At 52.5% G+C, this 110,167-nt stretch carries 109 protein-coding genes, 2 pseudogenes, 3 riboswitches and 1 other annotated feature; of the genes and pseudogenes, 27 read left to right on the top strand and 84 right to left on the bottom strand.

Annotation, left to right across the window (positions count from 1 at the left end; all coding sequences use genetic code 11):
- Nucleotides 1-208: 208 nt before the first annotated feature.
- Together EVJ30_RS05520 and EVJ30_RS05515 are read right to left on the bottom strand one after the other, a co-directional pair.
- Complete coding sequence (locus EVJ30_RS05520) at nt 209-1,225, bottom strand: PTS sugar transporter subunit IIC (protein WP_131456024.1); 1,017 nt, start codon at nt 1,223-1,225, stop codon at nt 209-211.
- A 128-nt stretch (nt 1,226-1,353) separates the two neighbouring features.
- Entirely contained in the window at nt 1,354-2,427 is a 1,074-nt protein-coding gene (locus tag EVJ30_RS05515) for a M42 family metallopeptidase (protein WP_131468328.1), read from the bottom strand.
- A gap of 136 nt (nt 2,428-2,563) precedes the next feature.
- On the opposite strand from EVJ30_RS05515, the gene EVJ30_RS05510 reads away from it, so the two are divergent.
- The 4 genes from EVJ30_RS05510 to dhaM all read left to right on the top strand — a co-directional run bounded on the left by EVJ30_RS05510 (nt 2,564) and on the right by dhaM (nt 4,919).
- The gene (locus tag EVJ30_RS05510) at nt 2,564-2,866 is read left to right on the top strand and encodes a PepSY domain-containing protein (protein WP_131456020.1); all 303 of its coding nucleotides are present in this window, start codon (nt 2,564-2,566) and stop codon (nt 2,864-2,866) included.
- 104 nt (nt 2,867-2,970) lie between these two features.
- A complete protein-coding gene (gene dhaK, locus EVJ30_RS05505) occupies nt 2,971-3,948 on the top strand; it encodes a dihydroxyacetone kinase subunit DhaK (RefSeq protein WP_131456018.1) in 978 nt (325 codons plus the stop codon).
- Between the two features lie 19 nt (nt 3,949-3,967).
- On the top strand, nt 3,968-4,558 hold the full coding sequence (gene dhaL / locus EVJ30_RS05500) for a dihydroxyacetone kinase subunit DhaL (protein WP_131456017.1): 591 nt from the start codon (nt 3,968-3,970) through the stop codon (nt 4,556-4,558).
- A gap of 1 nt (nt 4,559) precedes the next feature.
- Entirely contained in the window at nt 4,560-4,919 is a 360-nt protein-coding gene (dhaM, locus tag EVJ30_RS05495; protein WP_131468326.1) for a dihydroxyacetone kinase phosphoryl donor subunit DhaM, read from the top strand.
- A 143-nt stretch (nt 4,920-5,062) separates the two neighbouring features.
- Here the strand turns inward: dhaM and EVJ30_RS15135 are convergent, their stop codons facing one another.
- From EVJ30_RS15135 to trmB, 3 genes are all read right to left on the bottom strand, one after another.
- Complete coding sequence (locus tag EVJ30_RS15135) at nt 5,063-5,485, bottom strand: hypothetical protein (protein WP_161568818.1); 423 nt, start codon at nt 5,483-5,485, stop codon at nt 5,063-5,065.
- Between the two features lie 24 nt (nt 5,486-5,509).
- Nucleotides 5,510-6,019 (bottom strand): hypothetical protein, encoded by a 510-nt coding sequence (locus tag EVJ30_RS05485; RefSeq protein WP_236633357.1) that lies wholly within the window; start codon nt 6,017-6,019, stop codon nt 5,510-5,512.
- A gap of 105 nt (nt 6,020-6,124) precedes the next feature.
- A complete protein-coding gene (gene trmB, locus EVJ30_RS05480) occupies nt 6,125-6,772 on the bottom strand; it encodes a tRNA (guanosine(46)-N7)-methyltransferase TrmB (RefSeq protein ID WP_131456011.1) in 648 nt (215 codons plus the stop codon).
- A gap of 136 nt (nt 6,773-6,908) precedes the next feature.
- On the opposite strand from trmB, the gene cydS reads away from it, so the two are divergent.
- On the top strand, nt 6,909-7,019 hold the full coding sequence (gene cydS, locus EVJ30_RS15485) for a cytochrome bd oxidase small subunit CydS family protein (RefSeq protein WP_438802343.1): 111 nt from the start codon (nt 6,909-6,911) through the stop codon (nt 7,017-7,019).
- Nucleotides 7,020-7,064: 45 nt separating this feature from the next.
- On the opposite strand, the gene EVJ30_RS05475 is transcribed toward cydS, so the two are convergent.
- From EVJ30_RS05475 to pepV, 6 genes are read right to left on the bottom strand one after another with little or no spacing between them, the layout of a single operon-like run.
- The gene (locus EVJ30_RS05475; RefSeq protein WP_070329440.1) at nt 7,065-7,859 is read right to left on the bottom strand and encodes a phosphotransferase family protein; all 795 of its coding nucleotides are present in this window, start codon (nt 7,857-7,859) and stop codon (nt 7,065-7,067) included.
- 50 nt (nt 7,860-7,909) lie between these two features.
- Nucleotides 7,910-10,075, bottom strand: a complete 2,166-nt coding sequence (gene pulA / locus EVJ30_RS05470; protein WP_201739062.1) for a type I pullulanase — start codon at nt 10,073-10,075, stop codon at nt 7,910-7,912.
- Between the two features lie 17 nt (nt 10,076-10,092).
- Entirely contained in the window at nt 10,093-10,932 is an 840-nt protein-coding gene (locus tag EVJ30_RS05465; RefSeq protein WP_131456008.1) for an NERD domain-containing protein, read from the bottom strand.
- Nucleotides 10,902-11,477: an RNA 2',3'-cyclic phosphodiesterase gene (thpR, locus tag EVJ30_RS05460; protein WP_131468324.1), complete on the bottom strand. Its 576-nt coding sequence runs from the start codon at nt 11,475-11,477 to the stop codon at nt 10,902-10,904. The genes EVJ30_RS05465 and thpR overlap by 31 nt, the downstream gene beginning before the upstream one ends.
- A gap of 6 nt (nt 11,478-11,483) precedes the next feature.
- Nucleotides 11,484-12,635, bottom strand: a complete 1,152-nt coding sequence (locus EVJ30_RS05455) for an MFS transporter (RefSeq protein WP_236634014.1) — start codon at nt 12,633-12,635, stop codon at nt 11,484-11,486.
- Nucleotides 12,636-12,694: 59 nt separating this feature from the next.
- On the bottom strand, nt 12,695-14,080 hold the full coding sequence (gene pepV, locus EVJ30_RS05450) for a dipeptidase PepV (RefSeq protein WP_131468320.1): 1,386 nt from the start codon (nt 14,078-14,080) through the stop codon (nt 12,695-12,697).
- Nucleotides 14,081-14,386: 306 nt separating this feature from the next.
- Between pepV and EVJ30_RS05445 the strand changes: the two genes are divergently transcribed.
- Nucleotides 14,387-14,608 (top strand): DeoR family transcriptional regulator, encoded by a 222-nt coding sequence (locus EVJ30_RS05445; RefSeq protein WP_083274163.1) that lies wholly within the window; start codon nt 14,387-14,389, stop codon nt 14,606-14,608.
- A gap of 100 nt (nt 14,609-14,708) precedes the next feature.
- On the opposite strand, the gene EVJ30_RS05440 is transcribed toward EVJ30_RS05445, so the two are convergent.
- Together EVJ30_RS05440 and EVJ30_RS05435 are read right to left on the bottom strand one after the other, a co-directional pair.
- Nucleotides 14,709-15,419: a pseudouridine synthase gene (locus tag EVJ30_RS05440; protein WP_070329415.1), complete on the bottom strand. Its 711-nt coding sequence runs from the start codon at nt 15,417-15,419 to the stop codon at nt 14,709-14,711.
- Nucleotides 15,409-17,115: a putative polysaccharide biosynthesis protein gene (locus EVJ30_RS05435; protein WP_131456002.1), complete on the bottom strand. Its 1,707-nt coding sequence runs from the start codon at nt 17,113-17,115 to the stop codon at nt 15,409-15,411. Before EVJ30_RS05435 ends, EVJ30_RS05440 begins: the two co-directional genes overlap by 11 nt.
- Nucleotides 17,116-17,255: 140 nt before the next feature.
- On the opposite strand from EVJ30_RS05435, the gene EVJ30_RS05430 reads away from it, so the two are divergent.
- Nucleotides 17,256-18,533 (top strand): BaiN/RdsA family NAD(P)/FAD-dependent oxidoreductase, encoded by a 1,278-nt coding sequence (locus EVJ30_RS05430; RefSeq protein WP_131468318.1) that lies wholly within the window; start codon nt 17,256-17,258, stop codon nt 18,531-18,533.
- A gap of 218 nt (nt 18,534-18,751) precedes the next feature.
- On the opposite strand, the gene EVJ30_RS05425 is transcribed toward EVJ30_RS05430, so the two are convergent.
- From EVJ30_RS05425 to EVJ30_RS05405, 5 genes are all read right to left on the bottom strand, one after another.
- On the bottom strand, nt 18,752-19,261 hold the full coding sequence (locus tag EVJ30_RS05425; RefSeq protein WP_131441468.1) for a pyrophosphohydrolase domain-containing protein: 510 nt from the start codon (nt 19,259-19,261) through the stop codon (nt 18,752-18,754).
- A gap of 14 nt (nt 19,262-19,275) precedes the next feature.
- Nucleotides 19,276-20,343, bottom strand: a complete 1,068-nt coding sequence (locus EVJ30_RS05420; RefSeq protein WP_131455998.1) for a hypothetical protein — start codon at nt 20,341-20,343, stop codon at nt 19,276-19,278.
- 117 nt (nt 20,344-20,460) lie between these two features.
- Entirely contained in the window at nt 20,461-22,863 is a 2,403-nt protein-coding gene (leuS, locus tag EVJ30_RS05415; RefSeq protein ID WP_131455996.1) for a leucine--tRNA ligase, read from the bottom strand.
- 42 nt (nt 22,864-22,905) lie between these two features.
- Nucleotides 22,906-23,123 (bottom strand) — a binding site (T-box leader).
- Between the two features lie 57 nt (nt 23,124-23,180).
- Nucleotides 23,181-23,927 carry a bacteriorhodopsin-like gene (locus tag EVJ30_RS05410; protein ID WP_131455993.1) on the bottom strand — a complete coding sequence of 249 codons (747 nt, stop codon included), beginning with the start codon at nt 23,925-23,927 and terminating at the stop codon, nt 23,181-23,183.
- A 150-nt stretch (nt 23,928-24,077) separates the two neighbouring features.
- A complete protein-coding gene (locus EVJ30_RS05405; protein ID WP_131468316.1) occupies nt 24,078-25,259 on the bottom strand; it encodes an MDR family MFS transporter in 1,182 nt (393 codons plus the stop codon).
- Nucleotides 25,260-25,435: 176 nt separating this feature from the next.
- On the opposite strand from EVJ30_RS05405, the gene mnmL reads away from it, so the two are divergent.
- Both mnmL and mnmM read left to right on the top strand, forming a co-directional pair.
- The gene (mnmL, locus tag EVJ30_RS05400) at nt 25,436-26,413 is read left to right on the top strand and encodes a tRNA modification radical SAM protein MnmL/YtqA (RefSeq protein WP_131455989.1); all 978 of its coding nucleotides are present in this window, start codon (nt 25,436-25,438) and stop codon (nt 26,411-26,413) included.
- The gene (mnmM, locus tag EVJ30_RS05395; RefSeq protein WP_131455987.1) at nt 26,367-26,936 is read left to right on the top strand and encodes a tRNA 5-(aminomethyl)-2-thiouridylate-methyltransferase MnmM; all 570 of its coding nucleotides are present in this window, start codon (nt 26,367-26,369) and stop codon (nt 26,934-26,936) included. Before mnmL ends, mnmM begins: the two co-directional genes overlap by 47 nt.
- Nucleotides 26,937-26,967: 31 nt before the next feature.
- Here the strand turns inward: mnmM and EVJ30_RS05390 are convergent, their stop codons facing one another.
- Complete coding sequence (locus EVJ30_RS05390) at nt 26,968-27,684, bottom strand: alpha/beta fold hydrolase (RefSeq protein WP_131455985.1); 717 nt, start codon at nt 27,682-27,684, stop codon at nt 26,968-26,970.
- Between the two features lie 91 nt (nt 27,685-27,775).
- On the bottom strand, nt 27,776-28,246 hold the full coding sequence (locus EVJ30_RS05385; RefSeq protein WP_071397869.1) for a GNAT family N-acetyltransferase: 471 nt from the start codon (nt 28,244-28,246) through the stop codon (nt 27,776-27,778).
- Between the two features lie 164 nt (nt 28,247-28,410).
- Here EVJ30_RS05385 and EVJ30_RS05380 point away from each other — a divergent pair, with 164 nt between their 5' ends.
- Complete coding sequence (locus tag EVJ30_RS05380; protein ID WP_131455983.1) at nt 28,411-28,908, top strand: YtxH domain-containing protein; 498 nt, start codon at nt 28,411-28,413, stop codon at nt 28,906-28,908.
- Between the two features lie 41 nt (nt 28,909-28,949).
- Here EVJ30_RS05380 and metK read toward each other — a convergent pair whose 3' ends face one another.
- The gene (metK, locus tag EVJ30_RS05375) at nt 28,950-30,158 is read right to left on the bottom strand and encodes a methionine adenosyltransferase (protein WP_131455981.1); all 1,209 of its coding nucleotides are present in this window, start codon (nt 30,156-30,158) and stop codon (nt 28,950-28,952) included.
- 131 nt (nt 30,159-30,289) lie between these two features.
- Nucleotides 30,290-30,409, bottom strand: a riboswitch (SAM riboswitch).
- A 317-nt stretch (nt 30,410-30,726) separates the two neighbouring features.
- Between metK and pckA the strand changes: the two genes are divergently transcribed.
- The gene (pckA, locus tag EVJ30_RS05370; protein ID WP_131468314.1) at nt 30,727-32,298 is read left to right on the top strand and encodes a phosphoenolpyruvate carboxykinase (ATP); all 1,572 of its coding nucleotides are present in this window, start codon (nt 30,727-30,729) and stop codon (nt 32,296-32,298) included.
- A gap of 29 nt (nt 32,299-32,327) precedes the next feature.
- On the opposite strand, the gene EVJ30_RS05365 is transcribed toward pckA, so the two are convergent.
- From EVJ30_RS05365 to EVJ30_RS05315, 12 genes are all read right to left on the bottom strand, one after another.
- On the bottom strand, nt 32,328-33,089 hold the full coding sequence (locus EVJ30_RS05365) for an alpha/beta hydrolase family protein (protein ID WP_131468312.1): 762 nt from the start codon (nt 33,087-33,089) through the stop codon (nt 32,328-32,330).
- On the bottom strand, nt 33,070-33,543 hold the full coding sequence (gene ytkD, locus EVJ30_RS05360) for an RNA deprotection pyrophosphohydrolase (protein WP_070328784.1): 474 nt from the start codon (nt 33,541-33,543) through the stop codon (nt 33,070-33,072). Before ytkD ends, EVJ30_RS05365 begins: the two co-directional genes overlap by 20 nt.
- 98 nt (nt 33,544-33,641) lie before the next feature.
- The gene (locus EVJ30_RS05355) at nt 33,642-34,994 is read right to left on the bottom strand and encodes a glucose-6-phosphate isomerase (protein WP_071397875.1); all 1,353 of its coding nucleotides are present in this window, start codon (nt 34,992-34,994) and stop codon (nt 33,642-33,644) included.
- A 106-nt stretch (nt 34,995-35,100) separates the two neighbouring features.
- The gene (locus EVJ30_RS05350) at nt 35,101-36,264 is read right to left on the bottom strand and encodes an iron-containing alcohol dehydrogenase (protein WP_131468310.1); all 1,164 of its coding nucleotides are present in this window, start codon (nt 36,262-36,264) and stop codon (nt 35,101-35,103) included.
- Nucleotides 36,265-36,332: 68 nt separating this feature from the next.
- The gene (locus EVJ30_RS05345; RefSeq protein ID WP_201738326.1) at nt 36,333-37,331 is read right to left on the bottom strand and encodes a Gfo/Idh/MocA family protein; all 999 of its coding nucleotides are present in this window, start codon (nt 37,329-37,331) and stop codon (nt 36,333-36,335) included.
- Between the two features lie 98 nt (nt 37,332-37,429).
- Nucleotides 37,430-37,822, bottom strand: coding sequence for a S1 domain-containing post-transcriptional regulator GSP13 (yugI, locus tag EVJ30_RS05340; protein WP_016509788.1), 393 nt, complete (start codon nt 37,820-37,822; stop codon nt 37,430-37,432).
- A 219-nt stretch (nt 37,823-38,041) separates the two neighbouring features.
- Nucleotides 38,042-38,164 (bottom strand): hypothetical protein, encoded by a 123-nt coding sequence (locus EVJ30_RS15400; protein ID WP_255417545.1) that lies wholly within the window; start codon nt 38,162-38,164, stop codon nt 38,042-38,044.
- 178 nt (nt 38,165-38,342) lie between these two features.
- The gene (locus EVJ30_RS05335) at nt 38,343-39,530 is read right to left on the bottom strand and encodes an aminotransferase (RefSeq protein ID WP_131455970.1); all 1,188 of its coding nucleotides are present in this window, start codon (nt 39,528-39,530) and stop codon (nt 38,343-38,345) included.
- Nucleotides 39,527-40,021 carry an Lrp/AsnC family transcriptional regulator gene (locus EVJ30_RS05330; RefSeq protein ID WP_131455968.1) on the bottom strand — a complete coding sequence of 165 codons (495 nt, stop codon included), beginning with the start codon at nt 40,019-40,021 and terminating at the stop codon, nt 39,527-39,529. Before EVJ30_RS05330 ends, EVJ30_RS05335 begins: the two co-directional genes overlap by 4 nt.
- 1 nt (nt 40,022) lies before the next feature.
- Nucleotides 40,023-40,826, bottom strand: coding sequence for a glycosyltransferase family 2 protein (locus EVJ30_RS05325; protein WP_131455966.1), 804 nt, complete (start codon nt 40,824-40,826; stop codon nt 40,023-40,025).
- Entirely contained in the window at nt 40,823-41,071 is a 249-nt protein-coding gene (locus EVJ30_RS05320; RefSeq protein WP_070328777.1) for a NifU N-terminal domain-containing protein, read from the bottom strand. Before EVJ30_RS05320 ends, EVJ30_RS05325 begins: the two co-directional genes overlap by 4 nt.
- 12 nt (nt 41,072-41,083) lie before the next feature.
- Entirely contained in the window at nt 41,084-41,317 is a 234-nt protein-coding gene (locus EVJ30_RS05315) for a DUF1871 family protein (RefSeq protein ID WP_016509787.1), read from the bottom strand.
- A 509-nt stretch (nt 41,318-41,826) separates the two neighbouring features.
- Here EVJ30_RS05315 and EVJ30_RS05310 point away from each other — a divergent pair.
- The 3 genes from EVJ30_RS05310 to EVJ30_RS05300 are packed head-to-tail and all read left to right on the top strand — an operon-like array spanning nt 41,827 to nt 45,628.
- The gene (locus EVJ30_RS05310) at nt 41,827-44,094 is read left to right on the top strand and encodes a ribonucleoside-diphosphate reductase subunit alpha (protein WP_255417720.1); all 2,268 of its coding nucleotides are present in this window, start codon (nt 41,827-41,829) and stop codon (nt 44,092-44,094) included.
- Nucleotides 44,095-44,124: 30 nt separating this feature from the next.
- Nucleotides 44,125-44,631: a flavodoxin domain-containing protein gene (locus EVJ30_RS05305; RefSeq protein WP_131468308.1), complete on the top strand. Its 507-nt coding sequence runs from the start codon at nt 44,125-44,127 to the stop codon at nt 44,629-44,631.
- Nucleotides 44,588-45,628 (top strand): ribonucleotide-diphosphate reductase subunit beta, encoded by a 1,041-nt coding sequence (locus EVJ30_RS05300; RefSeq protein WP_131468306.1) that lies wholly within the window; start codon nt 44,588-44,590, stop codon nt 45,626-45,628. Before EVJ30_RS05305 ends, EVJ30_RS05300 begins: the two co-directional genes overlap by 44 nt.
- A 108-nt stretch (nt 45,629-45,736) precedes the next feature.
- Here EVJ30_RS05300 and EVJ30_RS05295 read toward each other — a convergent pair whose 3' ends face one another.
- Complete coding sequence (locus EVJ30_RS05295; protein ID WP_131468304.1) at nt 45,737-47,650, bottom strand: N-acetylmuramoyl-L-alanine amidase; 1,914 nt, start codon at nt 47,648-47,650, stop codon at nt 45,737-45,739.
- A gap of 128 nt (nt 47,651-47,778) precedes the next feature.
- Nucleotides 47,779-48,567: a MazG nucleotide pyrophosphohydrolase domain-containing protein gene (locus tag EVJ30_RS05290; RefSeq protein WP_131468302.1), complete on the bottom strand. Its 789-nt coding sequence runs from the start codon at nt 48,565-48,567 to the stop codon at nt 47,779-47,781.
- A gap of 85 nt (nt 48,568-48,652) precedes the next feature.
- On the opposite strand from EVJ30_RS05290, the gene ytvI reads away from it, so the two are divergent.
- Entirely contained in the window at nt 48,653-49,783 is a 1,131-nt protein-coding gene (ytvI, locus tag EVJ30_RS05285; protein WP_131468300.1) for a sporulation integral membrane protein YtvI, read from the top strand.
- Between the two features lie 5 nt (nt 49,784-49,788).
- Here ytvI and EVJ30_RS05280 read toward each other — a convergent pair whose 3' ends face one another.
- The 3 genes from EVJ30_RS05280 to EVJ30_RS05275 are packed head-to-tail and all read right to left on the bottom strand — an operon-like array spanning nt 49,789 to nt 52,026.
- A complete protein-coding gene (locus EVJ30_RS05280) occupies nt 49,789-50,448 on the bottom strand; it encodes a DUF429 domain-containing protein (RefSeq protein WP_131455954.1) in 660 nt (219 codons plus the stop codon).
- Nucleotides 50,429-50,587 carry a hypothetical protein gene (locus tag EVJ30_RS15130; RefSeq protein ID WP_161567373.1) on the bottom strand — a complete coding sequence of 53 codons (159 nt, stop codon included), beginning with the start codon at nt 50,585-50,587 and terminating at the stop codon, nt 50,429-50,431. The genes EVJ30_RS05280 and EVJ30_RS15130 overlap by 20 nt, the downstream gene beginning before the upstream one ends.
- Nucleotides 50,584-52,026: a leucyl aminopeptidase gene (locus tag EVJ30_RS05275; protein WP_131468298.1), complete on the bottom strand. Its 1,443-nt coding sequence runs from the start codon at nt 52,024-52,026 to the stop codon at nt 50,584-50,586. The genes EVJ30_RS15130 and EVJ30_RS05275 overlap by 4 nt, the downstream gene beginning before the upstream one ends.
- Nucleotides 52,027-52,358: 332 nt before the next feature.
- Here EVJ30_RS05275 and ptsP point away from each other — a divergent pair, with 332 nt between their 5' ends.
- Nucleotides 52,359-54,077 carry a phosphoenolpyruvate--protein phosphotransferase gene (ptsP, locus tag EVJ30_RS05270; RefSeq protein ID WP_131468296.1) on the top strand — a complete coding sequence of 573 codons (1,719 nt, stop codon included), beginning with the start codon at nt 52,359-52,361 and terminating at the stop codon, nt 54,075-54,077.
- A gap of 139 nt (nt 54,078-54,216) precedes the next feature.
- Here ptsP and ptsG (EVJ30_RS05265) read toward each other — a convergent pair.
- The 5 genes and pseudogenes from ptsG (EVJ30_RS05265) to EVJ30_RS05245 all read right to left on the bottom strand — a co-directional run.
- A pseudogene (gene ptsG, locus EVJ30_RS05265) lies at nt 54,217-56,154 on the bottom strand (glucose-specific PTS transporter subunit IIBC); the annotation flags it as partial.
- 133 nt (nt 56,155-56,287) lie between these two features.
- Nucleotides 56,288-57,787, bottom strand: a pseudogene (ptsG, locus tag EVJ30_RS05260) (glucose-specific PTS transporter subunit IIBC); the annotation flags it as partial.
- 216 nt (nt 57,788-58,003) lie between these two features.
- Complete coding sequence (gene glcT, locus EVJ30_RS05255) at nt 58,004-58,852, bottom strand: glucose PTS transporter transcription antiterminator GlcT (RefSeq protein ID WP_070328766.1); 849 nt, start codon at nt 58,850-58,852, stop codon at nt 58,004-58,006.
- A gap of 107 nt (nt 58,853-58,959) precedes the next feature.
- On the bottom strand, nt 58,960-59,277 hold the full coding sequence (locus EVJ30_RS05250) for a YuiB family protein (protein ID WP_070328765.1): 318 nt from the start codon (nt 59,275-59,277) through the stop codon (nt 58,960-58,962).
- 129 nt (nt 59,278-59,406) lie between these two features.
- On the bottom strand, nt 59,407-60,618 hold the full coding sequence (locus EVJ30_RS05245) for an NAD(P)/FAD-dependent oxidoreductase (protein ID WP_131455946.1): 1,212 nt from the start codon (nt 60,616-60,618) through the stop codon (nt 59,407-59,409).
- Nucleotides 60,619-60,886: 268 nt separating this feature from the next.
- Between EVJ30_RS05245 and EVJ30_RS05240 the strand changes: the two genes are divergently transcribed.
- Complete coding sequence (locus EVJ30_RS05240) at nt 60,887-61,864, top strand: NAD(P)/FAD-dependent oxidoreductase (RefSeq protein ID WP_131455945.1); 978 nt, start codon at nt 60,887-60,889, stop codon at nt 61,862-61,864.
- A gap of 40 nt (nt 61,865-61,904) precedes the next feature.
- On the opposite strand, the gene EVJ30_RS05235 is transcribed toward EVJ30_RS05240, so the two are convergent.
- Nucleotides 61,905-62,759 carry a Rossmann-fold NAD(P)-binding domain-containing protein gene (locus EVJ30_RS05235; protein WP_236634015.1) on the bottom strand — a complete coding sequence of 285 codons (855 nt, stop codon included), beginning with the start codon at nt 62,757-62,759 and terminating at the stop codon, nt 61,905-61,907.
- A gap of 109 nt (nt 62,760-62,868) precedes the next feature.
- Entirely contained in the window at nt 62,869-63,225 is a 357-nt protein-coding gene (locus tag EVJ30_RS05230) for a HesB/IscA family protein (protein WP_070328761.1), read from the bottom strand.
- Between the two features lie 97 nt (nt 63,226-63,322).
- Nucleotides 63,323-63,464: riboswitch (FMN riboswitch) on the top strand.
- Between the two features lie 158 nt (nt 63,465-63,622).
- Here EVJ30_RS05230 and EVJ30_RS05225 point away from each other — a divergent pair.
- Nucleotides 63,623-64,210, top strand: a complete 588-nt coding sequence (locus EVJ30_RS05225; protein ID WP_131455941.1) for an ECF transporter S component — start codon at nt 63,623-63,625, stop codon at nt 64,208-64,210.
- Nucleotides 64,211-64,320: 110 nt separating this feature from the next.
- Here the strand turns inward: EVJ30_RS05225 and EVJ30_RS05220 are convergent, their stop codons facing one another.
- Both EVJ30_RS05220 and EVJ30_RS05215 read right to left on the bottom strand, forming a co-directional pair.
- Nucleotides 64,321-65,532 (bottom strand): NupC/NupG family nucleoside CNT transporter, encoded by a 1,212-nt coding sequence (locus EVJ30_RS05220; protein WP_131455939.1) that lies wholly within the window; start codon nt 65,530-65,532, stop codon nt 64,321-64,323.
- 199 nt (nt 65,533-65,731) lie between these two features.
- Complete coding sequence (locus tag EVJ30_RS05215) at nt 65,732-65,968, bottom strand: YuzB family protein (protein ID WP_035386187.1); 237 nt, start codon at nt 65,966-65,968, stop codon at nt 65,732-65,734.
- 96 nt (nt 65,969-66,064) lie between these two features.
- Between EVJ30_RS05215 and EVJ30_RS05210 the strand changes: the two genes are divergently transcribed.
- Together EVJ30_RS05210 and EVJ30_RS05205 are read left to right on the top strand one after the other, a co-directional pair.
- The gene (locus tag EVJ30_RS05210; RefSeq protein WP_131455937.1) at nt 66,065-67,120 is read left to right on the top strand and encodes an NAD(P)/FAD-dependent oxidoreductase; all 1,056 of its coding nucleotides are present in this window, start codon (nt 66,065-66,067) and stop codon (nt 67,118-67,120) included.
- 249 nt (nt 67,121-67,369) lie between these two features.
- Nucleotides 67,370-68,800 carry a S8 family peptidase gene (locus EVJ30_RS05205; protein WP_131455935.1) on the top strand — a complete coding sequence of 477 codons (1,431 nt, stop codon included), beginning with the start codon at nt 67,370-67,372 and terminating at the stop codon, nt 68,798-68,800.
- A gap of 56 nt (nt 68,801-68,856) precedes the next feature.
- Here the strand turns inward: EVJ30_RS05205 and EVJ30_RS05200 are convergent, their stop codons facing one another.
- Entirely contained in the window at nt 68,857-69,144 is a 288-nt protein-coding gene (locus tag EVJ30_RS05200) for a DUF1462 family protein (protein ID WP_131455933.1), read from the bottom strand.
- A 127-nt stretch (nt 69,145-69,271) separates the two neighbouring features.
- Here EVJ30_RS05200 and EVJ30_RS05195 point away from each other — a divergent pair, with 127 nt between their 5' ends.
- Complete coding sequence (locus EVJ30_RS05195) at nt 69,272-69,499, top strand: NifU family protein (RefSeq protein ID WP_012726833.1); 228 nt, start codon at nt 69,272-69,274, stop codon at nt 69,497-69,499.
- 33 nt (nt 69,500-69,532) lie between these two features.
- On the opposite strand, the gene EVJ30_RS05190 is transcribed toward EVJ30_RS05195, so the two are convergent.
- Together EVJ30_RS05190 and EVJ30_RS05185 are read right to left on the bottom strand one after the other, a co-directional pair.
- Nucleotides 69,533-70,303 (bottom strand): TIGR01457 family HAD-type hydrolase, encoded by a 771-nt coding sequence (locus EVJ30_RS05190; protein WP_070328756.1) that lies wholly within the window; start codon nt 70,301-70,303, stop codon nt 69,533-69,535.
- Between the two features lie 4 nt (nt 70,304-70,307).
- Nucleotides 70,308-70,751 carry a DUF86 domain-containing protein gene (locus tag EVJ30_RS05185; RefSeq protein ID WP_070328796.1) on the bottom strand — a complete coding sequence of 148 codons (444 nt, stop codon included), beginning with the start codon at nt 70,749-70,751 and terminating at the stop codon, nt 70,308-70,310.
- A 158-nt stretch (nt 70,752-70,909) separates the two neighbouring features.
- Between EVJ30_RS05185 and glpX the strand changes: the two genes are divergently transcribed.
- Nucleotides 70,910-71,890, top strand: a complete 981-nt coding sequence (gene glpX, locus EVJ30_RS05180) for a class II fructose-bisphosphatase (protein ID WP_131455931.1) — start codon at nt 70,910-70,912, stop codon at nt 71,888-71,890.
- Between the two features lie 36 nt (nt 71,891-71,926).
- On the opposite strand, the gene EVJ30_RS05175 is transcribed toward glpX, so the two are convergent.
- The 8 genes from EVJ30_RS05175 to EVJ30_RS05140 all read right to left on the bottom strand — a co-directional run bounded on the left by EVJ30_RS05175 (nt 71,927) and on the right by EVJ30_RS05140 (nt 78,945).
- Nucleotides 71,927-72,604, bottom strand: coding sequence for a DUF975 family protein (locus tag EVJ30_RS05175; RefSeq protein ID WP_131468290.1), 678 nt, complete (start codon nt 72,602-72,604; stop codon nt 71,927-71,929).
- Nucleotides 72,605-72,705: 101 nt separating this feature from the next.
- The gene (locus EVJ30_RS05170; protein ID WP_131455927.1) at nt 72,706-73,011 is read right to left on the bottom strand and encodes a hypothetical protein; all 306 of its coding nucleotides are present in this window, start codon (nt 73,009-73,011) and stop codon (nt 72,706-72,708) included.
- A gap of 156 nt (nt 73,012-73,167) precedes the next feature.
- Nucleotides 73,168-73,548: a YutD family protein gene (locus EVJ30_RS05165; RefSeq protein ID WP_035386184.1), complete on the bottom strand. Its 381-nt coding sequence runs from the start codon at nt 73,546-73,548 to the stop codon at nt 73,168-73,170.
- 47 nt (nt 73,549-73,595) lie between these two features.
- On the bottom strand, nt 73,596-74,942 hold the full coding sequence (locus tag EVJ30_RS05160; protein WP_131468288.1) for a bifunctional metallophosphatase/5'-nucleotidase: 1,347 nt from the start codon (nt 74,940-74,942) through the stop codon (nt 73,596-73,598).
- A 9-nt stretch (nt 74,943-74,951) separates the two neighbouring features.
- Entirely contained in the window at nt 74,952-75,797 is an 846-nt protein-coding gene (locus tag EVJ30_RS05155; RefSeq protein WP_131455923.1) for a DUF72 domain-containing protein, read from the bottom strand.
- A 17-nt stretch (nt 75,798-75,814) separates the two neighbouring features.
- Nucleotides 75,815-76,996 (bottom strand): MFS transporter, encoded by a 1,182-nt coding sequence (locus tag EVJ30_RS05150; RefSeq protein ID WP_131455921.1) that lies wholly within the window; start codon nt 76,994-76,996, stop codon nt 75,815-75,817.
- Between the two features lie 110 nt (nt 76,997-77,106).
- Nucleotides 77,107-78,426, bottom strand: coding sequence for a branched-chain amino acid transport system II carrier protein (brnQ, locus tag EVJ30_RS05145; RefSeq protein ID WP_131455919.1), 1,320 nt, complete (start codon nt 78,424-78,426; stop codon nt 77,107-77,109).
- Between the two features lie 246 nt (nt 78,427-78,672).
- Nucleotides 78,673-78,945 carry an acylphosphatase gene (locus tag EVJ30_RS05140; protein WP_070328749.1) on the bottom strand — a complete coding sequence of 91 codons (273 nt, stop codon included), beginning with the start codon at nt 78,943-78,945 and terminating at the stop codon, nt 78,673-78,675.
- 94 nt (nt 78,946-79,039) lie between these two features.
- Here EVJ30_RS05140 and EVJ30_RS05135 point away from each other — a divergent pair, with 94 nt between their 5' ends.
- Nucleotides 79,040-80,422, top strand: a complete 1,383-nt coding sequence (locus EVJ30_RS05135; RefSeq protein WP_070328748.1) for an alanine/glycine:cation symporter family protein — start codon at nt 79,040-79,042, stop codon at nt 80,420-80,422.
- A 35-nt stretch (nt 80,423-80,457) separates the two neighbouring features.
- Here EVJ30_RS05135 and EVJ30_RS05130 read toward each other — a convergent pair whose 3' ends face one another.
- The 14 genes from EVJ30_RS05130 to EVJ30_RS05070 form a co-directional block, all read right to left on the bottom strand.
- Nucleotides 80,458-81,423 carry an L-lactate dehydrogenase gene (locus EVJ30_RS05130; protein ID WP_131468286.1) on the bottom strand — a complete coding sequence of 322 codons (966 nt, stop codon included), beginning with the start codon at nt 81,421-81,423 and terminating at the stop codon, nt 80,458-80,460.
- 108 nt (nt 81,424-81,531) lie between these two features.
- Nucleotides 81,532-81,957, bottom strand: a complete 426-nt coding sequence (locus EVJ30_RS05125; RefSeq protein ID WP_131468283.1) for a DUF6678 family protein — start codon at nt 81,955-81,957, stop codon at nt 81,532-81,534.
- A gap of 6 nt (nt 81,958-81,963) precedes the next feature.
- Nucleotides 81,964-82,116, bottom strand: a complete 153-nt coding sequence (locus EVJ30_RS15125) for a hypothetical protein (RefSeq protein ID WP_161566946.1) — start codon at nt 82,114-82,116, stop codon at nt 81,964-81,966.
- Nucleotides 82,117-82,500: 384 nt separating this feature from the next.
- Nucleotides 82,501-82,875 carry a YciI family protein gene (locus EVJ30_RS05120; protein ID WP_131455909.1) on the bottom strand — a complete coding sequence of 125 codons (375 nt, stop codon included), beginning with the start codon at nt 82,873-82,875 and terminating at the stop codon, nt 82,501-82,503.
- Between the two features lie 149 nt (nt 82,876-83,024).
- A complete protein-coding gene (sufB, locus tag EVJ30_RS05115) occupies nt 83,025-84,422 on the bottom strand; it encodes a Fe-S cluster assembly protein SufB (protein ID WP_070328746.1) in 1,398 nt (465 codons plus the stop codon).
- A 19-nt stretch (nt 84,423-84,441) separates the two neighbouring features.
- A complete protein-coding gene (sufU, locus tag EVJ30_RS05110) occupies nt 84,442-84,876 on the bottom strand; it encodes a Fe-S cluster assembly sulfur transfer protein SufU (protein WP_070328745.1) in 435 nt (144 codons plus the stop codon).
- Entirely contained in the window at nt 84,866-86,086 is a 1,221-nt protein-coding gene (locus EVJ30_RS05105) for a cysteine desulfurase (protein ID WP_070328744.1), read from the bottom strand. The genes sufU and EVJ30_RS05105 overlap by 11 nt, the downstream gene beginning before the upstream one ends.
- Before the next feature lies 1 nt (nt 86,087).
- Nucleotides 86,088-87,356 carry a Fe-S cluster assembly protein SufD gene (sufD, locus tag EVJ30_RS05100; protein ID WP_131468281.1) on the bottom strand — a complete coding sequence of 423 codons (1,269 nt, stop codon included), beginning with the start codon at nt 87,354-87,356 and terminating at the stop codon, nt 86,088-86,090.
- A 12-nt stretch (nt 87,357-87,368) separates the two neighbouring features.
- Entirely contained in the window at nt 87,369-88,130 is a 762-nt protein-coding gene (gene sufC / locus EVJ30_RS05095; protein ID WP_131443294.1) for a Fe-S cluster assembly ATPase SufC, read from the bottom strand.
- A gap of 172 nt (nt 88,131-88,302) precedes the next feature.
- Nucleotides 88,303-89,517, bottom strand: a complete 1,215-nt coding sequence (locus tag EVJ30_RS05090) for an MDR family MFS transporter (RefSeq protein WP_131468279.1) — start codon at nt 89,515-89,517, stop codon at nt 88,303-88,305.
- Nucleotides 89,518-89,621: 104 nt separating this feature from the next.
- A complete protein-coding gene (locus tag EVJ30_RS05085; RefSeq protein WP_131468277.1) occupies nt 89,622-90,452 on the bottom strand; it encodes a MetQ/NlpA family ABC transporter substrate-binding protein in 831 nt (276 codons plus the stop codon).
- A 28-nt stretch (nt 90,453-90,480) separates the two neighbouring features.
- Nucleotides 90,481-91,143: a methionine ABC transporter permease gene (locus EVJ30_RS05080; protein ID WP_131468275.1), complete on the bottom strand. Its 663-nt coding sequence runs from the start codon at nt 91,141-91,143 to the stop codon at nt 90,481-90,483.
- On the bottom strand, nt 91,133-92,161 hold the full coding sequence (locus EVJ30_RS05075; RefSeq protein WP_131468273.1) for a methionine ABC transporter ATP-binding protein: 1,029 nt from the start codon (nt 92,159-92,161) through the stop codon (nt 91,133-91,135). Before EVJ30_RS05075 ends, EVJ30_RS05080 begins: the two co-directional genes overlap by 11 nt.
- 78 nt (nt 92,162-92,239) lie before the next feature.
- Nucleotides 92,240-92,345, bottom strand: a riboswitch (SAM riboswitch).
- Between the two features lie 452 nt (nt 92,346-92,797).
- Nucleotides 92,798-93,055: a thioredoxin family protein gene (locus tag EVJ30_RS05070; protein ID WP_131468271.1), complete on the bottom strand. Its 258-nt coding sequence runs from the start codon at nt 93,053-93,055 to the stop codon at nt 92,798-92,800.
- A 189-nt stretch (nt 93,056-93,244) separates the two neighbouring features.
- Between EVJ30_RS05070 and EVJ30_RS05065 the strand changes: the two genes are divergently transcribed.
- Entirely contained in the window at nt 93,245-94,300 is a 1,056-nt protein-coding gene (locus tag EVJ30_RS05065) for a PTS sugar transporter subunit IIC (RefSeq protein WP_131468269.1), read from the top strand.
- A gap of 44 nt (nt 94,301-94,344) precedes the next feature.
- Here EVJ30_RS05065 and gcvH read toward each other — a convergent pair whose 3' ends face one another.
- The 6 genes from gcvH to EVJ30_RS05035 all read right to left on the bottom strand — a co-directional run bounded on the left by gcvH (nt 94,345) and on the right by EVJ30_RS05035 (nt 101,400).
- Nucleotides 94,345-94,728 (bottom strand): glycine cleavage system protein GcvH, encoded by a 384-nt coding sequence (gene gcvH, locus EVJ30_RS05060; RefSeq protein ID WP_071397925.1) that lies wholly within the window; start codon nt 94,726-94,728, stop codon nt 94,345-94,347.
- 48 nt (nt 94,729-94,776) lie between these two features.
- Nucleotides 94,777-95,130, bottom strand: a complete 354-nt coding sequence (locus EVJ30_RS05055) for an arsenate reductase family protein (protein ID WP_070328735.1) — start codon at nt 95,128-95,130, stop codon at nt 94,777-94,779.
- A 45-nt stretch (nt 95,131-95,175) separates the two neighbouring features.
- Nucleotides 95,176-95,904 carry a hypothetical protein gene (locus tag EVJ30_RS05050; RefSeq protein WP_236635998.1) on the bottom strand — a complete coding sequence of 243 codons (729 nt, stop codon included), beginning with the start codon at nt 95,902-95,904 and terminating at the stop codon, nt 95,176-95,178.
- Nucleotides 95,905-95,998: 94 nt separating this feature from the next.
- Nucleotides 95,999-97,783 carry an acyl-CoA dehydrogenase family protein gene (locus tag EVJ30_RS05045; protein ID WP_131455891.1) on the bottom strand — a complete coding sequence of 595 codons (1,785 nt, stop codon included), beginning with the start codon at nt 97,781-97,783 and terminating at the stop codon, nt 95,999-96,001.
- Between the two features lie 13 nt (nt 97,784-97,796).
- Entirely contained in the window at nt 97,797-98,969 is a 1,173-nt protein-coding gene (locus EVJ30_RS05040) for an acetyl-CoA C-acetyltransferase (protein WP_016510281.1), read from the bottom strand.
- Between the two features lie 19 nt (nt 98,970-98,988).
- A complete protein-coding gene (locus tag EVJ30_RS05035; RefSeq protein ID WP_131468265.1) occupies nt 98,989-101,400 on the bottom strand; it encodes a 3-hydroxyacyl-CoA dehydrogenase/enoyl-CoA hydratase family protein in 2,412 nt (803 codons plus the stop codon).
- Between the two features lie 213 nt (nt 101,401-101,613).
- Here EVJ30_RS05035 and EVJ30_RS05030 point away from each other — a divergent pair, with 213 nt between their 5' ends.
- Both EVJ30_RS05030 and EVJ30_RS05025 read left to right on the top strand, forming a co-directional pair.
- Nucleotides 101,614-102,516: an SDR family oxidoreductase gene (locus EVJ30_RS05030; protein WP_131468263.1), complete on the top strand. Its 903-nt coding sequence runs from the start codon at nt 101,614-101,616 to the stop codon at nt 102,514-102,516.
- Nucleotides 102,517-102,741: 225 nt separating this feature from the next.
- A complete protein-coding gene (locus EVJ30_RS05025) occupies nt 102,742-103,062 on the top strand; it encodes a hypothetical protein (protein ID WP_131468261.1) in 321 nt (106 codons plus the stop codon).
- A 53-nt stretch (nt 103,063-103,115) separates the two neighbouring features.
- Here EVJ30_RS05025 and EVJ30_RS05020 read toward each other — a convergent pair whose 3' ends face one another.
- The 5 genes from EVJ30_RS05020 to EVJ30_RS05000 form a co-directional block, all read right to left on the bottom strand.
- Complete coding sequence (locus tag EVJ30_RS05020) at nt 103,116-104,033, bottom strand: proline dehydrogenase family protein (RefSeq protein ID WP_070328724.1); 918 nt, start codon at nt 104,031-104,033, stop codon at nt 103,116-103,118.
- Between the two features lie 157 nt (nt 104,034-104,190).
- Nucleotides 104,191-104,862 carry a PAQR family membrane homeostasis protein TrhA gene (gene trhA / locus EVJ30_RS05015; protein WP_070328723.1) on the bottom strand — a complete coding sequence of 224 codons (672 nt, stop codon included), beginning with the start codon at nt 104,860-104,862 and terminating at the stop codon, nt 104,191-104,193.
- Nucleotides 104,863-104,956: 94 nt separating this feature from the next.
- Complete coding sequence (locus tag EVJ30_RS05010) at nt 104,957-106,351, bottom strand: carbon starvation CstA family protein (protein ID WP_131468259.1); 1,395 nt, start codon at nt 106,349-106,351, stop codon at nt 104,957-104,959.
- 85 nt (nt 106,352-106,436) lie between these two features.
- Nucleotides 106,437-107,609 (bottom strand): IS200/IS605 family element RNA-guided endonuclease TnpB, encoded by a 1,173-nt coding sequence (gene tnpB / locus EVJ30_RS05005; RefSeq protein ID WP_131468257.1) that lies wholly within the window; start codon nt 107,607-107,609, stop codon nt 106,437-106,439.
- 322 nt (nt 107,610-107,931) lie between these two features.
- Entirely contained in the window at nt 107,932-108,123 is a 192-nt protein-coding gene (locus EVJ30_RS05000) for a hypothetical protein (protein WP_131490449.1), read from the bottom strand.
- A gap of 114 nt (nt 108,124-108,237) precedes the next feature.
- Here EVJ30_RS05000 and EVJ30_RS04995 point away from each other — a divergent pair, with 114 nt between their 5' ends.
- A complete protein-coding gene (locus EVJ30_RS04995) occupies nt 108,238-108,471 on the top strand; it encodes a hypothetical protein (RefSeq protein WP_131468253.1) in 234 nt (77 codons plus the stop codon).
- Between the two features lie 172 nt (nt 108,472-108,643).
- Here EVJ30_RS04995 and EVJ30_RS04990 read toward each other — a convergent pair.
- Nucleotides 108,644-109,971 (bottom strand): IS3 family transposase gene (locus EVJ30_RS04990; RefSeq protein ID WP_370250778.1). Its coding sequence is split into 2 segments (ribosomal slippage): nt 108,644-109,599 and nt 109,599-109,971, totalling 1,329 coding nucleotides; the frame shifts between segments, so codons are not numbered across the junction.
- Nucleotides 109,972-110,167 lie beyond the last annotated feature (196 nt).

Below are 110,167 nucleotides of genomic sequence, written 5' to 3'. Positions count from 1 at the left end.
TATACTTTTTGTACATAGGGGCACCTCCAAAGTTATGGTTTGGTCACTTTAACTTTATCAGAGGTCGCCCCTATCTGTTTAGTCCGAAATGCGTGAACGAACCCATAAAAATGAGAAGAGGCCACCGTTAGCGAACAAGTCGCTCCCGGTGGCCTCTTTCTTATAAATCTACTGAGTTATGTCCCAGCCTCATTTTTTGTGTGTCGGTTCAATATTCGATTTTCATATCATTCGGCTGAATCCGGTTCATCCGGGTCAATACTTGATATACCGCATAGCTGAGTATGGCCGGACCGACTATCAAGAAACCGAAGACGACGATCAACGTATGCCAACTGAAGCCCATCGTTTCGAGCATGACGATCGGACCGACGAGCCCGCTCGTCCCCATCCCGGCCCCTGCCGCGACACTCTCTAATTCAAACAGCAAGATGGCGATCGGGGCGAGCACCGCACCGGCAACCGTCGGGGGCAGTAGGATCCATGGATTTTTGACGATATTCCCGACTTGAAGCATCGATGTGCCGATCCCTTGGGCAACCGCTCCACCGATACCGTTGTCCCGGTAACTCGTGACCGCGAACCCGACCATTTGGGCCGCACAACCGACCGTCGCCGCACCGGCGGCGATTCCGCTAAGCCCGAGCATGAGCGCGATGGCCGCGCTTGAAATCGGGGCCGTCAACGCGAGACCCATGAGCGTCGCGACGATGACGCCCATAATGAGCGGTTGTTGTTCAGTCCCCCACTCGATCCACGTGCCGAGTTGGGTCATGAACAGACCGACATATTTCCCGATATACGTCGCACTCAAGTAACCAATCGCGATCGTCGTGAATGGCGTCACTAAAATATCAAGCTTCGTTGACTTCGAGACGAGCTTGGCCAGTTCGACCGAAAGAAGCGTCGCGACATAACTACCCGCCGGCCCGAACTCATAGCCGAACGTCCCGACGACGAGCGCTGAAAACAAGATGAGCGGCGGAGCCTGGAGCGCATAGGCGATCGCAATCCCGATGGCCGGTCCCGTCAAACTGATGGCGACGTCTCCGATTTGTTGGAGTGTATCGCCGAGACCGCTAACGCTCGTACCGAGCAGTTGTCCGCCAATCGTCTTCATGATCAACCCGATAATGAGTGTACTGAATAATCCGAGTGCCATATAGCTGAGCGCCGTCACAAAGTAGAGTGACGGGCTGAGCGTGATCCCTTTCTTCTTGAGCATGGGATTCACCCCTCTTTCTATTGTCTTGTCAGCCGTAAAGTTTATGTCTTCACACTTTTCTCAGTATAATCTTTTTCCGGTAAATATCAACAGGAAAAAACGCCACTCGGTTAAAGTGGCGTCGTTCATTAACGGGATGCGCGGAGCGTTTCCATCGTCGAACGGTCTAACCGTTTGACGAGCGCTTTTAGAAGCGCTTTGGCCGCATCGTAGTCATCCGTGTGCAAAATCGAGGCGTGCGTATGAATGTAACGGGCTGCGACGCCGATGACGGCGGTCGGCACACCTTGCCCACTCATATGAATACGACCTGCGTCCGTCCCACCTGGTGACACGAAGTATTGTGTCTTAATGTTTTCATCTGACGCTGTATCGAGCAAGAAGTCACGCATTTCCGGAGACATGACCATGACGCGGTCAAAGATCCGGATGAGCGCGCCTTCGCCGAGCTGACCGAATTCCGTCTTATTGCCGGAAGCATCATTGGCTGGCGACGCATCGAGCACGAGCGCGACGTCCGGCTGAATCATCTCGGCAGCCGTCTGGGCTCCGCGCAGGCCGACTTCTTCTTGGACAGTCGCACCCGAGAACAAAATGTTCGGATGATCTGCTTTGGTCGTCTCTTCGAGCAACTCGACGGCGAGACCGACGCCGTAGCGGTTGTCCCATGCTTTGGCCATAATTTTTTTCGGATGGTGGAGCGGAGTGAATTCACTCGTCGGCACGGCAGGAAGTCCTGGCCGGACGCCCCATGACTCCGCCTCTTCTTTTGAGTCGGCTCCGATATCGATGAACATCTGCTTGATTTCCATCGGCTTGTTCTGCGCCTCAGGCCCAAGTAAATGCGGAGGCGTCGAGGCGACAACACCCGGGATTTTCCCGTTCGATGTTACGATGTCGAACCGTTGTGCCATCAGTACTTGGCTCCACCAGCCGCCGAGCGGTTGTATGTACAGCATGCCGTTCTCTGTGATCCGTGTGACCATGAACGCGACTTCATCCATATGACCGGCGACCATGATGCGTGGTCCCGACTCGTCCCCGACTCGTTTCCCGAAGATTGAACCGATTCCGTCCATCATCACATCATCGACGTGCGGAGTGATCCGGTCACGGACAAATTGACGAACTTCTGATTCGAAGCCGGGCGCTCCTGGCAATTCCGTCAACGTCTTAAATAATTCTCTCGTTTTTTGTTCCATTTTATTTCATCCTTTCACTCGTTCTGGTCTCATTATATACAGAATATTTCGATGGAAGCGAATGCTTTTCATTCCAATGGGGTACAGGTTTTGGTACGATGTACATGATAGCCATAGTTCAAGGGGAGGTAGTCATATGAAGAAAAGGTATTGGTTAGTTGGAATCGGGGTTGCCGTCGTTGCCGCACTTATGACGAAAAAAGTGTTAGATGAACGAAGCTTATCGGCTGAAGATGCGCTCGAGTACACGAAACGGGCGTTTTCAGCGAAAGGTCACGTCCAAGGCGCATGGATCTCGGCATCACCGGAGATCTATACTTATGACGGTCGTGAGTATGATGTTTACAAAGGCGGGATTTCGGTCCTCGAGAGCGACGAAGAAACGACGTACCAATTCACGGTCGATTCAGAGACTGGCGCTTTACTTGAATATGTATGAGACAAGGTCGGCGAAACAATTCGCCGACCTTTTTTGTTTAGTCCGTTCGAAAGAGTGGAAAATTGAAAATGGTAGTTTTCAAACTTAAAAAGGAGTGATCCCACGTGAAAAAACTGATTGGTGAAGCAAGTGAACTTGTGTCGCAAATGGTCGAAGGGATGGTACACGCCCATCCTGAACTGTACGGTCGCGTCGAAGGGGTAAACGTCATCTGCAGAGCGGACGGCGCCAAATCCGGAAAAGTCGGACTCGTCTCAGGTGGCGGAAGCGGGCATGAACCTGCACACGCCGGTTACGTTGGCGATGGGATGCTCGACGCCGCTGTTTGTGGTGAAGTGTTCACGTCCCCGACCCCAGACATGGTACTCGAAGGCATCAAAGCGGCGGACGGCGGCAACGGTGTGTTGCTCGTTGTCAAAAACTATTCCGGTGATGTCATGAACTTCGAACTGGCCGGCGAACTTGCCGACGCCGAAGGGATCAAAGTCGATCACGTCGTCGTCGCTGATGACGTCGCGATTTCAAATAAAGAAGACCGCCGTGGCGTAGCAGGCACGGTGTTCGTGCATAAGATTGCCGGAGCCGCAGCAGCGAGCGGGAAGTCATTGGAAGAAGTGAAAGCGCTCGCTAAAAAAGTCGCAGCTCACGTCCGCTCGATGGGAATGGCGGTCGAGCCGTGCTACATGCCAGTGAGCGGTAAACCTGGCTTTGACTTGAACGAGGAAGAGATGGAAATCGGGATCGGGATTCACGGCGAGCGCGGTGTCGAACGGAAACCGACGACCGACGTCGATTCGATTGTCGACGACCTGCTCGAACATCTGACAAAAGAAGTCGAGCCTGGAGAAGTCGCCGTCATGGTCAACGGTATGGGGGGGACACCGCTCTCTGAGCTTTACGTGACGTACCACTTCGTTGCCAAAAAATTAGAAGCGGCTGGTTACACGTTAAAACGTAAATACGTTGGTAACTATATGACATCTCTCGAGATGCATGGTTTCTCCATCACCCTGTTACCGCTCGACGATGAATTGACAAGCTATCTTGACGCGCCATCAGCGGCGCTCGGTTTCAAAATCTAACAAACGAGGTGTTTAATCGATGTTGACGATTGAAGGGTTCAAACAAGCGCTCCGACATGCCCAATCTGAGATTGAAGCGAATAAAGATACACTGACAGACCTAGACCGGGCGATCGGGGACGGTGACCACGGTATCAATATGTCACGTGGCTTTGATGCGGTCGTTGCGATCCTCGACGATGAGTACGCTTCTCTCGGTGAGTTGAGTAAAAAAGTCGGTATGACGCTCATGTCAAAAGTCGGCGGTGCGGCCGGCCCACTCTATGGCTCGGCATTCGTCAAGGCAGCACCGAAATTTGGTGACGCGACCGAGGCCGACTTCGCGCTCGTGAAAGAAGCGCTAGAGGAAGGGACGGCTGCGATCAAAGCCCGAGGCAAGTCCACCGCCGGGCAAAAGACGATGGTCGACGTCTGGGAGCCATTTTTAGACGGTTTGAGCGAGTCAGATAACTTTACCTCAAAGTTGGATCATCTCGTCAATGAGACGGAAAGGATGGTGGCGACGAAAGGCCGCGCCTCGTACTTCGGAGAGAACTCTCGCGGTACAATTGACCCTGGCGCGTTGTCCAGTTCAATCGTCTTGAAAGCGATTATGAAGGAGGTCGGTTAACATCGTAGAGCTCATCATCGTTTCGCATAGCGCTAAAATTGGTGAAGGGATTCAAGATTTGATGAAAGAGATGGCTCCAGCCGTTCCGATTCATCTTGCGAGCGGACTAGAAGACAGCAGTATTGGAACCGATGTGACCCGTATCCTCGAGGCCATCGAAACCGTCGACAAAGAGGCACTCATCCTGTCCGATATCGGATCAGCGACGATGAACGCTGAGCTTGCTATCGATATGTATGAAGGCGATAAGAAAATCAAGTTCTATGACGGCCCGATCGTCGAGAGCGCGTTCGTCGCAGCCGTCTCTTCAGGAAACGGCATGGGTCTTGATCAAATTATGGAACAGTTGAAAATGACGTAAAAAAAGAGCCAATTCGCGAAAAGCGAATTGGTTCGTCTTTTTTTATGTTCGATGACCTTGAGGCGCTCTGCCCGGCACAAGATTGAAAAAATGGTATGTATACGGTCTCTCCAGGCCAGTGAACTGGCCAGCTTCTTCATGTTTTATGCGGTGGCTGCCATAAGGTTGGCGCGATGGACGATGGAGAAGTCGACATGGCGGTCAATCTTACGGACGAGGTGGTTTTTCGGGACCAACTGGTCTAACGAGGCGTCGGTGCGGATCGGTTCATGATGATTCCCTTCCTGTTCGGAGGCGGTGACGGTCCATACATACCGTTTTCCGTTTTCATCGGTTCTAAGAACATATCCAGGGCTTTTTTCGTCGGCCATCGAGGCCTCAGAAAAAGACAAACGGCCGCCAGATGGCGACCGTTTGCGTTGCTCGTCCGACGGCGCCCCGACTCCTGCAGGAAAGCAATCCAACGGAGACCCAGCAGCGACGCGAGTCGCGATGCGGCTCCGGGATTGCCTGCGGAAAGCGTGGGCGCCGGAAGGACGAGCGATTCTATTGATGTTAGTCAACAAGCTGAAGAGCCTCTCGGCTCTTTTTTAACGTGGATTATCGTTTTTCTCATAAATCGGATTCATGTAATCTGTTGTCGAGTAGAAGCGTGGTACGACGAAGAAAAGAATGAGCGCCGGAACCGCGATTAAGAGCAACATGATCAGGACCGGCAACCAGTAGATGATCTGTTGACCGAGCATGTCGATGTTCGCGTCCGAAAACTCGGTCGCGCCTTCGACTTCGACAAGGTCAGCCGTCGTCAGAATCTTGTTGTCCGTCGCATCGTAATAATGGAACTCCGTCTTACGTGTGATGAAGATGCCGTCACGTACCGTATCGAGTTCGACGACCGCTGCGATGACTTCGTTGCCGTTCGAGTGCGTGAGCGTCTCTTCTTTGACGATCTTAGCCGTTCCTTCTTTATAGTCGTAATGCGTCGCTTTCAAATCCTCTTCGAGTGCGTCTAAGAACGCCTCGTTTGCCGAGGTATTGAGTGGTGCGATTGTTAGAATGAAGATTACTGCAAGCAGGCTTGCCCATGCTTTTTTCAACATCCCCATATTCCCCCTTCTCTAATTCCAATTTAGCGTCATTCCTATTGTACCAAGAAGAAAGAAAAAAGTGTGAAGAAAATGCTATCAAAATAAGAAAAAAGCGTGTCAAGTTTTCGGTCGGAACGCTGCTTCCATCCGGTAGATCGGCTGACCCATGGCGCTGAAGCGCTCTTCGTACTCGGTACGAACGTTGTCACCCGGTTCATTCACGTGCAAATCGAGTGAAATATCCGTGAAGTACATGCCGTATTGGCTCATGCTCTCGAGCGAATATTCGAACAGCCCCCGGTTGTCCGTCTTAAAGTGGATTTCGCCCCCACGAGGCAGAATCGCTTCGTATGTGGCCAAAAACGTCTTATACGTCAAGCGGCGCTTCGCATGTCTCGTCTTTGGCCAAGGGTCCGAGAAGTTCAAGTAAACGCGGTCGACTTCCCCTGCTTCGAAGTAATCGACGAGTTGCTTCGCATCGACGGTCAAGACGCGTACGTTTGGCATCGGCGTTTCGACGAGTTTTTGGACGATCGAGACGGCAACGCTCTCGAATAGCTCGATGGCGATGAAGTTGGCGTCCGGGAACTGTTGGGCCATCCCAAGAACGAATTGCCCTTTCCCAGAACCGACCTCGATAAAGAGTGGATTGTCGTTACCGAATTCGGTTTTCCAACCTCCTTTCAACTGTTCGGGATTCGTGATAAATACATGTTCTTGGGCCTGCATGTAATCTTTAGCCCAAGGTTTATGGCGTAAGCGCATTGAAATCCTACCTTTCGTTCATGAAATGTTCAAGTTTCTGCTGACTGAGCCGCTTCACGCGAGCAGTCCCCTTGCGATTATACACGAAATCATTGTTTAATGAACATGAATCATCCCTCACAAGGAGGTTAAATCAATGAGCACGTTAGATCAATTCTTAATCTTTTATGCGGCCCCGCTCACGTTTTTCGGCGCCGTCATCGCTACGTTCGTCTGGGCGTACTTTATGAAACCTGAAGATGTCTGATGTATATCGAAAGGGATGACTCACATTCGTGAGCCATCCCTTTTTTCATTGCGTCCGTTCATCCGCTTCGTCGAGAAGCTCACGAAGCACGGTCAAACCTTCAGCTCTTGCCATGGCGCTCTGTTCACCATAGATGGTCAACACCGTCTGGGCAATCGCGTACCAGTGCATCCGGTAATGCAGATCGGCGGTCAGCGTGATCCCGTAATGACTGAACCACTCTTCCCAATCGACTTCATCGACATAGCTATAGACGACCATCGCCAAATCAAACGCGCGATCCGCGATAATGGCGTCGTCCCAATCGGTCAAATAAAGAAGTCCCGACTCATCCTCAATCCAATTATTGTGATTGAGATCAGAGTGACAAACGACCAGTTCGCGCTCGTCATCGGGCAGCCGATGGTCTGATAACCAACGGACCGCCTCATCGATCGTCTCATCTGCCTCATCCTGCTCATAGGCGGCACATTGCCGGTACAACAGTTCTGAAGTGACCGGTGTATGGTTTAACTGCTGTAACATGAATAATAGCTCTTTCGAATGATGGATCTTTCCGAGTTGTGCCGCCACTTCGGACCGTTCCATGTCGGCTGGCGATAACTCGCGACCTTCGATGAACTGTTGGGCACTGAGAACGTCTCCGTTGAACATCCGCTTTGTCCATAATAGTTTCGGGACGATGCCTTCGGCGGATAGAATCGCTAAAAATGGAGACGAATTCCGTTTAACAAAGATTTTTTGTTGGTGCGTCGTCGCTACGTACGCTTCACCCGTAATCCCGCCTGCGGAAGCCACTGTCCACTCTTCACCGAGGGCACCGATTATATCTGAATACATGTTCATCACGCTCAAATCTCATTGGAAGTTAAAAAGATACAATCACAATATTAACACGCGATAATCGTCATTGACAACGACTCGACTTGAATCTGACTCGGGTTTCGAACAATCGGCGTCAAACTCGCCTTATCCCCTTGCACATATACGTTCCAGTCGCCTTCGGCTTGGAACGTCACTTGCTCGAACGTCCCGTTCAAATACACACGTACTCGCTGCCAAGCGTCGTAAGAATGGCTCGCTGTCAATTCGTAAGCGATCACGCCAGGTGGCGACGGGAGAAACTTGAACTGCTCGACCACTTTTTGGCGGGTATCATATCGGAAACACGTGTGGCGCCGGCGTAACTTGAGTAGCGTTTTCACATACTCCACTTCTGTCGCCCGACTGTCACGAAGGTCCCAATCAAAATGATTGATCCGGTCAGGGGAGTTGTAGCTGTTCTCTACGCCTTGTTTCGTCCGACCGAACTCTTGTCCGGCGTGAAGGAACGGAACGCCTTGTGACGTGATGACGATCGCCGTGGCCAGCCGTTGCATCCGTAACCTCGTCGTCTCATCCGTATCCTCACAAGCGAGTAGCAGTTTATCAAACGTCGTATAGTTATCGTGCGCTTCCACATAATTGATCGTATATTGCGGACTCGGGAACCGACCGACGGTGACGTTCGGAATCTGAACGGCACCGGTGATGCATTCACGAAGTTCCCACTCCCGCCATTCGTTCCCGGATACGAAGCCGCGCTCGCGCTCGTTGAACGATGAACCTTTCAGCGCATCTCGCATCATGTCGTTAAAATGACCAATCCGTGGCATATGGGCCGCATTGTGGGAAGACGCCTTCAAGGATGGACCGAGTGGTGTCGCCAAATCCCAACCTTCTCCATAAATCAAGATCGATCGGTCGACTTTATCAAGCGACATTCGAACTTGGTTCATCGTTTCCACATCATGGATCCCCATCAAATCGAATCGAAAACCGTCAACTTGATACGTCGTCGCAAAATAAGTGATGCAATCGACAATCATGCGACGCATCATATACCGTTCAGACGCTGTATCATTCCCGACACCAGTACCGTTTGCGACCGTTCCGTCGTGCTCATACCGGAAATAATAATACGGCACGAGCGCTTCGAGCGATGACTGTTCACGAATAAACACATGGTTCATGACGACATCGACGACGACGCGCATCCCGGTTTTGTGTAACTCATTCACCATTCGGGCATATTCGAGCACTCTTGTTGTCGGGGTGCTTGGATTTGAAGCGTAGCTCCCTTCTAAAGCGAACCAATGAATCGGGTCGTACCCCCAGTTATAAGGCATGCGTGTCAACTCGTCGACACTGCCGAAGTCATGGACCGGGAGCAATTGCAAATGTGTGACGCCTAACTCTTTCAAGTAATCGAGACCGGCACTCTTGTTACCGGTCGTCCGAATCCCGGTTTCGACGATGCTGCCATACAATCCGTTTAGACGGCTCGTCGAAGCTGGGTGGCTGGTGAAGTCGCGGATATGAAGTTCATAGATGACGGCGTCAGTCGCTTTTCGGAGCGGCGGCCGTAACACCGGTTCAACGTGTTTCGTAATCTCGGCTTCGACATCGACCAATACGCCAAATTCGCCATTCAGGCTGACGGCTTTCGCGTAAGGGTCGACGATATCGTTCGTTTCGACCGGTGTTTTGACGTGAAGACGATACAGCAACCCTTCGTAACCTTTCGGCACCTCGGCATGCCAGACGCCGCGGGTACCGCGCATCATCCGAAATCGCTCGATTTCCCGATGCGTATCTTCATCATGCACCGTCACCCAAATCGAGAAAGCGACAGGCGACCAGACGAATACGTCAATCACATTTATGCCAAAGAGGAGTCCGAGCGGTCCATCGTAGGCGTATCTGCGTTCAAACTCATTCGTCTGGACAATTTCTCTCGGGACGACCACGATCGTTTTATGTCCAGGATGAAATACGGTATAAACCGATTCCAGCGTTACCGGGCGTGCGAGACGAATATCCCGTTCAATCGTCCCGGTCTCAGTTGATCGTTCTTCGAGCACCACGTAAGTGACAGGGCGCCCGTTTTGTTCGATTTGTACTGGAATAGACTCATATTCGGCGATGACTTCGAGTCGAATCGTCTCAAATGAGAGGAGCGTTGCCCGCTCGATCGTCACATGCGTTGTCGCCTGTTGGTCAGGTGTGTGATACATACTCGTTCCATCCTCTCCTACTGATCCAAAAATTGTCGAAACGGCATCTGAGCTGTCGTATCTAGAAGTTTCGCCACATCTCGAATTTGTTGGGCTTTCACGATGGGTGCCCTCGCATTGACTTGTTTCATCCATTGGTCGTAATCAGACCTTGAAACAAACTGGGTCGCGCGTGTCTCTGGCACATGATCGAAATAGCCGTTCGGAGCCAACGCCACTTTTTGGATGACCCCATCATAGGACGGAAGAAACTGTCTTACCATCTCTTCGGTGCGTGTCAATGCGATGAGCGGATTGACTACACGTTTATTTTCCCCTTTGAGCGGTTGATGAATCCAAGTCTTCTGTTTCGATACGTGATAGATGCTGCGGTCTCCTTCAAGCCATTCAACGAGATAAATATGCGACGGTCCAACGATGATATGGCTTAGTTCAACCATGGCCCCGTTCCACTCGACGACAGGACGATACATGAAAAAGTGATGCTCGTTCCATTCTGTGAGCATATGCCGATAACTATAGTCCCGCAAAAAAGCTAATAGTGGCACATCCGCTTCTGTTGCCCCTTCGCACGCAAATTGAAGCTTTTGGATGCGGCGCCGGTTTGTGAGCAGCGTTTGAAATTGCTTTTCCGTCAACGGGTTCGCTTCGAGCTCGATGCGCTCTGTACGACGCCAAAATTTCCACCACGGGTTTTCAAACTCCATGATTTCCGGCGGAGTTAGCCGATTCAAGTCGTGGAGCCTGCGCATTCGCGCCGTATCGGATTCGATATACTCTTGAAAACGATTGAATTGATCGAGCATGTTCCGTTCATATTTAGAAATTACGTCAAAAATTTTAATCGGGATCGCCATGTGTCCTCCTCTGAATGCGCTAGCGGAAATACTTCAACTGCTTCATAGGCAGGAGTCTGTGTCGGATTAATTCGATAGAGCACTACTTCTGTGATTGCTTCTTCCACGTCAAACGCAGGTGCGATATAAGGAATCCGCTCGCCGGTATCCCACTTCTTTGCAAGGGTGACGTGTGCTGCGAACGGTTTCCGATCGATGGCTGAAATCTCTTCTGTCAATTTTCGCCGAAGTGCACTGACGAATGTCGAAAGCGCTACAGACGGATTCGGGATGATTGTCAGCACGCGCGGACGATCGGGTCTCCCAAAATGATCAATCTGCTGAAAATGTAACGTGAACGGCGCCGTTTCGTGCGCCACGTCTCGAGTGATCTCTTTGACTGCCTCTACTTGGTCATCGTCTAACGCCCCTAAAAATTGAAGCGTCAAATGAAATTCCTCTGGCCGATAAACGCGGCGATAGGAATAGAACGGCAAGATGTCCCGTTGGATTTGTTCAAACTGTCGCGCTTCAATCGGGAGCGCTATAAAATAATGTGTCGACATCGCTCGTCATCCTTTCTCGCGGAACCGTCTCAGTCCCAAGAATAAAATCGCGCCGATGACACTGACTGCTGTGTACATCCAAAATACACCGATAATGCTGTCTACTTCAATGATTATCCCGCTCAACTGATTGAACGCGGCCGTCGCCAAGCCCGATGTGACAGCCATATAGACGCCAATCGCTGTCGAGGTGACGTTTAAGCTGACGAGACTTCGGACAAACTGAAGTGCAACCGGAATGAGCAACCCGACGACGAGTCCTTGAACGATGGCAAGCAACCAAACGACCCACAACGACGGTTCGAGTGCGAGCCAACCGTTCCGAAGCGCTGAAATCATAGCTGCCCCCGCGAGTACGTTGACGGTGCCGAGACGTGCGACAACTTGATGCGCCACTTTCATAAACGGGATTTCACAGAGCACCGCTACTAAAAACAACGTCCCGACGAGCGTCGTCGAGCCGCCGATGCTCGTCACATAAATGCCAAAGTAGTAGTTGTTTGCATAAATCGGACCGAAGACGAGCATGCCGCCGACTAAAAACGCCACGAACGGTGCATTCCAAATGGCTGACCAAGCGAACGGGGCGACTGTCGCCGTATGGGTTACACCCGTATCCGTAATTTGCTTCAAGGCGACGGTTCCGACGACGAGTACGATCGCACTAAGCAGAAACGTACTCGATAACCCCCATGACGTATCCGCAATCCGGCCGATCATGAAGACCGCGATGGCAAACCCGGCCGAGCCGAACAAACGGATGGCTCCGTAATCGATTTTAGCACGGGACGTGTAATCGAGCGTCATCATATCGACGAGCGGAATGTGGGCACATTGAAATATCGACCAGGCTACCATTAACAGAATGATCCAGACGTACGACGTCGCAAATAAAAATGTGATCGAGATCGCCGCAGCCGCAATCATTGCTAACATTAACCAGGCGCGGGTTCGGCCCGTGCGGTCGGCAAGCATGCCCCAGAGTGGTTGTACACCGATCGATAAAATAGGCAAGATGGCGACGATCGTCCCGACCTCACTCGGTGACAAATCAAAACGTGCTTGTGAGAAGAACAAGGCCATGTATGGGATGAGGGCGCCTTGTGCGAAAAAGATGGCGACATAAATCGATTGAAACGATTTTTTTTGCTGGTTCACGTTCAACTTCCTTCCTAACAGACAGAGAGCCGACCGATGCAGTCAGCTCTCAAAGGTTATTATTTAGCGAGCTCGTAAATTGCTTCCGCATAGATTGCGGCCGCACGTAATAAATCTTCAACTTCCATATACTCGTCGACCTGATGGGCGACATCTTTCGCTCCCGGGAACAACGCGCCGAACGCGACGCCGGCTTCGAGCGAGCGGGCATACGTACCGCCTCCGATTGCCATCAAGTGCGCTGATTCACCAGTTTGGCGCTCATAGACGCCTGCTAATGTTGTCACGAGCGGATGGTCTTCCGAAACGTGGTGTGGCGGCATATGGTGTTTTGTCGTCAATTCGAAACCGAATGACAACGCGATTTCTTTCAAGTTTTGCAGACGTTCCGTGAACTTTGCCGTATACGGGTAACGGATGTTAACCGTCGCCATCCGCTCCGTGTCGTTGTAGCGGAAGACGCCACCGTTGATCGTCAGATCCCCGGTCTCGTCACTCGCTTCAATACCGAGCGAGATGCCACGTGAGTCCGCAAAGACGTGACGGACGAACTCGATGTAGCGCTCACCTTGAATATCGAGCGCGAGCGTGAGCAGGAAGCCTGCGAGCACGTAGGCCGCGTTCACCCCGTTGTCTGGTTCCATCGCGTGGGCCGCGACGCCTTTTATTGTGAACGTGTACATCCCTTCTTCAAAAACACACGTCCCGTCCGCTTCATACTTCTCGAGATACGCCTCGAATTGGTCTTCGAGCACTTCATTCGTTTTCAACACCGCTGTCGCAACGTCTGGCACCATGTTCGGGCGTTCCCCGCTGATGAACGAGACGAGGTGATGTTTCGTTCCCGTGCCGTGCTGAATCGGAAGTTGCTTGAGCACGCCATCGTATAGACCTTTCTCGGCGTTGATGATCGGGAAATCGGCGTCAGGCGCAAACCCATACGTCGGCATCTCTTCTTGTTTGAAGTACTCACGGACGCAACGCCACTCGCTCTCTTCGTCACAGCCCGCAATGAGCCGGACCCGTTTCGATAGCGGCAAACCGAGCTCTTTGACGATCAGCAATCCGTAATAGGCAGCCATCGTCGGCCCTTTATCGTCATTGCTACCGCGTGCAAAAATTTTGCCGTCGGTGATCGTCGGATTGAACGCCCCATATGTCCACCCGTCCCCGGCCGGTACGACATCGAGATGGCACAAGATGCCGACGAGTTCTTCACCTTCGCCGTATTCTAAATGTCCTGCATATCCGGCGACATCCTTTGTGATAAAGCCGTCACGTTGACCTAGCTCGAGCATATAGTCGAGCGCTTGACGGACTTCTGGGCCGAACGGCTCGTTCGGTCCTGTTTTCGATTCGTCTAACACGCTCGGGATTGTAAGTAATCCTTTAAGATCGTTTAAAAACGCTTCTTTTCGTAAGTCGACTTCTTGTCTCCAGTTCATGTCAATCTCCCCTTTGCGAATGTTCTCTCCCTTATTAGTATATCCAAATGTCAGAAAGACGAACATTTATTTCGAAAATATTTTTTTGTTCGTCTTTCGGTTCTATAATCGATTATTTACAGTTCATTCATTCGATATTTACGTTCATAACATGTTCTTTACATTGAAATCGTTCGTGCTTTCCCCTTGCTTTTCTGTATAGGAGCGTTATACTTAAGATGTAATTTTAGAAAATAACAATTTCATATTTCATTTGTCGTCCGTAGGTTTCGTCTTTCATCATTCTACGCATTGGGGGGTCATCCAATGAAAGGTTCAACAGATCGCATGCTAACCCGTATTAAGTCGATTTATTTATTTATCAACGAAAGGGATTGCGTTACCACTTCAGAACTAGTAGAAGAGTTCGGCATCACATCACGCACCGTCCAGCGTGATTTGAACGTACTTGAATACAACAATCTTGTAGAAAGTCCGAGCCGCGGCACGTGGACATCATCGAAACGTTCACTGAAGACGGCAAATTGAATATAATTACGAGGGGTTCCGTTCACGGATCCTCTTTTTTTTGCATAAAAAGTGAGACCGGATGCCTTTCCGACATCCGGTCTCACTGTTCACTCCTGATTCATGACAAAAACTGTTCGACTTCTGCTTCGGTCAGTTCACGGTATTCACCAGGCTGTAACGATTCATCGAGTTCGAGCGGTCCAATTTGGACTCGTTCGAGCCGTTCGACGTGCTTGCCGACCGCAGCGATCATCCGCTTGACTTGATGATACTTCCCTTCCGACAACGTCAGGCGGACGACAGATGTTTGGCCCGTCTGACTGAGCACTTCAAGACGCGCCGGTTTCGTCGTGTACCCGTCCTCGAGAGCGACTCCTTCCGCGAAAGTGCGGATGTCCTCGACCGTCATCTCACCGTCGACTTCGGCGATATACACCTTGTCGACGTGTTTACGCGGTGACATGAGGGCGTGGTTGAACGCGCCATCGTTCGTGATGAGCAGTAGGCCCGTCGTGTCTTTGTCGAGACGCCCGACAGGAAACAGCTCGTAATGGGCGTAAGCCGGGTCAATCAATTCGATGACCGTCGACTCAACTTTGTCCTCGGTCGCACTGATGACACCAGCCGGCTTATTCATCATCAAGTAGACGAACGGACGGTACTCGACCGGCTCACCGAGCACGGTGACCGTCTCACTGTCCGTGTCGACGTGACGTTTCGCATCTTTCACAGGTTGGTCATCGATTCGAACCGCTCCCTGTTTTAATAACAGTTTCACGTCTTTACGTGAACCATAGCCCATATTGGCTAACAACTTATCAATTCGCATTATTTTTCCTCCGATATTGGAATCGTTTTCCTAACAGTTTCCCGGCCAAGTGGCTTCTCCATCCGAGATAGCCATACACGACGAGCCCGATCCCGAAGCCGACGACGGTCGCGACGATGTCATTGCTCCAACTCGGTTCGTCATTTAGTGTGACGAACAACGACCCATACACCGCAACGAACATCGCCGCGCCCATCGCAAACATGAGGATCGTGCGACGTAACAGTTGTTTATATGGGAACTGAAGTGCCCGTTGAATCTTCCACACCATGAGGATGATCGCCACGATGTATCCGGCAATCGTCGCATACCCGGCGCCGATGCCACCGAGCGCGTACACGAACGGGACGTTCAAGACGACTTTCGCTAGTAACCCCATCGCTGTCGCGAAAATCGTGAAGTATTGTTTATTGATCCCTTGCAAAATTGCCGCAGCGACCGAGTAATAGGCGAGGAAGAATGCACTCGGTGCGTAATGGAGCAAGTAGACCCACCCTTCCCGGTCTCCCGGGAAGAGCGTCCCAAACAACGGCTCTGAGAGCGCGACGAGTCCGATGACGGCTGGAATCGTCACGAAGAACGACACTTGGAAAATATGATTGACTTGATTGCGCACTTTATCCATGTCCCCGTGTGTGAACGACCGGGTGACGAGCGGAATCGTCGCCATCGACACACTGGCCGCGATCGATACCGGGATCAAAACGATCTTGTGGGCGTTACCGGTCAAAAAACCGAACGCCGACGTCGCCTCAGCTACCGATTTCCCGGCGTTGAGCAGCGTGTTGACCATCGTCAACTGATCGACGAACTGGTAGAGCGGTGTCGACAAGCCGACCATGACGATCGGAATCGAATAGCTGAGCAATTCGAGCAAGAGCGATTTCATCGAGCGGACCGGCGTCCCTTCAGGGTTGTCGGTCTGTCGATGAATGTCTTTTCGTCTGCGCCAGTACATCGCGAGGACGACGATGCTTCCGATCGCACCGATGAACGCGCTGAACGTCGCGATCGTCACGGCGAGCACTTTCAATCCGTTCAGTTCCGTCGTCTCGACCGCCGCCGTCCCGCCGAGCGTGTCAGCGAGCGGACGGACGAACTCCGAGTCTGAGAAGACGAACAAGACGAGCATCGTTCCGCTGAGCAAGAACATGATGCGTACGATCTGTTCGATGACTTGTGAGATGGCTGTCGGGGCCATGTCTTGATGTCCCTGGAAATAACCACGGACCATACTCATCGCCGGGATGAGCAAGAGCGCAAAACTGACGCTTCGAGTGACGAGCGTGAGCGAGTCGATGTACTGTTGATTGTTTTCCGAATTGCGGACCATGAGCTCCGACAACCACGGAGCGGCAAAGAAGAGTAAGAAAAAGGCGACGACACCGGTCACGAGCATCAGCTTCATCCCTTGCCGGAACAGCCGTTGACTCGTCCCATACTCGCCGAGCGCATTATACTTGGCGATGAATTTTGAGACGGCAACCGGGATCCCTGCCGTCGAGATGGCGATCATGAGCGCATAATACGTATATGCCGCTTGGTATAACGTAACACCGGCAATCCCGACCATCGCTTGGAACGGGAACGTGTACAGCAGTCCGAGCGCTCGGGAAATCAAGTTCCCGGCTGATAAGAGCAGCGTTCCTTTGACGAAGGATTCTCGTCCTGAATCTTGTTTGACGCTTGATGACATGAGATACCTCCATCTATTCATACAACGTTTGAAATGTCCTAGTTTTACAAAACGACCGTTTCTCATTATACTCTTACTGTTGCGGATAATAAAGTTACGATAATTTTACGTGTCGATTTGAAACAGAAACGAGGGATACTATGATGAAAGATGTCATCGTCATCGGAGGAGGCCCAAGCGGCCTGATGGCGACCTACGCCGCCGCGAAAGCCGGAGCGAACACGCTCTTGATCGATAAGGGCTCTAAGCTCGGACGCAAGCTCGCTATTTCAGGCGGCGGGCGTTGTAACGTCACGAACCGGAAACCGGTCGACGAGTTGATTCAGTTCATTCCTGGGAACGGCCGCTTTTTATATAGCGCCCTCGCCCAGTTCGATAACCAGTCCATCATCGATTTGTTCACGGGTTTCGGCATCCCGTTGAAAGAAGAAGACAACGGCCGGATGTTCCCGGTGACGGATAAAGCTCAGGACGTCGTCAACACGCTCCTCCGAGCGATCGATTCGCTCGGGGTCGAGAGTCGGAAGAACGCGAAAGTGAAAACGCTCCATTTTAATGAAGCAAATGAGTTCGAGGCGGTCGAGCTAGAAGACGGGGAACGAATCGAGGCCAAGGCCTGCGTCATCGCCGTCGGCGGACAATCCGTCCCCCACACCGGTTCGACCGGCGACGGGTACCCGTGGGCCGAGAAAGCGGGGCACACGATCACAGAACTATTCCCGACCGAGGTACCGATCCTCTTGAACGATTCGTTCATCGGGACGAAACAGTTGCAAGGGCTGTCGCTTCGTGATGTCGCCCTCACCGTGCACGGTAAAAAAGGCAAGCCGATCAAGACGCACCGCGGCGACATGATCTTCACCCACTTTGGTATCTCGGGTCCGATCGCACTTAGATGCAGTCAATATACGATCAAAGAACGCAAGCGCAGCAAAGAACGGGTCGTCGCACTGTCACTCGACTTATTCCCAGACATGGCGCGCGACGAGCTCGTTCAATCGCTATGGGATCAAGTGCAAGCCCAGCCGAAACGTGCCGTCAAAAACGTCTGGAAAGGGTTCATCCCGGAACGGATGCTCGACCTCCTCTTGGCTGAACTCGCTTTCGGCGAAGAAGACGCGAGCCAGTTGAAACGACAATCGGTCATCGATTTCGCGACGCGTCTCAAGACGTTCGAACTGCACGCGACCGGTACGCTCGACTTCGATAAGGCATTCGTCACGGGCGGTGGCGTCTCGGTCAAAGAGATCGCCCCGCAGACGATGATGTCAAAGAAAGCAGACGGTTTGTTCTTCGCCGGCGAGGTGCTCGATATTCATGGATACACGGGCGGCTATAACATTACGGCCGCTTTCACGACCGGCCACTGCGCCGGGTCACATGCGGCGGAATTCTCCACATTCCAGCCTACAACGTAAAGAGAGCGTGGACTAACAGGAGTGATATCGCTCGTCCTATCGGCGCCGTCTGACGAGCAACGTAAACGGTCGACATCGGGCTACTGCGGACTCGACTTCAATTTTATGTTAGGCAGAGCGCCTCAAGGCCCTCGAACATAAAAAAAGATGAACCAGATCGCTTTTTACGATTTGGTTCATCAACAAACTGAGAGCGTGGTCCTAGTGACCACGCTCTCTTATTTTTCTGCCATTTGGCGACGGACCTCAGCCTCGAGTTCCGGCTCAGGTGGCATCCACCCTTCAGGCTTCATGACTTTATTGTCTGACGCGCGCAGGATCGGCAATCCGTCCGGGCCGAGTTTCGCCATGTTGGCACGCTGGACGATTTCAAACAGCGGCACCGGGTCGAGCCCGAGCTCGACGAAACTCCCCATCACGAAATAGAGTGCGTCCGTGAGCGCGTCCCCTTGACCGACGAGCCGGTCGACGTCGTTCGTCGGCGGCGCTTCTTGGAGCGATTTGTGCACGGCTTTCTCAAACCCTTGTTGGAACGTCGCGACGGCTTGCAAAAACTCGTCTTCCGTCCGGGCTGACTGGTGCAAAAATTCGACGACCGCTTCTTCTGCCGTCCAGACCGACCGTTTCACGGCCCGGTCAAGTTCGAGCGGGCTCGGCACGCTTGCTTCCGGGTGACCGAACGTTTCGTGAAACTGACGTACTTCTTCATAAAAATAACGTTTACTCATTTGATCCGCTCCTATCAGTCGACCGAGACGAACGCGTCAAGATCGAACACGTCTGGTCGTACGATTGCAAAAATTTCATTGTCTTGCAGGAACATGCCGGTCGAACCGTAGACGCGAGGCGTCACCATTTGACCGTTCATCGTCCCTTCGCCTGGGTTGACCGTGTATAACACGAGTTCCTCCGAATCGAGGACGTAAATCCGTCCTTGCCGTTCGACAAGACCGACCCCACGGAACTTCTCAAATTTCTGTTGAATCGAGGCGCTCATCCCTTCCGTCGTGAGCGGCTTGCGTGATTCAATCGTCCACTCCGTCAACGGTTCGACGTCTTCTGTTTCTTCCGTTCCTTCCGATTGAAGTGCCTCGTTTTCCGGAGAGACAGCATCCGTCTCGATCGTTTCTTCAGCCGATTGGGTTGGTTCATCCGTTGCTGGTTCGGCTTCCTCCGGCGTTTCCGCCTTCATAATCCGTTCTTGAACGTAGATGAGTTCGATATCCGGTGTCGCTGCCGTGCGGTTCATGATGATGAGCCGTTCCGTCTCTTTGTCGTACCCGAGCCCGAACAGCCGATCGGTTGAGACAAGCCCGGCGATTGCTTTTCGTTCGCGCTCCATCCAACGTCCTTCTTCTCGCGCGATCGTCACGATGACACCGGTCGATGTAACGGCATAAATTTTATCTTCTGCAATCATACGCATCCCGATAAAGTCACCGAGCGGGAACGATTGATTCTCGGTCTCGAGCTTGAGCGAAGCGTTCACTCGATTCGCGTTTCCGCTCACTTCAAAGAAGTCGTGGTCTTTCGTCAAGACCAAATAAGCCCCGATTGTGTCGCTATAGTAAACCTCGTCGATATTCTGTATTTGTTCGAGCGCATCGGTCGTATCGATGTCTTCTTCGTCTGGCGAGGCCTCGACCGGAGGCATCGACGTCGCTTGATGACTCGTTTGAATCTCAATCTTTTCAAATGTCGCAGCGATTTGGCTTTGAATGTCTTCGTCTGAAAAAACGAACACGTAACAAAGAATCACGCCGACCACGACCGCAAACAATGTCGTGTACAGTACGTAAGATCGTTTCATGGACGCTTAGTCCCCTTTATATTCAGTGTCGCCCTTTAGTGTAACAAAACCGCCTCAAAAAGAAAACGGCATCCCCAAAAAGAAAGGAACGTGTGACAATGTCACACATTCCTTAACTTATCCTACGACGATGTTGACGAGTTTACCTGGGACGACGATCACTTTACGGACCGTTTTTCCTTCAGTGAACTCTTGTACACGCTCGTTCGCGAGTGCCTCCGCCTCAAGCGCTTCTTTCGAAGCGTCGCGCGTCACGTGCATCTTCGCCCGGAGCTTACCGTTCACTTGGATGACGACCTCGATCGTATCGCTGACGAGTTTCGACTCATCGAACGTCGGCCACGCCGCATACGTCAATTCTTCTTCCATCCCGAGACGCTCCCACAACTCTTCAGCCAAGTGTGGTGCGACCGGAGCGAGCATCTTGATGAAGTTGACCATCTCTTGCTTCGGTAACGTGTCTTGTTTGTACGCTTCGTTGATGAAGACCATGAGTTGCGAGATCGCCGTATTGAAGCGAAGCGCCTCGTAATCTTCCGTCACTTTTTTCACTGTCTGATGGTACGTGCGCTCAAAGTCGGCCGTCGCAGCGACGTCTTCGAGTTTCGCTTGTTCGAACAAACGCCAGACACGGTCGAGGAAGCGACGTGCCCCGTCAAGGCCGTTTGTCGACCAAGCGATGGCCGCGTCAAGCGGTCCCATGAACATCTCATAGAGACGAAGCGTGTCGGCACCGTGTGATTTGACGATATCGTCCGGGTTGACGACGTTGCCTTTTGATTTCGACATCTTCTCGTTGTTCTCACCGAGAATCATACCTTGGTTGTAGAGCTTTTGGAACGGCTCGTTCGTCGGGACGATCCCGATGTCGTAGAGCACTTTGTGCCAGAAACGCGCGTATAGCAAGTGCAGGACCGCGTGCTCCGTCCCCCCCACGTACAAGTCGACCGGGAGCCAGCGCTTCAACTTCTCAGGATCGGCGATCATGTCTTCGTTATGCGGATCGATGTAGCGGATGTAGTACCAGCAGCTGCCGGCCCATTGCGGCATCGTGTTCGTCTCACGACGACCCTTTTCACCCGTCACCGGGTCTGTGTACGTCAACCACTCGTCGGCGTTCGCGAGCGGCGACTCACCTGTGCCTGATGGCTTGATCTCATCGATGATCGGAAGTTCGAGCGGAAGCTCTTCGATCGATACCGTCTTGAGCGTCCCGTCTTCCATATGAACGATCGGGATCGGCTCGCCCCAATAGCGTTGACGGCTGAACAACCAGTCGCGGAGACGATACGTCGTCTTCGCCCGGCCCGTACCGGCAAGTTCGAGTTCTTCGATGATTTTGGCGATGGCATCGACTTTATTGAGACCGTCGAGCGCTCCTGAGTTCACATGTTCGCCGTCTTCCGTGTAAGCCGCCTCATCCAAGTTACCGCCTTTGACGACTTCGCGGATTGGGAGGTCAAACGTTTTCGCGAACTCATAGTCCCGCTCATCGTGGCCCGGTACGGCCATGACCGCACCCGTACCGTACGTCGACAAGACATAGTCAGCGATCCAGATCGGAAGTTTTTCCCCGTTGACCGGATTGACCGCGTATGCGCCCGTGAAGACACCCGTCTTCTCTTTAGCGAGGTCAGTCCGTTCAAGATCGGTCTTCTTCGAGACTTCTTCCGCGTACGCTTCGACCGCGTCGAGTTGTTCCGGCGTCGCGATTGCTTTGACGAACGGGTGCTCCGGTGCGAGTGTGACGTACGTCGCTCCGTAAAGTGTATCAGGCCGCGTCGTGAATACAGTCACGACTTTATCGTGCCCGTCGACTTTAAAGTCGACTTCGGCGCCGACCGATTTACCGATCCAGTTGCGTTGCATCTCTTTGACGCTCTCCGGCCAGTCGAGTGTTTCTAAATCATCAAGCAACCGCTCCGCGTAATGCGTGATGCGGAGCACCCACTGTTTCATCGGGACGCGGTAGACCGGATGGTTCCCACGTTCCGACAATCCGTCGATGACTTCCTCGTTAGCGAGTACCGTACCGAGGGCCGGACACCAGTTGACCGCCACTTCGTCGACGTAGGCGAGGCCACGCTCATAGAGCTGCGTGAAAATCCATTGCGTCCACTTGTAGTATTTCGGGTCGGTCGTGCTGATCTCACGGTCCCAGTCGTACGAGAAGCCGAGGTCTTTCAACTGACGGCGGAACGTCCCGATGTTACGCTCCGTGAACTCGCGCGGGTCGTTTCCTGTATCGAGGGCGTACTGTTCAGCCGGAAGACCGAACGCGTCCCAACCGATCGGGTGAAGGACGTTATAGCCTTGCATCCGTTTCATGCGGGCGATGATATCTGTCGCCGTATAACCTTCCGGGTGACCGACGTGAAGTCCGGCTCCTGACGGGTATGGGAACATGTCGAGGACGTAGAAACAATCCTTGTCCGGGTCTTCCGTCGTCCGGAATGAATCTTTCTCTTCCCAACGCTTTTGCCATTTCGGCTCGATGTCTTGATGTTTAAAATAGCTCAAATTTCTTCCTCCTCTGCATAATAAAAAGCCCTCCGCCCCGGTAAATGGGACGAAAGGCTTGAAAGCTCTCCGCGGTACCACCCATGTTGCATGTCTGCCACTTGAGACGCCGGTAACGAGGCGTAACTTCGGTTCACCTTACTTTTCGTTCAGGCGAACAGCTCCAAGGCGAGTTCTCGCGGTCCATATACCGGTTCACACCAACCACCGGCTCTCTACAATATCGACGCTACGATACTACTCCTTATCAACGCAATTTTCATCTCACCTCTTCATTTTAGCGCAAGATAAAAAACCACGTCAATGTGAACTTACAATCACGTTTTAATTTGTTTGAGCGTCGAGATCGTTTTCACCGCGAAGAAAGCGATCAATCCGAACCCGACCTTGTTGACCAAGTCGGCGACGTTGTAGATTAGCTCACGCACTAGCTGAACCTCCACCCCGGTCGCGAACAGCGTGACCGCGTAACCGATCGGGTAAATCGCCCAACCGATCAAGATGAACAAGCGCATGTTGAGTAGCGCTTTCCGAATCGGGGCCGGCGACGATTCAGCCGCTTTCGTAACGTTCGTGAACAGCAAGTAGATGATATAGATCCAGGCCAAACAACCGACTAGATAGCCCCACAATCCAAGTTGCGTGAAGCCACCGTTCAAGTTGATCGACGATTCACCGAGATATCCCGAAACAATCATAATAATGTCGGCGACGATCAATTTCGTCAGCAATCCAGACTTCATCTTCCCTTTCAAACTGAGTAGCAGCGGGAACTTCACGAGCAAGAGCGGTGTCGTCACGAGCCAGTCGATATAACGAATCTCGGTTGGGAAACCTGTGACCTCAGACAACAGTCCCGAATCCCCGACGGCGTCCTTCATGAAAAAGTAATGGATGGCAGCGACAAACGTGACCAAGGCAGCGACCGTGGCGACAGAACGATATTCTGGGTCAAGGCTGTTTCGTTCCACTAGAAAATAGAGCGTCGCGGCGGCCATTCCGACAAACCCGACCCAAAACATGTATTGGGTCGCGAGCACGAGTAAATTGACTTCTTCGTTCATGGTGTACATCTCCTCATCGGCTAGAAACAGGAAACGACGGAACGACGGAACGATTATGTGAAAGGATCCTCTGACTATATTTTACATGAATTTTACATGAGATTGCAATACCTCATGCGAATTGGATACGCGGTTGATGTGACATCCGGATCAAGTTTGACGATTCAACGAACTAATTTTCATAAAGAAGAACAGCGCCGTGACAATGAGTAGAAGCAGCAATCCAAACACAGCGTTCATCCCGAGCAAATCGAACGTGAGTCCTGAGAGCGTCGGTCCAATCATCCGCCCGACCGACGCGGCGATGTTGACGAGACCTTGGAACTGTCCGGCTTTACCCGGAGGTGCAAGTTTTGCGGCAATCGTTGGGACAGCCGGCCAGATGAACATCTCACCGATCGTCATGACGATCATCGCGACCATGAACATCGTAAATCCTCCCGCGAACGGGACGATGATGAAAGCAGCTAGGAAGATGATGGCACCGACGACGAGTTGGCGCTTCAAATCGTCTTCAAAGTAGCGCAGCGCCCGGTTGAGAAGCGGTTGGGCGAACACGATCAACGCCCCGTTGACCGTCCACAGCAATGAATATTGGCTGATCGTCACACCGAGGTCTTTCGAATGGACGGCGATCGTCCCTTGCCACTGGACGTAGACGAACCAGAGTGCGGCATAACCGATGGCGACAAACCACATCGATTTCATCGTCGCGCCAGAGAGCGTCGTCGCCGCGGCCTCGAGCTGAGACTGGACGATTGGGCGACCCGGGTTTTTTAAGTAACGCAGGCCGAACAGCAGCACAACGACGAAAAGGACCGACAAGAAGAAGTTCGCATAGAAGATCCACTCGATGTTGATTCGCGCGATTTGACCGCTCATCGCCGTCCCGAGGGCGACCCCGACGTTTTGGGCGACGTAGATCGCGTTGAACGAGCGCCGGCCACCTTCAGGCCAGATCAAACCGGCAAACGCGTACACGGTCGGAAAGACGAGTCCTCCCGAGAACCCGATCAAACCGAGCCATGCCAAATACCCGAAGAACGTGGCATGAAACAATAAGAAGCCGAGCGAGCTCGCGAGCAACAGCCCGACCGAGATGACGAGCGTCCGCTTCCCGCCGATGCGGTCGAACAACGTCCCGCCGATATAGTTACCCGCGATGGCGAGCGCTGAGTTGACGAGCAGCGCAATACCTGCGAGCGTCATCGACTCGCCTAAATATCCATTAATATAGAGTGTGTTAAATGGCCATAAAAAAGACGCCGCCGTTGTATTGAGCGCCATCGCAATGACTAGAATCCATACCGAAATCGGCATTTTATTGTTCATACCCGTTACTCCTTTCATTCCTTTAAACGATAAAAAATCCGGCACGAAGGCCGAATCTGTGATGAGTCCTTCTCCAAGCTAACGGAACGCTACATAACTGTCAAGAAAAATTACTTATTATGAAGTAAAGCAAGCCCCACCTTGTGATAGCATGAGCAAGGAAGGAGAGGATAGCATTGAATAACCCGTTTGGCCAAGCTAGATTTCACAAATTAAATGAAGCGTATCGTCGCGAATTCGGCGAGAAAGTGTTCAAAGTCCCGCTCGATGGCGGTTTCACTTGTCCGAACCGCGACGGCCTCGTCTCAAAAGGCGGCTGCACGTTCTGTTCGGATGACGGCAGCGGCGATTTTGCCGGCAACGCCTGTGATCCGATCCCGGTCCAGTTCGCCGAAGGCACGGCCCGTCTGCATCGGAAATGGAAGCATGCGTTGTATATCGCCTACTTCCAAGCGTTCAGCAACACGTACGCACCCGTAGAGCGCTTGCGCGAACTGTTCGAACCGGCACTCGTAGAAGAAGGCGTCGTCGGTCTGTCGATCGCGACACGACCCGACTGTCTGCCAGACGACGTCGTCGACTATCTCGCTGAGTTGAACGAGCGGACGTCACTCACGGTCGAACTCGGCCTGCAGACAATCCATGATTCAACCGCGAAAAAGATCAACCGGGGCCACGACTATAAGACGTTCCTCGACGGTCTCGCGAAACTGCGGAGCCGGAACATTTCCGTCTGCGTCCATATCATCAACGGTCTTCCTGGCGAAACGCCAGACATGATGCTCGACACGGCCCGAGAAGTTGCTAAAATGGACATACAAGGAATCAAGATCCATTTGCTCCACGTCTTAAAACAGACGCCGCTCGCCAGACAATACGAGTTAGGGCTGCTCGAACTCATGGACGAGACGACATACGTCTCGCTCGTCTGCGATCAGCTCGAGTACTTACCGCCTGAGATCGTGATTCATCGATTGACGGGCGACGGTCCACCCGACTTATTGATCGGACCGACGTGGAGCCGGCACAAAATGGCCGTTTTGAACGCCATCAACGCCGAGTTGGAACGTCGTGATTCCTTCCAAGGAAAAAAGAAGGATGAGATCTATGGGATTAATGAGAGTTTTACCGTTCGCGAAGCATCTATTAAGTGAACACGTTACAGACGGTGCCGTCGCCGTCGATATGACGGCCGGCAACGGACACGATACATTGTTTCTAGCAGAACGAGTCGGCAGCGGTCACGTTTACGCGTTTGACGTCCAAGAGGCGGCAGTCAAGGCGACGACAGACCGCATCACCGCCGCCGATCTGCTTGATCGTGTCTCGGTCGTCCACGACAGCCACGACACGGTCAAGGCGGTCGTCGCGGATGAAACCCGTCCGATCACGGCGGCCGTCTTCAATCTCGGCTACTTGCCTGGGAGCGACAAGTCGATCACAACGACCGGCAACACGACGATCGACGCCCTCGAGCAATTGCTCGACGTGATGGCCGTCGGCGGTGTCATCGTCGTCGTCATCTATCACGGTCATGAGAGCGGGAAAGTCGAGCGGGACGAGGTGCTCGCGTACGCCGAGGCACTCGACCAAAAACGAGCCGGCGTCCTCCGTTACGGCTTCGTCAATCAAATCAATCATCCCCCATTCATCGTGGCGATCGAAAAACGGGCATGAAAACAGGCGACTCGCGTGAGTCGCCTTTTGTCTATTCCCGAATCAATTCATAAAACGTGATGAGCGTCTCCGCGAACTTCGTGTTCAGCCGTTCATAGCCAAAGTGTGGGAACCCTTCGAGCCGACGGATGTAGACTTGATCGCCGCCGATTTTGCGGCAGACGTTCAACGTCAGCCTCACGTCGGCGAAACGATCGTCCGGCGCGTAGAAGCAAGCGAGCGGTAAGCGAGGTAAATGTTTCTTCTCCTCTTGATGCTCGACGATCTCTTCTTCGATTTCGCGGTACTGCGCGTATGTGATCTCGCCGAAACGAGACGACTCTTCCCCGCCGCCGGTGAACGTCATCATACTGAGCGGCAAATCGGGGCGGAACCGGTCGACCGCACTGGCGACGACTTGCTTGAGCCCGCCGATTTGGCGGGACGAATGCCAATCAAAGAGCGGGGAGATGTATGTCAAACTCCCGAGCGGCACGTCGTACTCTTGCAGGAGGCGGTTCGTCAAGAGCGCCCCGAGACTGAAGGCGATGACGTGAATCGGTAGTTTGGACTGACTCGCTTCCCGTAGCGTGTTCTTGATCAGCTGTTTATGGTCTTCTGCCGTCAGTCCGACCGTCTGTCCGGTCACGACAAGCACCTCATAGTCGACACTGAGTCGCTGCAAAAATGCTTCGCTGAGCCGGGACGTGAACTGCAACGGGTAAACGATCACGATAACCCCTTTTCGTGATTCTTCTTCATATGTCATGCTGTCACCTCATTATTAGTATATGTCTCATCAATTCTAACAAAAAACATCAGCCGCTGACTGATGTTTGAAAGAAAATCCGTCTGGAGTCTTAGCGTGGGTCGTAGCGCAAATGGATAAGCTCCATCGGTTGATCATACACTTCTTCTTGAATTCGGTTCAGTTCGGTGAACGCTTGATGGCTTAAGAACGCGATCGCCTGCTCGTTCGAACTCTCGACATACAGCTCGATCGGCTGCGCCTTCCGCTCTTGGAGATGTGTCAGCAGTTCTGCCCCAAGTCCTTGGCGATGGTGAGCCGGATGAAGATAGAGACGAAGCACTTCCCAAGTATCACCGCGGTCGATCGCATGGTAAAACCCGATGACGTCTCCTTCGGCCTCACCGACGATGAACAACTGTTCTTTCGCTTCTTCACTCGAACCGATGGCCCGGACGATCTCTTCTTGTTGATAGGCGCGCTCCATCACCTTAGACCGAACGTCATCTGTCACACTGATGGTCGCAAGTGCGATATCTCGAATCGTGGCGGCATCTTCTGGTACGGCTTCCCGCATCTTCATAACAGCTTCCCCCTTTTGGCCAATCTAGTACTATCATTCCCCATCACGTAAAAAATATCCTGCCCTTCTATTACTTTTTCGTGTCGAAATAAAGCAGAACGTTATTTTCTATTTTAACTAGGGTATATGAGTACCAATGCCAACTTACAAAGGAGTGTTTAGACATGGAACCAACATTACAAAACGATCCACACGCAGATAACGCCAACAACCCGAATCGCCAATTCGACCAAACCAACTCGGGTGGTCCTAGAATCAACGTCGTGACCGGGATGCTTCTCGGTGCGCTCGTCGGCGGTCTGATCGCCCTACTTAGCTCGTCGAACCGTGAGACGACGAAACAGTCGCTCACGAATGCGAAGTCGTCTGTCGGCGGTCTCGTCGACACGATCAAAGAAGATCCGGCCGGTAAAGCGTCTCAAGTCATCGAGCAAGTGAAATCGGCGTCAGGTATGATTCAAGAAGTGTCGACCGATGTGCAAAACGTCTATGAAAAAGTTGTCGGTGAAGTCGACACGGTCAAAGAAGACGTGAACAAAGTCGTCGAGACGGCCCAGGAAACAAAATCAGATTTGCAAGATATTGGTGAGAAAGTCGTCGAGGCGAAAGATACAGCACTCGGCAACGAGAACGCAACAAACGAAAATAAACCACAAGCATAATAAAAAAACGACCTTTCTCGCGAAAGGTCGTTTTTTTATGCTTATGCGAAACGTTTTGCGCCTTCTTCAAGCAATGCCGCTTTGTCCGTCTGCTCCCATGGGAGTTCAACGTCTGTGCGACCAAAGTGTCCGTAAGCTGCTGTCTGTCTGTAGATCGGGCGACGAAGGTCGAGCATCTTGATGATGCCGGCCGGACGAAGGTCGAAGTTCTCACGAATGAGTTCAACGAGTTCAGTCTCGCTCAATTTACCAGTGCCGAACGTGTCCACCGCGATTGAAACCGGGTGTGCGACACCGATCGCGTATGCAAGTTGAACTTCCGCTTTGTCAGCAAGTCCAGCTGCAACGAGGTTTTTCGCCACGTAGCGGGCCGCGTATGCTGCCGAACGGTCAACTTTGGTAGGATCTTTACCTGAGAACGCACCACCGCCGTGGCGAGCATATCCACCGTATGTGTCGACGATGATTTTACGTCCTGTAAGACCTGCATCACCTTGTGGTCCACCGATGACAAAACGGCCAGTCGGGTTGATGAAGTACTTTGTCTCGGCATCGATGAGTTCAGCCGGGATGACTGCTGCGATCACGTGTTCTTTAAGGTCCGCTTGGATTTGCTCGAGCGTGATGTCTTCTGCGTGTTGCGTCGAGATGACGATCGTATCGATACGGACCGGGTTGTTGTCTTGGTCGTATTCAACAGTTACTTGCGTCTTACCGTCTGGACGAAGGTAAGTGAGCGTTCCGTTTTTGCGGACTTCTGCCAAGCGACGTGACAATTTGTGAGCGAGTGAGATTGGGAGCGGCATGAGTTCAGGTGTCTCGTTCGTTGCATAACCGAACATGAGGCCTTGGTCACCGGCACCAATCGCATCGATTTCTTCGTCAGTCATTTGACCTTCACGAGCTTCGAGCGCTTGGTCGACACCGAGTGCGATGTCTGCTGACTGCTCGTCGATTGCTGTGAGTACAGCACAAGTCTCAGCGTCAAAACCATATTTGGCGCGCGTGTAGCCGATCTCACGAACAGTTTCACGTACAACTTTCGGGATATCCACGTAAGTCGATGTCGTGATTTCACCAGCTACGAGCACGAGACCTGTCGTGACAGACGTCTCAGCCGCAACGCGGGCGTTTGGATCTTCAGCCAAAATTGCATCCAAAATCGCATCTGAGATTTGGTCACAAATTTTATCCGGATGTCCTTCAGTGACGGACTCCGAAGTGAAAAGTCGACGGTTCAAGTTTGACATTTCGAAAAACCTCCTATTAATAAGGGTGATGTGTGGACGGTACTCGTTCCCCTTACGCGTTGCTTTGGGACGGTAATGAAAAAAACCTTTCGCCACGTTCAATGGGAAAGGTTGAATCGTTCTTCCTTACCCTCTTATCGTTCGAAGCTGTCGCTTCGCTTCAGGATAGCACCTTTTCCGAAAAAGACTACAGGATCGGACGGTTGCTGGGCTTCGTAGGGCCTTGTTCCCTCCACCGCTCAGAATAAGAGTATCCGTTACGAACACCATCATATAAATGCCATACCGTTCTGTCAAGCGTATCTGCTTAATTTGTAAATTTCTTCGTAATCACGGAAATCATTTATGTTTGTGAAATATCAAACATTTTTTTGACGGTTTCCGTTTTTTCACTCCCCGCTTATACAGAATATGTTAGAATGTCTTTGTAAGAAAGCGCTTACTTTAAAGGGTAAAGAAATGCTTGTTTTCGATTAGTGTGTCACATATAATGAAAATGTCATACTAATTAAACGCGGAAGTATGCGGATTTCATCCACATCTATTTAGGGGAAAGGTGGGATTCAGGATGGCGACTACGCTCCTGAAAATCGAAGAATTAATTAAGGGTGCCGATGTATTACGGAACTTAACGGTTCCAGAACTGGTGGAAGAAGCCATTCGTAACGGTGAAGGCGTACTGACGAAAGACGGGGCTTTATCGGTCAGTACAGGGAAATTCACAGGACGGTCACCGAAAGACAAATTCGTCGTCCAAGATGAAGTCAGCAACTCGTTAGTGGACTGGGGGCCGATCAATCAGCCGATCGCAGAAGAAAAGTTCACCGCTCTTCTCGACAAAGTCCTCACCCATCTCGAGACGAAACAGAAGCTGTATTATCTCGAAGCTTCGGCTGGAGCTGACGAGCACTACACGCTACCTGTACGCGCCATCACCGAGTACGCGTGGCACAGCTTGTTCGCGAAGCAGTTGTTCTTGCGAGAGTGGCCGACGAGAGCTGCGTTTGACCCGTTCACGGTCATTTATGCACCGAGCTACAAGGCCGACCCAACAGTTGACGGGACGCACTCAGAAACATTTATCCTCGTCTCGTTCGCCAAACGTACCATTCTGATCGGGGGAACAGAATACGGCGGCGAAATTAAAAAATCGATTTTCTCGGTCATGAACTTCCTATTACCTGAACAGCACGTCTTGTCGATGCATTGCTCGGCCAACGTCTCGGACGCCGGGGAGACGGCGCTCTTCTTCGGACTATCGGGCACGGGAAAGACGACGCTATCGGCCGATATGGAACGGCATCTCATCGGTGACGATGAGCACGGTTGGTCACCAGACGGCATCTTCAACATCGAAGGCGGTTGCTACGCCAAGACGATCAACTTGTCGCGTGAGAACGAACCTCAAATTTATGACGCCATCCGTTTCGGATCGTTGATCGAAAACGTCATCTTGAACGAAGACCGCTCACCCGACTACAAAAACATCTCGCTCACCGAAAATACGCGAGCAGCTTATCCGATTCAATACATCGATAACGCGATGCTCCCTTCACGGGCCGGTCACCCGAACACGATCGTCTTCTTGACGGCCGATGCTTACGGGGTGCTCCCGCCGATCAGCAAGTTGACGAAAGAGCAGGCGATGTATCACTTCCTATCTGGCTACACATCAAAACTAGCCGGGACGGAGCGCGGCGTGACCGAGCCACAAGCAACGTTCTCGACTTGCTTCGGCTCACCGTTCTTGCCGCTCGCCCCGGAACGATACGCCGACATGCTCGGCAAGTTGATCGAACAGCATAACGTCGACGTCTACCTCGTCAACACGGGTTGGACCGGCGGGGCTTACGGTGAAGGGTCGCGTATGAAGCTCAGCTACACACGGACCATGGTGAACGCCGCGATCAACGGTCAATTGCGTGACGTCGACACTGTGAAGCACGACATCTTCAACGTCGACATCCCAGTCCATATCGACGGCGTCCCACAAGACGTGCTCAACCCACGTGACACTTGGAAAGATACGGCTCATTACGATGTCGAAGCGCGAGCGCTCGCCTTGAAGTTCCAACAAAACTTTAAACGATTCACGAAAGCGAGTGAGAAGGTCATCGCGGCCGGCCCAATCGTCTTCTAACTCAAAATGACTAGTACCCCGCTCGGGTACTAGTCATTTTTTCTTGCAATCGCCAACATCCAATCCATCGCTCGGTCCGTCGTCTTCCATTTTTCCCAGAACGGGAGCTGATGGGCGAACGGCAAGATCCAAAGCTCTGCTTGCGAACCGATCTTGTCGGCGAGGGCGGTCGCATGACGAAGCCGGACTTGCTCGTCGTCCGTCCCATGAATGAGTAGCGTCGGCGCCTGCCAGTCTTTGAAGAGCGGAGACCGTTCGACATACGCCTCATGGACCGCCGCCGGGTCTCCCCCGGTCATCCGGCGCAACATCTTCCGCATCGAACGCTGTTCTTCATACGTCCATTCCAAATTCGTCACACCCGCCCACGACGTGACCGACGTGACGGGACGTTTTGATGCGAGCGACAACGCCATCATGCCGCCCCGGGAAAAGCCGAGGGCGTGGATCGTCTCGTGCGTCCGGCTAACGCGGTCATACAGAGACACGACGTCCTCTAAGTCGGCGCCTCCGAAATCCTCTTTTCCGGTTCCCCCGTGGTTCCCGCGATAGACCGGCGCCACGACATGGAACCCTTTCGCCGCGAATTGCATTAGCCGAGGCAACCGGACGTCACCAATCCTCCCGGTGCCGCCTCGTAAATAAAACAGCACCTGGCCGTTCGGGCGTTTTGGCGTGATCGTGTAGGCGACGACTTCTTCCCCGTCACTCGTCTCGTACCAACCTCGATGAACGGGGTATCCCGCATAAGGAGGCAGGACGTCGACTCGATCAAACCAACTTTTTGTCATGGAGTACTTTCATCGTTTCGGGCAACACTTTATCTTTCATCATGAAACTGTAGCGGCCGTTACGGAGCAGGTTCGTCGGTAACGTGTCCAACAAGACGGCCCCGTCGGTCTCATCGACGGCCGGATGATCCTCGAACCGTTCGATTTCCGCAAAATAAATATTTTTGATGACGGTGTCACCACGCCCGAGCACCCGGTACTGCCCTAAATAATGGAGCGTCTTGACGACACCTCCCGTCTCCTCGTACACTTCCCGAATCGCCGCGTCGTCTTCGTGTTCTCCGGGTTCGACTTTCCCTCCCGGAAATTCGAGTCCGCGCTGCTTATGCTTCGTGAGCACCCATTTGTCCGCATAGCGGGCGACGACCCAGACGTGAAGCGGCGTATCCGAAAATGGATAGTGCTCGAAGCTCAACTCGACTTTATTGTGATAGTAGTCCGTGAATGTCAACATAGTCCATCCCTTTCTTTCCCGTGTCTACTCTCACTTTACCTTGTCTCACCCTAGTTTCAAACAAAAAAATAGGCCCGCCGAGGCGGACCTACAATAAATCATTGGTTTAAGCGCTTTTCAAGCTCAGCTTTTTGTTCCTCGTAACCTGGTTTTCCAAGCAACGCGAACATGTTCGCTTTATATGCTTCAACACCTGGCTGGTTGAACGGGTTGACTCCGAGAATGTAGCCGCTCATCGCGCACGCCTTCTCGAAGAAGTAGAACAAGTAGCCGAGATGATATGGCGTCATCTCTGGCAATTCGACGACGAGGTTCGGCACGTTTCCGTCCGTGTGGGCGAGGAGCGTTCCTTCTGCCGCCTTGTCGTTGACGAATTGGATCGTCTCACCGGCAAGGAAGTTCAAGCCGTCGAGGTCTTGTGCGTCTTCAGGGACGTTCAACGCGTGACGGACGTTCGTGACACGGATGACCGTCTCGAACAAGTCGCGGCGACCTTCTTGGATGTATTGTCCCATCGAGTGGAGGTCAGTCGAGAAGTCAACTGCCGCCGGGAAGATCCCTTTGTTGTCTTTGCCTTCTGACTCGCCGTAAAGCTGTTTCCACCACTCTGATACATAGTGGAGTGCCGGTTCGTAGTTGACGAGAAGTTCGATTGATTTACCTTTCGCATACATGGCGTTACGGACGACCGCGTACTGGTACGCCTCGTTCTCTGAAAGTTCAGGTGAACTGTAGGCATTTTCCGCGTCACGCGCACCTTCCATGAGGGCATCGATATCGATGCCTGCCGCCGCGATTGGAAGCAAACCGACTGGTGTGAGGACAGAGAACCGTCCACCGACATCGTCCGGAATGACGAACGTCTCGTAACCTTCTGCATCAGCGAGCGTCTTCAAAGCGCCACGGGCACGGTCTGTCGTCGCATAAATGCGCTCGCGTGCGCCGTCTTGGCCGTACTTCTCTTCCATGAACTGCTTGAGGACACGGAAAGCAATTGCCGGCTCTGTCGTCGTTCCCGATTTTGAGATGACGTTGACTGAGACTTCTTTGCCTTCGAGTACTTGAAGCAACTCCGTCATGTACGTTGACGAGATGTTGTGGCCCGCGAAGAAGACTTGCGGGGCGTTACGCTCCTCTTTTGACAACACGTTGAAGAATGAATGTTGCAGCATCTCGATGGCTGCACGAGCGCCGAGATACGACCCACCGATTCCGACGACGACGAGGACGTCTGAGTTGTCGCGGATTCGTTCAGCGGCCGCTTTGATACGTGCGAACTCATCCGTATCAAAATTCGTTGGAAGGTCGACCCAGCCTAGAAAATCGCTGCCGGCACCGCTCCGGTCGTGGATGACCGAATGGAGTGCTTTCACCGTTTCTTGCATTTGATCGACTTCGTGTTCCCCGACGAAAGACAGGGCGTTAGAATAATCGAAACGTACTGTTGACATGGCATTTCCTCCTTTAAATCGCTCATCTAAGAGCCATACATGACCCATCATAAACGGAAACGACGGATTCGTTCAATCATTATTGCAAAATAGGCATCAAATCGCCTTATTTGCTCAGCTCGAGAATCGTAGCCACGTCTTCGCGTTCGAGTGTACGGAAACGTCCGAACGCTCCACGTTTCATCGCTGAATCAAGGATCGCCTCGAACGTCGATTCGTCGATCTCATAGTCGCGGAGCGAACTTGGCGCACCAAGTTGGTCGAAGAAGGCACGGACCGCTGTGATCGTGCGTTTCGCCGTCTCGACGTCGGTCGCACCCGGTTCGACGTCGAATACTTCTGTCCCGAGTCGTGCGAACCGTGCCGCGTTGTCTTCTTCAAGGACGTGCTCCATCCAGCGTGGGAAGAGGATGGCGAGGCCGCCGGCGTGCGGGATGTCATGGACAGCCGAAACGGCGTGCTCGATGTTGTGCGACGCCCAGTCGCCAGAAGCGCCCATCTGCAAGACCCCGTTCAAGGCGATCGTGCCTGCGAACAAGATGATGGCACGTAAGTCGACGTTCTCTAAGTCGTCGACGAGCTTCGGTGCCGACTCGACGACCGCTTTCAAGACGCCTTCGGTCATCCGCTCTTGGACCGGAGCGTGGTTCGGGTGGAAGTACTGCTCGAAACAATGGCTCATCATGTCGACGATGCCATAGATCGTTTGGTCTTTCGGCACCGACACAGTATAGCGCGGGTCGAGGATCGAGAACGTCGGATAGACGAGCGGGTGGCCCCAACCATATTTCTCTTGCGTCTCCCAGTTCGTGATGACCGAACCGGAGTTCATCTCAGAACCTGTCGCCGCGAGCGTGAGCACCGTCCCGAACGGTACCGCTTCAGTCGGGATATGGTCACGGAGGACGATGTCCCATGCGTCGCCGTCATACGGGATCGCTGCCGAGATCAATTTCGTGCAATCGATGACTGAACCGCCGCCGACCGCGAGCAAGGCGTCGATGCCTTCTTCGCGCGCTTTCGTGACCGCACGTCTCACCGTTTCAATCCGCGGGTTCGGTTCGACACCTGAGAAGTCGACGAACTCGATGTCCGCTTTGTTTAATTCAGCAACGACTTCCTCATACGTCCCGTTCTTCTTGATGCTCCCGCCTCCATAGACGAGCATCACTTTCTTCGCGTCAAGCGCTTTGAGCTCCCCTGTGAGCTTCTCGATCTGATGCGTCCCGAAGATCAATTTCGTTGGGTTTTTGTATTCAAAGTTGTGCATAAGTCATCCTCCTTCAAAAATATGTAACACCTACACTATATACCCTGTTTTTCTGGATTGAAAAGTGATTAGCCCTGACTGTATATGCGGTCGATGATTTGATGAAGCAGGACCGCCTGTTCGGCCTGCTCGTATGACGGCTCATGCCGACACGCCTCAAGGAAGGAGCGAATCTGTGTCGCGTACGGGTCTTGTAACGTCAAATGAGCCGGCGTCTTGTCAAACAGAGCGCCATGTTCTTCCGTGTGGATCGTGAGCGGGAACAACGATGCCCCGCCGATTGTCCCTCTCAGTTCCACGTTCATCGTATCCTTCGGCCCGATGTTCGCCATGAAGCTCGCATCTAAAAAGAGAGAGGCCCCGTTCTCGAACGTGATCATCGCCCGGGCCGTGTCTTCAACCGAGAAGTTGTCGGCGTCCCAGTCCCCCATCAGCCCGACACCCGGACGCGTCCCAAGATACTGTCCGACATGACCGATCACGTCGACCGGTTTCGGATAATCCATCAAATAGAGGGCGAGGTCGAGCATATGGACGCCGATATCAAGCAGCGCCCCGCCTCCTTGGAGCTCCTTGTCCGTGAACACGCCCCAACCTGGGATGCCACGGCGCCTTAGGGCGAGCGCGGTCGCCGCATAGATGTGACCGAGTTCATTTGAGTCAATCAAGCGTTTCAGCAGTTGCGTGTCCGTCCGATGCCGGAAATGGAAGCCGTAGTGGAGCGTCCGGCCGGCCCGTTTGGCCGCTTGTAACATCTCGTCCGCCTCACGCTCCGAAATGGCCGGCGGTTTCTCGCAAAGGACGTGACAACCGGCATCGAGCGCCTGGATGACATGGTCTTTATGCAGGGCGTTCGGTGTGCAGACGCTGACCGCATCAAGTTGCTCGCTATCGAGCATGTCTGCTACCGTGTCATAAACCCGTTCAACCCCGAACTGACGGGCAACCGCCTCCCCGCGCTCCCGTGTCCGGTTCATGACCGCGACGACGTCCGCCCCGGCCGCGATGTAATGCGGGATGTGTGCGTTTGTGGCGATGCCCCCTGTCCCGATGATTCCAATCTTCATGTAGACCACTCCTTTCTCTAATTCTCTTTCGGGAACGTCTATTCAATTTCCTGCACAAAAAAAAGGCGACCTATTTGGAATAGGCCGCCTTTCATCACTTACTTTTTGAAGTTCGTGTTTTTGATCCAGTCTTCGAGCTTGTCCTTGAGGACTGTGAAGCCTGGCGCTTCTTCTTGCTTGAAGTTTGAAGCTTCGTTGCGGCGTGGTGCGCCACGACGAGCTGGCTTAGCCGACTTCTCGCGTTTTGGTGCTTCTTGTGTCGCTTTCATTGAAAGCTTGATTTTCTTAGATGCTTCATCAACATCAAGAATTTTCACTTCAACTTCTTGGCCGACTTGAACGTACTCGTTCACGTCTTTCACGTAGTCATGTGAGATTTCAGAGATGTGGACAAGACCTTGTGTCTCGTCGTCGAGTGCGACGAACGCACCGAAAGGTTGAATTCCTGTTACTTTACCTTTTAAAACTTGATCTTTTTCGTATTTTGCCATTACAAACACTCCTATGCTAAATTCATCAACTTACTATAACATACTTTTTTCGATAAAGTGTAGAAAATAGTAAAAAAGATTATTTAGGATTATTTTGACGTTTCAAAGTCGCACCTCAGGGTAAATACAAATCAAGCAAGACTTCAAGTATTCCCCCCTGATTCCGCTAGGCTAACGCCTAGCCCTTTTTTTGTTTTAAGATGTCGCAAACGTCCGCTGCTAGCCGATGTCATAGACATCCCCACTAGCCATCTCGTCCAAACTCATCGCGAATCGACCGACCGATATCCCCAAGTCCGTCGCGGTCGGTTCGTACGAATGTTCAAGGTTCGGGTGCCTCACTCATTTACCTTCTAATCCGCCCTCAATCTCGACCCCATAATCTATATTCACACGCCACTTTCGTTTATCTTCCCATTTTATGTTACATCGTTCAACCCATTTTAGAATAATCGGTCGATATTCGGTCGTGGCGAGGCGCGATCACCGTTAACCTTATCGTCAAAACGTCAACAGACCCTCATCGCTGAGAGTCTGTCGTTGATGTTGCCAGTTCAAACTGTTTCATGAACCGATCGATACGGCGGATCGCTTCTTGAAGTTGCTCGATCGACGTCGCATAACTCGCACGGACAAAGCCTTCCCCGCTCGCTCCGAACGCATTGCCCGGAACGACCGCCACTCGCTCTTCAAGCAGCAACCGTTCGGCGAACTCTTCGCTCGAAAGCCCGGTATGGCGGATGGATGGGAATGCATAGAACGCACCACCCGGGACGTGGGTCGGGAGACCTGCGTCGTTTAACGCCTGGATAAAATAGTTACGACGCTGGCGATAACTCTTCACCATCTTCGGGACGTGTTGGTCACGGCTGCGCAACGCCTCTAGCCCTCCAAATTGGACGAGCGTCGGCGCACACATCATGCCGTACTGATGCACTTTAAGCATTTCCCGGGTCACGACTTCCGGTGCACACGTGAAGCCGAGGCGCCATCCGGTCATCGCGAACGCTTTTGAGAAACCGTTGATGACGATCGTCCGCTCGCGCATGTCGTGGAGCGTCGCAAAGCTCGTGAACGGGGCATCGTAAGACAGCTCTGCGTAGATCTCATCGCTCACAACCCACAAATCATGTTTCGTAGCGAGTTCCGCGATTTCGGCAAGTTCGTCGCCCGTCATCGTCGCGCCGGTCGGGTTCGACGGGAAGCAGAGCAAAATCGCTTTTGTCCGTTCCGTGATCGCTGCTGCGACGTCGTCCCGATTCAAGCGGAACCCGGATTCCGGACGACAAGCGACCGGGACGACGGTCCCACCGGCTAATTCAATGAGCGGCCCGTAGGAGACGAAAGCTGGCTCGACGACGAGAACCTCGTCACCTGGGTTCAATAAAGCACGGAAGGCGATATCGAGCGCCTGAGACGCCCCTGTCGTGACGATCAGTTCGGTCGCCGGGTCATACGTGACGTCAAAACGGTCGGTCATGTAACGAGCAATCGCTTCACGCAGCTCGAGTAGGCCCGCGTTGGCACTATAAGCCGTATAGCCTTGCTCGAGTGCCGCGTAGCTCGCTTCGCGGACGTTCCATGGCGTGATGAAGTCCGGCTCTCCCACCCCAAGAGAGACGACATTTTCCATCGTCTGTGCCAAATCGAAGAAACGGCGAATGCCAGACGGCTTCATCGAGACGACTTGATTCGATAGCGACTTCATGGCGTGATGTTCAACCGTTTGTCTTCGACTTGCGGGGTGAACAAAATACCGTCATGCTTGTACGTCTTCAACTTGAAGTGGGTCGTCGTCGACACGACCGAGTCAAGCGGTGACAGTTTATCCGAGACGAACGACGCCACGTCTTGGAGCGAACTCGCCCGGATGACGACTTGCAGGTCGTACGCGCCCGACATCAAATAGAGAGCCGTCACTTCCGGGAAGCGGTAAATCCGCTCGGCTACCTCGTCAAACCCGCGACCTCGCTTCGGTGTGACTTTGACGTCGATGAACGCCGTGACATCGTGACGGTTGATCTTCTGCCAGTTGATCATCGCCCGGAAACCGAGCAAGATGCCGTCCGCTTTGAACTTCTCGAGCATCGTTTCGACGGTCGCCTCATCGGTCGCGAGCAAGTCCGCGAGCAACTTCGTCTCGAGGTATCCTTTTTCTTCAAGCAATTCCAAAAGTTCTAACTCTTTTGTTGTGTACATATTAGTTGTCTCCTTCCGTTCTACCGGGAAACGTCCCTGCGAACGACCTTTCTGTCTGTCTCACGTAGTCCCGCCGTTCGGACTGGACGATGTGAAAATTCTTCATCTCCATATTCACCAAGCCGTGTTTTTGACAAAACCGCTCAAAGTACCGTCGACGCGTCTCATCTTGTTTCGCCGATAAGTTGTCGGTTCCGTTAAAAGCGTAGAGCACCGTCGCCCGGGCTGGATGAACGACCGTCCCGTGCTCGATCACACGTAAAATAAAGTCCCAGTCCCAATAGTTATAAACCGTCTCATCGAACATGCCGATGACGTCGTGAAGCCGCTTGCGGTAGAGCGTGCCGGACGGGATGAACGTCGAGTCTTGCCGAATCCGGTCCAAGTCGAGCTCGTAGGCGAACGCCTCCCACTCCGTGACGACCCGCCGCCCGTCTTGCCATGTGAACCGAAACAGTTCCGCATCGGTGAAAACGAGGTCTGCCGTCGTCAAATCATCGAGTGCTCGTTCGATATGGGTCGGCATGAGTAAATCATCGTCATCTAATAAAAGAATGTATTCGCCTCTCGCCTCCATCACGCCTCGGTTTCGCGCTTTGACGTGATGATTTTCTTCAAGTTCGATCAACCGAACCGACAATCGATTCAAAAAAGGCGCCAAAAGATGTTGCTTTGGCGGCCCATCATTATTTACTACAAGCACTTCGAACTGTTGAAACGTCTGTACCGTCAAACTCTCGAGTAGTTCCGTCAGTTCCGCCTCGCGTGCGTAGGCCGGAATGACGATCGAAACGAGCGGGTTCATCCGCGGTAAGCAGTTTCGACGTGCGGTAAGATCGCTTCCCAGCTGACGCCGTTCTCTTTTGATACTGTGACAAAATCGCCGTAAGCGAAGACGCTCTCGACACCTTCGATCGTGACGAGTTTCGCGAGAAGCGGTTGCTCTGTTGATTCGCCGGCTTTCACGCTTTGGCTCTTAGCTCCGAAGACGTTTTCAGGAAGCGTGATTTTCATTGCATTTGGATTAGGTGTTGGATCGATTCGTAACATGTTGGTTCCCCCTTATAATTGACAAGCTTCTGAAGATGTAAGTAATTGTCTGGCCATGGCGCGCGTGTCGTCCTCAGACGGGCACTCTCCAAACGAATCCGTTAGAATGCGACGGATCGTTTCATTCAACTCCGCTTCCGAGTCGATCTGCACGAGCGCCACTGTGATGTCATCGAACTCTGGCCCGTAAGACCCAAGCCCGTAACCGAGCGGGTCCCATGCTAATAATAAATCTTCTGAACGCATTTTTAAAACCCTTCTTTTTAGCCTTGATAGTATATCGTACTTCCTCAATCTACCGCACTTTTGACGATGGCGCTAGCCTTACCTCGGATTTCCCGCTTTTTCAAATCGAGACAACACTATATCTAGTATTGGTTCCTGGTCATAACTTTTTTACTGATTCATGAAATCAAAGACGTTCTCCTCTCTTTTCGTATTGACAAACCAGATTGAACGCTTACAAAAAAAGTGGACAGCTTTGACCTCGGGAGTTGGTAAATCTTTTTTTCGTCTCATATCACGTCTCAAAACGGTTGAGAGAGCCGTTTTAGAGTAAAAGTAATTCGCATCGTCACAGTTTTATAAATTTCAATGATTGCAAAACTAAATATGGGTGATTTATGATTAAAAAGAGAATAAAACGTCAATATATAGTTAACGGATATTTATCACGTTCTATCCCCATTGACGTTGAATCGGACAAGTTCCGCTATACCTTTATAATTTCTACACCCGAAGAAGGAGTGATCGTTTTGACATCCCCTATCCACCACGAGACGATGTTGCCGGCAACACCAACCCTTGCCGACGTAGCGACATTGATCCAATCCTTAACACAACGTTACCCGCAGCTCAGCGTCGCACGCTACGAGGAACGTTTGATTCGAGCACTCGATTCAAAATCACTGACACAAGATGTAGTATATGACTTGATGACGATGCACGCCCTCGATATGTTGAAGGCTGAAGAGCCGGACTGGACGTTCGTCGCGACCGAGATGTACTTAAACCGTCTCTACCTTGAAGCAGCACGCAACCGCGGGTATGACGCTTCGATGCGTTACGGCTCACTCTATTCGATGATCGAGACGCTGACGAACAAAGGCATCTTCACGTCGGCGTTAATTGACACATACTCTAAAGAAGATATCGCTTATTTAGAGACGTTGATCGACCCGTCACGCGATCGTCTCTTCACTTACATCGGCCTACGGACGTTGGCGGACCGTTACCTCGGACGCGATCACGTCAAAAACTTATATGAGCTCCCACAAGAGCGGTTTATGGTCATCGCCATGACGCTCATGCAAAACGAGGCCGCGTCTAAGCGGGTCCAACTTGCCGAAGAAGCCTACTGGGCGCTATCGAACCTGTACATGACCGTCGCCACGCCGACGCTCTCGAACGCTGGTAAATCGTACGGGCAGCTTAGCTCTTGCTTCATCGATACGGTCGACGATTCACTCCGCGGTATTTACGACTCGAACACGGACGTGGCCACACTTTCAAAAGGCGGCGGTGGCATCGGGGTGTACCTCGGCAAAATCCGTTCACGCGGAAGTGACATTAAAGGATTCAAAGGTGTCTCGAGCGGCGCGTTGCCTTGGATGAAGCAGTTGAACAACACGGCCGTCTCGGTCGACCAGCTCGGCATGCGTCAAGGCTCGATCGCCGTCTACTTGGACATCTGGCACAAGGATATCTTTGAATTCCTCGATGCCAAGTTGAACAACGGCGATGAGCGCCTCCGCACTCATGACTTGTTCACCGGCGTCTGTTTACCGGACTTGTTCATGCGTACCGTCGAAGCGCGTGGCGATTGGCATTTGTTCGACCCGCATGAGATTCGCACGGTCATGGGCTTCAGCCTTGAAGACTTCTACGACGAGACGGACAACGGCGGTTCGTTCACCGAGAAATATACAGCTTGTGTCAATAATCCGGAGCTCACGCGTGTAACTGTGCCGGCCATCGACCTCGTCAAACGCTACATGCGCTCACAGCTCGAGACGGGCACACCGTACATGTTCTTCCGGGATGCGGTCAACCGCGCCAACCCGAACAAACATGCAGGTATGATTTACAGCTCCAACCTCTGTTCAGAAATCGCTCAGAACATGTCGGCGACGACAATCGACGAAGAGTATACGCAAGACGGGAAAATCGTCATCACGAAGACGCCGGGCGACTTTGTCGTCTGTAACTTGAGCTCGATCGCACTCGCGCGCGCCGTCAAATCCGACGTGCTCGAGCGCCTCATCCCGATTCAAATGCGAATGCTCGATAACGTCATCGACCTGAACACGATCGAAGTGCCACAAGCGATGATCACGAACCAAAAATATCGTTCTGTCGGTCTCGGCACGTTCGGGTGGCACCATTTGCTCGCCCTCGAAGGCATCCGCTGGGAATCGGTCGACGCCGTCCAGTACGCTGAGAAACTTTACGAAAAAATCGCCTATCTCACGATTCACGCTTCGATGGAACTCGCGAAAGAAAAAGGCGCGTTCGGCGTGTTCGAAGGTTCGGAATGGCACACGGGCGAATACTTCAGTCGCCGCAACTACCGGTCGCACGACGAGCTCGACTGGGACGGCCTCGCGGCCGAGGTTCACCAAAACGGTGTCCGCAACGCCTACATGATGGCCGTCGCACCGAACTCGTCGACAGCGATCATCGCCGGTAGCACCGCTTCGATCGACCCGATTTATAAGAAAGTATATTCGGAAGAAAAGAAAAATTATAAGATCCCAGTGACCGTCCCTGACCTCAACTCGGAGACGAACTGGTTCTACAAATCAGCGTTTGAAGTCGACCAACTTTGGAGCATCCGTCAAAACGCGGCCCGCCAACGCCACATCGACCAAGCGATCAGTTTCAACTTATACGTCAAGAACGACGTGAAGGCGACTGAAATGCTGGGGATGCACCTCGAGGCATGGTCGCTCGGTATGAAATCGATCTATTACACGCGTTCAACGACCGTCGAAGTCGATGAATGCGAATCGTGTTCGTCGTAACATCTGTTTAACGAAAGGTGGGACCTAACCATGAACGTCGCAATCGTCTATAGTTCAATGAGCGGGAATACAGAAGAGGTCGCCGAGTTGATTCAGGCGACCCACGTCAATCGGGGTGACCGTGCCGTCTTGTACGAAGCGGACCGCATCGGCCATCGCGAGGCCGGGGCGCTCGCCACGTACGACCTCGTCTATTTCGGGTCGTACACGTGGGCCGATGGCGTCTTGCCAGACGAGATGAAAGATACGTTCCGGCTTCTCTTGAAAGAGCAGTCGGTACCGATTCGTCAAGCCGCCGTCTTCGGGACGGGTGACAAGATGTTCGTTCATTTCTGCCGCGCTGTCGACGAGATGGCGTACCACCTTTCGAAATTTGGAATCCCCCTTGCCGGTGAACTGTTGAAAATCGAACAGTCGCCGCGCAACCAACCGTACAACGTCCGTGCTTGGACCGAGCGGTTGGCACGAAACGCCGAAGAAGGAGTTCACGTCTATGACCATTCAAAAGATCAAACTACTGTCGCCCAAACATCCTAACCGGGCGACAGCCATTATCGGTGGCGAGACGAGTTCGATCGTCAACTGGAACGATATCGCCTATCCGCAATTTTATACGATTTATAAACAGTTACTGTCTAACTTTTGGATCCCAGATGAGATCTCGATGTCAAAAGACATGCAACAATGGCCGCAACTGACCGAGCGTGAACAAGACGCGTTCAAGCGCATCATCGGCTTGTTGTCGATTCTCGACTCGGTGCAGACGCGCTACATTCTCGAGTCGGCGATGTTCTCTTCCGACTCGTCGGTCCACTCGGTGCTCGCCATCATCGCCCAGCAAGAAGTCGTCCATAATCAATCGTACAGCTACGTATTGTCGAGTCTCGTTCCGCTCAGCGAGCAGAACCGCATCTTCGATATCGCCAAAGATGACGAGATGGTCATGAAACGCAATCAGTTCATCTTAGACTTGTATGAAGACTTCCGGGCCGAGCCGACCGCGGAGAATTTCGCGAAGTCTCTCGTCGCCTCGGTCATCCTCGAAGGCATCAACTTCTATTCCGGATTCGCCTACTTCTATAACCTCGCCCGTCATCAGAAGATGGTCGGGACATCGACGATGATCAGCTATATCCAACGGGACGAGATGCAACATTCGCATTTCGTCAGCCAGCTGCTTCGCGCTGTCTTGACCGAGAACCCGGAAATCGACGCCGACGGAAGCTTCAGCCAGTTCGTCTACGACACGATGGGACAAGCGGTCGATCTCGAGATCGAGTGGTGCGAATACGTACTCCGTGATCTCGATGGCCTCGACGTCAGCGAGATGCGTGATTACATCAAATATCTTGCCAACAAACGCCTGCGCGTCATCGGGTTGAACGATTTGTATGAAGGCTTCAACGAGGACGTCATGCCGTGGATCCGTGCCTATTCGGACGACTCGCTCAACGCGACGAAATCCGATTTCTTCGAACAAAAATCACGCTCATACGCGAAAGTGACCGACGCCAACGGTTTCGACGACTTATAAGCCAAGCCCTCGCCCATTCGGCCGAGGGCTTGCTTATTACATAAAAGGAAGGCCCCGGCTCATTTTGAGCCGGGGCCTTCTGTATACTCCTGCGCGAGCAGGTTGGAATTAATGGTACGCTCTCACGTATTGGGCAATACCTTCAGCAACACCGATTGCCATGCGCTGGCGCGATGCTTCACTGCGAAGGTGGACAATATCTTGCGGAGACGAGATGAACCCGAGTTCAACGAGCGCTGACGGCATCGTGTTATACGTGATGACGTAGTAGTTCGCCGTCTTGACACCGCGGTTTCTCATCCCTGACATTTCACTCATCAAATTCGATTGGATGTTCGTTGCGAGCACCCGACTCTTGGCACTATGGGCCGATGAGGTCGAGTAGAACGTTTCGACTCCGTTTGCCGCGGATGACGTCGCCGCGTTCGTATGCAGGCTGACGAAGAGATCGCCACGTAAGTTTCTAGCCGCTTGGACACGTTGATTGAGCGTCAAGTAAACGTCTGTCGAACGTGTCAACCGGACTTCGTAACCATACTTCGAACGAAGATACGCTTCCGTACGTTTCGTCACGTCGAGTACGACCGTTTTCTCATAAAGCGAACTTCTTACTGCACCCGGATCGGTTCCACCGTGTCCGGCATCGAGAATGATGACAGCACCGCTCAATACATTCGGTTTCGTCGCCATCGTGAAGGCCGCTGAGATGAAACCATCGCGTCCGTTGTACTTGATCTTATAGAAGCCGTTCGCTGAACCGTAGTGATCGACTTGCGTGCCGTGCGTAAGTTTCCCGAGTACCGTCGAGCTGGTCGAAGCCGTCGCTCGGACGTTCAAGGCGTCACCCGGCGTGTTCGTGAACACTTTACCTTGTGGCGCTGCGGCAGGTGCTGATGGTGCCGCACCGGCAGTCAACCATGAAGTCGCTGTGTAATATGTCTTCGCCCCGACAAATACGGTCGACCAGCTTGAGTTATATGGGCTGTATGTCACTGCCGAATACTGCGGCAAGACGAGCAACACCGATGAACCCTGGTGCGTTTTACCGAACAAGTTAATGTTGCGGTTGGCATACCCTTGAATCTTCGTCTCTACTGGCTTTGTCGTCGTCGGTGGTTGGACCGGGGCAACGCCTGGCGTGATCCATGCCGTCGGCGTGTAGTACGTGTCGTTGCCGATATAGACGGTCGACCAGCTCGAGTTGTACTTGCTCGATGCGACTACCGTGTTCAACGGAAGTACTTTAACGACTTTCGATGCTTGGTTGCGCGTATCGAACAATTTTAATTCCCGGTTCGCGTAGCCAGTCTCTGTCGTCGTCGCCGGCTTCAGTGTCCCGGCTGTAATTCCTCGAGTCGGTGTGTAGTAGGTCTTTGTGCCTTCATAAATAACCGACCAGCTCGAGTTGTGGATGCTGAACGTGACAGCGCGCTTGGCCGAGATTGTTTTCGCGACCGGTGATGTTTGTAGCGTGCGATTGAACAGCTGAATGTCGCGATTCGTGTAGCCCGATTGCTTTTTAGGCGCTGAAACGACTAACTTTGGCGCAAGGTAAGCTTTCGCCGCGTAGTACGTCTTTCCATTCAAGAACACTTTGGCCCATGATGAGTTATGGACGGCATAGTTCACTTCAGTGCCTTTTTTAAGCGTCGTAACGATTTTTGCATCACGGTGTGACGTCACTCGAATGTTCAAGTTTTCTGTCGTGACGCCTGTCGATGATGCTGCTTGCGTCTTGATCGTCGTCGGTGACGAGACGATCCGTTTAATATACGGGGCCGAAGCATAGTAAGTGCGACTATTTAAATACACTTTATGCCATGATTGGTTATAAGTCCCATACTTTACTTTCGTGCCTTTCGGTAACGTCGTGATGACGGCTCCCGTCGTGCTTGGTTTCGATCGAACGTTTAAATTGACAGTCGTTTCGCCATCTAATGTCGATGCCTCAACCGCAGGGATTTGAGCACCGAACAACAACAGCGATAAGATGAGAGCAACTTTCAATAGCTTCATTTTCATCCAAAATATTCCTTTCTTCTCGCGCTAATTTCTACTAACAACACCTTCATAGTAGCATAACGCTTTTTAAAAAAAAGTAAGTATTTGAAAAAAAGATGAATATTTTTGATAAAAAGGGGAATACTTTTCTACCAGTTTTTACGAATAATAATAAATTTGTCTATTCCATGCCATTCTTCGTCGATTATGAACGATTCCGGCACCTTCCAGTCTTGCTCGAGAGAGGACGTCATGATGAACGGCTCGTCCGGTTGACGAACGACGAACCCATCCAGCCCTTCGACATGGGCAATCTTTAAAAATCGTTCCATGTTATATTCTCGTTCTCTATATCGGCTCGCTTCCTCCGAAGGTTTAGCCTCAATTCCTCCCCAATATCGACCAGGTTTAAAACGCGTGTACAATCGCACCGACGATTCGGTGATCGGATCAGGCGTATGATCGAACCGCCCGAAATCGCGCGCGGATTTCTCATCGATCAGCGAACCGATTTCCGCATACAAATCAAGCTCAATCTCGCGTGCGATATCGAACACCGCTGCTTGGACGCTCTCGATTCGATACTGTAACGAACCCGGTGTCGATGATGCTTTCAATTTTTTATCCCCTTCGTAGGCGTTCAAGGTCCGGGCAACCTCCCCCGCTTCCCGAACGAGCGAATAGTAAGCGTGATGAACGAGGCGCTCGCCTCGTCCGTTCGATTGATCGTCAAGTTCGATCGCATACTGATTGGCGAGACAAGTTGAAATGACGAATACGTCTAACAGCTCTTCCACGAGCGCTGCTTCGTCCTGGTCATGCAAGGCACCACCCACTTCCCCCACTTCTTCTAATAACCTTGCCAAGCCTGATAACGGCCGCCAATATCCTCCTAAGTGGATAATCATCCGATCGATTTTCTGTTGAATCTCCTTCATATTTACTCACCTATCCATCCTCTTCATTTACCAGTTGCGTGGTATACTATGCTCAATCCAATTGTTAGGAAAGGGGCAACGCCTCATGTCTCCTGTAAGACTTTGGCAATTACTTCGGTTTCTCCTTGTCGGCATCGGACTCGTGCTCGTTATTTGGGGACTGAGCGTCCTCTTTACGTACACGTATCCTTTCGTGTTCGCTTTCTTGTTATCCTTGTTGACAGTCCCCCTCGTCAACTTGTTCGAGCGTGAAACGAAGATCCCGCGTGCCCTTGGCACCCTCGTTTCACTGCTAATCGTCATGAGTCTTGTCAGCGGCGTCATCGCCATCGTCGTCACCCAATTGATCCGTTACTTGACGATTGCGGCCGAAAAACTTCCAGACCAGATCGAGACGTTCACTGCCTACGTGCAGCGTATGTTCAATCAAAAAATCGCCCCGTTCGTCAACGACGCCTACGACAGCATCCAGCGGTTAAACCCTGGTCAAACGACATCGCTCGAAGGTGGCATCACTGAAATCGGCGTCCAACTCGGTGCCGCGATCGGCGTCCTGTCACGAGGTGTCGCCGGGCTCCTGCAAGACATCCTGAGCGCACTCCCGCTCGTCCTGCTCTTGTTCGTCGTCATCGTCCTAGCCTGGTTCTTCATCACGAAAGACTGGCCGTCTTACATGCGTTCGATCGAACGGTTGAATAAACGAAAAGGCTTTAAAGAGTTCGAACTCGTCATGCTCAATTTACGTTCGGCTTTGTTCGGCTATGTCCGGGCCCAATTGACCCTCATTTCCATCACGTTCGGAATCGTCTTGGTCGGGATGTTCATTCTACGTGTCGACAACCCGTTCTCATTCGCCTTGTTAGCCGCCTTCTTTGATCTGTTGCCTTACCTCGGTGTCGGGACACTCTTAGTGCCATGGGCAGCCTACGCGGCCATCTCAGGCGACTGGTTCAGCGCGATCGGGCTTCTCGTGCTCTATATCCTCGTCATCGTCCAACGTAACTTGGCCGAGCCGAAGATCGTCGGCTCTCATATCGGCCTCGATCCGCTCGCGGCTTTGATCTCGATCTTTGTCGGTCTGCAACTGTTCGGTGTCCTCGGTTTCATTTTAGGACCAGTCCTCGCGGTATTGCTGAAAGCACTCTACAACGCCCAAGTATTTCATTACATATGGAAGTTCGTCCTCGGACCGATCCAGACACCAAAAGAGCGATGACGCGGTCATCGCTCTTTTGTCTTCGGTACCGCTACGAACGGTAATCCCTCTGTTTGATGCGGATGCGTCTCTAAGCCTGTCGTCCCGGCCTCATAGGCGGCGACGGCAAGGATACATGCGTCGATGATATCGTCGACTTTGACGTTCGACATCTTCCACTTCCACGGCGAACTTTTCGAATAGCGCCGCAACAGCTCGATCCGTTCGGCCTCGCCGGCCTCAGTCTTTTTGCTGAAATCGGCCTCGTGTCCGGTCATGACGGCGAAACAGACTTCCGGATGCGACTCATACACGTCTTCAGCCGTAATCGTTTGAAACTCACGAATACGCGGCACGAGGTTCCATGCTTGCTTGCTGATTCCTTTTCCAATCAGTTCGCGGCTTCTCACATTGGCGGCTTCATACGTCTGTTCCATCACGACGTCTTGAATCGGCGGCGTGAAGATCGACGACTTCCGTTGCTTCAACTGGGCCCGCATCCACGCATCGCACGTCCGGTCCGGGTTTGAGATCGTCCCGAGATCGTTCGGCATGTCGACGAAGTGGATTGCCCCGTCAATCAATAAATCTTCCAACTGTTCTGAGATGGTCAAGCACAGCGAGATGCTATCGTACGTGATACGTACCCAGCCTCCGCGTGCCCCATCAATTCCTACTCCGACCACGGCGTCCCTCCTGAATCAAAAACAAAACTCCGAGCACCGCACTAAAGACGGATACCCCCAACAACAACTGGCTCGGCCAAGCCGCATAGCCGAGACCTGCGACGATGGCCAAACCGATCAACATCAATCCGAATTTCAACGCTTCCATCCTTCGAGCATTGACGCAAGTGTACGTACCATGACACCGGTCGGGCCTTTTGGACCGAGATCACTCGCCGCAGAACGCTCGCTCGTTCCCGCGATATCGAGGTGGAGCCACGGCGTGTCACCGACAAACTCGCCGACGAACGCGCCACCGAAAATCATATGACCGTAACGGCCCGGTGAGTTGTTCAAGTCAGCGACTTCAGATTTCCGAACTTGCTTGATGAACACATCAAAGTAAGGCATTTGCCAAACGAGCTCATTCGTTGCTCGGCTCGCCGTCTCTAGTGCCTCATAGAGCGAGTCGTCGTTCGTCAGGCAACCTGTCACCTCAGTACCGAGCGCGACGAGTACACCGCCTGTCAGCGTCGCTACGTCGATGATGGCTTTCGGCTCATACGTCTTCGCGAACGTCACCGCATCGGCAAGAACGAGTCGTCCTTCCGCATCGGTATTGAGCACTTCGATCGTTTTCCCGTTCATCGCCGTAATGACGTCGTCCGGTTTGAACGCGTCTCCTGAAATCATGTTGTCCGTTGCCGGAATGACGCCGAGCACGTTGACAGCCGGTTTCGTCGTCGCGAGCGTCTCAAACAGACCGAGCACGGTGGCCGCACCACCCATATCGCCTTTCATCCCGACGATCCCGTCTTTCGGCTTGATCGAGTAACCGCCCGTGTCGAACGTGACACCTTTTCCGACGACGGCAATCGGCGCATCGTCACCGGCACCGTTGTACTCGAGCACGATCAACTTCGGCGGAATTGTCGAACCTTGATTGACGGCGAGCAGCGCCCCCATACCGAGCGCCTCCATCTCTTCTTTTTCAATGATTCGATGGCTGAAACCATGACGTTCGGCCAGGTCGACGGCGTAGTCAGCTAGCGCCACTGCGTCCAAAATGTTAGCCGGCATCATCGTCAACGTCCGAGCGACGTTGGCCCCACGCCCGTATGCGGCACCCGCTTCGACGTCCGCTTCGTTCGCGTCTCCTAAAAGGGTGATCGTCACGTCCGGTGCCGCCGATTTTGGCGCCGACTTGTATGTAGGATGCTCATACGTCGCCATCTCATACGCTTCGGCGAACAAGCTCGCCGTTCCTGTTTCAAACGTGTCGAGCGCGACCGCGACGTCCGTGAAGGCGCGGGCTTTGATTTCTTTCGCGACTTTCCCGAACCAATTCCGTAAGTTTTCGACGGACGAATCGTTGCGTTGTCCTAAACCCACGAACAGCACGCGTTTGATATTCCCCTCAAACGTCGGCACGATCGACACTTCCCCTGTCTTCGTCGAGATGTCAGCTGACTGGATGAGCGATTTGACGCGCCCGTTGAACAACGTGTCGAGCCCTGCTTCGACGGCGTCGGCCGCCCCGATTCCGACAACGACTGTGTCGTGTGAACCGGTCCAGTCTAATTCAGCGAATTGATACATATTTGCCACTTCCCTTCTTTATATAGGGTAAGCATAACGAACTTCATCGAAATAATGAAATAGTATGCGCAATCGTCGCTAATTCTTCAAATTCAAAAGCTATCTCCTCGTTGTGACGATGATTTATTTTATGATAGGATAGGAAAGTACGCAATCAGGCATCCCTCGTGCTCGAGGCGAGGCCATTTTGTTCGGTCGAGGCTTCCCCTAGTAGTAGACCGTTGCTACTTTAATCTTCCGGGTTTTCGTTAGTTCCTTTTTCATTTCGGGTAAGAACTAACGAGGTAACCGTTGGAAAGAACACTATATCTTTGAAGAGAGGGATTACGCTTATGTCACACATTAAAGGTATTGGCGCATCTGCAGGAATCGCAGTTGCGAAAGCATTCGTCATGGAGACACCTTCATTTGACATCCCGACGAACAAAATCGAGGATGTAGCCGCTGAGAAGGCGCGTTTCCAAGCAGCCATCGATCAGTCGAAAACAGAACTCGAAGAAATCCGCCAGATCACACTGCGTGAACTCGGAGAAGACAAGGCTGAGATCTTCTCGGCTCACTTGCTCATCGTGGAAGACCCAGAAATCGTCTCGCAAGTGAACGAAAAAATTGAAAGCGAACACATGAACGCTGCGAAAGCGCTCGATGAAGTCGCTCAAACGATGATCATGATCTTTGAATCGATGGACAACGAGTACATGCGCGAGCGCGCGGCTGATGTCCGCGACGTCACAAAACGCGTCATGGCCCACATCCTCGGCGTCACGTTCATGACACCTGCTTCAATTTCAGAGGAAGTCATCATCATCGCTGAAGATTTGACACCGTCTGACACGGCTCAGCTCAACCGCAAATACGTCAAAGGGTTCGCGACAAACATTGGCGGTCGTACGTCACACTCGGCCATCATGTCGCGCTCACTTGAAATCCCGGCAGTCGTCGGAACAAAAGTCGCACTCGAAGAAATCAAGAACGGCGACCTCGTCGTCATCGACGGGACAGAAGGAGACGTTTTCGTCAATCCGTCTGAAGAACTAGTCAATGAATACGTCGCAAAACGTGCGTCATTCGAAGCGTACAAAGAAGAATTGAAGCAACTCGTCAACGAAGAGTCTGTCACTGCAGACGGTCATAAAGTGAAACTCGCGGCGAACATCGGGACACCGAACGACCTTGAAGGCGTTCTTAAAAACGGTTCTGATGCGATCGGTCTTTACCGGACAGAATTCCTTTACATGGATTCAGAAACGTTCCCGACTGAAGAAGAGCAGTATACTGCATACAAAACAGTAATCGAAGGTATGGAAGGCAAACAAGTCGTCATCCGTACGCTCGACATCGGTGGAGATAAAGAATTATCTTACCTCGACCTCCCGAAAGAGATGAACCCGTTCCTCGGCTATCGCGCCATCCGCCTTTGCCTTGAAGAAACGGACTTGTTCCGCACACAACTTCGCGCCCTTCTCCGCGCCTCGGCTCACGGTGACCTCGCTATCATGTTCCCAATGATCGCGACACTTGAAGAGTTCCGCGCGGCGAAAGCCCTTCTTCTCGAAGAAGAAGCGAAGTTGAAAGCAGAAGGCATCGCTGTCGGTAACTACGAGACAGGGATGATGGTCGAAATTCCTTCGACAGCTGTCATGGCGAAACAATTTGCGAAAGAAGTCGACTTCTTCTCTGTCGGCACGAACGACTTGATTCAATACACGATGGCAGCTGACCGCATGAACGAGAAAGTCTCGTACTTGTACCAGCCGTTCAACCCGGCCATCTTGAACCTTCTCCACAACGTCATCACAGAAGCACACAAAGCAGGCAAATGGGTCGGCATGTGTGGCGAGATGGCTGGAGAAGAGCTCGCGATTCCAATCCTGCTCGGACTTGGCCTCGACGAGTTCTCGATGTCGGCTTCAAGCGTCCTTCGCGCACGTAGCCTCGTCAAACGTCTTACGAAAGCTGAAACAGAAGCGATCGTCAACGACGTCCTCAACATGGATACAGCCGAAGAAGTCGTCAACTTCATCAGCCAAAAATTCGATATTAAAGCATAATCAAAAGTGGCTCTCGCAAAATTGCGAGAGCCACTTTTTTTTGCGCTTATTCCGCGCCTTTGTCATCCGTTCTAAAATCGAGCGCTTCCCCGGCGACGACCGTCTCTCCGAACGGTACGACGACGACTTTACCGTCCCCGTTCGTCCAAATGATCGGCGTGATAAGCGACGGGACTTTGTCACGGATCAAGTCGAGGTCGACATCGAGCAGAATATCTCCCGCTTCGACGCGGTCGCCTTCTTTCACTTTGGCGACGAACCCTTCCCCTTTCAGATTGACCGTATCAAGACCGACGTGGATGAGAATCTCGCGTCCGTCGTCCGCGAGCAGCCCGATCGCGTGTTTCGTCGGGAAGAACGTCGTGATCTGACCAGTGACCGGTGCCACGACTTGGCCGGAACTCGGCTCGATCGCGAACCCTTCACCCATCATTCGGCCCGAGAAGACTTGGTCCGGTACATCGTCAAGCGACAAGATGACACCGGACATCGGTGCGAGGAAGCGATGGTCGGCATGCTCGGCCGCTTCCGGCGTGATGACCGCTTTTTCTTTCGGTTTGTACTCGCCACCTTCGATGATGGTGGCAATTTGCGACTTGAGTGTATCGGATTTTGGTCCGAAGATAGCTTGGATGTTATCACCGACTTCAAGCACACCGGCGGCACCAAGATCTTTCAGCAAGTCTTTATCGACTTGTTTGACATCGTTCACGGTGACACGGAGTCGTGTGATACAAGCATCAAGATGCTTGATATTCTCAGGACCGCCGAGACCGACGAGCACTTCGTACGGAAGGTCATCGCCGACGACCGTTCGGGCGCCACGTCCTTCAGCGACGACGTCACGACCTGGAATCTTCAAATCGAACTTCGTGATCGCGAAACGGAATCCAAAGTAATAGATGACCGCGAAGACGAGACCGACTGGAATGACGAGCCACCAAGCCGTCCGGTTCGGTAATACCCCGAACAACATGTAGTCGATGAGTCCGCCCGAGAACGTCATCCCGATTTTTACGTTTAGCAAATGCATCGTCATAAACGAGAGTCCAGCGAACACGGCATGAATACCGAAGAGAAGTGGTGCGACGAAGACGAACGAGAACTCGACTGGTTCTGTGATCCCCGTCAAAAATGAAGTGAGGGCTGCTGAGAAGTAAAGTCCTTCTACGTCTTTACGACGCTCTTTCGGAACGGTGTGGAACATGGCGAGACAGGCGGCAGGCAATCCGAACATCATGAACGGGAACTTCCCGGTCATGTACGTCCCGGCTGTGAACTCGACGCCGTCACGAAGTTGGGCGAAGAAGATCCGTTGGTCCCCTTGGACGAGATCCCCGGCTTGGTTCGTATATTCCCCGAACTGGAACCAAAACGGCGAGTACCAAATGTGGTGCAGACCGAACGGGATCAACGAGCGTTCGACCAATCCGAAGACGAAGGCAGAAACCGCCACGTTCGCCTCAATGATCGTGCTCGAGAACGTATTGATGGCAGTACCGATCGGCGGCCAGACGTAGGCCAGCGCAATCCCGATCACCAAACTGAACGCGGCGGTCGCAATCGGAACGAAACGTTTCCCGGCAAAGAATCCTAAGAAGTCCGGCAACTTGATGTTAAAGTACTTGTTATACGCGAACGCGGCAATCAAACCGGCGATGATACCACCGAATACCCCCATTTGGAGCGTCGGGATGCCAAGTACCGATGCATAGGCAGGATCCCCCTGGACAATTTCTGCAGTAATCCCGTTCCACGTACTAATAACTTTGTTCATGATCAAATAACCAACGATAGCTGCTAACCCGGCAACACCGTCTCCGTTGGCCAGCCCAATGGCGACCCCGACGGCGAACAACAGACCTAAATTGGCAAACACGATATCCCCGGCATCGGTCATGACTTGCCAAACGAGGACGAGTGCATCATTTGCCAAGAAAGGTAACAGCGAAACGAGATCAGGATTTTGGAACGCAGTACCAAAGGCGAGTAATAGACCGGCTGCCGGCAAAATCGCAACCGGAAGCATGAGCGCTTTCCCGATCCGCTGCAATACACCAAACACTTTCTTCCACATCATGGTTCCTCCTTTTGTCAGAATACTTACTTTTCCCCATCTGATACCAGGCTGAAACCGTTTCCCCACACAAAAAAAGCCAACCCTTAACGGATTGGCTTAATACTTAGTTTGCTTTCTTTTCGTTACCTGAAGCGATGACCGCTTGCATCTCTGATTTCAATGCATCCGAACGCGGTCCAAAGATGGCTTGAATGTTGTTACCGACTTCGAGGACACCAGCTGCCCCGAGACGTTTCAACTCTTCTTTGTTCACTTGGCTCTTATCTTTAACTTCGACGCGAAGACGTGTGATACATGCGTCAAGGTGTTTGATGTTTTGTGAACCACCGAAACCAACGAGGATATCTTGTGCAAGTTCCGAACCAGTAGCAGTTGATTGCTCAACAACTTCATCTTCACGGCCCGGTGTTTTAAGGTTGAACTTACGGATAACGAAACGGAATCCGAAGTAGTAGATGACTGCGAACGCAAGTCCGACTGGAATGACGAGCCACCAGTCTGTACGGTTAGGAAGAACACCGAAGAGAAGGTAGTCGATCAAACCGCCTGAGAACGTCATCCCGATTTTGACGTTCAAAATGTGCATGACCATGAATGAAAGACCAGCGAAGACTGCGTGTACTGCGAAGAGCAATGGAGCGACGAACAAGAATGAGAACTCGATCGGCTCTGTGATACCTGTCAAGAACGATGTGAGTGCTGCCGAAGCCAAGAGACCACCGACGACCGCTTTACGTTCAGGACGTGCTTCATGGTACATCGCAAGTGCTGCTGCAGGAAGACCGAACATCATGAACGGGTATTTACCAGTCATGAACGTACCGGCTGTAAGCTCGGCACCGTCACGGATTTGAGCGAAGAAGATCGCTTGGTCACCGCGGACAATCGTACCAGCTGCATCCGTGTATGATCCGAATTCGAACCAGAACGGTGAGTAGAAGATATGGTGCAAACCGAACGGGATCAATGAACGTTCGATTAAACCGAAGACGAACGCCGCTAACGTGCGGTTTTCAGTCAACATGAAGTTCGAGAACGTGTTCAATCCGTGCTGAACCGGTGGCCAGATGAGAAGCATGACGAAACCAGCGACGACAGCCAATACAGCTGTGACGATCGGGACGAAACGCTTACCAGCGAAGAAGCCAAGGAATTGCGGCAATTCGATATTGAAGTACTTATTGTATGCCCAGGCCGCTATCAGACCGACGATGATACCACCGAAGACACCTGTTTGAAGTGTTGGGATACCAAGGACTGACGCGTAAGATGGGTCACCTTGTGCGATGATCTCAGGTGTGAGTTCGAGCCAAACACCCATGACTTTGTTCATGATGAGGAACCCGACGATGGCTGCGAGTCCGGCAACGCCGTCCCCTGCTAAACCGATCGCGACACCGACTGCGAATAAGAGTGCTAAGTTCGAGAAGATAATTCCGCCTGCTTGCTCCATGAGCTGAGCAAACTTGACAACGCCTGCGTTCGTCAACCAACCAGCGCGTGACGTAAGGGCTGGGTTTTGCATCGCGTTACCGAATGCGAGAAGAAGACCGGCTGCCGGCAAGATCGCAACAGGAAGCATAAGCGCTTTACCGACTTTTTGAAGAACACCAAAAATCTGCTTAAACATGATAAATCCTCCTTTTGTAATTGTTTGTGTTGAAACCGAACGTAGATGTCAGACAACCGACGTATCTAAACGTTTTCATAATGAACGTTTATAAAAACAGAAACAGGCATGAATAAGGTACAGAACGTAGACTTCTCCTAAATAGAGAAATCGTAGCCGTTCCACTCCTTACTCATGCCTGATCGAATCAGTAACACGTAAGATACGTGGTATCAGTTATCTACTTGTAGTCAGTCGCTGGAGATGCATCGTCAAATATGTCGCTTCACCTCGTGGGACAGGACGCTTTAATTCGCGTTCCATGATGCCCATCAGCTCCCAAGCAGTACTATAGCATAGCGGATATTCTTCACGCAACACCTTTTCTATTTTTTGTGGGGCCTCGACCGTCTCACCTGTCGCAACCCGCTCAACGGCGTACCTTAAGTGCCGAAGTAAGCGCTTATAATCGAGCGAAGTCCGGTCCATTTTGACGTTCAAACGACTCTCAATCGTCTGAACGATCTGGCCGATGATTTGATTATGACGATTGACTTCGAGGACGTTTTTAAACGTCGTCGCCGAATGGATATGAAGGGCGATAAATCCGACTTCGGCATCAGGAAGCAACACGTCGAGGCGCTCGTGGATCATGTCGACGATCCGTTCGGCGAGCGCGTACTCGTTCGGATAGAGCGATTCGGTCTCGAGCAAGAATGGATTCGTCACTTCCATCCCTTGCTCGATCCGTTTCATCGTAAAGAACAAGTGATCGGTCAGGCCGATGTGGATATGTTGGTCAACTTTTTTCCCCGTGCTGCTCTCGATAAAGCCGACGATGTCTTGCATGAAGGCGATGAAGTCTTCATCGACGTGCTTCACGAGCTCGCGGTATTGAGATTGCTCTTCTTTGTCCGTCAATTGATACACTTTCTCCGGGACGCTGGCCGGGTCGACAAGATCGCCCGCTTTCTTGCCGAAGCCAATCCCCTTCCCAAGCAGAATGACTTCCGGATCCGTATCATGTTGACAGATGACAACGCTATTATTCAACACTTTTTTGATCGTATACATCGGTAATGTCATTCGTATCGCATCCCTTACTAATTTAAATCGTTATCTTATCTAGTATATCGGTTCAGCTTCTAAAAAAGTAGGCAGAAACCAAAAAAAGACGAACATTTCTGTCGTCTTTAAAACATCGAGTAACCGCTCTTACGCAAGTACCGGATGGTGACCCCTGCCAAAATGGCACCGAGCAATCCGAATCCGAGCATAAAAATGTCGAGAAACTGCAGACCGAGCAGACGCTCATAGACGTTCGCGAGCGCGGTCGATGTTTCCGTGACGTAGCTTGACAGCTTGACGTTGTCGATCATCATGATGACGAAAATCGGATAGATGAACACGAGCGTCCACGTCTTTTTGAGCAGCATATTCAAGATGAACCCGATGCTGAAGAAGATGACTAAATATAAAATCGCGCCGATGACGGCTTGGATGATATGCATGTGATTGCCCCCTTTTCCCGTTGTCTATTATACCGAAAAGAAATCCGCTTGGTCAAAGAAGTTCACTGAATCGTTGACATGAAAAAACAGCCCGTTCAAATGAACAGGCTGCTCGTTGGCTCAACCGAATCAGAATTTACCTTTTTTAAGGACGAGACCGTATTTTTTGAGCTCGATAAAGTGTTTGTTGTCGATGACTTTCTTCATGAATGAAGCGTTGCGACCGAAGATCTTTTTGCCCATGACGATTCCGATTCCATCGTTATGGCCAAGTGACGCGACCGTCCCTTTGCTCTCATACGTGAACTTCGAAGTCGACTTGCCGTTGATGAGCGCAGCGATATTTTTCGCCACGTTGTGCGCTTGCTGTGTCGCAATTTGCGCCGTCGGCGGGTACGGACGGTTTGATACCGGATCCATGACCGCTGAGCAGTCACCGATGATGAAGACGTTATCGTGGCCAGGGGCACGGTTGTCTGCCTCGACCATGACGCGGTTACGGACCGCTTCGAAGCCAGACTTCTCTACGGTCGGACTGCCGCTGACGCCGCCTGTCCACAGGATCGTGTTCGCTGCGATCGTCTCTGTCGTCTCACCTTGGAGTGGACCGAACGTGACGACACCTGGCTCTACAGCTTTGATGCCGTTGCCGAGTTTCATCTCGACGCCGTTACGCTCGAGCCATTTTTGCGCATACGTCGTGAGTTCCGGGTCGAACCCTGGAAGAACCGTTGGCGCTGCCTCGATGTTGACGATGCGGACCGCTTCACGGGGAACATCGTACTGTTTGCAAAGTTCAGGGACACGGTTGACGAGCTCACCGAGGAACTCGATACCTGTGAATCCGGCACCACCGACGACGATCGTGACGAATGCACGGTCAGATGATCCGCTTGTCTTGTATTGTGCGAACGAGTACTCGATATGTTCTTTAATTTTACGAACGCTGTTGAGCGAGTTGATCGTCATCGCGTTCTCTTTAAGGCCCGGGATACCAAACGTTTCCGGTACGCCACCGAGGGCGAAGACGACGTAATCGTACTCGACAGTCGATCCGTCTTCGAGCATCACTTGTTTGGCTGTAGTATCGACGCGATCGACGATCCCTTTGACAAGTTTAACGCGTGATGCATTGACGACATCGTTAATGTAGACACGAGCTTGCTCAGGCTTCATCGTTCCGGCCGCCGGCTCATGAAGCCAAGTCGTTTGGTAATGGTAATCGTGTTTGTTGATCAACGTGATGTTTGCATCTCCAGCTGAGAGCGTCTTTTGCAGGTTTACTGCCGTGATGAGTCCACCGAAACCTGCGCCGAGGATAACAATGTTAGGTCGTTTCATGTTCATTTCCACCTTATTTTAAAAGTTTTGTTTTCCTGAACAACTATGTTGTGTGTTTTTTCACATAGATGTTCACAATAAAGCCTAATTCTTGTTCAACCAATGTTCACAATTGCTTCCCGTTCATTGTACGACGTTTAATCTGTTTTCTCAATGAAAAAGCTTATCTTCTTGAATTTTTTTCGAAAGTATTGCATCTTTGTACTGAATGGATTTAGTTCACGTTAGACCATATAATAGAAGTACACGCTTCATGAGGAGGAATTCGATGAAATCGACGAAAGATGTAGTCATTATCGGTGGCGGTCCGATCGGACTGTTCACCGCATTTTATGCAGGTATGCGCCAACTCGATGCGACGTTGATCGAAAGCTTGCCGCAACTAGGCGGGCAATTATCGACGCTCTATCCAGAGAAATATATTTATGACATCGCCGGCTTCCCGAAAGTGAAGGCCCAAGACTTGGTCGACCAACTGAAAGCGCAAGCCGATCAGTTCGAACAAGATTATCGCCTTGGCGAGACGGTCGAAACGGTCGAGCGACTCGAAGACGGTACGTTCCACATCTCGACGAACAAGGACGAGTACCATACGAAAGCGATCATCATCACAGCCGGCAACGGCGCGTTCGCCGCACGTCCGCTCGGACTGGACGGTTGTGAAGATTATGCGAACCTTCATTACTTCGTCGACAGCATGGAGAAATTCCGCGACCGTCGCGTCATGATCGCCGGCGGCGGCGACTCGGCCGTCGACTGGGCACTCATGCTCGAAGGTATCGCCAAAGAAGTCCATATCGTCCACCGTCGTGACCGCTTCCGGGCTCACGAGCATACGGTCGAACAAATGAAGGCCTCGACGATCAACGTCTGGACGCCTTATAATATCGAATCACTCTCAGGCGCGACGCATATCGAGTCGGTCGAACTGACGGACAAAGATGGCGAATCGAAGTTCGTCGACATCGACGACTTGATTTGTAACTACGGGTTCGTCTCATCGCTCGGCCCGATCAAAAACTGGGGCATGGAGTTTGAGAAAAACACGATCCGTGTCGACTCACGGATGGAGACGACAGTCGCCGGCATCTTCGCTTGCGGTGACATCGCCACGTACGAAGGCAAAGTGAAATTGATCGCGACCGGCTTCGGTGAAGCACCGATCGCCATCAACCAAGTGAAGCAGCTCGTCGACCCGACAGCGCGTCACCCACAACATTCAACCTCGGTATTTGCCGGGAAATAAAGACTGGCCTCTCATCTGCGAACGATGAGAGGCCGTTTTTTCATTTGCGGATCGTTTGAATGATGACACGGTCAATCCAATCATCGAGTTGCGTGAACACGAAGCCAGCTTTTTTCGCCTCGGCGTTCGACATGTAGTAGTCGACGTCCGTATCGTACGGGGACGACGCCCCATCCTTAATGATTTGGACCGGTTTACCGATATGCTGTCCAATTCGTTCCATGAGCGCACCTAGCGAGATGAGGCCGTCGCTCGCGGCGTTGAACGGCCCCCTCACGTCGGCACGGCCGACCCATTCCAAGAAAGCTGCCGCCTCGAAACTCGAGATGAATCCCATCAACGCCTCCGGGTGATGTAATACGATCGGTTCTTCGTTCCGAACCGCGTCGACATAAAATTTTAACCGGTCGGTGTAATCATCCGGCCCTAGGACGATCGGCAACCGCACCGTCGTGACCGGGAATGAGGCCCGATGGAAGAAGTACGATTCGGCCTCTCGTTTCCCTTGTCCGTAATCGTGTTCCGCGTCGAGGTGATATTCATGATGGAGCGGATTGAAGTCGCTTTCTTTTAAAGCTGCCTCTGGCGCATATACGGACATCGTCGACGTGAGCACATATTTCCCGACCCGATCCATGAAGGCGTCTGTCGCGATCTTCGCCTGATACGGATTGAAACAAATATTGTCGTAGACGAGGTCATACTCGTTGCGTGCGAGGTCTTTCATCGTCGCGACCGACTGACGGTCGCCTTTAATGGAGCGGATGCCTTCCGCTTCCGGCACTTGCAGCTGACCGCGTGTGACGATCGTCACGTCGTCCCCCGCTTCAGCGAGACGGAGCGCGAGCCGTTTCCCAAAGTAACGTGAGCCACCGAAAATCAACACTTTCCTCATCGTACCTACCCCCTTCTCATCCTTCTCCATCCAATATTCCCGTTCATTTCCTCTCATTAACATGCTCACCAAAAAAGGTTGCCGAACATGTCGGCAACCCGTCTATCGTTTAGCAATCCCCGGGCGTGCCGGCGTTCGCCGCCGTCCGGAAACTCGAGCCGCAACCGCACGTCGCGATCGCGTTCGGATTTTTGATCGTGAAGCCCCCGCCAAGCATCGACTGCTTGTAGTCGATCTCGAGCCCGTCGACGACACCGTGGTCAGCTTCGGCGACGATGACGCGGACACCGTAATGGTCGAACTGGACATCCTTGTCCGTCTTGTCTTCATCGAACCCCATCCCATAGGATAGGCCGGTACACCCACCGCCTTGGACTTTGATCCGTAAGAACTGATTTTCAGGGCGTTCGGTCTGTTTCATCATATCGATGACTTGTAGTGCGGCTGGCTCTGTCAAATGAATCATCTGAACTCCTCCTCATTTATCTTCACTTCAAGTCAACTGACTTGTGATTTTGTGAAATATCTTGTATAACTAAACTGTAACAAAAAAAATTAAATCGTTCCATCTTCGGGGCAGGGTGAAATTCCCGACCGGCGGTATTGAAGACAAGTTCTTCTCAGCCCGTGAGCGAGCAAGGCGTTGCTTGCTGATTTCGTGAGATTCGAAAGCCGACAGTAAAGTCTGGATGGGAGAAGATGGCGGCATCCGACCGATATTTGGATGTTTTCTTTGGCGTGGCTTAAACGTTGACGAGAACATCTGTTTCGTATGCGCGTAAACTCTCCCGATTGTTCACACAATCGGGTTTTTCTATGCGACGGGTGCCATTCATCAAGGAGCGACAAAAGGAGAGATTTTGATGAAAACAACGCGCAACAAACGATTGACAACACTGGTGACGCTATCGATGCTCGGGGCGATTTCATTCGTCCTCATGCTCTTTAACTTCCCGCTACCCTTCCTGCCACCATTCCTAAAAGTGGACTTCAGTGACATCCCAGCGCTCGTCGCCGGTATCGTCTTCTCGCCACTCGCAGGTGTCGTGGTCGTCGCTCTCAAAAACGTCCTCTACTATGTCTTTAACGGTGGCGGCGTCCCGGTCGGTGAAGTCGCGAACTTCTTCGCAGGTGTCGCCTTCATATATCCGGTCGCTTGGTTCTACCATAAACGTAAAACGAATAAAGCGCTCGCTTCAGGCCTCGTGGCAGGTACGATCACGATGGCGCTCAGCTTGGCGATTTTGAACTACCTACTCATTTTACCAGCTTACGCGTTCTTCTTCGGAATGGCCGAGATGGCCGATCCGGCAGTCAAAACGAACCTCGTCTTGTACGGCATCTTACCGTTCAACTTGATTAAGGCATTATTGATCACCGCCTTGTTCGTCCCGCTCTTCCTGAAGTTGAAGCCGTGGATCGAACGTCAACACATGCAACTGCAAGCTTAACGCCCAATCACCCAAGGGAGACATCCCTTGGGTGATTTTTTGTAGTCACTATATGGCAACCATGAACAAGAGCGCCCACCGGAGTGAGCGCTCTTGTTTGTGAATAACGATTAGAGAAGAAGACCAGCGAGAGTCGCTGACATCAAGTTCGCAAGCGTACCTGCGAGAATCGCGAGGACACCCATACGTGCGATGTCGTTACGACGGTTCGGAGCCATACCACCAAGACCACCGAGAAGGATGGCAAGTGATGAGATGTTGGCGAATCCACAGAGTGCGAACGCGATCATCGCTTCTGTACGAGCTGACAAATCACCTGAACCGATGATCGGTGCGAACTCAGAGAAGGCAACGAATTCGTTCAAGACGAGTTTTTGTCCAAGGAAGCTACCGAATTGTACGGCATCTGCCCATGGTACACCGATGACGAACGCGAGCGGTGCAAACACGTAACCAAGGATCAATTGAAGTGAGAGGCCTTCTAGACCGAACCAACCACCGATTCCACCGAGAAGCAAGTTGACGAGTGCGATCAATGAAACGAAGGCAAGAAGCATCGCACCGACGTTCAATGCGAGGAACAAACCGTCTGACGCACCGCGAGCGGCCGCATCGACGAAGTTTGCTGCTTTGTTCTCTTCATCTTCAGCAATTTCGATATCATCATCCGGAGTTTCTGTTTCCGGAACGATGATTTTCGCAAACATCAAACCAGCAGGCGCTGCCATGAAGCTCGCTGCGAGCAAGTACTCGAGCGGAACACCGAGTGCGGCGTATCCAGCAAGTACCGAACCGGCAACCGATGCGAGACCACCGACCATGACGGCAAACAATTCTGATTGTGTCATTGATGGGAGGTAAGGCTTGATGACGAGCGGTGCTTCCGTCTGACCGACGAAGATGTTCGCCGTCGCTGAGAGCGATTCTTTACGTGACGTACCGAGTGCTTTTGCAAGTGCCGTACCGAGGATTCGGATGACCCACTGCATGACACCGATGTAGTAAAGAAAGGCAATTAACGAAGACATAAAGATGATGATCGGTAAGACCTGGAACGCGAAGACGAAGTTGTCTCCCCCGACAGCCGAACCGAAGACAAAGCCGATCCCGGCGTTCGCCGTGTTCAAGACGTTTTGGACGCCTCCTGAGATAAACTCTAACGCCGCGCGTCCTGCCGATGTGAAAAGGACGAGGAATGCGAATGTAAACTGGACCGCGAAGGCGGCAAGAACAGTACGCCATTTGATGGCTTTACGGTTGGTCGAGAAGATGTAAGCGATTCCAATTAATGCCAAAATACCAACCACGCTCATGATGTTCATTGGTGTTGTGCTCCTTTCATATTGAAAAACCGACGATTGTGTTATACCCGAATCGAGATGTGCCCTACCGTTTGAAACGCTTTCTTTTTCTGTTGTTAAACGTCAGACAACCTACATTCGAACCTCTTAGAATATAACAGACCGTTTTTAAAAAAGCAACGGGTCAAAAAGAAAAAAGTTTGAGATTTCTCAAACTTTTTTACCAGGCCATCTCTTCGATTTTTTCATACACGTTCGTGACAAGTTGCTCCGGCGTCTCCCCGATCACGACTTCTCCGTCGACGAGACAGAACAAGTCGAGCGAGCAGACCCCACAGTAGCCGGTACAGCCATATTCGACGACGTCTAGGTCAGGATCGGACTCTAGTTTTGCCCGGGCGATCTGTGAACCCATCGCTAAGTTCGAGGCACAAAACTCGATGATCGGATTCATCATTTTTTTCACCGTCTTTCTTCCCCTATTGCGGGAAAATGGTTCTTCTACGAGGTATTATATCATGGTACAGTTAGAGAGTAACAAAGGGGGATTTTTATGCGCAAATTAGTCGTCTTAGGAGGCGGTTACGGGGGTATGCGTGTAATCGAACGCGTCCTCGGCCATCAGCTGAAGGACGTATCGATCACATTAATCGACCGTCTACCTTATCACGGATTAAAAACAGAGTATTATGCACTAGCCGCCGGAACGGTATCCGATCGTGACATCCGTGTCGATTTCCCGGAAGAAGTCGACTACATATACGGGCAAGTCACGGACATCGATACGACCGACAAGATGGTGTTGCTCGCAAGCGGGGAAAAAGTGCCGTACGACGACCTCGTCATCGGCTTAGGCTGCGAGGACAAATACCATAACGTGCCCGGCGCCGCCGAGTTCACGTACAGTATCCAAACGTTAGAAGAGTCACGCAAGACGCAACAAGCGATCAACGGCTTGTCGCCCGGTTCGATCGTCTCGATCGTCGGGGCCGGCCTATCCGGTGTCGAGCTCGCGAGCGAACTCCGGGAGAGCCGTCCCGATCTGACCGTCCGACTGTTCGACCGTGGCCCTTCCGTCCTGTCCTTTTTATCGAGCCGTGTCTCGATGTACGTTCAATCGTGGTTTGAAGAGCACGGTGTCGAAGTCATCAACAATGCCAACATCGTCCGGGTCGACCCAGACGGTCTGTGGAACCATGAACAACACTTTGCCGCCGACTTGACGGTTTGGACGGCTGGGATCCAACCGGTCGCCGTCGTCCGGAACCAAGGCTGGGAGCTCGATGGGGGCGGCCGCGTGAAACTGACACCGCATCACTACGTTCCCGATTTGCCTGACGTCTTCGTCGTCGGTGACAACGCCAGCCTCCCGTACGCACCTTCAGGTCAACTCGCCGAGGCACAAGCCGAACAGATCGTCCAAGTGCTGCTCTGCAAGTGGAAAGGCGTCGCTTATCCTGAGTTGCCGGATATTAAACTCCGAGGCACGCTCGGATCGCTCGGGAAGAAGGCCGGCTTCGGCGTCTTCATGGGGAAACAGTCGCTGACCGGGAAAGTGGCCCGACTTCTCAAGTCCGGTATCCTGTGGAAACATAAAGTCATCAAATAATACGACCGAATCGCGAAATGGCTGCCTTGCCATCTCGCGATTTTTTTATGTGGTGACAGCCGCTTACCCGTTCATACTTCTTTGCCTTGCGCCAAAAGTCTTGTATCCCTGTCCCTGATATACCTGTCTAAATTTTCAGATTATTGATTCGATTGACATATTCTACCCGATGGAAAAACTTGTTACTCTATGAGCACGGCAGTTCGACATTATGTCATCTCGCCTACATAATCCAAAGGGGGAAATCCATTGAAGAAAATCTGTAGCACCGTCCTCGCCTCGCTTCTCGTCTTGTCAACCGTCCCACAAGCAGTAGATGCCAGTCCTGACAAGGAAAAAGAACGTGTCATCGTCGTGTTCAAACAGTCGGCGAAGAAAATCCCGCTCTCGATTGAAGGCATGGAAGTCAAACAGCAATACGCCAACATCCCGGCTGCTGCCATCGAAGTGCCGAAAGCAGCGCTGAACGGATTGAAAAACAATCCGAACGTCGCCCACATCGAAGTCGATCAGACGGTACAAATTGAGAATCAAACCCAAGACTGGGGAATTCCAAAACTGAAAGCACCATCGGCTTGGCAGAACGGCTTCACCGGAAAAGGTATTAAAGTCTCCGTCGTCGATACGGGAATCTCAGCGCATCCTGACTTGACGATTGCAGGTGGAGCGTCATTTAGCAGTGTGACGAGTTCATACGCCGATGACAACGGACACGGTACGCACGTCGCCGGGATCATCGCGGCACGTGACAACGGCATCGGAACGGTCGGGATCGCCCACGAGGCAAGTATTTACGCCGTCAAAGCGCTCGAGGCGAACGGCAGCGGTAGCCTGTCGAGCATCATCGCCGGTATCGACTGGTCGATTTCGAATCAAATGGATATCATCAACTTGAGCCTCGGAACGACGAGTCCTTCGACGACGCTCCAACAAGTCGTCGACCGGGCGAACAATTCAGGCATTCTCGTCGTCGCAGCGGCTGGTAACAACGGCCGAGCCGACGGCAGCGGCGACCTCGTCAACTACCCGGCGCGCTACAGCTCGGCCATCGCGGTCGCGGCGACGGACATCAACAACAATCGCGCTTCGTTCTCCGCTACGGGCAGTACAGTTGAAGTCGCGGCTCCAGGTGTGAACATCAATTCGACAATCGTCGGCAGCGGCTACGGTCAAATGAGCGGGACGTCGATGGCGACACCATACGTCGCCGGGAACTTGGCGCTCATGAAACAAGCGTACCCGACGCTCTCATCTTCACAGCTCCGGACGCGCCTGTCACAAGATGCAATCGACCTCGGCACGGCAGGTCGCGATACACTATTCGGCAACGGACTCGTTCAAGCGCCAACGTCAGGCAGCACGTCACAACCGGTTCAAGCGCTCGCGGCTACGGTCACGACATCAAAAGCGATATACTACGCCGGTGAAGTTGTATCGATCTCATCGACGGTACGTGACGCGAACGGTCAAGCGATCGCGAACGCGGACGTTCGTGTGACAGTAACACAACCTTACGGCACGACGCTCTCAGGAACGGGTAAAACCAACTCAAGCGGAGCAATCACGTTCACGCTCTCGACCGGTTCTTCTTCACAACGAGGGACGTACCAAGTGAAAGCGGATGCGACGCTCTCAGGATACACGGCAAGTTCAGCGACGACGTCGTTCCAACTTCGCTAAATCGACAAGAAGGTTGAACGAATGTGTATTCGCTCAACCTTCTTTTATGATGTCGTTCACTTCTGGTCAATCGCCGTATACACTTTACGTAACTGGACGACACCTTCGTCGACGACTTCCCCGTTCAAGAGGACGAGCGGGTAAAACCATTCGTCTTGCTTGATCGCCTCGGCGATGTCATCGTCCGCTTGCTCGAAGTCGATGTATTCGAACTCGAACTTGCGCTCCGGATATTTCCGGGCGAGCGCACTTTGTAACCATTCATATGTCTCGACCGAGCTCGGTGCCCCGACACAGCTCGCACACTGTACTTCTGCCCCGTATACCGTGATTTTCATCGTCATTCCCCCTATCCATTTCTATTATACAAAAATCACGCAGCGCCCCTGTCACAAAACGCTCAGCGTTAAAGATTGAGAAACAATCTCAAACTTGCTAGAATGGAATAGAACCAGAAAGGGGTTAGATACCATGGAAATGTTTGATCAAGTCCAAGAAGTACTCGATAAATTACGCCCGTTCTTGCTTCGCGACGGCGGTGACGTCGAACTCGTTGATGTAGAAGAAGGCATCGTCAAACTTCGTTTGATGGGTGCATGCGGCAGCTGCCCGTCTTCAACAATCACTTTGAAAGCCGGAATTGAGCGCGCGCTCATTGAAGAAGTACCTGGCATCGTCGAAGTCGAACAAGTATTCTAAACAAAAAGGGAGACAAACGTCATCCCTTTTTTTTCATGCATGTGTCCATTCGTCCAAGCTCTCGACCATATAGGTCGGGAGCTTTTCTTGTTCTTGAATGAACGCAGGCCCGTGAACGCCTGAATTGACATGCAGCGTCCGCAGCCCTCCGTTGATCCCGAACAAGATGTCCGTATGGTAGTTGTCCCCGACCATGACGACCTCGTCTTTCGTCAGACCGATCATCTCGAGGGCGATGTCGATCATGACCGGCTCCGGTTTGCCGATGAAGAACGGGTCTTTCTCCGTCGTCACTGTGAGCACGGACGTGAGCGCCCCGTTGCCCGGTAAAAAGCCGCGCTCGGTCGGGATGGCGATATCCCCGTTCGTCGAGATGAAACGGGCGCCGGACCGAATCGCGAGCGCACCTTTCGCCAATTTCTCATACGTGATGTGGCGATCGAGCCCGATGACGACGTAGTCGGCTTTCGGTTCGTCTGTCACATGGAAGCCACGCTCTTCAAGCGCGATCCGGAGACCGTCTTCCCCAATCATATAAACGGTCGCCCCTGGTGTCATCTTCTCGATATAACGGGCCGTTGCCATCGCACTCGTCAAGACGTGCTCGGGTGTCACGTGGACACCCATCGACACGAGTTTGTCCGCGACTTGTTTCGGCGTCATCGAAGCGTTGTTCGTGACGAACAAGTATGGGAAGCCCGTCGCCTCGAGCCGGTTCACGAAGTCGACCGCTGCTTTGATCGGCTCGGTGCCCGCATAGATCGTTCCGTCTAAATCAAATAAGTATCCTTTAATTAAATTCATCTAATCACTCGCTTTCCGGTAGAAATGCTGATACTGGTCCAAGTTCCACTTCTAAATAGCGGCGGACTTGCTCGGGAAATGCTGCGAACGTCTCCTTTTGACGCTCCGTCCAGGCATCAAAGCGAGCCGAATCCGACGTGACGAACTCCCGGACGTAATAGGCACGCATCATGACGAGCTCTTTCGCCGCTTGAGCCGTCTGGGCGTCGAGCACGCGCTCGTCCAATAAAATGTCGACGATATCTTCATAACTCCCCGGATCGCGCATAATGAAGCCGTCGATCATCGAGTTGCCGACATCGATGACGCCTTCCATCAAATGCACGGCCAAACGCTCTTTCGCAAGTTCAAGTGTGAACGCGTCCCCTTCAAGCTGATCGATCCGATGCAACATCGTTTCCATATGGGCCAGTGTCTCATTGATTTTTTCTCTATTTACAAAATACATCGTCATCCCCCCTGCCCCTTATCATAATCTTTTTTCCGACTCGAGAAAAGAACCTCCCCTATTTACATCATTTATCCGATTGTGATACACTAATCCACGGATTAACACTTTAATTAGTATGTCACATTAAATAGAAATCACGTGGAGGGTTCAACACTATGGAACGAGAATTAGCGTTAGAGATCGTACGAGCAACCGAGGCAGCGGCACTGGCATCATCAAAATGGATTGGTCGCGGCCAAAAGAACGAGGCCGATGACGCGGCGACGTCAGCGATGCGCGAAGTGCTCGGCACGGTCAATATGGATGCGACTGTCGTGATTGGCGAAGGCGAATTAGATGAGGCTCCGATGCTTTACATCGGCGAACGCCTCGGTACGACGTTTGGGCCGGAAGTCGATATCGCGGTCGATCCGCTCGAAGGGACATCGATTGTCGCCAAAGGACTCAGCGACGCCATGGTCGTCATCGCAGTCGCCGATAAAGGCGCTCTCCTCCACGCACCTGATATGTATATGGATAAACTTGTTGTCGGACCGAACCTGAAAGGGAAAGTCTCGCTCGACGAACCGCTCGAGTCGATCATCGAGAAAGCCGCGCTCTATAACGGCAAACGGATCGAAGAAGTGACCGTCATCATGCAAGACCGTGACCGCCACGAACATCTCCGTCAAGCGGCGATGCGTATGGGCGCACGCGTCAAACTGTTCGATGACGGCGATGTCTCGGCCGGAATCGCCGCAGCCATCAAATCGAACCCGATCGACATCTTCATCTCGACAGGCGGCGCACCAGAAGGCGTCATCACGGCAGCAGCCGTCAAGGCGCTCGGCGGCGATATGCAAGCCCGCCTTCATCCGATGAACGAAGAAGAGACGGCCCGCGTCATCTCGATGGGCATCGAGGACCCACTCCAACTCCTCACGATCGACGATCTCGTCAAGAGTGACGATTGCATCTTTGCCGCGACCGGTGTCACGACGGGTGAACTGCTCGACGGCGTCAAGTTCTTGACGGACGATATCGTCGAGACGACGTCGCTCGTCATGCGTTCGAAGACGAAGACGATCCGCAAAGTCGTCGCTGAACACACGTTGTCGTTGAAGCCGTACCTGAACAAACAACAAGTCGAAGCATGACAAAACCTCCGCTCAAAATTTGAGCGGAGGTTTTTTTTAGAATCCTTGTTCCATATCAGGCGTACCGACGTGGTTCGTGCGTGGCTGATCTGCTCCTCGAAGCGAGTCATAGAACGCAGCGTACGTCGTCGTGAAGTACGGATGCACGTACAAGAAGCCGATTCCGAGCGTGAACACACCGACGAAGAACCAACCGATGAAGGAGAGAACGAGCTTGAACGCGTCCATCTTGTGACCGTCCATCATCCGGCGTGACTCGGTGATCGCCTCGAGAGCCGACAGTTCCGGCTGATCACGTAAAATATAGTTCGTTAGCGAGTACGAGAACGCTTTGACGATTCCTGGGATCACGAGTAACAATGCCCATAAGAAGATGAACAACCCTACGAAAAACGGAGCGAGCACGTGTTTCACATAGCCGGTTTGGAACGGTTCAAATAATTTCGAGACGGCCGGCTTGTCGCCGCGTGACACGGAGAGGACGAGCCATGACCATCCGATCGTGAGCGGTGCGATCAACAACGTCAGAAGGAACGATAAGAATGATAACGTCATCTCGGTCGACGTCAATGGCTCCATTGACTCTGCGTCAATCGTCGGTGCGAACGTTTGGGGAATCCCGTTCAATACAACGAACAAAATCAAAATCCCAGCGAGCAGCCAGCGATTACCTGTCAACATTTTTTGTGCGTGTTGTTTCCATTGTGCTGTCATAGTATCCATCCTTTGTTTGTGTTCTTTCCTTAGTGTACGTCATTGGCCGGCAGAAGGTTTCAAAAAACACGAAAACAGGGAAAGGTTTCTCCTTTTCCCTGTTAATATAAGATATTGCCCATAAAAAACTGTGACATCGATAGAATAAATAAGAGCACACCTGTAGCGACAACAGTCAGTGAGATCGCTTTAAATAACCGGCTTTTTAGAAATGCATTCCGATACTCGAACCGGCGAACGAGCAAGACATGGACCAACTCAAACAAAAGGACCGCGGCTGTGAAATAGAATGTCATGATACTACCTAACCCGAAGAACAGCATCGCCAGTAAGCCCAATCCTAAGTTATGGATTCGGTTATGGACGTCATCGCGATCGCTGACGGTCGTCGTTTGTACGTGTTGCATCCTTTCACCTCACTTCCAAAACCCGAACAGAAAAAGTTATCTTATATATAAATTATCACAATTTTCTTATCCCTAAACCTGTCACACCGTCTTTTCACCTAAACGAAACATTCAGGAAATATATGTAACAAAAAAAGCGCCGATGTCATCAGCGCGTCATGAACCGGTCGAAGTTTCAGCTTCTTCCGCTTTATTGAATTTTCGTTTTAGTTTGAGCGGTTGTTTCGTTCCGCCGAACACAGGACCGTCTTCACTTTCATCAATCTCTGTCTCTTTCTTCAGGACGAAGAACGGACAACCAAAGTTACAATACTCATACACATAGTCCATCACGTGATCGATTCGATTATCGTACGTGGCAAACTTCGACTTCACTTCATAAAATCCTTTGAGACGAAGTTGACCATGTCCCCAATCGCCGACGATGTAATCATATTTATCGAGCACATCACTATAACGAGCGATGAATGCCTCTTCGTCAAACCCGTCGCGTTTCTCTTCGATGACGGTATATCCATGGTGATTCACTCTAATCATTTTCACACCTCCACTTTCCTATCATATCACGCCAATCAATAGTTCCCCTATCGTTTTCGGATCACATCATGACGCGCCATGATTGTTTCACGCAGCACGTCACGCAGAAGTTCCGGCATGTAGTAACGCTTCGGCTGGTCCGCCAAATACGGCAGGAGCGGACCGAACGTGAACATGTCGACCGTGGCGACACGATACGTCTGTTCAAGACCGATCTCGTTGCCGCGAAGCAAGTAGCGGCCTTGTTTCACTTCAAGACCGTGGATGATCGGTTGTCCGAGCACCGTTCCGCGAAAGCCGAGCCCACGCACGTGCATCGTCGTGAACGGCTCATCATGAACATCGCTCAAGAACCGAAGCAACGTTGCACCGTCGAGTGTCAACAGGCATGGATTGATCGGGTGCGGACAGATGCGATGGAGCATATTGAGCGTGACTTGTCCGGGTGCCAACCCTTCAAGCAGGATGCCTGATGGAAGGATGCTTACTTCGGCATCACACCAGTCCATTAATCCGTCCGCTAATAATTCCGCAATCGGAGATGGTCCGAACCAATCGCTCACATAGCCTGGCGTGGCGGCAATCGTCACGTCAAGCAAACTCTCAGCTTGTTCATACTCGAACCGCAACGCCCGTAGCGTGTCGTCGTCCTGAACGTGATCTGTCAAGTCATGGAGACACGCCTTCTTCTCTACGACTTGGCCGTCCCGAAGCGATAACTCGACTTCTCCGACGTATTGCCCGTACTTCCCGGCCTGGGCGATCAATACCCCGTTTTTCATGACGCCGTCGTCTAACACGTGGTGCGTATGCGCCCCAAGGATGACATCGATGGCTGGGAACGCTTCAGCGAGTCGCTCGTCGGCGTAGAAACCGAGGTGACTGAGCGCGATGATGACGTCACATCCTTTGAGTTCCTCGAGTGCCCGAGCAGTCGCCGTCAGCGGTGACTCAATTTGCCAACCGAGTTCAGGATACAGCTCTTCATACGGTGCGGTCACGCCGAACAGACCGACACGCACACCGGACCGCTCGAGGACGAGCGTCTCCGTCGCCCAGTCCGGTCGCGTCCCGTCCGCGTGATAGACGTTCGCGAGCAAGACAGGGAACGTCGCATCCTCATAGAGCGAATCGAGCCAGTCGTGCGGGAACGTGATGCCTTCGTTGTTGCCGATCGTCACGGCCGTCGGATTGAGCCGATTGAGCAAGCGGACGTTCACTTGCCCTTTCGTCACTTCCGTCGCCGGGTGTGTTCGATCGGCATGATCGCCGAGGTCGAAGACGAGCGTGTCCTCGTGTCGGCGTTCGTTCAAAAAGGAGACAAGTTGAGGCCAGTTATGAAATTTTGAATGCAAGTCATTGTAATGAAAGATTTTAATCGTACGCACGGCCATCCCCTCTTCCTAAAACAGGCTGATTTGGCTCGGGGCGAGCTCATACTCGGCACCGAGAATCTCAATCAAACGTTTCGCGTTCGGTGCCGCATCCCCGGCTGAGTTGTTGTTGAAATAGACGTAGACCGACTTGGCATCTCGTTCGAGCGCTCGGCACGCCGTTGCAAGTTCTTGCAGTTCATCCTCACTGTATCGATACAAGCAGCGGACGTGACGCCACTCTTGGCTCGTCATCCCGGGTTTGCGGAGCCACCCGGCCGTATTGCGGCCGTGCAGACGGACGACTGCGACTTCCGGGTTCGTGACGACCGGGACGAACGGGATGCTGCTCTCTTTCGTCTGCGGTTCGTCGCACACCGTGTTGATGAAGCGTTGCTCGGTCAAGAACGCGAGCGTCCGGTCGCGAAATGCTTCCGAGAACCACGTCGGGTTCCGAAACTCGACGGCGATGTCATAGTCGATCAGTTCCGCTCGAATCGTCCGCAAATAGTCGAGATGAGGCTTCGAGACGTCGAACCACGGCGGGAGTTGGACGAGAACGGCCCGCAGTTTCCCCGCCTGTTTGAGTGGCTCGACCGATGTCCGGTAGCGCTCGAACAGTTCGGCGAGCGGCAGCTTCGGTTCACGGTCGTGCCCGCTCATTTCCCTGGAAACTTTGACGACGAACTGAAAGCCGTCCGGCGTCTCACGATTCCATTTCTCATAGTTTTTCACAGGTTGGATCGCATAGAACGACGAGTCGACCTCCACCGTCGGAAAGTGGCCGGCGTATGTCGACAGTTTGTGCTTCCGCTCTTCCGGCGTCGTATAGAGCAGGTCGTGGTCTCCCCAACCGGTCACACCGACATAAATCATCGTGTTTCCTCCTCACATTATTGTTCGAACGATGTCTCCGCGTTTCGCTTTGACCAATTGAGTGTCCCGCTAAACGTCACGAGCAACAAGGCAAGTCCCATGATGAACGGATAGCGCATGTCGATATCGAAGGCGATCCCGGCAAGCGTCGGCCCGACGATATTGCCGATACTCATATAGGCGTTGTTCATCCCCATCGCGAAGCCTTGTTCTTTATCCGCCATTTTCGACACGAGCGTATTCAACACCGGACGAAGAATCGAGGTCGACAAGAAGATGATGAGCGTGATCGCGAAGAAGATCGCATACGATCCCGCGAACAGCGAGAACAAGAAGCCGAGTGCCGCGAGCATAATAAAGATGAGCACGACTTTGATCTCACCGAAGAGCGAGACGAGTCGGTCGACGGCAAACAGCTGAACGATGACACTGACGATTCCCGTACCTGTGATCATGACGGCAATTTCTTGCGGCGTCGCACTGAACGTCTCACTGACGAACAGTCCAAGCACCGACTCGTATGCCATGAGCCCAAACGCCATGACCAAGTTGATGACGAGCACGAAGAAGTACGGCTTTCGAGTCGACGACAAGAGTTGCCGTGGCAGCGATTCGGTCTCGTTCGTCCGGACGTAAGCTTCCCGATCCGGTTCTTTCAATAGAATGATCGATGAGATGACGGCGACCAATGAGACGATCGCCGACAAAAGCAGCGGTGCCTTAAGCCCGAACTCGGCCACGAAGCCCCCGATCCCTGGTCCGATGACGATCCCGAGCGACATTGCCGCGGAAATATAGCTATTTCCTTTCGCCCGTTGTTTGAGCGTCGTAATGTCGGCCACGTAAGCAAAGATGGCTGGAATGAGCAATGCGGCCCCGACTCCGCCGATGGCGCGCGAGATCAGTAAGACCGTCAAATTGTCGGATAAGTAAAAGACTGCCATCGAGATGGTGAACCCGATGAGCCCTGAAATGATCATCAGTCGGCGACCGTAGACGTCCGCCCATTTCCCCGCGATCGGTGACATGAGCAACTGCGCCCCGGCAAAGACCGAAATCATCAGTCCGGCGGCGGTACCGCCTTCGCCAATCATTTTTAAATAGTCGGGAATGATTGGAATGATAATCCCGAATCCTGCTACGGCGATGAACATGTTCAGCATGAGAATCGCCAATTGTTTCTTTTGTTTTGTCGTCAACGCACGTCACTTCCTTTTCATCTATTCATTTTACTTGTTGATGAATGGAATGAGCAAACGATAAGACAGCAAAACACCCATCCTGGACCAGAGGATGGGTGTCGTTGTGATTATGAGATGCGTGACTCAGCGAGTGACCCGCTCGACCGCTGTTTCGGTAAGAACAGTGTGACGACATAAACGATCAACGTAGGAACTGCCCAGGCGAGCCCGATCTCAGCCATCGGTAAGTTCGTGATCCATGCAGTCACGGCTGTTGGAGCCAAGCCTTGTGCCGTCTCGAACAACGAGAACACGAGCGCCGTGTAAACGGTCGCCTTCATCGCGACGTGCGGGTTACGTTGAATCCGTTCCGTGACCGAAACGAGCACGAGTGCGATCATGACCGGATACAAGAGCGTGAGCAACGGTATCGCGATTTCAATCAACGTACCGAGACCGACGAGTGAGATCAAGTAACCGAATAACGTTGTCCCGATGACGACTTGGTAGTACTTGAGCGACTCGAACGTGTTACTCATGAACCGTGAGAACTCGGTGATGAGTCCGACCGCTGTCGTCAAACAAGCAAGGAAGACCGCTGCCCCGAGTGCGAGCATGCCGACTTGACCGAACGATGTACCGGCAAACGTTTGAAGGAGGCTTGCTCCGTCAGTAGTTCCCGTGACACCCGTCATGTTCGCTCCGATCGATGCGAGCGAGATGTAGACGAGCATCAAACACGTGACGGCAAGCAATCCCGATGTCCGGAGAAGCGATGACGCTTCTTTTTGATCCGACATCCCGTTCGCTTTAAGCGTGACGAGAACGATTGCACCAAAGACGAGTGCCCCGAATACGTCCATCGTCAAGTAACCTTGTTTAAAGCCTTCACCGAGTGCCCCGAGCCACGTCTCATACCCTGCTGCTGGCGCGGCCGGTGAGCCGAGCGGAGCCACAAGGTTTGTGATCCCGATACCAGCGAGCAAGACGAGGAGGATCGGTGTGATGATCCGTCCGATGATCTCGATCAATTTTTGAGCGCGGAGCGTCAAAAGGAACGTCAAGCCGAAAAAGACAGTTGAACTGATGGCGAGTGTGAACGTTGACGGCGCACCGAGGAACGGCACGACTCCCATCTCATACGTGACCGCTGCCGTCCGAGGAATCCCGAAGAACGGTCCGATTGCCACGTACATTAATCCCGTCAAAAGAAGAGCAAGACGCTTCGGAATGTACCTTGCGATTTGATCAGACCCTCCACCGACCCGCGCGACTGCGAACAAGGCGAGTAAAGGAAGTCCGACGCCGGTAATGACGAATCCGACTAGGGCTGGGAACAGGTTCTCACCTGCCAACGCTCCTAGCATCGGTGGGAACAGCAAGTTCCCGGCTCCGAAGAATAATGCGAAAATCGTAAACGCTAACGGGAATAATGTTGATTTTTTCATACAACTACCTCCACATACATTGTAGTACCTTCCGTATTGAACAAATTCCGACTAAATGACTAAATTTTCTGACAATAAAGCGCTTGGTCTATTCCATTATACACACTATCCTTTTTTTGACCACCCTATCTTTAAAAAAGATGTTTATTTTTCTGAGAAGTAGATTTCCATATAAAAAAAGCTCCCTCTTTTTACAGCAGGAGCCTACTTGTCAACCGAATTCATGTCATCTTTTCAAAAAAATAGTCAATAGCGGATATCGAATTTACGGTATGATGCTTCCGCGATATCCGTTTCTTCGATCTGTTCGACGCCGACGAACCGATTGCCGTCATAGAGCGCTCGTTTGAACGATGCATAGTCGGCCTCGTCCCCTTCGACATGGAGCTCGACCGTACCATCGCTCAAATTTCGGACCCATCCCTTTAGATTCGATTCGATTGCGGTCGCTTGACAAAAATAGCGAAAGCCGACCCCTTGGACGCGTCCTGAGACGATCAATTGTTTAGCCAGTTTCATGCGTATTCTCCTCCTTCATATGAAATAACAGGTTTAGCGAGACGCTGCTTAGGTAACACTATATAAATAAAATAACTGGATTAGGAGTGGTGATGTGGAACAAATTGTGAATATCGTGACGTCGTTTTCGAATTGGCTATGGGGAGTCCCAATCATCTCCCTGCTCGTGTTATCAGGTCTTTACTTGACCATCAAATTAGGATTCTTCCAATTCCGATACCCGCTCTACATAGTTCAACAAACGTTAGGAAGCGTCTTTAAAAAACCGAAAGGCGAAGGCGACATCAGTCCTCGCCAGGCGTTGACGTCGGCGTTATCGTCGACGATCGGTGCCGCCAACATCATCGGTGTCCCGGCCGCGATCATGTTCGGGGGACCGGGCGCCATCTTCTGGATGTGGGTCATCGCCGTCGTCGGGATGGCCATCAAGTTCTCAGAAAGTGTCCTCGCCGTGCGTTACCGCGAGAAAAATGAAGCCGGGGAATTTGTCGGCGGTCCAGTCTACTACATGGCAAAAGGGCTGAAGTGGAAATGGCTCGCCTCATGGTTCGCGTTCGCCCTCATGATCGAGCTCATCCCGAGCATCATGGTCCAAGGCAACGCCGTCAGCTCGGCCGTCCGTGAGACGTTCAACGGCGATACGCTCGTCACCGGCTTCATCGTCGCCGGCCTCGTCGCGCTCGTCGTCTTCGGAGGCATGAAACGGATCGCTAAAGTGACGGAGATCATCGTCCCGGCGATGGCACTCGTGTACGTCGGGGCCGGGTTCATCATCGTCTTGATGAACTTCTCGCAAATCCCTGACGTTCTCGGTCTTATCTTCTCGTACGCGTTCCAACCGATGGCCGCGCTCGGCGGATTTGCCGGAGCCGCCATCGCCGAGACGATCCGTTGGGGCTTCGCCCGCGGACTCTACTCGAACGAGGCCGGTCTCGGGACGGCACCGATCGCGCACGCGGCCGCCCAGACCGACCACCCGGTCCGCCAAGGTTTCTGGGCCGTTATCGGGATCGTCATCGACACGCTCATCATCTGTAGCACGACCGCGTTCGTCGTCTTGTCGTCTGGCGTTTGGACGCGTGAAGGCGCGATGAGCGACCCAGCCGCCCTCACAACAATCGCTTTCCGTGAATACTTCGGGTATACGGGTAGCTTGCTCGTGACGATCTCACTCATCTTCTTCGTCTTGTCGACGATCATCGTCATCATCTTTTATGGCTCACGCCAAGCCGAGTACTTGTTCGGTTTAACGGCCGGCAAAGTGATGAAAGTCGTCTATATCGCCTCGATCGTCATCGGTTCGATCGGTGGCGCCCAGATGATTTGGAACTTCCTTGACTTCATGCTCGCGATGATCCTCATCCCGAACATGATCGCCGTGCTGATGCTAAGCGGTGAAGTAAAACGACTGACGACTGAATTCTTCTCGTCTGAAAAATATTACAAGAAAGACGTCGCCGAGAAAAAGGCGTCGTAATAACGAACCCGGCTGCATTGGCAGCCGGGTTTTTGTTATGAACTTGTCTCGATCTTATCAATCGCTTGGCGAATCCGTCCGACCGAGGCGTCGAACTGTTGTTGCTCTTCAGCCGTCAAGTCGATCTCGATGATTTGACTGATACCGCTCCGGTCGATCAAGGCAGGTACCCCGATATGGAGGTCGGAGGCGCCGTATTCCCCGTCGAGGTGGGCGCCGATCGTCACGACCGTGTTCTCGTTCCGGACGATGGCCCGGACGATGCGCAGCAAGCCGAGGCCGATCGCGTAATAGGCCGCACTCTTATAGCCGATGATTTGGTTCGCGGCATCGCGCACTTCTTGATAGATCGCGTCTAAATCCTCTTGGTGATATGATTCATTGTCTGCGAGCAGTTGCTTCATGGATTTCCCGTAAATCCGGGCGTTGTCCCAGGCGACGAAACCACCGGCACCATGTTCGCCCATATAATAGACGTGACAGTTGCGCGACGACAAGTCGAAGTACTCGCCGAGCTTAAAACGCAGACGTGCCGTATCGAGCACCGTCCCTGAGCCGATGACGCGGTGTTTCGGCAAGCCCGACGCTTTCCAGGCGACGTGGGCCATCACGTTGACCGGGTTCGTCGCAACGACGATGATCCCGTCAAAGCCGCTCGCCATGATTTGTTCTGTCACGTCACGGACGACGATAGCGTTTTGCCCCGCGAGGTCCATCTGTGTCTGCCCGAGCTTTTGGGCGGCGCCTGCCGTGATGATGACGATGTCGGCGTCACGGCAATCCGTGTAATCCCCTGCCCAAATCCGGACCGGGCTCGGTGCGAACGAGATGCCGTGGTTCAAGTCCATCGCCTCCCCTTCCGCTTTCGCGTGGTTCGAGTCGATCAAGACGAGCTCTTCACAAAGTGCCGCCATCGATAATTGGTAAGCAAAACTGATGCCGACCCAGCCGGCACCGACGACAGCGATGCGGGTAATGTCTTTTGGATCAATTGTTTCCATTCAATCATTCCTCCCTAAAAACAGTCTCTCTTTTAGCATACCCGACTCTTAGCTGTTTCACGACAATAACTAAACAATCAGTATATACGAAATAAATACAGAATTACGCTATGCATCAAGTTTCGGTTCAAATATTCCCGTATCTCGAACATAGCCAAAAATTTGAATCATTTCATTGTCCTGTATGAACGGGATTCGTTCTTTCGTTAAAATAGATATAAGTTCATCGATCATATCACATACGTCTGGTTCGACGATAGCTCCCTTATAGACCAACACCTTTGGTCGCAATCGAATCCATTCGATTGAAGAGGTAGGATAAGGAAATCCATCATCCCAATCACCTGATTCATAAGCCGTCTTCGATAAAAACTCAGGATCAGGTGTGTCCTCTAATACATATTTGGTTTGATAAGGAGGTTCAAATAGGAATGTATTTGCTACCGCTCTCCTCAGTTCCCCCCACTTTGTCTTGTTCATCACCGATGTCAATTGCCGCTCTTCTATTTCTTGTAACTCTTTTTGTCGGTCCATCGCTGTTCATCCTTTCTCACATGCGAGTTCTAAGCGCTTGATTGCCCGCAACACATCTTCACGGTTGTGCTTTTGCTTCATCCACTTGGGCAAGCGACTCTCAATACTGCGGTTCGCGCCGTCGCTTGTCCGAACACTCGCTTCCACGTACTGTCTCATATACGCGAGGTGCTCCTGATTATAAGCCCATAGGACATGACCACAACAACCAGTTTGCAGATAGAGCGGCAATCTGAAATGTACATCGAAAGCTCCGCCGATGTATTTCGTACCGCTCTGCTTCATTTGTAGATAACCGCACTGAAAACAGCTCAAGCGTACCTCATTAGCCTTCTCCATAACGTCCGCTCGTCCCCCACAACGTGGACAAATCACGACCATCTGACCCATGAATGTCTCAAGTTCTCTGCTCTCTAGTGAAAATCGATTTGTCACGTCATCGCCTCCTCATTTCATTATACAAAAAACCAGCGAAACTAAGCTCGCTGGTCAAGGTAGTGGACTATTAAATCAATTGTTACATCTCAAACTTGACGAGACCGTTCACTCTCTTTCCCAATAATAGTGAACCGGCCGAATTTCAATCCTCCAGCCTAACGATTCCGCTTCGGGCACTTGGGTCGTCGGATGGATGGAAGCGATTCTGACCGCGTCCTCTATGTCCGCCGCTTCAATCAAAAAAGTACTTCCTACTACTTCCTTTGACCCCAAGACTGGTCCATCCGTTATCTTGATCTGATCAGCATGACGCTTGACTTCTTTCATACTCGCTTCAAGCCCAATATCTAATACAACCTGCTCACTTGCATAAAACTGATGTAAGTATGGTTCACAAGTAGCCATGATTCGGTCTATTTCATGGTCCGTCTTTTCATTCATTTTTTCAGCATTGAAATAGCCTGTTACCAAAAACATCATGTTCGCTTCTCCTCTCGGGTCGAGTATATGTTTCACTACTTTATTCCCTAGTTCAGGTCGAAATAGCTCCTATGAAACGAGAGGGGTTCAATCCAAAAAAGACGGTTGACATGATTTCATGTCAACCGTCTTTATCTACATATTCAGGATTATCCGATCGATCCTTCCATCTCAAACTTGATGAGACGGTTCATTTCGACGGCGTATTCCATTGGCAATTCTTTCGTGAACGGCTCGATGAAGCCCATGACGATCATCTCGGTCGCTTCTTCTTCCGAGATCCCACGGCTCATGAGGTAGAAGAGTTGCTCTTCTGACACTTTCGAGACTTTCGCTTCGTGCTCGAGCGAGACTTGGTCGTTCAAGATCTCGTTGTACGGGATCGTGTCCGACGTCGACTCGTTGTCCATGATGAGCGTGTCACATTCGATGTTCGAACGGGCACCTTTCGCCTTACGGCCGAAGTGGACGATTCCGCGATACGAGACTTTTCCGCCTTGTTTCGAGATCGACTTCGAGACGATCGACGACGACGTGTTCGGCGCGAGGTGAATCATCTTCGCCCCAGCGTCTTGGTGCTGCCCTTTACCGCCGAGTGCGATCGAGAGCGTCATTCCACGTGAGCCTTCACCTTTTAAGATGACGGCTGGGTACTTCATCGTGAGTTTCGATCCGATGTTGCCATCGATCCACTCCATCGACGCGCCGGCTTCACAGACGGCACGCTTCGTGACCAAGTTATAGACGTTATTCGCCCAGTTTTGGATCGTCGTATAGCGGCAATATGCGTCTTTGTTGACGAAGATCTCGACGACAGCAGAGTGAAGCGAGTTCGTCGTGTAGACCGGTGCCGTACATCCTTCGACGTAATGGACCGAAGCGCCCTCGTCGACGATGATGAGCGTCCGCTCGAATTGACCCATGTTTTCCGAGTTGATCCGGAAGTAGGCTTGGAGCGGTTGCTCGAGTTTCACGCCTTTTGGCACATAGATGAACGAGCCACCTGACCAGACGGCCGAGTTGAGTGCCGAGAACTTGTTGTCCGTCGGCGGGATCAATTTCCCGAAATACTCACGGAACAAGTCTTCGTTTTCTTTCAAAGCAGTGTCCGTATCTTTGAAGATGACACCTCTTTCTTCGAAGTCTTCTTGCATACTATGGTAGACGACCTCTGACTCGTACTGAGCCGAGACACCTGCCAAGTATTTTTGTTCCGCTTCGGGGATTCCCAGCTTATCAAACGTCCGTTTGATTTCTTCAGGAACCTCGTCCCACGAGTGCTCCGTCTTCTCAGACGGTTTGACGTAGTACGTGATCTCATCAAAATCAAGTGACGTGAGATCGCCGCCCCATGTCGGCATCGGCATCTTCCGGAACTGTTCGAGTGATTTTAAACGGAACTCGAGCATCCATGCCGGTTCTTCTTTCATGTTCGAGATCGTTTCAACGATTTCTTTCGTCAAGCCGCGGCCTGAACGGAAAATCGAGATGTCTCGATCATGGAAGCCATATTTATAATCGCCAACGTCTGGCATATTTTTCGCCATATCGGTCTCCTCCTTCTACTTACGCTTCCTCGTCGACTCCCTTTTCAAGTGCTTTCCACGCGAGCGTGGCGCACTTGATGCGAGCCGGAAACTTTGAGACACCAGACAACGCTTCGATGTCGCCTAGGTCGAACGTGTCTGTATCGTAGTCTTTCCCTTGGACCATCTGTGAAAAGATGTTGGCCAGTTGGAGCGCTTCGTCTACAGACTTGCCTTTTACGATTTGGGTCATCATCGATGCCGAGGCGAGACTGATTGAACAGCCTTCCCCTTCGAACTTGGCATCTTTCACGATTCCGTCTTCGACTTGAAGTTGGAGTCGGAGTGAATCCCCGCACGTCGGGTTGTTCAAATCGATCGTCACGCCATCTTCGATGACGCCACGGTTTCTTGGGTTTTTATAATGATCCATGATGACTTGTCGGTACAACATGTCGAGGTTGTTAAAACTCATAATTGAAATACTCCTTCGTTTGACGTAACCCTTCGATGAAGCGATCGACTTCATCTCGTGTGTTATACAAGTAGAAGCTCGCTCGGGCAGTCGATGATTGCTTCAGGAGGCGCATGAGCGGCTGGGCACAGTGATGACCGGCCCGTACCGCGACCCCTTGCATATCTAAGACGGTCGCAAGGTCGTGGGCGTGGACGTCGTTCAAGTTGAACGTGACGAGCCCAACGCGCTCCTCAGGACCGAAGATTTCGATCCCTTCGATCGTACGCATCTGTTCGATGGCGTACGTCACGAGCGCCCGTTCGTGTGCCTCGACATTCTCGAGACCAAGGTCTTCTAAAAAGTCGATGGCGGCAGCCAAACCGACGGCACCGGCGATGATCGGTGTTCCCGCTTCAAAGCGGTACGGGATGTCTTTCCACGTCGACTCATACAAGTCGACGTAATCGATCATCTCGCCGCCGAACTCGACCGGCTCCATGTTTTTAAGCAGCTGTTTCTTCCCGTACAAGACACCGATCCCGGTCGGACCGAGCATCTTATGGCCGGAGAAGGCAAGGAAGTCACAATCGAGCGCTTGGACGTCAAGCTTCCGGTGCGGTACGCTCTGCGCCGCATCGACGACCATGACCGCGCCTTTTTCGTGGGCGAGTTTCGCCACTTCCGCGATCGGGTTGATCGTGCCGAGCACGTTCGAGACGTGGCTCATGGCGACGATCTTCGTCCGGTCCGACAACACTTCCCTTACCGCGTCGAGCGTGATCCGGCCGTCTGGCGTCATTTCGACGTAACGGAGTTTCGCACCTGTGCGCTTGGCGAGCTGTTGCCACGGAATCAAGTTCGCGTGGTGCTCCATCGGTGTGAGAACGATCTCATCTCCCGCGCTGACGTTGGCGTCCCCGTAACTTGAAGCGACAAGGTTAATCGCCGTCGTCGTCCCCCGCGTGAAGATGATCTCTTCCGGTACTGAGGCGTTGATGAATGAACGGACACGCTCCCGTGCCCCTTCATACGCATCCGTCGCGTGCGTGCCGAGCGTATGGACGCCACGGTGCACGTTCGAATGGATACGGCGATAGTAATCCTCGATCGCCTCGATGACAGCAAGCGGTTTTTGGGAGCTCGCCGCACTGTCGAGATAGACGAGCGGATGGCCGTTGATTTCCTGATCTAAAATCGGGAACTGTTTACGAATCGAGGCATCAATCATCTTAACGCACTTTCCCTTCGATGACTTCACGGAGACGGTCTTTGACCGACTCGATCGCGAGTTGCTCGACGACCGGGTTCAAGAATCCGTGAATGATTAAACGTTCAGCTTCTTTACGCGACAGACCGCGGCTCATCAAGTAGTACAACTGAATGTCGTCGACGCGTCCGACTGAAGCGGCATGGCCGGCCATAACGTCATCCTCATCGATGAGGAGGATCGGGTTGGCGTCGCCCCGTGCTTTTTCAGACAACATGAGGACGCGTTCCGTTTGGACACCGTTCGACTTCGAGGCACCGTGATGAATCATCGATGTCCCGCTGAAGATCGCCGTTGCCGAGTCTTTTTGAACACCGTGGATCAAGATGAATCCTTCCGACGACTTCCCAAAGTGGTCGGTCCGGATGTTGAAGTTTTGTTTCTGTGCGCCACGACCGATCGTGACCGCTTTCGTGTTCGAGTACGTGTTGTCTCCGACGAGATGCGTCTTCGTCTCGACGAGCGAGTTGCCGTCGTTCATATGTCCGAGTGCCCAATCAAGATGAGCGTTCTCGTAGACGACACCGCGGCGGTTCATGAACGTGAGTGCTGACTCAGCGAGCTGGTCGACCCCACCGAATACGACTTTCGCGTTCGCTCCGACGAACACTTCCGTCACGGCGTTGACCGTGTGCGGCTCATTCGTGTTCGACAAGAAACTTTCGACATACGTCACTTCACTGCCTTCGTCGGCGACGACGATCGTGTGATGGTACAACGAACCATTCGCTTGTTCCATCGTGAAGATGGCTTGGAGCGGGTCTTTCAATTGCATGTTTTTCGGGACGTACAAGAAAGCCCCACCGTTCGTGAGCGCTGCGTTCAAGGCCGACAAGCGATCTTCGTCAACACGAACGCCTTCTGTCATGAAGTATTTCTCGACGAGGTCCGGATGTTGTTCCATCGCTTGTTGGATTCCCATGAACAAGACGCCTTCCGGCATCGTAAGTTCGTTATAGACGACATGACCGTTGCGTTCAACGAGCACGTTTGTCCGGTGGTCTCCGAGCAATGCTTCGATTTCAGGCGTCAACCCGTCAAGCTTCGCGAGTTCGACGTCTCCGCTTGTGAAATCCCATTTATCAATCTTGATCTTTTCAACTTTAGGCAAGGCGAGAGTCGGCGCAAGTTCTGCTGCTTCTTTACGTCGGTTGACCATCCATGCTGGTCCACCGAGCGCCTCTGCACGTGCCGCTACTGCTTGTGCATCTAATTCAAATTGTACGGTCATCGTACAGCCCCCTTACGCTTCTGTGTCTACTGTCATCCCAAGATCTTGCTTCACCCAGTCGTAACCTTCTGCTTCGAGTCGTTGTGCGAGCTCTTTGCCACCCGACATGACGATTTTCCCGTCGATCATGATGTGGACGAAGTCTGGCTCGATATAGTTGAGGAGACGCTGATAGTGCGTGATGATCAAGCAACCGAACTCTTCAGTGCGCATTTCGTTGACGCCTTTGGCGACGACTTTGAGCGCATCGATATCAAGACCTGAATCGATCTCGTCAAGAATCGCGATGTTCGGTTTGATCATCATCATTTGAAGGATCTCGTTACGTTTTTTCTCTCCGCCCGAGAAGCCTTCGTTCAAATAGCGGTGTGCCATTTCTGAAGGGATCTCAAGAACGCCCATCTTCGAATCGAGTTCGCGGATGAATTTCATAAGTGAGATCTCTTCGCCTTCTTCACGGCGCGAGTTGATCGCTGAACGCAAGAAGTCGGCGTTCGTGACACCGCTGATTTCAGCCGGATATTGCATCGCGAGGAACATGCCTGCTTGCGCGCGTTCGTTCACTTCCATCTCGAGGACGTCTTCTCCGTTCAAGTCGACGCTTCCTCCTGTCACTTCGTACAATGGATGACCCATGAGGGCAGATGCGAGTGTTGATTTACCAGTCCCGTTAGGACCCATGATGGCGTGAATTTCGCCACCTTTAATTTCAAGATTAAGACCTTTGACGATCTCTTTTCCTTCGATTGAGACGCGGAGGTCATCAATTTTCATGTGTGGTACGTTAGACATTCGGATACCCCTTCCGTTTTCTCGCCATTTGTGGCGTAGATTAGATATATTCTAATCTTAATCTAGGCAATTTTTTATTTCAAGCGACTCACCTTATATTTCATTCTCAATAGAACATAAATGTTGAGAATGAGAACATCGGGAAATCAAGATATTATCCAACATTTTCCTCGACTTGAGCCGAATTCGCTTGTTTTTCCCGTAGCGCGCCGGTGAAGAAAAAGGCGCCACACGCGGTCAGAACGGCTAGGCTCCCAAATACAGGGAGCGACGCGTTGTCGAAGCCGTCGAGCAGCAGTCCGCCGATGACCGGCCCGATCGATTGACCGAGTGCCGTCAACCCCATCGCCCCGAAATACGTGCCACGCAAATGTTCCGGTGCCAACTCGTCCGTCAACACGTCCGTCATCGTGAACATGAGCACTTCCCCGACCGTGAAGATGACCATCGCGACGAACAATACCCACACCTCGGCAGCGAAGCCGATCAATAACAGCCCAATCGAGAGCGTCGCGATCCCAAAGAACAGCGACTTGATCGGCGAGACGCGAATGCCGAACCGCATGATCGGATACTGCACGATGAGCACGGTGATCGCGTTGACCGTCAACAGATAAGCGAACAGGCGCGACCCGTCACTGAATCCGTCGTGAAACGCGATGAACTGCGGCAACGTCGAATTGAATTGACTGTAGCCGATGATGGCGAAGATCATGCCGATGATGACGAAGCGGAACGTCTTGTCTTCTTTTAACACACGGAACGTCTCCGTCAGGCGCGGCCGGACTTTGACGCCGTCCCCTTCTTCAAACGGATATTTCCGGAACAACGTCGAGATGACGAGGCCGTAAAGGACATAGACGGCGGTCACGACGAAGAACGCGCTCTTCGCTCCCGTAAGTGATAAGACGACCGCAAGGAGCGGTCCGATCGCCGCAGCGATGTTGATCATGAAGTAGCGCACGTTATAGACGATGACACGCTGGTCAGGTTGCGTCGTGTCGCTGATCAAGGCCCGAGACGCCGGTTCAAGGAATGAACGTGAAACGCCCATCAATACCGAAAATATGTAAAACCAAATCAACTCGGTCGCGAGCGCGAAGCCGGTGAACGTCAAAGCGTTCAAGCCGATACCGATCAACATCAGCTGCTTGCGCCCGTAGCGGTCAGACAGCGTCCCCCCGAAAAAGCTCATAAATAGACCGGATAATGCCGACGTCGCGAACACCGTCCCGATCACGCTCGCCGAGAAACCGAGCGTCGCGAGATAAATCGCAAAAAACGGCATGACAAAAAACGTCGACAGCCGTGCAAAAAATGTACCGAACAAGACGCCTAGCGTCAGCGGATGAATCTGTCGTATGCTCACCCGGATCCCCCCTTTTTCTACATATAAATAGTTTACTTTTATTATTGAAGCAAAACCACTGCAAACAAAAAAGGCCCGGGATGTCCCAAGCCTAAAATCAATCATTATTTAACCGGTACGACCGCACCTTTGTACTCATCCAAGATCCACTGTTGTGTCTCTTCTGATGTCAATACTTCAAGGAGTGCCTTGACGCGCTCATCGTCCTCGTCGCCTTCACGCGTGACGATCAAGTTGACGTACGGTGAGTCTTCGCCTTCAAGAGCAATTGCGTCTTCGAGCGGGTTGAGGCCGGCATCAATCGCGTAGTTCGTGTTGATGAGGACGGCATCGCCTTCACCGTTGTTGAACGCTTGCGGGAGAAGTGCCGCTTCGACGTCCGTCTTGAACTTCAAGTTTTTCGGGTTGTCGACGATGTCAGCGACTGTCGCGTCTGTCGTCTTGCCGTCAGCGAGCGTGAGCAAGCCTTCTGTTTGAAGCATCGTCAAGATTCGTCCGTGGTCAGCGACCGACGAGCTCATGATGATTTCAGCGCCGTCCGGAAGCTCATCGAGTGATTTGTAGTCTTGTGAGTAGACACCGATCGGCTCGATGTGGACGCCGCCGGCTGAAGCGAATTTATAGTCTTTGTTCTCAGCCATTTGTGACTCGAGGTACGGCTCGTGTTGGAAGTAGTTCGCGTCGAGTTCACCAGCTGCGAGCGTCTTGTTCGGGAGCACGTAGTCTTGGAACTTCTTGATTTCGAGCGTGTAGCCTTTTTCTTCATATTCGTCTTGGACGTGCTCTAAAATCTCGGCGTGTGGTACGTTCGACGCGCCGATGATGAGCGTCTTATCGTCGCCCGAGCCTGATTCTGAGTCCCCGCCGCCACATGCCGCGAGAATTGTGAGTGCTGATGCTGCTGTCAATCCGAGTACTGTTTTCCATGATTTCATTATGATACCCTCCAAATTTTCTATTTGATCAAGCGGAACGCTTGTCGATTTTTGAGACGAGTCGATCGCCGATGAACTGAACGACGAAGACGATGACTAAGATCAATACGGTCGCGACGAACGTGACGTCGCTTTGTGAACGCTGGAACCCTTCGAGGAACGCCAAGTTCCCGAGGCCACCGCCCCCGACGACTCCGGCCATGGCCGTGTAACCGACGATGGCGACAATCGTCACCGTGATGCCTGACACGATGGCCGGGAGTGCTTCTGGGAACAACACTTTATAGACGATCTGCCATTTCGTCGCGCCCATCGACTCGGCCGCCTCGATGACGCCGCGGTCGACTTCACGAAGCGCGAGCTCGACCATGCGCGCATAGAACGGGGCCGCCCCGATGATGAGCGCCGGGAGCGCCGCCGTCGAGCCGAGCATCGTCCCGACGATGAGGAGTGTGAACGGGATGAGCAAGATGATCAAAATGATGAACGGGATCGAGCGGAACACGTTGACGACCGCGCTGATGATCGTGTAAATCGGACGATTCTTCGTCATAAGCGGTTCGTTCGTGACATATAAGAGCATGCCGAGGGCGAGACCGATGACGAATGTCGCGGCTCCCGCGACGAGCGTCATATAGAGCGTCTCCCACGTCTGTTCGAACATGACTTGCCAGTCTACATTAGGAAACATCGTTTTCTACCTCCACTTCCACTGCCTGCGACCGGATTGAGGCGATCGCCCGCTCGACTTCAGCCGGCTCTCCGATCAATTGGATGAATAGCGTCCCGAGCGCACCGACTTGCGACTGCGTCACGTTACCGCCGATGATGTTGAAGCCGATGTCGTGCTGTTTCAACACTTCCGATAAAATCGGCTGTTCGGCCGTCTCGTTCAAGAATTTGAGCTTGACGATTTGGCCGCTCGGATAACGTGCTTTCAAATGCTCGAACGTGAGCGACATGTCGTCGACGGCACCGATCTGTTTGACGAACTCTTTCGTGATCGGCTGTTCCGGATGTTGGAACACGTCCGCGACTTGGCCGGTCTCGACGACCTTCCCTGCCTCCATGACGGCGACGCGATGACAGATTTTTTGGATGACGTGCATCTCATGGGTGATGAGGACGATCGTCAGTCCGAGTTTCTTATTGATGCTGACGAGCAGTTCGAGGATCGAATCGGTCGTCTTCGGGTCGAGTGCGCTCGTCGCTTCATCGCAGAGGAGCACGTCTGGATTTGTAGCGAGCGCGCGGGCAATCCCGACTCGCTGTTTTTGACCGCCCGATAGTTGTGACGGATAGCTGTCTTCACGTCCGGCGAGACCGACGAGATCGACGAGCTCTTGGACGCGGCGTTTACGTTCACTGGCCGGTACCCCGATCAGTTCGAGCGGGAAGCTGATGTTCTCAGCGACCGTGCGCGACCATAACAAGTTGAAGTGTTGGAACACCATCGAGACGTTTTTGCGCACCCCGCGCAGTTCTTTCGGAGTGAGCTTCGTCAGCTCGCTCCCGGCGACGACGATTTCACCGCTTGACGGTGCCTCGAGTCGGTTGAGCAGACGGATGAGCGTCGACTTCCCCGCCCCTGAATATCCGATTATTCCAAAAATTTCGCCGCTCTCGATTGTGAGCGACACATCATCGACCGCCTGGACCCGACCGTTCTTCGTGTCGAACCATTTGGCCACGTTACGTAATTGAATCAATACCTTTCCCTCCTGACAACAAAAAAAGTACACACGTTTGAGCAAACGTGCGTACTTTATCGGTACGGACAACGATTGCTCTCATCTTCCAAGGTTCTCACCTTGCTGGAATTAGCACCATTTCGGATTGCTCCGCGGTTGCTGGGCGTCATAGGGCCAGTCCCTCAGCCTCTCTTGATAAGAGTGTTGTTTATTCGATTAGCTTTATAATAGCGACACATTATTTTCATGTCAAACTATTTTGTGCGAAAAATCAAAAAAAGGTGCCATCCGAGGATGACACAGAACGTAGCACCTTGAGTCACGGAAGGACAACCCATAGATGAAACTCTTTTGCCCGATCAGAGTGTTCATCCTTATATGGGGGATTCAAGCCATCCATCACTCGGCCTTAGAACGTACCGTGCGGTTACGCGGTCGGTGTCCCTGCGCTTGATTTTTTTGGGGGACAATCTAAGGGAAGGTCCACCTAAAAGTCGCGTAAAGTGATGCACCGGCTGTTCTAAAACGTCTTGATGGCTGGAAAATCTCGTCCTATATTGTGTTCAAGTAAGATGTTGTAATGAATATACCATTCGTGAACTTTCTGTGTCAACTGATTATTTAAAATTTTCTGATTATTCTAATCATCCTATCTCATTTAACGAAAGATAGGACGTGCTGCACGTTTTGAAACGCATATAATCGGTCTTCGACTTGGCCGTCTTTAAGCTTTAACAGCGCCGGTACGCTCATCACTTGATACGCTTCTAACTCTTGCGGGATAAAGTTGGCGTCCTGCTTGTCGATCGCGAGTGTCGGGTCGACCGCTTCGACGACCGCGAGCATCCGCTCGGCCACAGCGCATGTTCCACACATCGGGGCGTATATATATAACAATCCGTCTGAAATCATTTTCTCTCACCTCTTCTATAAGTATATGAATGTGAGTCGATCTGTTCAAAAGTTGTGCTCAACTGGAAAAATCTGAATAGTTCAACATTTCTTGTTGACGCTCGCCCAAAAGAGGCATAGTATGGTCATTAACTTTATCGCTTTCGTACATAACAGCAAACACGTAGAAAAGGACAGGTGAATCCACCCATGACGGAACAAACGAAACTGACAGGCAAACAATTTTTGATGAACGTATTGAACGGACTCAGCCTCGCCATTTTAATCGCCCTCATCCCGAGCGCGCTCCTCGGCGAGCTCACGAAAGCAATCCTTCCTTATTTTCCGTCGCTACAGTTCATCTTAGATGCGACGACGATCGCGATGCGCCTCTTACCCGTCATCATCGGTGTAGCCGTCGCCATGCAGTTCGGACGTTCTGCGCTCGAGGCCGGCACGATCGGCATTGCGACCCAGGTCGGGAGCGGCGCCATCCGCATCGAGGAAGGTGCGTTCCTCATGGCCGGAATCGGTGACGTCATCACGGCCGGCGTGACGGCCGCACTTGCGACATATATGGTCATGCAGTTGTCACCACGATTAAAGACGTACACCGTGCTCGTCTTACCGATGACGGTCATCGTCATCGCCGGCGGGATCGGCATGTTCTTACTCACGTACATCTCCCAGATCACGACGTACATCGGCACCATCATCATGACGATGACTGAACTCCAGCCGATTATGATGGGCATGTTGATCGCGATGGCGTTCTCGCTCATCATCGTCTCTCCGATCTCGACGGTCGGGATCGCGACGGCGATCAGCCTGTCCGGTGTTGCCGCCGGGGCCGCCAACCTCGGTGTCGTCGCGGCCGGCTTCGGTCTCGCCATCGCCGGGTGGCAGATGAATGCCACCGGGACATCGATCGCCCACTTTCTCGGCTCACCAAAAATTCAAATGGCGAACTTCGTCCGTCGTCCGATCATGATGCTGCCTGTGCTCGCGAACGCGGCCATTCTCGGGGCGCTAGCCGGTATCCTCCGTATCGAGGGGACACCGATCAGCGCCGGTTTCGGCGTCTCCGGGCTCATCGGACCTGTCAACGCCCTGCACTTGATGCCAGGCGGCTTCGCCCTATGGAACGTCATGCTCGTCATCGTCTTGTTCGGCCTCATTCCGGTGACGCTCGGGATTGTCTTCTACCGCCTGTTCAACCGGACATCACTCATCCAGCCTGAACATTACCGCCTCGACTTCGACTAAATCAAAAAATCCCGGGTTCTCATAAAGAGAAACCGGGATTTTTGTTAGCCTTGAATCATCGTTTCATATTCTTCGGCCGACATGAGTTTGTCGACGTCCGTTGAATCGTTTAACTCGACTTCGATCATCCATGCGCCTTCGAACGGTGCTTCGTTGACGAGTTCCGGCGAATCCGCGAGTGATTCGTTTACCGCCGTGATTTTGCCAGAGATCGGTGCGTACAGTTCAGACACCGTCTTGACCGATTCGACCGAACCGAACGGCTCGTCGAGCAAAATCGTGCCGCCGACTTCAGGAAGTTCCACAAACACGATGTCCCCTAGTTCGCTTTGTGCGAAATCCGTGATCCCGATGCGGGCAACGCTTCCGTTCACTTCAACCCATTCGTGTTCTTTTGAATAACGTAGATTTGCAGGTACTTTGCTCATCATGACTTCCCCCTCAAATAAATTAGACTCACATGTGTATTATAGCACTTAGCCCCAAACGTCTGTAAATGACTTTTCTGAAAAACCGACCGTCGATTTTTGACCATCAGTGACGATCGGACGCTTTAAAAGCATACCATTGCTGACTAAAAGCTCGATTTGTTCGTCTTCTGACAAATTCGGGAGCTTATCTTTAATGCCTTCGTTGCGGTACACTTGCCCGCTCGTATTGAAAAACTTTTTGAGCGGCAGCCCTGACTGTTGCCAGATCGACGCGAGTTCATCTTTTGACGGTGTCGCCTCGACGATATGAACGTATGTATACGCGACGTCGTTCTCCTTCAACCATTTCTCTGCCTTCTTACACGTACTGCATGGCGGATAGCCATATAGTGTCACCATATTTATCACCTCTTGTTTTACTGTAGCATACTCCATTCCCGCAAATCACGCTTCGAGCAAGCGTGCGATTTCTCGCTTCAGCGTCGCGTTGACCGGGTGACGCGCTTCGATATAGCTCAGCATCGCTGCGGCCGCTTCGACCGACTTGCCGTAACCTGGAAGCCATTCGCTGAGCCCGGCGACGAGCTCCGGGTGCCGTATCTCGACCCGGCGCGTCGGATTGAACGGGTCGACCGTCTCTCCATGTGCTTTCAACACGTTGTTGACGGCCGCGACTTGGATGAGTTCGAAGCCGGCGAGCTTCTCTCCGCGTCGTTCACGGAGCAGACCGACGTACAGGTTCGTCAGCGCCTCTTCGTAGCAGTACGCGGCGCCTGGGACGTCCGTGACGAGCTTAGGCGTCGCAAACGATTCGAGCGCCTCATCCCGCTTCCAAACGATCCGTCCCGGAGTGTAGGCGATGTGCGGCATCTCGAACAGTTCGAACACGGCGAACTCCCCGTAAATGCCGTCCGTATACATGATCTTGTGGCCGTCTTTCGTGTTTTGGAATTGGTAAGCGATCGGTTCAACCTCGAGCCAGTCCAAGTTGTCGATGAAGCGGGTTTTTCGTCCGTCTTCGACGATCAAAAAGAAATCGAGGTCGGAGTAATCGTCGAGCCGCTCGGTCTCGAGGCCAATCGAACCGAGGGCGAGCAGCATGAGCGCCCCTTCTTTTGTCGCGACCGATTCCCCAATCCTTTTCATCCGTTCCAACAGCTGATCACGTCTCATGAACATTCCTCCTTTTCCTCATTGTACGTTCTGATCAAGCGAAAAAGAAAGGGCTGACCGCGTCCGGCCACCCCTCCCTGTTCGAAAAATTTGATTACACGATGAACTTGTTCGCTTTGATGAGACTCGCTGCGACTTCGCGCTTCGTGCCGATGACGTTGATCGGCTGATAACGGCTGAACTTCTTCATCGCCGAGAGCAACATCCGTTGCTCGTCGCCTGACGTTGCCGCATACAACACTTCTTTCGCCATGAGATCGACTTGCTTAAACACTTGCTCGGCGAAGATTTCCGTGTAACGGACTTTCTGGTTGTTCTTATCGAGGCCAGTCCGGGCAATTGCTTTATCCGTCCGCGCGATCGCCGCTTCAAGCGCATAGATGGCGCTGATGATGTCGGCGAGCTTGGCGAGGATCTCTTGCTCGTTTTGGAGGTCTTGCTGATATTTCTGGACGGCTGTCCCGGCGATCATCAAGTTGATCTTCTTCATGTTCGATAGAAGCATCTTCTCGCGCGCGAGCGGTGAACCGTCGAGCTCTTGCGGCATGTAGCTCATGAGCTCTTTTTGGAGCTTCTGTGCTTCGGCGAGGAGCGGCAAGTCGCCTTTCATCGCTTTCTTGAGGAGCGTGCCCGGGACGATCAAGCGGTTGATCTCGTTCGTTCCTTCGAAGATCCGGTTGATCCGTGAGTCACGGTACAAGTTTTCGACCTCGTACTCGGTCATGAAGCCGTAGCCGCCGTGAATTTGAACGGCTTCGTCGACGACGTAGTCGAACGTCTCAGACGCGAACACTTTGTTGAGCGAGCATTCGATCGCATACTCCGCGATCGATTGGGCGACTTTCGAGCCGTCGCGCATGTTCTCGTCACCAAGCGCATCGAGGCTGTCTTGGAACAAGCCGCCTGTGCGGTAGACCGAGCTCTCCATCGCGTAAATGTTCGCCGCCATCGTCGCTAATTTTTCTTGGATGAGCGGGAACTGGCTGATCGGCGTCTTGAACTGCTTACGCTCGTTCGCGTATTGGACCGAGAGATCGAATGCACGTTTCGATGAACCAACCGCTCCGACCGCGAGTTTGTAACGACCGACGTTCAAGATGTTGAAGGCGATGACGTGCCCTTTACCGACTTCACCTAACAGGTTATCGACCGGGACTTCGACGTCTTGTAAAATGAGCGTCCGCGTCGACGAGCCTTTAATGCCCATCTTCTGTTCTTCGGCACCTGTCGAGACGCCGTTGTAGTCGCGTTCGACGATGAAGGCGCTGAACTTGTCGCCGTCAATTTTCGCGTAGACGACGAACACGTTGGCGAAGCCTGCGTTCGTGATCCATTGTTTCTCACCGTTCAAGACGTAGTGCGTCCCGGCCTCGTTCAAGACGGCCGTCGACTTCGCACCGAGCGCGTCCGACCCTGAGCCTGGCTCTGTGAGCGCGTACGCCGCGATCCATTCTCCCGTCGCGAGCTTCGGCAAGTACTTATGCTTTTGCTCTTCTGTTCCGAAGAAGACGATCGGAAGCGTCCCGATCCCGACGTGAGCGCCATAACTGAGGGCGAACGAACGGGCTTTGGCGAACCGTTCCGTGATGATCGATGACGAGATCTTGTCGAGCTGATAACCGCCGTACTCTTCAGGCACATCGGCACCGAGCAGACCGAGTTCGCCCGCTTCTTTCAACAGTTCGACCGAGAGATCGAACTCATGTTTTTCGATGCGTCCAAGTACCGGCATGACACGGTCGTCGACGAAACTCGACGTCGTGTCCCCGATCATCTTATGCTCGTCTGAAAAGTCTTCCGGTGTGAAGAGACGATCCGCGTCGAGTGCGTCGATGACAAAGCTACCGCCTTTAATCAATTCGTGTTCTGTACGTTCCATAGTCATTTCCCCCTTATAGTAATTCGAAGACGCCAGCAGCGCCCATTCCGCCACCGATGCACATCGTGACAACCCCATATTTCTCATTGCGTCGTTTCATTTCATGCAGAATCGATACCGCTAGTTTCGCGCCCGTACAACCGAGTGGATGGCCGAGGGCGATCGCGCCGCCGTTGACGTTCACTTTGGACGGGTCGATGCCCAGTTCACGGATGACGCCGAGTGATTGGCTCGCGAACGCCTCGTTCAACTCGAACAATCCGACTTCTTCAAGCTTCACGCCAGCCATCTCTAACGCTTTCGGGATGGCGACGACCGGTCCGATCCCCATCACTTCCGGGCGGACCCCGCCGACTGCGAACGAGAGGAACTTCGCCATTGGCTTCAAGCCTTGGCGTTCCGCCTCTTCCCGCTCCATGACGAGCACGGCCGCGGCGCCGTCTGATACTTGTGACGCGTTACCGGCTGTGACCGACCCTTTGATTTTGAAAGCTGGACGCAGCTTGCCGAGTGCTTCGACCGTCGAGTTGGCCCGGACGCCTTCGTCGTGCTTGACGACGAATTCACGTTCCGCGACTTTCCCGTCTTCACCGAGGACGTGCTCGATGACCGTCACCGGCACGATCTCTTCTTCGAACTTGCCGCCCGCGATCGCAGCCGCCGCTTTTTGATGGCTGTCGATGGCGAACAGGTCCTGGTCAACTCGTGAGATGTTATACTCGGCCGCTACGCGCTCAGCCGTGTGTCCCATGCTCATGTAATACTCAGGCGCCGTCTCCATGATCGTCGGGTTCGGACGGATGACGTGTCCACCCATCGGGACGAGACTCATCGATTCCATTCCGCCGGCAATGATTGCCGTCGCTTGGCCGATCATGATCTTCGCTGCCGCGTCCGCGATCGCTTGAAGGCCTGACGAGCAGTAACGGTTGATCGTGACGGCTGGTACTTCGTGTGATAGTCCACCGCGTACGGCCGCATAACGGGCGATGTTCATCCCTTGCTCCGCTTCCGGCATGGCGCATCCCATGATGACGTCGTCAATCGGTCCCGTGTATCCCGACCGCTCGAGCGTCGCTTTGATGGCGTGACCTGCGAGCTCGTCCGAACGAACGTTTCGGAACGACCCGCGTTTTGCTTTTCCGACCGGTGTTCGTGCACCGGCCACGATGACTGCTTCTCTCATCTGTTAAGTCCCCCTTTTGTCAGTTCCGAAGTGGTTTGCCTTTGACGAGCATATGTTGCATCCGTTGCTGCGATTTCGGTTCTCCGATGAGGCTCAAGAACGCCTCACGCTCGATGTCGAGGAAGTATTGCTCGTCGACCATCGTGCCGTATGCCAAATCGCCGCCGCTGATGACATGGGCAAGTTTTTTGGCGATCTTCAAGTCGTGCTCTGAAATATAACCACCGTAGAACATCTCGTACGCTGCGAGTTCGAGCGTCGCTTTCCCGGTTCGACCGACGACCGGCAACTTCTCGCGCATCGGCGCGACGTATCCGTCCGCAAGTCCAAGCACGGTTTGTTTCGCGTCGAACGTCAAGTGGTCACGGTTCATCGAGATGCCGTCGACCGGACGATGATAGCCGAGCGTTTTCGCGTCATACGCCGATTTCGATACTTTCGCCATCGCGATGTTCTCGAACGTCTGCTGTGCCGCCTTCTCGATGTTTTGCATCGATTTTGGCGTCTGTTCAAGTAGACGACGGTACGTGTTGACGTTGCCGCCGCCGCCAGGGATGAGACCGACACCGACTTCGACGAGTCCCATGTACGTCTCAAGCGCTGCTTGCATGCGTGCTGCCGGCAAACTGATCTCCGTGCCGCCTCCGAGTGTCATGCCGTAAGGTGCGACGACGACCGGGCGACCTGCGTAACGGATTTTTTGAACGACTTGTTGGAACTTGTTGATGATCCAGTCGAGCTCATACCAGTTCTCGTCTTCCGCTTCCATGAGCATCATCGCGAGGTTGGCGCCGACGCAGAAGTTTTTACCATCGTTGGCGAGGACGAGTCCTTTGAAGTCTTGCTCGACGAGGTCGATCGATTGCTCGATCATCTGCATGATGTCGACCCCGATCGCGTTGTTTGGTGACGTGAACTCGAGGGCGACGACGTCGTCACCGATGTCGATGAGGCGAGCCCCGCCGTTCTCGAGGATGATCCCGTTCGACTTGGCGAGCGGTGCAAGTTTCAATTCTTTCGGGTTGACGGTCTTCTCGACGTACGTCCCAGACGCTTGATCGTAATACTGGTCCCCTTTATAGAAGGAAGTGTGTCCGGCAGCGAGCATCTTATCGATCCACGCCGGGACGGCATATCCTTCCGCTTTCATGCGTGCGACCGATTTTTCGACACCGAGTGCGTCCCATGTCTCGAACGGTCCGAACTTCCAACCGAAGCCCCACTTCATCGCGTCATCGATGGCGACGATCGAGTCACTGATCTCACCTGTGAGTCGTGCCGAGTAGACGAGTGTTTTCGCTGTTACCGGCCAGAGCAACTGCCCGACGCGTCCCTTGTTCAAGATCGCGCCTTTCAGTTTCGCTTTCGAGCCCGGGAGCGACTTGATTTGGTCGAGCTCAGTTCCTGTAATCGCTTTCAATTGTTCGTATTCAAACGTGCTCAAGTTGAGTTCCTGGATGACTTTCCCGTCTTTCTTATAGAACCCTTGACCAGACTTTTGTCCGACCCAGCCTTTTTCGACGAGCGTCTTCATTTCAGCAGGGACATCGAACGTGTCTTTCTCCTCGCCCGCTTCGAGCGCCTCATAGACGTTACCGGCGACGTGGACGAACGTGTCGATGCCGACGACGTCGAGCGTACGGAACGTCGCTGATTTCGGACGGCCGATGAGCGGTCCTGTGATCGAGTCCATCTCGCCGATCGTCGCGTTTTGTTTCAACATCTCCTCGAACGTGACGAGCAGGCCGTATGTGCCGATGCGGTTACCGATGAAGTTTGGCGTGTCTTTCGCCTCGACGACGCCTTTACCGAGACGGTCCTCAGCAAAGCGGGCCATGAAATCGATGACCGGGCGCGCCGTCTTCTCCGTCGGGATGAGTTCGAGCAGCTTCAAGTAACGCGGCGGGTTGAAGAAGTGCGTCCCGAGGAAGCGTGACTTCAATCCTTCCGGCAAGACGCTCGCCATCGCTTCGATCGAGATCCCAGACGTGTTCGAGCTGAGAATCGCGTCTTCACGGATGAACGGTGCGATCTTGTCGAACAGTTGCTGTTTCACGTCGAGCCGTTCGACGATGACTTCGATGACCCAGTCGGCTTCTTTCAATCGTTCGAGGTCATCTTCTAAGTTCCCGACCTCGATGAAGTTCAAGTGTTCCGCCGTCGCGAGCGGTGCCGGATTTTGTTTCAACAACTTGTGACGGTTCTCGGACGCGATGCGATTCCGCACTTCCGGTGACTCGAGCGTGAGCCCTTTTCCTTCTTCTTGCGCCGTCAATTCACGTGGTACGATGTCGAGCATGAGCGAACGAACCCCCGCGTTCGCCAAATGGGCCGCAATCCCCGCCCCCATTACTCCTGAACCGATGACGACCGCAAAACGGATATTGCTCGTCAAACGGAGGTCGGCTGATTGTTCGATGTGACTCGTCATATTGTTCCCCCCTAAATGAGAATGAATAGTGATTCATTTCACGCGTAAAAAAAATCGCAATCACCATCGTGTTTACTCTTCTATCATAAATGAACGACAATTCATTCGCAAGCGTTCATTTTTCAAATTCATTCCATTTTTCTGATTTACGATTATTTTTTGATGTGTGTGGTATAGACACATTGAGTCAATTTTGAAAGGGGACTAAACAATATGAGTGATAATCGTTTAAATACAATCGGCAGCCGCAAGGATTTTGAAACGTTCAAGAAGGACGGACAAGCGCAGGCCCATCAACCGGGAATCGATTCGAAGATGGAGCCGTTCCCGATCTATGAGCGTGAAGGCTATAAAGGAAGCGACAAGTTAAAAGACAAAGTCGCCATCATCACGGGCGGTGACTCGGGAATCGGGAAATCGGTCGCCATCTTCTTCGCCCATGAAGGCGCGAACACAGTCATCGTCTATAAAGACCAAAACGAGCTCGAGGACGCCGAGGCGACGAAGGAACGGATCGAAGAACTCGGACAAGCGTGCCTGTTGCTGCAAGGTGACCTCGGTGATTCGGCGTTCTGCCAAGACGTCGTCAAGCAGACGCTCGAGACGTTCGGCCACTTGGACATTCTCGTCAACAACGCCGCCGAGCAGCATCCGCAAGAGTCGCTCCTCGACATCTCGGACGACCAGCTCGAGCGGACGTTCCGGACGAACATCTTCAGCATGTTCTATTTGACGAAAGCGGCGCTCCCGTATTTGAACGAAGGCGCGAGTATCATCAACACGACGTCGATCACGGCGTATGAAGGCAACGACCAGTTGATCGACTATGCGTCGACGAAAGGCGCGATCACATCGTTCACGCGTTCGCTCGCCAAAAACTTGGCCGAGAAGAAAATCCGTGTCAACGGCGTCGCCCCTGGCCCGATTTGGACACCGCTCATCCCGGCTACGTTCTCGGCTGAGAAAGTCGCCACGTTCGGTGACTCTTCTGAGATGAAGCGTGTGGGTCAACCGGCAGAGCTCGCCCCAGCTTACGTCTATCTCGCAAGCGATGACTCAACGTACGTCAGTGGGCAGGTCATGCACGTCAACGGCGGTACCGTCATTAACGGATAAGTGTTTCGGAAGGCTCAGTTCACAGCTGAGTCTTTTTTGTGTGCGTGTCATACTTTGCGCGCGTTTCTTGCGTCCTTTCGTCGGATTGCTTTGCATGAGTCTGGACGCCAAGGACGCATTTCCCTCTCCATGAAAAGATTCTGAATATCGATGGCATCGAACAAGTATACTAATGATAAACAAGTTTGGATGGAAGTCACTCGAAATCCTAAGGAGAATCAATTCATGGATAATGATATGCCGTTTTTTAAAGGACGTATTACTTCTCTCCTTGTAGCCTTTCTCTGTCTCAGTGTAGTCGCAGGCTGTTCAACCGATTATAGCGAGGTCGATGTTCAAGGGAAAATTGTAGACGTAAATACTGAAGAGACGATGATTTTAGTCGAAGATCAAGACCGCGGTCAAATTTGGGTCGATGTATCCGGTTTGAATGACGAGATTGAACGACTGCACAGTCCGCTCGAGGTCAACGTTTGGTTAGACGAATCCATCACCGAAGACACCTCCACTGTAGGAAAGGCCGAACGAATCGATGTCATCAAATAATATCGAACACATCAAAAAAGCACGAACGCCCACAACGGACGTTCGTGCTTCTCTCATTTCTTGACCATTCCTTTTAACACGAACGCGACATTGGCCGGACGTTCGGCGAGGCGGCGCATGAAGTAACCGTACCAGTCACGGCCGTACGGCACGTAGACCCGGACTTTATAGCCTTGGCGGACGAGCTCGAGTTGACGCTCGACCCGGATGCCGTACAGCATTTGGAACTCGAACTGGTCGAGTGGGATGTTGTTCAATTTCACATGCTCGATGATGGCATCGATCATATGGTCGTCATGGGTCGCGATAGAGGCGTAGTTCCCGTTCGCAAGATGGAGTTTGACGAGCTTCAAGTAGTTGTGGTCGACGTCTTCTTTCTCCGGGAAAGCGACCGTCGCCGGCTCTTTGTAAGCCCCTTTGACGATACGGAGGTTCGGCTTGATCAGCGCGAGATGATTGATGTCATCTTCCGAACGATACAAGTACGATTGGATGACCGTCCCGAGTCCGTCAAAGTCCGCTTTCAACTTCTTGAACAAGTCGAGTGTCTTCTCGCAGCGCGACTCGTCTTCCATATCGATGGCGACGAAGACGCCGACCGACTTAGCCGTCGTCAAGATCTGGCGCATATTGTTCTCGATCAACTTGTCCGAAATATCGAATCCGAGTGACGTGAGCTTGAGCGACATATAGGCGTCGAGTTTCTCTTCGGCCATGATCTCGATGGCACGGATGATCTCGTCACGGTTTTGGTTCGCTTCTTCGACCGTGTTAATGAATTCCCCTAGATGGTCGACCGTGACCGATAGCCCTTTCGCGTTCAGTTCGCGAATCGTCGGCACCGACGTCTTGAAATCTTCTCCCGCCACAAATCGTGAAGCCCCGAACCGAAGCCCGTACTTTTTAGCCAAACTGTTGAGTGCTTTGTTTTGAGACATGTAAATAAAGCCATCACGTAACACTTTTTCCATCAGATTTTCCCCCTTGCGTTTACACTCATCTATCTCTATGACGATGTCTGAAATTATTATGACATACAAACGTCAATTCGTCTTTAGTTTTGTAACCGTTTCCAACACTTCATTGGCTAAGTTTATAAAAAAGCAGACGCCCTCACGGACGTCTGGTTCACAGGCCTGTATTCGGTGCGACGTAGAGCAAAATACTGAGGAAGACGAACACGCTCCCGGCGAGCACGAACAAGTGCCAAATCGCATGATTGAACGGCAGTTTCTGCCAGACGTAAAACACGATCCCGACCGAATAAGCGAGCCCACCAGCAAGCAGCAACATGAACCCTTGATGCCCGAGCGACTCGTAGAGCGGACGGATCACGATGATACAAATCCACCCGAGCCCAAGGTACGTCACGTTCGATACCCACATGTACTTCCCGGTCGAATACATTTTCCAGACGATGCCTAAGATGGCGACGCCCCAAACGATGCCGAATAACACCCATCCGAGCGTTCCCTGAAGCGACACGAGTGCGAACGGCGTGTAGCTCCCGGCAATCAGTAAGTAAATCCCAGCGTGGTCGAACACTTGGAGCACCCGCTTCGCCCGTGGATGCGGGATCGCATGCATGAGCGTCGAGAACAAGTACAACAAGATCATCGATACCCCGAACACGCTCACCGCGATGACGTTGCCTGTGCTACCGGTCTCAGTCGCGGTCGTGACGAGCAGGACGAGAGCGACGATGCTGAAGATGACCCCTAGTCCGTGCGTGACGGCGCTCGCGATTTCTTCGCCGAGCGTATCGGCATGGAGCATGTCTTTTAGTTTCTCTTGATCCATTCGGGTCCCACCTTTCTTTCCTTGCCTCTATTATGGATATTCCCCAATTTTGTTGCAAATAAAAACACGGGTCTGTAAAAACCCGTGTCCTTGATTATGCGACTTCCTTCACCGGAACGTCACATTCCATATTTTGTGCCCGCATCGCCCGTGCGCGTATGTGGAACAAGACGAGTAGCGTCACCGTACCGATCGTCGCGATGACGTAGGGAATGACACCATCCATCTTGAAACCGATCGGTGCTGTGAGGATGTAGAACCAAACCGCATACAGCATGAACGTCCCCGGGATGAGTGCGATCCAGTGGTTGCGTCCTTTAATGTACAAGTACATCGCACCAACGAACAAGGCGATGACCGCTGTCGTCTGGTTGGCCCAGTTGAAGTACTGCCAAAGCATTTGGAAGTCCATGTTTGTGAGCACGTACGAGATCGCGAACAACGGGAGTGCGATCCAAAGGCGTGACGAGAAGTTCTTCTGTGCGACTTTCAAGTAGTCGGCGATGATCATCCGGGCACTCCGGAACGCCGTATCGCCTGACGTGATCGGCAAGACGATGACGCCGATGCTGCCGAGCATGAGTGTCGCCACTTCTTGGACGACGAGCGCCGGTGTCCCCGCTTGAATCATGCCGAGCAACTCACCCGGCTCGAAGATGGCCATGGCCGCTCCGGCCCAAATCATGGCGATGACGGCCTCGACGATCATCATGCCGTAGAAGATGCTGCGGCCATTACTTTCTTTCATCGTCGTCCGAGAGATGATCGGCGACTGCGTCGCGTGGAAGCCTGAGAGCGCGCCGCACGAGATCGTGAAGAACAAGAGCGGCCAGATCGGCAAGCCGTCCGGGTGCATGTTCGTCAATGTCATCTCTGGGATTTGATAGCCTTGGACGAACAGGCTGACCCCGATCCCGATGGCGCTGATCATGAGGAGCGCCCCGAAGAACGGATAGATGCGGCCGATGATCTTGTCGACCGGGAGGAGTGTCGCCAAGATGTAATAAGCGAAAATCGCAAAGACGACGAACACGAGCGTCGACGCGTTGCCGTCGAACAAGTTGTTGATCATGTTACTCGGCGACGTGACGAACACCGTCCCGACAAGGAGTAGCAGTAACAGGGCGAACCCGTTGACGATATGGCGGAGCGAGCGGCCGAGGAACTTCTCGGCGAGCTGCGGCAAGTGTGCACCGTTGTTACGGAGCGAGATCATCCCCGTCAAATAGTCGTGCACGGCACCTGCGAAGATCGATCCGAAGACGATCCACAGGAAGGCGACCGGACCGTAGAGCGCCCCCATGATTGGCCCAAAAATCGGACCGACGCCGGCGATGTTCAACAGTTGGATCATCGAGTTCCGCTTTTTCCCCATCGGCACGTAGTCGATGCCATCCTGCGACGCATAGGCGGGCGTCGTCCGCTCTTCCTTGATGCCGAACGTCTTCTCGACGTAACGGCCGTAGACGATGTACCCGACAATTAAAATAGCTAAGGCGTTGAACTACCCCCACCTACGCTACGCTTAGAGGTGAGGGATTCCTGAGTTATCCGACCCAGCGGCCGAAACCTGATCAGGCTAGCCCCGTCGTCCCGACGGTTGAAGAGGCCAGGATGCGTTCGGCCTCTTGCTTGAGATTGAGTCCTGCGTTGATATCCCGGTCGTGGCGAGTGCCGCAGCCTGGGCATACCCACTCACGCAAGGCGAGATGTTTCACGTCTTTGTGCCGATGGCCGCAACTTGAACAGAGCTGGCTCGAGGCGAAGCTTCTGCCGACCTTGACGACGGTCTTCCCGTACCAGTCGGCCTTGTATTCGAGCATGCGGTGGAACTCCGACCAGCCGACGTCGGAGATGGCCTTGCTCAATTGGCGGTTCTGCTGCATGTCCTTCACCTGCAGCGTCTCGATCCCGATGACGTCGTGGATTTTGACGATCTCGGTCGACACCTTCTGCAGGAGGTCGTTGCGTCTGTTCGCGATTTTCTCGTGGATGCGCGCGACCTTGCGCTTCTGCTTCTGGTAGTTCTTCGCCTCGGACAGCTTGACGTTCCGGTTCATGGCGATGAGCCGTCGGCGTGACAGCTTGCGCTGCTCACGGGCAAGTTTTTTCTCGAGCGACTTGAAGTAGCGGTCGTTCGGGTACACCGTCCCGTCCGACAAGATTGCGAAGTGCTTCAGACCGACGTCGACGCCGACCGATGAGCCCGTCTTCGGCAGCTCCTCAATCTCCTGCTCGACCTTCAGGGAGACGAAGTACTTGCCCGTCGCGTTCCGGCGGATCGTCGCGCTGAGGATGCGGCCCTCGACCCGCCTCGAGTTGGCGAACCGGACCCACTTCAGCTTCGGCAGTTTGAGCCGTTCCCCGACGATCGACACCTCGGGGTTTTGCGACCTGCCCTGGATGTTCGTCGTGTACGACTGGACCGGGTTCCGTTTCGACTTGAAGCGCGGGTGCCCGTTCTGTTTCGTGAGGAGACGGTCGTAGCCGTCGGCCAGGTGCTTCAACGACCACTGCAGGGCCGTGCTGTCCACCTCCTTCAGCCATGAGAGCTCCTCTTTCATGGACGGCAATACCTCGGAGCACGCGCCATAGGACAGTCCCGCACCGCTCGCCTGATATGTCTCGTCCCACTTCGCGAGGAAATGGTTGAAGACGAAGCGGGCGCAGCCGAGCGTCTTGATGATCAGTACCTCCTGTTCCTTGGTCGGATAGAGACGAAATCTGTATCCTTTATGTGTCAACATACTCTTCACCTCCTCTAGGTATTTATACCCAGAAAAAGCTATAGCGATTCATCGCCCACTTTCACTGGGGCTTCGCCCGGATCACTTAGAAGTGGGCGTATTCTCGCCTATTTTTGATAAAGAATGTGATCATGTGTGCTGTCCCCTTTTAACCTGTGTAGCCGATCCCCATCGACCCCGAAAAATGAATCTCATTACTTTACACATGTAATGTAAGCGCTTACTTGGTTGATTATACAATAGTTTCCATTGTTTCGTAAGAGGTTTTGTTCACTTTTTTGACACAAAAATCAGCCTTCAAAACTGAAGGCTGATTCATTGTTCACCGCAGGGCCGGGATGCCAACATGAGCGACTTCGACGACTCGCGATTCCTCTTTCGTTTGGCCGCCCTGTTCACTGATGACAGTGACAGTTTGACGAATCTTGAGTGGTTTCACGACGAACTTGTACGTTCCGTCCGCTTTGGCTGTCATCGCCGCCAACACGTTCGATGATTGGAGTGGCAACGTCATCGGCAATACGAGTGCGGTCGCAATCGTCCATTTCAGAGCGATCGTTTTTTATATGATAATGATGTATGTTAGAACCAAAATAAAAACGATTTGCTAGTGACAGGAGGAGTCATTTTGATCATTGAAATCGATGGATACGGACACAATATTCGTTTGAGTGGAAAAAAGTGCTCTGAACGACAACTAAGAGAGATGTATCGACAAACCAAAACAATGGTGGTTGATATAAAAGACTTTCCAGACGTGTTTTGTCGACTCCACCGCTTTGATCGTATTCAGTATTCAAACGATATGAACATCGACTTCGTGTTGGACACGGATACGGATCACATCTACACACCGTCTTAATGTTTACGTGAAAAGACTCAACCGCTTGAGACTTTTCATCGTTTAATACCGAATCCTCAATCGAATGCGTTATGGATATCGGCCGATTTTGATGTCCATGAGAAAAGCCCAGAATCTCCGTGTTTGAACTGAGCCCCGTAAAATGGACAGTTTAATAAAAAGCCCACGTGTTCTATGCGGCGATCAGATGGCCCCGATATTGTTCCGGGGTCATCTTTTTTAGGTTCCATTGACCGCGTTCGCAGTTGTAATAGCTTATGTAGTCGCCGACCATTTCTCGGACCTCCTCGAGCGATTTGCACGAGCGGTTGGTGACATAGTCCTTCAAATGACCGAAGAACGATTCGATTGGTGCGTTGTCGAGACAGTTTCCCCGACGTGACATGGACTGGACCAGTCCGAGGTCACCGACGAGTTTCTGGTAGTCTGGATGTGTGTAGTGGAAGCCTTGGTCCGAATGAATCATCGCCTCAGGATGCAGGTTCCCTTGGAGGTGCTCTTCGAGCTTTTCCATCGTCTGAAAGACGAGGTCCATGTGAAGGCCCATGGGCAGCTTATGTGCCACGATCTCGCGTGTGGCGACGTCCTTCACACAAGACAAATAGACGTTCTCGCCGGAGGCGATCGGGAGATAGGTGATGTCGGTCACGAACACCTTCCCGGGCTCGCTCTGCCGGAACTGGCGGTTCAACAGATTCGGCACGACGCGATGCTCGAGCGTCGCTTTAGCTAGTTTTCGATAAGGGCTCATCTTTCGGATTTTGGTGACGATGTTATACTTGCGCATCAGTCGGAGGATACGCTTATGGTTGATCCGGACCCCGAGGGTCGCGCGCACCTCCATGTACAGTGCCCGATAACCGACTTTGCCACCGTGGCTGTCGTGAATCTGCTTGAGTAGGGTCGCGTCTAGGTAATCACGCTCTTCCCGGAGGGACTCTGCCTCGGCTCGGTTCAACCAGGCATAGTAGCCACTCCGACTCACGCCAGCGATCTCACACAGTGGGCGGACGAGGTTCTTCAGCTGCGCGATTCGGATGATGGTATTGATGACCTGATATTTCTCTGCCGGTGTCAGTTCGTTCGTTTCGCCTGCCCTTCTAACTTCTCTAGCTTTTTTAAGAGTTCATTTTCTGCCGTCAGGTATTTGATACGCGCCTCTGCCTTCGCTAACCGTCGCTCCATCGACTCGTCTGTTTTCGGACGCCCGCCTCCCAGAGTCTTCCCACGTTTGTTGTTCAGGAGACCGTCTTCTCCGTCCGTTCGGTACGTCCGACGCCAACGCTTCAACGAAGACTTCGCCTTCTCTTTTCCGATCACCGTCAGGTCGAACCCCGCCTCTGTGAAGATCTGTTGGGGTCCTTTGCCGTCCATGTTCTCACGCACGGCCTTGACCTTAAACTCGGCGGTGTATTGAATCGAGCGTTCTGATACGGAGGCGACGTTCGGGTTCGACTCAAGCTGATCAATTTGATGGATATTGAAAATGATTTTACTCATGGTTGTTTCTCCCGTCTGAATGAATAGGTTCATTATAGCGATTCGTACGCACACGAAAAACCCCGAGTGTGAACTGCCCCATAAAAGTTGGACATAAAAATCCAACTTTTATGGGGTGTTTTTATGGTCAAATTTACGAAGGCTTTCAAAATTCATGTGGCCGAACGCTACTTGACGGGCAAAGACGGATGCACAA

The organism is Exiguobacterium sp. SH5S13, assembly GCF_004337085.1.
Classification (GTDB): domain Bacteria; phylum Bacillota; class Bacilli; order Exiguobacteriales; family Exiguobacteriaceae; genus Exiguobacterium; species Exiguobacterium aurantiacum_A.
Note: the sequence above shows the minus strand (reverse complement) of the source record. Positions and strands in the feature narration are given on the sequence as shown.

Excerpts from the sequence above, each read along its gene's own strand:
- EVJ30_RS05520 (WP_131456024.1), bottom strand. The coding sequence starts at position 1,225 with ATGCTCAAGAAGAAAGGGATCACGCTCAGCCCGTCACTCTACTTTGTG.
- EVJ30_RS05515 (WP_131468328.1), bottom strand. The coding sequence starts at position 2,427 with ATGGAACAAAAAACGAGAGAATTATTTAAGACGTTGACGGAATTGCCA.
- EVJ30_RS05510 (WP_131456020.1), top strand. The coding sequence starts at position 2,564 with ATGAAGAAAAGGTATTGGTTAGTTGGAATCGGGGTTGCCGTCGTTGCC.
- dhaL (WP_131456017.1), top strand. The coding sequence starts at position 3,968 with ATGTTGACGATTGAAGGGTTCAAACAAGCGCTCCGACATGCCCAATCT.
- EVJ30_RS05485 (WP_236633357.1), bottom strand. The coding sequence starts at position 6,019 with ATGTTGAAAAAAGCATGGGCAAGCCTGCTTGCAGTAATCTTCATTCTA.
- trmB (WP_131456011.1), bottom strand. The coding sequence starts at position 6,772 with ATGCGCTTACGCCATAAACCTTGGGCTAAAGATTACATGCAGGCCCAA.
- cydS (WP_438802343.1), top strand. The coding sequence starts at position 6,909 with ATGAGCACGTTAGATCAATTCTTAATCTTTTATGCGGCCCCGCTCACG.
- EVJ30_RS05475 (WP_070329440.1), bottom strand. The coding sequence starts at position 7,859 with ATGTATTCAGATATAATCGGTGCCCTCGGTGAAGAGTGGACAGTGGCT.
- pulA (WP_201739062.1), bottom strand. The coding sequence starts at position 10,075 with ATGTATCACACACCTGACCAACAGGCGACAACGCATGTGACGATCGAG.
- EVJ30_RS05465 (WP_131456008.1), bottom strand. The coding sequence starts at position 10,932 with ATGGCGATCCCGATTAAAATTTTTGACGTAATTTCTAAATATGAACGG.
- thpR (WP_131468324.1), bottom strand. The coding sequence starts at position 11,477 with ATGTCGACACATTATTTTATAGCGCTCCCGATTGAAGCGCGACAGTTT.
- pepV (WP_131468320.1), bottom strand. The coding sequence starts at position 14,080 with ATGAACTGGAGACAAGAAGTCGACTTACGAAAAGAAGCGTTTTTAAAC.
- EVJ30_RS05445 (WP_083274163.1), top strand. The coding sequence starts at position 14,387 with ATGAAAGGTTCAACAGATCGCATGCTAACCCGTATTAAGTCGATTTAT.
- EVJ30_RS05440 (WP_070329415.1), bottom strand. The coding sequence starts at position 15,419 with ATGCGAATTGATAAGTTGTTAGCCAATATGGGCTATGGTTCACGTAAA.
- EVJ30_RS05435 (WP_131456002.1), bottom strand. The coding sequence starts at position 17,115 with ATGTCATCAAGCGTCAAACAAGATTCAGGACGAGAATCCTTCGTCAAA.
- EVJ30_RS05430 (WP_131468318.1), top strand. The coding sequence starts at position 17,256 with ATGATGAAAGATGTCATCGTCATCGGAGGAGGCCCAAGCGGCCTGATG.
- EVJ30_RS05425 (WP_131441468.1), bottom strand. The coding sequence starts at position 19,261 with ATGAGTAAACGTTATTTTTATGAAGAAGTACGTCAGTTTCACGAAACG.
- EVJ30_RS05420 (WP_131455998.1), bottom strand. The coding sequence starts at position 20,343 with ATGAAACGATCTTACGTACTGTACACGACATTGTTTGCGGTCGTGGTC.
- EVJ30_RS05410 (WP_131455993.1), bottom strand. The coding sequence starts at position 23,927 with ATGAACGAAGAAGTCAATTTACTCGTGCTCGCGACCCAATACATGTTT.
- EVJ30_RS05405 (WP_131468316.1), bottom strand. The coding sequence starts at position 25,259 with ATGAACAATAAAATGCCGATTTCGGTATGGATTCTAGTCATTGCGATG.
- mnmM (WP_131455987.1), top strand. The coding sequence starts at position 26,367 with ATGGGATTAATGAGAGTTTTACCGTTCGCGAAGCATCTATTAAGTGAA.
- EVJ30_RS05390 (WP_131455985.1), bottom strand. The coding sequence starts at position 27,684 with ATGACATATGAAGAAGAATCACGAAAAGGGGTTATCGTGATCGTTTAC.
- EVJ30_RS05385 (WP_071397869.1), bottom strand. The coding sequence starts at position 28,246 with ATGAAGATGCGGGAAGCCGTACCAGAAGATGCCGCCACGATTCGAGAT.
- EVJ30_RS05380 (WP_131455983.1), top strand. The coding sequence starts at position 28,411 with ATGGAACCAACATTACAAAACGATCCACACGCAGATAACGCCAACAAC.
- metK (WP_131455981.1), bottom strand. The coding sequence starts at position 30,158 with ATGTCAAACTTGAACCGTCGACTTTTCACTTCGGAGTCCGTCACTGAA.
- pckA (WP_131468314.1), top strand. The coding sequence starts at position 30,727 with ATGGCGACTACGCTCCTGAAAATCGAAGAATTAATTAAGGGTGCCGAT.
- EVJ30_RS05365 (WP_131468312.1), bottom strand. The coding sequence starts at position 33,089 with ATGACAAAAAGTTGGTTTGATCGAGTCGACGTCCTGCCTCCTTATGCG.
- ytkD (WP_070328784.1), bottom strand. The coding sequence starts at position 33,543 with ATGTTGACATTCACGGACTACTATCACAATAAAGTCGAGTTGAGCTTC.
- EVJ30_RS05355 (WP_071397875.1), bottom strand. The coding sequence starts at position 34,994 with ATGTCAACAGTACGTTTCGATTATTCTAACGCCCTGTCTTTCGTCGGG.
- EVJ30_RS05350 (WP_131468310.1), bottom strand. The coding sequence starts at position 36,264 with ATGCACAACTTTGAATACAAAAACCCAACGAAATTGATCTTCGGGACG.
- EVJ30_RS05345 (WP_201738326.1), bottom strand. The coding sequence starts at position 37,331 with ATGAAGATTGGAATCATCGGGACAGGGGGCATCGCCACAAACGCACAC.
- yugI (WP_016509788.1), bottom strand. The coding sequence starts at position 37,822 with ATGGCAAAATACGAAAAAGATCAAGTTTTAAAAGGTAAAGTAACAGGA.
- EVJ30_RS05335 (WP_131455970.1), bottom strand. The coding sequence starts at position 39,530 with ATGAAGTCGCTATCGAATCAAGTCGTCTCGATGAAGCCGTCTGGCATT.
- EVJ30_RS05330 (WP_131455968.1), bottom strand. The coding sequence starts at position 40,021 with ATGTACACAACAAAAGAGTTAGAACTTTTGGAATTGCTTGAAGAAAAA.
- EVJ30_RS05325 (WP_131455966.1), bottom strand. The coding sequence starts at position 40,826 with ATGAACCCGCTCGTTTCGATCGTCATTCCGGCCTACGCACGCGAGGCG.
- EVJ30_RS05320 (WP_070328777.1), bottom strand. The coding sequence starts at position 41,071 with ATGTTACGAATCGATCCAACACCTAATCCAAATGCAATGAAAATCACG.
- EVJ30_RS05315 (WP_016509787.1), bottom strand. The coding sequence starts at position 41,317 with ATGCGTTCAGAAGATTTATTATTAGCATGGGACCCGCTCGGTTACGGG.
- EVJ30_RS05305 (WP_131468308.1), top strand. The coding sequence starts at position 44,125 with ATGAACGTCGCAATCGTCTATAGTTCAATGAGCGGGAATACAGAAGAG.
- EVJ30_RS05300 (WP_131468306.1), top strand. The coding sequence starts at position 44,588 with ATGACCATTCAAAAGATCAAACTACTGTCGCCCAAACATCCTAACCGG.
- EVJ30_RS05295 (WP_131468304.1), bottom strand. The coding sequence starts at position 47,650 with ATGAAAATGAAGCTATTGAAAGTTGCTCTCATCTTATCGCTGTTGTTG.
- EVJ30_RS05290 (WP_131468302.1), bottom strand. The coding sequence starts at position 48,567 with ATGAAGGAGATTCAACAGAAAATCGATCGGATGATTATCCACTTAGGA.
- ytvI (WP_131468300.1), top strand. The coding sequence starts at position 48,653 with ATGTCTCCTGTAAGACTTTGGCAATTACTTCGGTTTCTCCTTGTCGGC.
- EVJ30_RS05275 (WP_131468298.1), bottom strand. The coding sequence starts at position 52,026 with ATGTATCAATTCGCTGAATTAGACTGGACCGGTTCACACGACACAGTC.
- ptsP (WP_131468296.1), top strand. The coding sequence starts at position 52,359 with ATGTCACACATTAAAGGTATTGGCGCATCTGCAGGAATCGCAGTTGCG.
- glcT (WP_070328766.1), bottom strand. The coding sequence starts at position 58,852 with ATGACATTACCGATGTATACGATCAAAAAAGTGTTGAATAATAGCGTT.
- EVJ30_RS05250 (WP_070328765.1), bottom strand. The coding sequence starts at position 59,277 with ATGCATATCATCCAAGCCGTCATCGGCGCGATTTTATATTTAGTCATC.
- EVJ30_RS05245 (WP_131455946.1), bottom strand. The coding sequence starts at position 60,618 with ATGAAACGACCTAACATTGTTATCCTCGGCGCAGGTTTCGGTGGACTC.
- EVJ30_RS05240 (WP_131455945.1), top strand. The coding sequence starts at position 60,887 with ATGAAATCGACGAAAGATGTAGTCATTATCGGTGGCGGTCCGATCGGA.
- EVJ30_RS05235 (WP_236634015.1), bottom strand. The coding sequence starts at position 62,759 with ATGAGGAAAGTGTTGATTTTCGGTGGCTCACGTTACTTTGGGAAACGG.
- EVJ30_RS05230 (WP_070328761.1), bottom strand. The coding sequence starts at position 63,225 with ATGATTCATTTGACAGAGCCAGCCGCACTACAAGTCATCGATATGATG.
- EVJ30_RS05225 (WP_131455941.1), top strand. The coding sequence starts at position 63,623 with ATGAAAACAACGCGCAACAAACGATTGACAACACTGGTGACGCTATCG.
- EVJ30_RS05220 (WP_131455939.1), bottom strand. The coding sequence starts at position 65,532 with ATGAACATCATGAGCGTGGTTGGTATTTTGGCATTAATTGGAATCGCT.
- EVJ30_RS05215 (WP_035386187.1), bottom strand. The coding sequence starts at position 65,968 with ATGATGAATCCGATCATCGAGTTTTGTGCCTCGAACTTAGCGATGGGT.
- EVJ30_RS05210 (WP_131455937.1), top strand. The coding sequence starts at position 66,065 with ATGCGCAAATTAGTCGTCTTAGGAGGCGGTTACGGGGGTATGCGTGTA.
- EVJ30_RS05200 (WP_131455933.1), bottom strand. The coding sequence starts at position 69,144 with ATGACGATGAAAATCACGGTATACGGGGCAGAAGTACAGTGTGCGAGC.
- EVJ30_RS05195 (WP_012726833.1), top strand. The coding sequence starts at position 69,272 with ATGGAAATGTTTGATCAAGTCCAAGAAGTACTCGATAAATTACGCCCG.
- EVJ30_RS05190 (WP_070328756.1), bottom strand. The coding sequence starts at position 70,303 with ATGAATTTAATTAAAGGATACTTATTTGATTTAGACGGAACGATCTAT.
- EVJ30_RS05185 (WP_070328796.1), bottom strand. The coding sequence starts at position 70,751 with ATGTATTTTGTAAATAGAGAAAAAATCAATGAGACACTGGCCCATATG.
- glpX (WP_131455931.1), top strand. The coding sequence starts at position 70,910 with ATGGAACGAGAATTAGCGTTAGAGATCGTACGAGCAACCGAGGCAGCG.
- EVJ30_RS05175 (WP_131468290.1), bottom strand. The coding sequence starts at position 72,604 with ATGACAGCACAATGGAAACAACACGCACAAAAAATGTTGACAGGTAAT.
- EVJ30_RS05170 (WP_131455927.1), bottom strand. The coding sequence starts at position 73,011 with ATGCAACACGTACAAACGACGACCGTCAGCGATCGCGATGACGTCCAT.
- EVJ30_RS05165 (WP_035386184.1), bottom strand. The coding sequence starts at position 73,548 with ATGATTAGAGTGAATCACCATGGATATACCGTCATCGAAGAGAAACGC.
- EVJ30_RS05160 (WP_131468288.1), bottom strand. The coding sequence starts at position 74,942 with ATGGCCGTGCGTACGATTAAAATCTTTCATTACAATGACTTGCATTCA.
- EVJ30_RS05155 (WP_131455923.1), bottom strand. The coding sequence starts at position 75,797 with ATGATTTATGTCGGTGTGACCGGTTGGGGAGACCACGACCTGCTCTAT.
- brnQ (WP_131455919.1), bottom strand. The coding sequence starts at position 78,426 with ATGAAAAAATCAACATTATTCCCGTTAGCGTTTACGATTTTCGCATTA.
- EVJ30_RS05140 (WP_070328749.1), bottom strand. The coding sequence starts at position 78,945 with ATGAAACTGGCTAAACAATTGATCGTCTCAGGACGCGTCCAAGGGGTC.
- EVJ30_RS05130 (WP_131468286.1), bottom strand. The coding sequence starts at position 81,423 with ATGGAAACAATTGATCCAAAAGACATTACCCGCATCGCTGTCGTCGGT.
- EVJ30_RS05125 (WP_131468283.1), bottom strand. The coding sequence starts at position 81,957 with ATGGACCGACAAAAAGAGTTACAAGAAATAGAAGAGCGGCAATTGACA.
- EVJ30_RS15125 (WP_161566946.1), bottom strand. The coding sequence starts at position 82,116 with ATGAGACAGTACGTGGAAGCGAGTGTTCGGACAAGCGACGGCGCGAAC.
- EVJ30_RS05120 (WP_131455909.1), bottom strand. The coding sequence starts at position 82,875 with ATGATGTTTTTGGTAACAGGCTATTTCAATGCTGAAAAAATGAATGAA.
- sufB (WP_070328746.1), bottom strand. The coding sequence starts at position 84,422 with ATGGCGAAAAATATGCCAGACGTTGGCGATTATAAATATGGCTTCCAT.
- sufU (WP_070328745.1), bottom strand. The coding sequence starts at position 84,876 with ATGAGTTTTAACAACCTCGACATGTTGTACCGACAAGTCATCATGGAT.
- EVJ30_RS05105 (WP_070328744.1), bottom strand. The coding sequence starts at position 86,086 with ATGATTGATGCCTCGATTCGTAAACAGTTCCCGATTTTAGATCAGGAA.
- sufD (WP_131468281.1), bottom strand. The coding sequence starts at position 87,356 with ATGACCGTACAATTTGAATTAGATGCACAAGCAGTAGCGGCACGTGCA.
- sufC (WP_131443294.1), bottom strand. The coding sequence starts at position 88,130 with ATGAAAATTGATGACCTCCGCGTCTCAATCGAAGGAAAAGAGATCGTC.
- EVJ30_RS05085 (WP_131468277.1), bottom strand. The coding sequence starts at position 90,452 with ATGAAATCATGGAAAACAGTACTCGGATTGACAGCAGCATCAGCACTC.
- EVJ30_RS05080 (WP_131468275.1), bottom strand. The coding sequence starts at position 91,143 with ATGTTTCCTAATGTAGACTGGCAAGTCATGTTCGAACAGACGTGGGAG.
- EVJ30_RS05070 (WP_131468271.1), bottom strand. The coding sequence starts at position 93,055 with ATGATTTCAGACGGATTGTTATATATATACGCCCCGATGTGTGGAACA.
- EVJ30_RS05065 (WP_131468269.1), top strand. The coding sequence starts at position 93,245 with ATGACGGAACAAACGAAACTGACAGGCAAACAATTTTTGATGAACGTA.
- gcvH (WP_071397925.1), bottom strand. The coding sequence starts at position 94,728 with ATGAGCAAAGTACCTGCAAATCTACGTTATTCAAAAGAACACGAATGG.
- EVJ30_RS05055 (WP_070328735.1), bottom strand. The coding sequence starts at position 95,130 with ATGGTGACACTATATGGCTATCCGCCATGCAGTACGTGTAAGAAGGCA.
- EVJ30_RS05050 (WP_236635998.1), bottom strand. The coding sequence starts at position 95,904 with ATGAGACGTGATCAGCTGTTGGAACGGATGAAAAGGATTGGGGAATCG.
- EVJ30_RS05045 (WP_131455891.1), bottom strand. The coding sequence starts at position 97,783 with ATGGAACGTACAGAACACGAATTGATTAAAGGCGGTAGCTTTGTCATC.
- EVJ30_RS05040 (WP_016510281.1), bottom strand. The coding sequence starts at position 98,969 with ATGAGAGAAGCAGTCATCGTGGCCGGTGCACGAACACCGGTCGGAAAA.
- EVJ30_RS05035 (WP_131468265.1), bottom strand. The coding sequence starts at position 101,400 with ATGACGAGTCACATCGAACAATCAGCCGACCTCCGTTTGACGAGCAAT.
- EVJ30_RS05030 (WP_131468263.1), top strand. The coding sequence starts at position 101,614 with ATGAGTGATAATCGTTTAAATACAATCGGCAGCCGCAAGGATTTTGAA.
- EVJ30_RS05025 (WP_131468261.1), top strand. The coding sequence starts at position 102,742 with ATGGATAATGATATGCCGTTTTTTAAAGGACGTATTACTTCTCTCCTT.
- EVJ30_RS05020 (WP_070328724.1), bottom strand. The coding sequence starts at position 104,033 with ATGGAAAAAGTGTTACGTGATGGCTTTATTTACATGTCTCAAAACAAA.
- trhA (WP_070328723.1), bottom strand. The coding sequence starts at position 104,862 with ATGGATCAAGAGAAACTAAAAGACATGCTCCATGCCGATACGCTCGGC.
- tnpB (WP_131468257.1), bottom strand. The coding sequence starts at position 107,609 with ATGTTGACACATAAAGGATACAGATTTCGTCTCTATCCGACCAAGGAA.
- EVJ30_RS05000 (WP_131490449.1), bottom strand. The coding sequence starts at position 108,123 with ATGACGTTGCCACTCCAATCATCGAACGTGTTGGCGGCGATGACAGCC.